116 protein-coding genes and 1 other annotated feature (1 of these 117 running past the window's edge) are annotated in these 115,343 nt (G+C 41.5%); of the genes, 12 read left to right on the forward strand and 104 right to left on the reverse strand.

Annotated elements, in window-relative coordinates; genetic code table 11:
- Nucleotides 1-49: 49 nt before the first annotated feature.
- The 15 genes from sucD to smc all read right to left on the reverse strand — a co-directional run bounded on the left by sucD (nucleotide 50) and on the right by smc (nucleotide 14,438).
- Complete coding sequence (sucD, locus tag B7E06_RS11855) at nucleotides 50-952, reverse strand: succinate--CoA ligase subunit alpha (protein ID WP_082234184.1); 903 nt, start codon at nucleotides 950-952, stop codon at nucleotides 50-52.
- Nucleotides 953-968: 16 nt separating this feature from the next.
- On the reverse strand, nucleotides 969-2,129 hold the full coding sequence (sucC, locus tag B7E06_RS11860) for an ADP-forming succinate--CoA ligase subunit beta (protein WP_082234185.1): 1,161 nt from the start codon (nucleotides 2,127-2,129) through the stop codon (nucleotides 969-971).
- Between the two features lie 228 nt (nucleotides 2,130-2,357).
- On the reverse strand, nucleotides 2,358-3,137 hold the full coding sequence (locus B7E06_RS11865) for a ribonuclease HII (protein WP_082234186.1): 780 nt from the start codon (nucleotides 3,135-3,137) through the stop codon (nucleotides 2,358-2,360).
- Between the two features lie 73 nt (nucleotides 3,138-3,210).
- On the reverse strand, nucleotides 3,211-4,053 hold the full coding sequence (gene ylqF / locus B7E06_RS11870) for a ribosome biogenesis GTPase YlqF (protein WP_082234187.1): 843 nt from the start codon (nucleotides 4,051-4,053) through the stop codon (nucleotides 3,211-3,213).
- Nucleotides 4,054-4,069: 16 nt separating this feature from the next.
- A complete protein-coding gene (gene lepB / locus B7E06_RS11875; RefSeq protein ID WP_082234188.1) occupies nucleotides 4,070-4,618 on the reverse strand; it encodes a signal peptidase I in 549 nt (182 codons plus the stop codon).
- A gap of 391 nt (nucleotides 4,619-5,009) precedes the next feature.
- Complete coding sequence (gene rplS, locus B7E06_RS11880) at nucleotides 5,010-5,354, reverse strand: 50S ribosomal protein L19 (RefSeq protein ID WP_082234189.1); 345 nt, start codon at nucleotides 5,352-5,354, stop codon at nucleotides 5,010-5,012.
- A 133-nt stretch (nucleotides 5,355-5,487) separates the two neighbouring features.
- Nucleotides 5,488-6,213, reverse strand: a complete 726-nt coding sequence (gene trmD, locus B7E06_RS11885) for a tRNA (guanosine(37)-N1)-methyltransferase TrmD (protein WP_082234190.1) — start codon at nucleotides 6,211-6,213, stop codon at nucleotides 5,488-5,490.
- Complete coding sequence (gene rimM, locus B7E06_RS11890; RefSeq protein WP_082234191.1) at nucleotides 6,214-6,729, reverse strand: ribosome maturation factor RimM; 516 nt, start codon at nucleotides 6,727-6,729, stop codon at nucleotides 6,214-6,216.
- 7 nt (nucleotides 6,730-6,736) lie between these two features.
- Entirely contained in the window at nucleotides 6,737-7,123 is a 387-nt protein-coding gene (locus tag B7E06_RS11895; RefSeq protein ID WP_082234192.1) for a YlqD family protein, read from the reverse strand.
- A 66-nt stretch (nucleotides 7,124-7,189) separates the two neighbouring features.
- Complete coding sequence (locus tag B7E06_RS11900; RefSeq protein ID WP_082234193.1) at nucleotides 7,190-7,417, reverse strand: KH domain-containing protein; 228 nt, start codon at nucleotides 7,415-7,417, stop codon at nucleotides 7,190-7,192.
- Between the two features lie 12 nt (nucleotides 7,418-7,429).
- Nucleotides 7,430-7,702 (reverse strand): 30S ribosomal protein S16, encoded by a 273-nt coding sequence (rpsP, locus tag B7E06_RS11905; protein ID WP_082234194.1) that lies wholly within the window; start codon nucleotides 7,700-7,702, stop codon nucleotides 7,430-7,432.
- A gap of 87 nt (nucleotides 7,703-7,789) precedes the next feature.
- On the reverse strand, nucleotides 7,790-9,130 hold the full coding sequence (gene ffh, locus B7E06_RS11910; protein ID WP_082234195.1) for a signal recognition particle protein: 1,341 nt from the start codon (nucleotides 9,128-9,130) through the stop codon (nucleotides 7,790-7,792).
- A 13-nt stretch (nucleotides 9,131-9,143) separates the two neighbouring features.
- Nucleotides 9,144-9,473, reverse strand: a complete 330-nt coding sequence (locus B7E06_RS11915; protein ID WP_082234196.1) for a putative DNA-binding protein — start codon at nucleotides 9,471-9,473, stop codon at nucleotides 9,144-9,146.
- Between the two features lie 73 nt (nucleotides 9,474-9,546).
- The gene (gene ftsY, locus B7E06_RS11920) at nucleotides 9,547-10,857 is read right to left on the reverse strand and encodes a signal recognition particle-docking protein FtsY (RefSeq protein ID WP_082234197.1); all 1,311 of its coding nucleotides are present in this window, start codon (nucleotides 10,855-10,857) and stop codon (nucleotides 9,547-9,549) included.
- 14 nt (nucleotides 10,858-10,871) lie between these two features.
- On the reverse strand, nucleotides 10,872-14,438 hold the full coding sequence (gene smc, locus B7E06_RS11925; protein WP_082234198.1) for a chromosome segregation protein SMC: 3,567 nt from the start codon (nucleotides 14,436-14,438) through the stop codon (nucleotides 10,872-10,874).
- A gap of 177 nt (nucleotides 14,439-14,615) precedes the next feature.
- Here smc and B7E06_RS11930 point away from each other — a divergent pair, with 177 nt between their 5' ends.
- Entirely contained in the window at nucleotides 14,616-14,837 is a 222-nt protein-coding gene (locus B7E06_RS11930; RefSeq protein ID WP_082234199.1) for a DUF1128 domain-containing protein, read from the forward strand.
- 47 nt (nucleotides 14,838-14,884) lie between these two features.
- On the opposite strand, the gene rnc is transcribed toward B7E06_RS11930, so the two are convergent.
- The 9 genes from rnc to sdaAB all read right to left on the reverse strand — a co-directional run bounded on the left by rnc (nucleotide 14,885) and on the right by sdaAB (nucleotide 23,191).
- Nucleotides 14,885-15,574, reverse strand: a complete 690-nt coding sequence (gene rnc, locus B7E06_RS11935) for a ribonuclease III (RefSeq protein ID WP_082234200.1) — start codon at nucleotides 15,572-15,574, stop codon at nucleotides 14,885-14,887.
- A gap of 76 nt (nucleotides 15,575-15,650) precedes the next feature.
- The gene (gene acpP / locus B7E06_RS11940) at nucleotides 15,651-15,884 is read right to left on the reverse strand and encodes an acyl carrier protein (protein ID WP_082234201.1); all 234 of its coding nucleotides are present in this window, start codon (nucleotides 15,882-15,884) and stop codon (nucleotides 15,651-15,653) included.
- Between the two features lie 60 nt (nucleotides 15,885-15,944).
- On the reverse strand, nucleotides 15,945-16,685 hold the full coding sequence (gene fabG, locus B7E06_RS11945; protein WP_082234202.1) for a 3-oxoacyl-[acyl-carrier-protein] reductase: 741 nt from the start codon (nucleotides 16,683-16,685) through the stop codon (nucleotides 15,945-15,947).
- Entirely contained in the window at nucleotides 16,685-17,626 is a 942-nt protein-coding gene (gene fabD / locus B7E06_RS11950) for an ACP S-malonyltransferase (protein WP_082234203.1), read from the reverse strand. The genes fabG and fabD overlap by 1 nt, the downstream gene beginning before the upstream one ends.
- Complete coding sequence (gene plsX, locus B7E06_RS11955; RefSeq protein ID WP_082234204.1) at nucleotides 17,623-18,630, reverse strand: phosphate acyltransferase PlsX; 1,008 nt, start codon at nucleotides 18,628-18,630, stop codon at nucleotides 17,623-17,625. The genes fabD and plsX overlap by 4 nt, the downstream gene beginning before the upstream one ends.
- On the reverse strand, nucleotides 18,630-19,208 hold the full coding sequence (gene fapR / locus B7E06_RS11960) for a transcription factor FapR (RefSeq protein ID WP_082234205.1): 579 nt from the start codon (nucleotides 19,206-19,208) through the stop codon (nucleotides 18,630-18,632). The genes plsX and fapR overlap by 1 nt, the downstream gene beginning before the upstream one ends.
- Before the next feature lie 375 nt (nucleotides 19,209-19,583).
- The gene (gene recG / locus B7E06_RS11965; RefSeq protein WP_082234206.1) at nucleotides 19,584-21,629 is read right to left on the reverse strand and encodes an ATP-dependent DNA helicase RecG; all 2,046 of its coding nucleotides are present in this window, start codon (nucleotides 21,627-21,629) and stop codon (nucleotides 19,584-19,586) included.
- Nucleotides 21,629-22,510, reverse strand: coding sequence for an L-serine ammonia-lyase, iron-sulfur-dependent, subunit alpha (sdaAA, locus tag B7E06_RS11970; RefSeq protein ID WP_082234207.1), 882 nt, complete (start codon nucleotides 22,508-22,510; stop codon nucleotides 21,629-21,631). The genes recG and sdaAA overlap by 1 nt, the downstream gene beginning before the upstream one ends.
- 18 nt (nucleotides 22,511-22,528) lie before the next feature.
- A complete protein-coding gene (gene sdaAB / locus B7E06_RS11975) occupies nucleotides 22,529-23,191 on the reverse strand; it encodes an L-serine ammonia-lyase, iron-sulfur-dependent subunit beta (RefSeq protein ID WP_082234208.1) in 663 nt (220 codons plus the stop codon).
- A 212-nt stretch (nucleotides 23,192-23,403) separates the two neighbouring features.
- Between sdaAB and B7E06_RS11980 the strand changes: the two genes are divergently transcribed.
- Nucleotides 23,404-24,672: an NCS2 family permease gene (locus B7E06_RS11980; protein WP_082234209.1), complete on the forward strand. Its 1,269-nt coding sequence runs from the start codon at nucleotides 23,404-23,406 to the stop codon at nucleotides 24,670-24,672.
- Nucleotides 24,673-25,567: 895 nt separating this feature from the next.
- Nucleotides 25,568-26,023, forward strand: coding sequence for a hypothetical protein (locus B7E06_RS11995; RefSeq protein WP_082234212.1), 456 nt, complete (start codon nucleotides 25,568-25,570; stop codon nucleotides 26,021-26,023).
- Nucleotides 26,024-26,176: 153 nt separating this feature from the next.
- On the opposite strand, the gene B7E06_RS12000 is transcribed toward B7E06_RS11995, so the two are convergent.
- Together B7E06_RS12000 and B7E06_RS12005 are read right to left on the reverse strand one after the other, a co-directional pair.
- Nucleotides 26,177-27,844, reverse strand: coding sequence for a DAK2 domain-containing protein (locus tag B7E06_RS12000; protein ID WP_082234213.1), 1,668 nt, complete (start codon nucleotides 27,842-27,844; stop codon nucleotides 26,177-26,179).
- 29 nt (nucleotides 27,845-27,873) lie between these two features.
- Nucleotides 27,874-28,236 (reverse strand): Asp23/Gls24 family envelope stress response protein, encoded by a 363-nt coding sequence (locus B7E06_RS12005; RefSeq protein WP_082234214.1) that lies wholly within the window; start codon nucleotides 28,234-28,236, stop codon nucleotides 27,874-27,876.
- Nucleotides 28,237-28,472: 236 nt separating this feature from the next.
- Here B7E06_RS12005 and rpmB point away from each other — a divergent pair, with 236 nt between their 5' ends.
- On the forward strand, nucleotides 28,473-28,661 hold the full coding sequence (gene rpmB, locus B7E06_RS12010) for a 50S ribosomal protein L28 (RefSeq protein WP_082234215.1): 189 nt from the start codon (nucleotides 28,473-28,475) through the stop codon (nucleotides 28,659-28,661).
- A gap of 39 nt (nucleotides 28,662-28,700) precedes the next feature.
- On the opposite strand, the gene spoVM is transcribed toward rpmB, so the two are convergent.
- The 14 genes from spoVM to B7E06_RS12080 all read right to left on the reverse strand — a co-directional run bounded on the left by spoVM (nucleotide 28,701) and on the right by B7E06_RS12080 (nucleotide 42,200).
- The gene (gene spoVM / locus B7E06_RS12015; RefSeq protein ID WP_082234216.1) at nucleotides 28,701-28,799 is read right to left on the reverse strand and encodes a stage V sporulation protein SpoVM; all 99 of its coding nucleotides are present in this window, start codon (nucleotides 28,797-28,799) and stop codon (nucleotides 28,701-28,703) included.
- Nucleotides 28,800-28,828: 29 nt separating this feature from the next.
- Nucleotides 28,829-29,482, reverse strand: coding sequence for a thiamine diphosphokinase (locus tag B7E06_RS12020; RefSeq protein ID WP_082234217.1), 654 nt, complete (start codon nucleotides 29,480-29,482; stop codon nucleotides 28,829-28,831).
- Between the two features lie 98 nt (nucleotides 29,483-29,580).
- Nucleotides 29,581-30,234, reverse strand: coding sequence for a ribulose-phosphate 3-epimerase (gene rpe / locus B7E06_RS12025; protein ID WP_082234218.1), 654 nt, complete (start codon nucleotides 30,232-30,234; stop codon nucleotides 29,581-29,583).
- 2 nt (nucleotides 30,235-30,236) lie between these two features.
- Nucleotides 30,237-31,118, reverse strand: a complete 882-nt coding sequence (gene rsgA / locus B7E06_RS12030) for a ribosome small subunit-dependent GTPase A (protein ID WP_082234219.1) — start codon at nucleotides 31,116-31,118, stop codon at nucleotides 30,237-30,239.
- Between the two features lie 12 nt (nucleotides 31,119-31,130).
- A complete protein-coding gene (gene pknB / locus B7E06_RS12035) occupies nucleotides 31,131-33,236 on the reverse strand; it encodes a Stk1 family PASTA domain-containing Ser/Thr kinase (protein WP_082234220.1) in 2,106 nt (701 codons plus the stop codon).
- A complete protein-coding gene (locus B7E06_RS12040; protein WP_082234221.1) occupies nucleotides 33,230-33,988 on the reverse strand; it encodes a Stp1/IreP family PP2C-type Ser/Thr phosphatase in 759 nt (252 codons plus the stop codon). The genes pknB and B7E06_RS12040 overlap by 7 nt, the downstream gene beginning before the upstream one ends.
- A gap of 150 nt (nucleotides 33,989-34,138) precedes the next feature.
- Nucleotides 34,139-35,485, reverse strand: coding sequence for a 16S rRNA (cytosine(967)-C(5))-methyltransferase RsmB (gene rsmB, locus B7E06_RS12045; RefSeq protein ID WP_082234222.1), 1,347 nt, complete (start codon nucleotides 35,483-35,485; stop codon nucleotides 34,139-34,141).
- Nucleotides 35,478-36,425 carry a methionyl-tRNA formyltransferase gene (fmt, locus tag B7E06_RS12050; protein ID WP_082234223.1) on the reverse strand — a complete coding sequence of 316 codons (948 nt, stop codon included), beginning with the start codon at nucleotides 36,423-36,425 and terminating at the stop codon, nucleotides 35,478-35,480. Before fmt ends, rsmB begins: the two co-directional genes overlap by 8 nt.
- 14 nt (nucleotides 36,426-36,439) lie before the next feature.
- Nucleotides 36,440-38,851, reverse strand: a complete 2,412-nt coding sequence (gene priA, locus B7E06_RS12055; protein WP_082234224.1) for a primosomal protein N' — start codon at nucleotides 38,849-38,851, stop codon at nucleotides 36,440-36,442.
- Nucleotides 38,848-40,053: a bifunctional phosphopantothenoylcysteine decarboxylase/phosphopantothenate--cysteine ligase CoaBC gene (gene coaBC / locus B7E06_RS12060; RefSeq protein WP_082234225.1), complete on the reverse strand. Its 1,206-nt coding sequence runs from the start codon at nucleotides 40,051-40,053 to the stop codon at nucleotides 38,848-38,850. Before coaBC ends, priA begins: the two co-directional genes overlap by 4 nt.
- Nucleotides 40,054-40,130: 77 nt before the next feature.
- Nucleotides 40,131-40,358 carry a DNA-directed RNA polymerase subunit omega gene (rpoZ, locus tag B7E06_RS12065; protein WP_082234226.1) on the reverse strand — a complete coding sequence of 76 codons (228 nt, stop codon included), beginning with the start codon at nucleotides 40,356-40,358 and terminating at the stop codon, nucleotides 40,131-40,133.
- Entirely contained in the window at nucleotides 40,355-40,975 is a 621-nt protein-coding gene (gmk, locus tag B7E06_RS12070) for a guanylate kinase (protein ID WP_082234227.1), read from the reverse strand. Before gmk ends, rpoZ begins: the two co-directional genes overlap by 4 nt.
- Before the next feature lie 12 nt (nucleotides 40,976-40,987).
- Nucleotides 40,988-41,251: an extracellular matrix/biofilm regulator RemA gene (gene remA, locus B7E06_RS12075; RefSeq protein WP_082234228.1), complete on the reverse strand. Its 264-nt coding sequence runs from the start codon at nucleotides 41,249-41,251 to the stop codon at nucleotides 40,988-40,990.
- 70 nt (nucleotides 41,252-41,321) lie between these two features.
- On the reverse strand, nucleotides 41,322-42,200 hold the full coding sequence (locus tag B7E06_RS12080; protein ID WP_082234229.1) for a YicC/YloC family endoribonuclease: 879 nt from the start codon (nucleotides 42,198-42,200) through the stop codon (nucleotides 41,322-41,324).
- A 110-nt stretch (nucleotides 42,201-42,310) separates the two neighbouring features.
- On the opposite strand from B7E06_RS12080, the gene B7E06_RS12085 reads away from it, so the two are divergent.
- Entirely contained in the window at nucleotides 42,311-44,020 is a 1,710-nt protein-coding gene (locus B7E06_RS12085; RefSeq protein WP_082234230.1) for an Rqc2 family fibronectin-binding protein, read from the forward strand.
- 134 nt (nucleotides 44,021-44,154) lie between these two features.
- Here B7E06_RS12085 and B7E06_RS12090 read toward each other — a convergent pair whose 3' ends face one another.
- The 40 genes from B7E06_RS12090 to B7E06_RS12285 form a co-directional block, all read right to left on the reverse strand.
- A complete protein-coding gene (locus B7E06_RS12090; RefSeq protein WP_082234231.1) occupies nucleotides 44,155-44,424 on the reverse strand; it encodes a hypothetical protein in 270 nt (89 codons plus the stop codon).
- Nucleotides 44,425-44,644: 220 nt separating this feature from the next.
- Nucleotides 44,645-45,271 (reverse strand): orotate phosphoribosyltransferase, encoded by a 627-nt coding sequence (pyrE, locus tag B7E06_RS12095; protein ID WP_082234232.1) that lies wholly within the window; start codon nucleotides 45,269-45,271, stop codon nucleotides 44,645-44,647.
- On the reverse strand, nucleotides 45,237-45,977 hold the full coding sequence (gene pyrF / locus B7E06_RS12100; protein ID WP_082234233.1) for an orotidine-5'-phosphate decarboxylase: 741 nt from the start codon (nucleotides 45,975-45,977) through the stop codon (nucleotides 45,237-45,239). Before pyrF ends, pyrE begins: the two co-directional genes overlap by 35 nt.
- Nucleotides 45,964-46,878, reverse strand: a complete 915-nt coding sequence (locus tag B7E06_RS12105; protein WP_082234234.1) for a dihydroorotate dehydrogenase — start codon at nucleotides 46,876-46,878, stop codon at nucleotides 45,964-45,966. Before B7E06_RS12105 ends, pyrF begins: the two co-directional genes overlap by 14 nt.
- Complete coding sequence (locus B7E06_RS12110) at nucleotides 46,878-47,639, reverse strand: dihydroorotate dehydrogenase electron transfer subunit (RefSeq protein WP_082234235.1); 762 nt, start codon at nucleotides 47,637-47,639, stop codon at nucleotides 46,878-46,880. Before B7E06_RS12110 ends, B7E06_RS12105 begins: the two co-directional genes overlap by 1 nt.
- The gene (gene carB / locus B7E06_RS12115) at nucleotides 47,636-50,839 is read right to left on the reverse strand and encodes a carbamoyl-phosphate synthase large subunit (protein ID WP_082234236.1); all 3,204 of its coding nucleotides are present in this window, start codon (nucleotides 50,837-50,839) and stop codon (nucleotides 47,636-47,638) included. Before carB ends, B7E06_RS12110 begins: the two co-directional genes overlap by 4 nt.
- Nucleotides 50,832-51,929 (reverse strand): carbamoyl phosphate synthase small subunit, encoded by a 1,098-nt coding sequence (locus tag B7E06_RS12120; RefSeq protein WP_082234237.1) that lies wholly within the window; start codon nucleotides 51,927-51,929, stop codon nucleotides 50,832-50,834. The genes carB and B7E06_RS12120 overlap by 8 nt, the downstream gene beginning before the upstream one ends.
- Nucleotides 51,910-53,202 (reverse strand): dihydroorotase, encoded by a 1,293-nt coding sequence (locus B7E06_RS12125; protein WP_082234238.1) that lies wholly within the window; start codon nucleotides 53,200-53,202, stop codon nucleotides 51,910-51,912. Before B7E06_RS12125 ends, B7E06_RS12120 begins: the two co-directional genes overlap by 20 nt.
- Complete coding sequence (locus B7E06_RS12130; RefSeq protein WP_082234239.1) at nucleotides 53,186-54,082, reverse strand: aspartate carbamoyltransferase catalytic subunit; 897 nt, start codon at nucleotides 54,080-54,082, stop codon at nucleotides 53,186-53,188. The genes B7E06_RS12125 and B7E06_RS12130 overlap by 17 nt, the downstream gene beginning before the upstream one ends.
- 182 nt (nucleotides 54,083-54,264) lie before the next feature.
- A complete protein-coding gene (locus B7E06_RS12135) occupies nucleotides 54,265-55,641 on the reverse strand; it encodes a solute carrier family 23 protein (RefSeq protein WP_082234240.1) in 1,377 nt (458 codons plus the stop codon).
- A gap of 136 nt (nucleotides 55,642-55,777) precedes the next feature.
- On the reverse strand, nucleotides 55,778-56,320 hold the full coding sequence (gene pyrR / locus B7E06_RS12140; RefSeq protein ID WP_082234241.1) for a bifunctional pyr operon transcriptional regulator/uracil phosphoribosyltransferase PyrR: 543 nt from the start codon (nucleotides 56,318-56,320) through the stop codon (nucleotides 55,778-55,780).
- Nucleotides 56,321-56,481: 161 nt separating this feature from the next.
- Nucleotides 56,482-57,393, reverse strand: coding sequence for an RluA family pseudouridine synthase (locus B7E06_RS12145; RefSeq protein ID WP_082234242.1), 912 nt, complete (start codon nucleotides 57,391-57,393; stop codon nucleotides 56,482-56,484).
- Nucleotides 57,390-57,863, reverse strand: coding sequence for a signal peptidase II (gene lspA, locus B7E06_RS12150; protein ID WP_082234243.1), 474 nt, complete (start codon nucleotides 57,861-57,863; stop codon nucleotides 57,390-57,392). The genes B7E06_RS12145 and lspA overlap by 4 nt, the downstream gene beginning before the upstream one ends.
- A gap of 234 nt (nucleotides 57,864-58,097) precedes the next feature.
- Nucleotides 58,098-60,848: an isoleucine--tRNA ligase gene (gene ileS, locus B7E06_RS12155; protein ID WP_082234244.1), complete on the reverse strand. Its 2,751-nt coding sequence runs from the start codon at nucleotides 60,846-60,848 to the stop codon at nucleotides 58,098-58,100.
- A 51-nt stretch (nucleotides 60,849-60,899) separates the two neighbouring features.
- Nucleotides 60,900-61,124, reverse strand: a binding site (T-box leader).
- 53 nt (nucleotides 61,125-61,177) lie between these two features.
- On the reverse strand, nucleotides 61,178-61,717 hold the full coding sequence (locus B7E06_RS12160; RefSeq protein WP_082234245.1) for a DivIVA domain-containing protein: 540 nt from the start codon (nucleotides 61,715-61,717) through the stop codon (nucleotides 61,178-61,180).
- An 87-nt stretch (nucleotides 61,718-61,804) separates the two neighbouring features.
- Nucleotides 61,805-62,578 carry a YlmH family RNA-binding protein gene (locus B7E06_RS12165; RefSeq protein ID WP_082234246.1) on the reverse strand — a complete coding sequence of 258 codons (774 nt, stop codon included), beginning with the start codon at nucleotides 62,576-62,578 and terminating at the stop codon, nucleotides 61,805-61,807.
- Nucleotides 62,579-62,647: 69 nt separating this feature from the next.
- Nucleotides 62,648-62,911, reverse strand: a complete 264-nt coding sequence (locus B7E06_RS12170) for a YggT family protein (RefSeq protein WP_082234247.1) — start codon at nucleotides 62,909-62,911, stop codon at nucleotides 62,648-62,650.
- A gap of 3 nt (nucleotides 62,912-62,914) precedes the next feature.
- Nucleotides 62,915-63,379 (reverse strand): cell division protein SepF, encoded by a 465-nt coding sequence (locus B7E06_RS12175; RefSeq protein WP_082234248.1) that lies wholly within the window; start codon nucleotides 63,377-63,379, stop codon nucleotides 62,915-62,917.
- A 19-nt stretch (nucleotides 63,380-63,398) separates the two neighbouring features.
- Nucleotides 63,399-64,070: a YggS family pyridoxal phosphate-dependent enzyme gene (locus tag B7E06_RS12180; RefSeq protein ID WP_082234249.1), complete on the reverse strand. Its 672-nt coding sequence runs from the start codon at nucleotides 64,068-64,070 to the stop codon at nucleotides 63,399-63,401.
- Nucleotides 64,071-64,084: 14 nt separating this feature from the next.
- Nucleotides 64,085-64,882, reverse strand: a complete 798-nt coding sequence (gene pgeF, locus B7E06_RS12185; RefSeq protein WP_082234250.1) for a peptidoglycan editing factor PgeF — start codon at nucleotides 64,880-64,882, stop codon at nucleotides 64,085-64,087.
- Nucleotides 64,883-64,945: 63 nt separating this feature from the next.
- Nucleotides 64,946-65,212 (reverse strand): YlmC/YmxH family sporulation protein, encoded by a 267-nt coding sequence (locus B7E06_RS12190; RefSeq protein WP_082234251.1) that lies wholly within the window; start codon nucleotides 65,210-65,212, stop codon nucleotides 64,946-64,948.
- Nucleotides 65,213-65,309: 97 nt separating this feature from the next.
- Nucleotides 65,310-66,089, reverse strand: coding sequence for an RNA polymerase sporulation sigma factor SigG (sigG, locus tag B7E06_RS12195; protein ID WP_082234252.1), 780 nt, complete (start codon nucleotides 66,087-66,089; stop codon nucleotides 65,310-65,312).
- A gap of 82 nt (nucleotides 66,090-66,171) precedes the next feature.
- Nucleotides 66,172-66,888 carry an RNA polymerase sporulation sigma factor SigE gene (gene sigE, locus B7E06_RS12200; protein WP_082234253.1) on the reverse strand — a complete coding sequence of 239 codons (717 nt, stop codon included), beginning with the start codon at nucleotides 66,886-66,888 and terminating at the stop codon, nucleotides 66,172-66,174.
- 11 nt (nucleotides 66,889-66,899) lie between these two features.
- A complete protein-coding gene (gene spoIIGA / locus B7E06_RS12205) occupies nucleotides 66,900-67,835 on the reverse strand; it encodes a sigma-E processing peptidase SpoIIGA (protein ID WP_281249156.1) in 936 nt (311 codons plus the stop codon).
- 243 nt (nucleotides 67,836-68,078) lie between these two features.
- Nucleotides 68,079-69,233 carry a cell division protein FtsZ gene (gene ftsZ, locus B7E06_RS12210; protein ID WP_082234255.1) on the reverse strand — a complete coding sequence of 385 codons (1,155 nt, stop codon included), beginning with the start codon at nucleotides 69,231-69,233 and terminating at the stop codon, nucleotides 68,079-68,081.
- Between the two features lie 64 nt (nucleotides 69,234-69,297).
- Nucleotides 69,298-70,587 carry a cell division protein FtsA gene (gene ftsA / locus B7E06_RS12215; RefSeq protein ID WP_082234256.1) on the reverse strand — a complete coding sequence of 430 codons (1,290 nt, stop codon included), beginning with the start codon at nucleotides 70,585-70,587 and terminating at the stop codon, nucleotides 69,298-69,300.
- A 270-nt stretch (nucleotides 70,588-70,857) separates the two neighbouring features.
- Nucleotides 70,858-71,715 (reverse strand): cell division protein FtsQ/DivIB, encoded by an 858-nt coding sequence (locus B7E06_RS12220; RefSeq protein ID WP_082234257.1) that lies wholly within the window; start codon nucleotides 71,713-71,715, stop codon nucleotides 70,858-70,860.
- A 593-nt stretch (nucleotides 71,716-72,308) separates the two neighbouring features.
- A complete protein-coding gene (gene spoVE, locus B7E06_RS12225; RefSeq protein ID WP_082234258.1) occupies nucleotides 72,309-73,406 on the reverse strand; it encodes a stage V sporulation protein E in 1,098 nt (365 codons plus the stop codon).
- A 59-nt stretch (nucleotides 73,407-73,465) separates the two neighbouring features.
- Complete coding sequence (gene murD, locus B7E06_RS12230; protein WP_082234259.1) at nucleotides 73,466-74,809, reverse strand: UDP-N-acetylmuramoyl-L-alanine--D-glutamate ligase; 1,344 nt, start codon at nucleotides 74,807-74,809, stop codon at nucleotides 73,466-73,468.
- Nucleotides 74,806-75,765 carry a phospho-N-acetylmuramoyl-pentapeptide-transferase gene (gene mraY / locus B7E06_RS12235; RefSeq protein WP_425432225.1) on the reverse strand — a complete coding sequence of 320 codons (960 nt, stop codon included), beginning with the start codon at nucleotides 75,763-75,765 and terminating at the stop codon, nucleotides 74,806-74,808. The genes murD and mraY overlap by 4 nt, the downstream gene beginning before the upstream one ends.
- 60 nt (nucleotides 75,766-75,825) lie before the next feature.
- Nucleotides 75,826-77,184 (reverse strand): UDP-N-acetylmuramoyl-tripeptide--D-alanyl-D-alanine ligase, encoded by a 1,359-nt coding sequence (locus B7E06_RS12240; RefSeq protein WP_082234261.1) that lies wholly within the window; start codon nucleotides 77,182-77,184, stop codon nucleotides 75,826-75,828.
- Nucleotides 77,184-78,659 carry a UDP-N-acetylmuramoyl-L-alanyl-D-glutamate--2,6-diaminopimelate ligase gene (locus B7E06_RS12245; protein ID WP_082234262.1) on the reverse strand — a complete coding sequence of 492 codons (1,476 nt, stop codon included), beginning with the start codon at nucleotides 78,657-78,659 and terminating at the stop codon, nucleotides 77,184-77,186. The genes B7E06_RS12240 and B7E06_RS12245 overlap by 1 nt, the downstream gene beginning before the upstream one ends.
- A gap of 86 nt (nucleotides 78,660-78,745) precedes the next feature.
- Nucleotides 78,746-80,671 (reverse strand): stage V sporulation protein D, encoded by a 1,926-nt coding sequence (locus tag B7E06_RS12250; RefSeq protein WP_082234263.1) that lies wholly within the window; start codon nucleotides 80,669-80,671, stop codon nucleotides 78,746-78,748.
- 86 nt (nucleotides 80,672-80,757) lie between these two features.
- A complete protein-coding gene (locus B7E06_RS12255; RefSeq protein WP_082234264.1) occupies nucleotides 80,758-82,890 on the reverse strand; it encodes a penicillin-binding protein in 2,133 nt (710 codons plus the stop codon).
- 20 nt (nucleotides 82,891-82,910) lie between these two features.
- Nucleotides 82,911-83,276 carry a cell division protein FtsL gene (gene ftsL / locus B7E06_RS12260; RefSeq protein WP_082234265.1) on the reverse strand — a complete coding sequence of 122 codons (366 nt, stop codon included), beginning with the start codon at nucleotides 83,274-83,276 and terminating at the stop codon, nucleotides 82,911-82,913.
- Nucleotides 83,273-84,250, reverse strand: a complete 978-nt coding sequence (rsmH, locus tag B7E06_RS12265; protein ID WP_082234266.1) for a 16S rRNA (cytosine(1402)-N(4))-methyltransferase RsmH — start codon at nucleotides 84,248-84,250, stop codon at nucleotides 83,273-83,275. Before rsmH ends, ftsL begins: the two co-directional genes overlap by 4 nt.
- 23 nt (nucleotides 84,251-84,273) lie before the next feature.
- Complete coding sequence (mraZ, locus tag B7E06_RS12270; protein ID WP_082234267.1) at nucleotides 84,274-84,705, reverse strand: division/cell wall cluster transcriptional repressor MraZ; 432 nt, start codon at nucleotides 84,703-84,705, stop codon at nucleotides 84,274-84,276.
- Between the two features lie 160 nt (nucleotides 84,706-84,865).
- Nucleotides 84,866-86,491: a bacillithiol biosynthesis cysteine-adding enzyme BshC gene (bshC, locus tag B7E06_RS12275; protein ID WP_082234268.1), complete on the reverse strand. Its 1,626-nt coding sequence runs from the start codon at nucleotides 86,489-86,491 to the stop codon at nucleotides 84,866-84,868.
- 85 nt (nucleotides 86,492-86,576) lie between these two features.
- Nucleotides 86,577-86,957: a DUF3397 domain-containing protein gene (locus tag B7E06_RS12280; protein ID WP_082234269.1), complete on the reverse strand. Its 381-nt coding sequence runs from the start codon at nucleotides 86,955-86,957 to the stop codon at nucleotides 86,577-86,579.
- Nucleotides 86,954-87,826 carry a 2-dehydropantoate 2-reductase gene (locus B7E06_RS12285; RefSeq protein ID WP_179134046.1) on the reverse strand — a complete coding sequence of 291 codons (873 nt, stop codon included), beginning with the start codon at nucleotides 87,824-87,826 and terminating at the stop codon, nucleotides 86,954-86,956. Before B7E06_RS12285 ends, B7E06_RS12280 begins: the two co-directional genes overlap by 4 nt.
- Before the next feature lie 148 nt (nucleotides 87,827-87,974).
- On the opposite strand from B7E06_RS12285, the gene B7E06_RS12290 reads away from it, so the two are divergent.
- The gene (locus tag B7E06_RS12290; protein WP_082234271.1) at nucleotides 87,975-88,454 is read left to right on the forward strand and encodes an N-acetyltransferase; all 480 of its coding nucleotides are present in this window, start codon (nucleotides 87,975-87,977) and stop codon (nucleotides 88,452-88,454) included.
- A 46-nt stretch (nucleotides 88,455-88,500) separates the two neighbouring features.
- Here the strand turns inward: B7E06_RS12290 and B7E06_RS12295 are convergent, their stop codons facing one another.
- The 4 genes from B7E06_RS12295 to B7E06_RS12310 all read right to left on the reverse strand — a co-directional run bounded on the left by B7E06_RS12295 (nucleotide 88,501) and on the right by B7E06_RS12310 (nucleotide 90,631).
- The gene (locus B7E06_RS12295; RefSeq protein WP_082234272.1) at nucleotides 88,501-88,977 is read right to left on the reverse strand and encodes an RsfA family transcriptional regulator; all 477 of its coding nucleotides are present in this window, start codon (nucleotides 88,975-88,977) and stop codon (nucleotides 88,501-88,503) included.
- Between the two features lie 63 nt (nucleotides 88,978-89,040).
- Nucleotides 89,041-89,793 (reverse strand): enoyl-CoA hydratase/isomerase family protein, encoded by a 753-nt coding sequence (locus B7E06_RS12300; protein ID WP_082234273.1) that lies wholly within the window; start codon nucleotides 89,791-89,793, stop codon nucleotides 89,041-89,043.
- 98 nt (nucleotides 89,794-89,891) lie between these two features.
- Nucleotides 89,892-90,065, reverse strand: a complete 174-nt coding sequence (gene rpmF / locus B7E06_RS12305; protein ID WP_082234274.1) for a 50S ribosomal protein L32 — start codon at nucleotides 90,063-90,065, stop codon at nucleotides 89,892-89,894.
- A 44-nt stretch (nucleotides 90,066-90,109) separates the two neighbouring features.
- A complete protein-coding gene (locus B7E06_RS12310; protein WP_082234275.1) occupies nucleotides 90,110-90,631 on the reverse strand; it encodes a YceD family protein in 522 nt (173 codons plus the stop codon).
- A gap of 185 nt (nucleotides 90,632-90,816) precedes the next feature.
- Here B7E06_RS12310 and B7E06_RS12315 point away from each other — a divergent pair, with 185 nt between their 5' ends.
- Nucleotides 90,817-92,034: a nucleotidyltransferase gene (locus B7E06_RS12315; protein WP_082234276.1), complete on the forward strand. Its 1,218-nt coding sequence runs from the start codon at nucleotides 90,817-90,819 to the stop codon at nucleotides 92,032-92,034.
- Between the two features lie 44 nt (nucleotides 92,035-92,078).
- Here B7E06_RS12315 and B7E06_RS12320 read toward each other — a convergent pair whose 3' ends face one another.
- Nucleotides 92,079-93,107, reverse strand: a complete 1,029-nt coding sequence (locus tag B7E06_RS12320) for a SepM family pheromone-processing serine protease (RefSeq protein WP_082234277.1) — start codon at nucleotides 93,105-93,107, stop codon at nucleotides 92,079-92,081.
- A 6-nt stretch (nucleotides 93,108-93,113) separates the two neighbouring features.
- Nucleotides 93,114-93,896 carry a patatin-like phospholipase family protein gene (locus B7E06_RS12325; protein ID WP_082234278.1) on the reverse strand — a complete coding sequence of 261 codons (783 nt, stop codon included), beginning with the start codon at nucleotides 93,894-93,896 and terminating at the stop codon, nucleotides 93,114-93,116.
- Between the two features lie 153 nt (nucleotides 93,897-94,049).
- Here B7E06_RS12325 and ylbJ point away from each other — a divergent pair, with 153 nt between their 5' ends.
- Entirely contained in the window at nucleotides 94,050-95,231 is a 1,182-nt protein-coding gene (ylbJ, locus tag B7E06_RS12330) for a sporulation integral membrane protein YlbJ (protein WP_245807727.1), read from the forward strand.
- 208 nt (nucleotides 95,232-95,439) lie between these two features.
- Here ylbJ and coaD read toward each other — a convergent pair whose 3' ends face one another.
- Together coaD and rsmD are read right to left on the reverse strand one after the other, a co-directional pair.
- Complete coding sequence (coaD, locus tag B7E06_RS12335) at nucleotides 95,440-95,922, reverse strand: pantetheine-phosphate adenylyltransferase (RefSeq protein WP_082234279.1); 483 nt, start codon at nucleotides 95,920-95,922, stop codon at nucleotides 95,440-95,442.
- A gap of 14 nt (nucleotides 95,923-95,936) precedes the next feature.
- Entirely contained in the window at nucleotides 95,937-96,485 is a 549-nt protein-coding gene (gene rsmD / locus B7E06_RS12340; RefSeq protein ID WP_082234280.1) for a 16S rRNA (guanine(966)-N(2))-methyltransferase RsmD, read from the reverse strand.
- A gap of 370 nt (nucleotides 96,486-96,855) precedes the next feature.
- Between rsmD and B7E06_RS12345 the strand changes: the two genes are divergently transcribed.
- Complete coding sequence (locus B7E06_RS12345; RefSeq protein ID WP_082234281.1) at nucleotides 96,856-97,245, forward strand: DUF7147 family protein; 390 nt, start codon at nucleotides 96,856-96,858, stop codon at nucleotides 97,243-97,245.
- Nucleotides 97,246-97,537: 292 nt separating this feature from the next.
- Here the strand turns inward: B7E06_RS12345 and B7E06_RS12350 are convergent, their stop codons facing one another.
- From B7E06_RS12350 to B7E06_RS12365, 4 genes are all read right to left on the reverse strand, one after another.
- Complete coding sequence (locus B7E06_RS12350; protein ID WP_082234282.1) at nucleotides 97,538-97,813, reverse strand: YlbG family protein; 276 nt, start codon at nucleotides 97,811-97,813, stop codon at nucleotides 97,538-97,540.
- Nucleotides 97,814-97,968: 155 nt separating this feature from the next.
- Entirely contained in the window at nucleotides 97,969-98,403 is a 435-nt protein-coding gene (locus tag B7E06_RS12355) for a YlbF/YmcA family competence regulator (protein WP_082234283.1), read from the reverse strand.
- A gap of 86 nt (nucleotides 98,404-98,489) precedes the next feature.
- Nucleotides 98,490-98,897, reverse strand: a complete 408-nt coding sequence (gene ylbD / locus B7E06_RS12360) for a spore coat protein YlbD (protein ID WP_082234284.1) — start codon at nucleotides 98,895-98,897, stop codon at nucleotides 98,490-98,492.
- A gap of 104 nt (nucleotides 98,898-99,001) precedes the next feature.
- The gene (locus B7E06_RS12365; RefSeq protein ID WP_082234285.1) at nucleotides 99,002-99,430 is read right to left on the reverse strand and encodes a CBS domain-containing protein; all 429 of its coding nucleotides are present in this window, start codon (nucleotides 99,428-99,430) and stop codon (nucleotides 99,002-99,004) included.
- Nucleotides 99,431-99,623: 193 nt separating this feature from the next.
- Between B7E06_RS12365 and B7E06_RS12370 the strand changes: the two genes are divergently transcribed.
- Complete coding sequence (locus B7E06_RS12370; protein WP_082234286.1) at nucleotides 99,624-99,992, forward strand: YugN family protein; 369 nt, start codon at nucleotides 99,624-99,626, stop codon at nucleotides 99,990-99,992.
- A gap of 94 nt (nucleotides 99,993-100,086) precedes the next feature.
- Nucleotides 100,087-101,145 carry a sporulation integral membrane protein YtvI gene (ytvI, locus tag B7E06_RS12375; RefSeq protein ID WP_082234287.1) on the forward strand — a complete coding sequence of 353 codons (1,059 nt, stop codon included), beginning with the start codon at nucleotides 100,087-100,089 and terminating at the stop codon, nucleotides 101,143-101,145.
- A 69-nt stretch (nucleotides 101,146-101,214) separates the two neighbouring features.
- Here ytvI and B7E06_RS12380 read toward each other — a convergent pair whose 3' ends face one another.
- The 12 genes from B7E06_RS12380 to glsA all read right to left on the reverse strand — a co-directional run bounded on the left by B7E06_RS12380 (nucleotide 101,215) and on the right by glsA (nucleotide 114,864).
- Nucleotides 101,215-101,757 (reverse strand): GNAT family N-acetyltransferase, encoded by a 543-nt coding sequence (locus tag B7E06_RS12380; RefSeq protein ID WP_082234288.1) that lies wholly within the window; start codon nucleotides 101,755-101,757, stop codon nucleotides 101,215-101,217.
- 195 nt (nucleotides 101,758-101,952) lie between these two features.
- A complete protein-coding gene (locus B7E06_RS12385; protein ID WP_082234289.1) occupies nucleotides 101,953-102,408 on the reverse strand; it encodes a DUF420 domain-containing protein in 456 nt (151 codons plus the stop codon).
- Between the two features lie 69 nt (nucleotides 102,409-102,477).
- Nucleotides 102,478-103,374 (reverse strand): cytochrome c oxidase assembly factor CtaG, encoded by an 897-nt coding sequence (gene ctaG / locus B7E06_RS12390; RefSeq protein WP_082234290.1) that lies wholly within the window; start codon nucleotides 103,372-103,374, stop codon nucleotides 102,478-102,480.
- Between the two features lie 145 nt (nucleotides 103,375-103,519).
- Nucleotides 103,520-103,840, reverse strand: a complete 321-nt coding sequence (gene ctaF / locus B7E06_RS12395; RefSeq protein WP_082234291.1) for a cytochrome c oxidase subunit IVB — start codon at nucleotides 103,838-103,840, stop codon at nucleotides 103,520-103,522.
- A 2-nt stretch (nucleotides 103,841-103,842) separates the two neighbouring features.
- Nucleotides 103,843-104,466, reverse strand: coding sequence for a cytochrome (ubi)quinol oxidase subunit III (locus B7E06_RS12400; protein WP_082234292.1), 624 nt, complete (start codon nucleotides 104,464-104,466; stop codon nucleotides 103,843-103,845).
- Nucleotides 104,466-106,334: a cytochrome c oxidase subunit I gene (gene ctaD / locus B7E06_RS12405; protein ID WP_082234293.1), complete on the reverse strand. Its 1,869-nt coding sequence runs from the start codon at nucleotides 106,332-106,334 to the stop codon at nucleotides 104,466-104,468. Before ctaD ends, B7E06_RS12400 begins: the two co-directional genes overlap by 1 nt.
- Before the next feature lie 33 nt (nucleotides 106,335-106,367).
- On the reverse strand, nucleotides 106,368-107,438 hold the full coding sequence (gene coxB / locus B7E06_RS12410; protein ID WP_082234294.1) for a cytochrome c oxidase subunit II: 1,071 nt from the start codon (nucleotides 107,436-107,438) through the stop codon (nucleotides 106,368-106,370).
- A gap of 76 nt (nucleotides 107,439-107,514) precedes the next feature.
- On the reverse strand, nucleotides 107,515-108,447 hold the full coding sequence (gene cyoE / locus B7E06_RS12415; RefSeq protein WP_082234295.1) for a heme o synthase: 933 nt from the start codon (nucleotides 108,445-108,447) through the stop codon (nucleotides 107,515-107,517).
- Between the two features lie 353 nt (nucleotides 108,448-108,800).
- A complete protein-coding gene (gene pyc / locus B7E06_RS12420) occupies nucleotides 108,801-112,244 on the reverse strand; it encodes a pyruvate carboxylase (protein ID WP_082234296.1) in 3,444 nt (1,147 codons plus the stop codon).
- Entirely contained in the window at nucleotides 112,232-113,422 is a 1,191-nt protein-coding gene (gene ftsW / locus B7E06_RS12425) for a putative lipid II flippase FtsW (RefSeq protein WP_082234297.1), read from the reverse strand. The genes pyc and ftsW overlap by 13 nt, the downstream gene beginning before the upstream one ends.
- Before the next feature lie 145 nt (nucleotides 113,423-113,567).
- Nucleotides 113,568-113,849, reverse strand: a complete 282-nt coding sequence (locus B7E06_RS12430; protein ID WP_425432192.1) for an Fpa/YlaN family protein — start codon at nucleotides 113,847-113,849, stop codon at nucleotides 113,568-113,570.
- An 82-nt stretch (nucleotides 113,850-113,931) separates the two neighbouring features.
- Nucleotides 113,932-114,864 carry a glutaminase A gene (glsA, locus tag B7E06_RS12435; protein ID WP_082234298.1) on the reverse strand — a complete coding sequence of 311 codons (933 nt, stop codon included), beginning with the start codon at nucleotides 114,862-114,864 and terminating at the stop codon, nucleotides 113,932-113,934.
- Between the two features lie 83 nt (nucleotides 114,865-114,947).
- Between glsA and B7E06_RS12440 the strand changes: the two genes are divergently transcribed.
- A protein-coding gene (locus B7E06_RS12440) for a hypothetical protein (protein ID WP_082234299.1) crosses the window boundary here: on the forward strand, nucleotides 114,948-115,343 show its 5' portion. Its footprint extends 96 nt past the window's final position; only the first 396 of its 492 coding nucleotides appear in the window; its start codon is at nucleotides 114,948-114,950; its stop codon lies beyond the right edge, outside the window.

Below are 115,343 nucleotides of genomic sequence, written 5' to 3' on the forward strand. Positions count from 1 at the left end.
AAACTTAGGAAAAAACCGTGTCCATTTAAACAGACACGGTTTCATTTATTTAGTGAGTTTTACATTTATCAAAAAGATTTTCCTTTTTAAGGACGTCAATAAGTGTTTCACCCATGACAGAAGGAGTTTCAGCAACTTCTATGCCACACTCGTTCATTACACGGATTTTCTCATCAGCCGTTCCTTTACCACCGGAGATAATAGCCCCCGCATGTCCCATTCGCTTTCCAGGAGGAGCTGTACGTCCACCGATGAAGCCTACTACTGGCTTATTCATATTGGCCTTCACCCATTCAGCAGCTTCTTCTTCTGCTGTTCCGCCAATTTCACCAATCATAATAACTGCTTCAGTTTCGTCATCTTCATTAAAAGCTTTTAATACATCGATAAAATCAGTACCGTTTACAGGATCACCGCCAATACCTACTGCTGTAGATTGACCAAGCCCTGCTTCAGAAAGCTGGTGAACAGCTTCATAAGTTAAGGTTCCGGAACGGGAAACCACTCCAACATGGCCTTTCTTGTGAATATAGCCAGGCATAATACCAATCTTACATTCGTCCGGTGTAATAACTCCCGGACAGTTCGGTCCTACAAGGCGTGTCTTCTTGCCTTCCATATAACGTTTTACTTTAACCATATCAAGTACTGGAATATGTTCTGTAATACAGATAGCAAGATCAAGTTCTGCATCTGTTGCTTCCAGGATAGCATCAGCAGCAAACGGTGCAGGTACGTAAATTACAGAAGCTGTAGCTCCTGTTTTTTCTACGGCTTCAGCAACTGTATTAAAAACAGGGATTCCTTCAACTTCTGTCCCGCCTTTACCAGGGGTTACCCCGCCGACGATTTGAGTACCATATTCAACCATTTGTTTTGTATGGAATAAAGCTGTTGAACCCGTAATACCCTGTACGATTACTTTAGTATCTTTATTAATATAAACGCTCATTCGATTCCCCGCCTTTCTACTTCACTAATTCTACGATTTTTTGTGCACCGGCAGCCATGGAGTCTGCTGATGTGATATTCAGACCAGACTCATCAAGAATTTTTTTGCCTGCTTCAACATTTGTACCTTCAAGACGAACAACAAGCGGCAGAGTCAAACCGATCTGCTTAGTTGCTTCTACAACACCTTCTGCAATTACGTCACACTTCATAATTCCGCCAAAGATGTTAACGAAGATACCTTTCACATTTTCATCAGACAGAATGATTTTGAAAGCTTCTGTAACTTTTTCCGTAGTCGCTCCGCCTCCCACGTCAAGGAAGTTAGCTGGATCGCCGCTGTAGTGCTTAATCGTATCCATCGTAGCCATTGCGAGTCCGGCACCATTAACCATACAGCCGATGTTACCGTCTAAAGCAATATAGCTAAGGTCATACTTAGATGCTTCAATTTCTTTTGGATCTTCTTCATCTAAATCACGAAGTTCAGCCACGTCTTTTTGACGGTATAGAGCATTATCATCAAAGTTCAGCTTGGAATCTAAGGCTAAAACATCTCCGTCTCCAGTCGTTACAAGCGGGTTAATCTCAGCAATAGAGCAGTCTTTTTGTACAAATACTTCATAAAGGCCAAGCATGAATTTTACAGCTTTTCCGATCTGCTCTTTTGGAATGTTAATGTTAAATGCTAAACGGCGCGCCTGGAATCCTGTTAAACCGACAACAGGGTCGATTTCTTCCTTGAAGATTTTTTCAGGAGTTTCAGCTGCTACCTCTTCAATTTCTGTTCCACCTTCTTCAGAAGCCATCATTGTTACTCGGCTTGTTGCACGGTCAAGTACTAGACCTACATAGTACTCACTTTTAATGTCACAGCCTTCTTCAATGAGTAAGCGCTTTACTTCTTTTCCTTCTGGTCCAGTCTGATGGGTAACGAGTGTTTTGCCCAGGATCTCATCCGCGTATGTACGCACTTCGTCAAGATTTTTTGCAATCTTAACTCCTCCAGCCTTTCCTCGTCCGCCGGCATGGATTTGCGCTTTTACGACAGTGACACTGCTGTTCAGTTTCTCAGCTGCTTCAACAGCTTCATCTACTGAATATGCCACATAGCCTTTTGGCACTGGAACGCCAAAATCGCTCATAATTTGTTTCCCTTGGTATTCATGAATGTTCATCTTTCATCCTCCCATCAAAATTCACTGCACTCCCATTGTATAAAAAAAACCCGTAAATTGTCCACAGTAACCGTGCTTCTTGTCGAAAAATTCAAAATAGTTAACCGTAATAATATTATGTAAACACAGAAGACGGTGTACAGCAGGTTTTCCTGCCCCACGTGTTTTACCAGCCAGTCCAGTACTGTCCTGACTGATAACATTGAGAAATGTTTTGCTTTCATCGAACTAAATGGAAGACCTTTCCTTTACAGGTGAAAATGTTTTACGATGTTGCGGGGTGGCTCCATACTTATCAAGGGCATTTAAATGATGTTTAGTCCCATAGCCTTGGTTGCTTTCAAACCCGTAATGTGGGTATTTATCTCCAATGTTTTTCATCATGCGGTCACGTGTAACTTTTGCAATAATGCTGGCTGCTGCTATAGAAACACTTTTCTGATCACCTTTTATGACTGATTCTTCTGAACAACCTGCATTAATTTTCATAGCATCAATTAAAAGATGGTCAGGGTTTACATTAAGATTTTCTACGGCAAGACGCATCGCCCTTTTAGCCGCTTGATAAATATTCAGGCGATCAATTTCATCACTAGATACAATACCTACTCCAACCTCAGCCTGTTCCCTTATGTATTCATAAAATAATTCTCTTTTTTGCTTAGAGAGAAGTTTTGAATCATTTAATTCTTCTAAATAGAAGTTTTCTGGCAACACAGCTGCAGCCGCTACGACAGGACCTGCAAGCGGTCCTCTGCCGGCTTCATCAATCCCCGCTATTATCGTTTTACCATTATTCCTTGCTGTATTTTCGTAAGCTTTCATCTCTTCGAATTTACTCTTCAGCTCTGCCTTATGTATCGCTTTCTGATCATACTGATCAAGCAGATGCTGAACCCCTTTTCGCTTATCACTTCTAAGGCCTGAAATTTCATCAGCTGTAAAATCTCCGCTGTCTAGAAGAAGTTTAATTTGCTTTATAGTATAAACCACTGTGGACCCCTCCATTTTTTATTCTATCTGACAACCCAATGTAGTAACAAAACAAAAACGCAACCGGGAAACCTCCCCATTGCGCTTTTTATTCCGGCTGGTCAAAGCTGATTCTCCCAATTTTTCCTGAACGGAGATCCTGTAATATAACATCTGAAGTCTTATCGAAATTAACAACTCCTCCGCTCTCCAGACAGCCTCGTTTTTTGCCGATCGCTTCAAAAGCTGCCATTATATCATTCACTTCCAGAAGATCATAGCGGCTCTCAAGAAATTTCGGATAATAGTTTGCTAAATAATCCAAAATATAAGCAGCAACATCTTCCTTAGGGAGAATCGTATCTTTTATCGTTCCAATAGCTGCCAGACGGTAGCCAATTTCTTCTTCCTCAAATTTTGGCCAAAGAATACCAGGTGTGTCGAGCAGTTCAAAATCTTTCTTCACTTTGATCCACTGCTGTTTCTTTGTAACACCGGGACGATCTCCAGTAATTGCTGTCTTCTTATTAGCCAGTCGATTAATTAACGTGGATTTCCCTACATTTGGTATTCCCAGGATCATCGCCCTTAAGGCACGCGGACGAACACCTTTTGCCATCATTTTCTCAATCTTGCTTTTGCCCAGTTCTTTGGCCAAGGATACGACCTGCTGGACATCCTTACTATCGTTTGCTTCAATAGCAAGCGCATGAGTACCTTGTTCTTTGTAATGATTCAGCCATTGTTCAGTAATATTTGGATCTGCCAGATCCTTTTTCATCAGAACCACCATTTTGGGTTTACTCTGCAGCAGCTGATGCAATACCGGGTTTTCTGAAGAAACCGGAGCACGGGCATCTACAAGCTCAATTACAAAATCAACGAGCTTCACCTTTTCTTCAGCTTCCCGCTTTGCTTTAGCCATATGTCCAGGATACCATTGTATTGTCATGAATAACTCTCCTTTTTTAATCAGTGAGGCCGACTCTGTCTAATGGCCAGTAAGTAAACAGTGCTTCTCCAACCAGCTGATCATAGGAAACCATTCCAATCGAACGACTGTCTGTGGAATTGTCACGGTTGTCCCCGAGCACCAACACATATCCTTCTGGTACAGTAGAGTGCCCTCCCGGAAGCTCTTCAATCGTAAAATCATCTGTTAAATCCTGGCCTGATGGTATTGCCTGTTTCTGTTCTTCAAGGTAAGGCTCTTCCACCGGTTCACCATTAATATACAACTGATCATTCTGCACGGCTACACTCTCACCCGGCAGACCGATTACCCGCTTAATATAATCCTGTTGATTATTAGCGTGGAAAACCGTTATATCAAATCGATCCGGTTCTCCGACAGTATAATTAATCTTACTTACAATTAAGTGCTGTCCATTATGTAAGGTTGGCAGCATGGACGGACCTTCCACAATCACCGGAGCAAATAAAAAAACACGCACAATAACCGCCAAAACCGCCGCAATCGCGAACGCCTTAATCCACTCAAACCATTGCTTCTTCATAAACTCTTCTCCTTTTATAGAAATGCGAGAGGGGCTGGTTAGGCCTGACACGCATAAGCAAAACCATGCAGTGGCGGTCTTTGCCACGTAATGGGATTGCTTATGACGCGAAGGCCTGCCCCTCGCAGCTGGACATTTGAAATGCGGAAGTGGCCGGGTTGGCCCGACACGCATAAGCAAGATGGCGGAACGGGGCGATTTTCCCCCGTGCAGGCAGATTGCTTATGACGCGAGGGGCTGGCCACTGCAGCTGGACATTTGAAATGCGAGAGGGGCTGGTTTGGGCTGAAAGCCATAAGTAAAACTATATAAATGCGGCCCAACAAGCCAGCAAAAATTATGTAAATTTAGAAAAAAGGAGCTTGACGAATGCAAGCCCCTTTTTGCTAAATTAGATGATTTCTTTAATACGAGCAGCTTTACCGCGAAGATTACGCAGGTAGTATAGCTTCGCGCGACGTACTTTACCGCGGCGAGAACGCTCAATTTTTGCAAGTCGTGGTGAATGTACCGGGAATGTACGCTCAACACCTACACCGTAAGAGATTTTACGGACAGTAAATGTTTCACTGATTCCACCATTTTGGCGCTTGATAACAACACCTTCAAAAACCTGAATACGTTCACGGTTACCCTCAACAACCTTAACGTGTACCTTAACAGTATCACCAGGGCGGAAGTCTGGGTGGTCTGTACGAAGCTGATCCTTCGTAATGTCATGAATTAATTGTTGCATTATATTTCACTCCTTCTCAACTAATGCTCATACCTTCTATGAGACAGCGGAACATCGTTATCCGCTTAAACCGAACGTTTAAGCACAACTGATAATATACCATAATCTATTATATTTCGCAAGGTTTTCTAACTTATTCCCATTCTTTTATCCAAGCTTTTTCCTGTACCGTCAGTTCCCGATCAGTTAAGAGATCGGGACGGCGAAGGTAGGTGCGCTTTAATGACTGATAATGTCTCCATTCTTCTATCTTTGCATGATTTCCCGAAAGAAGAACATCCGGTACTTCATGATTTCTGAAGCTGCTGGGACGTGTATAGTGGGGATGCTCAAGAAGTCCGTTTGAAAAGGAATCTTCAGGAGCGGACTGTTCATTTCCTAAAACCTCAGGGAGTAAACGAACGACAGAATCAATGACTACCATCGCCCCTAGTTCCCCGCCTGTTAATACATAATCACCAATTGAAATTTCTTCATCTACAAGCTGTTCTCTTACACGCTCATCATAGCCTTCATAATGTCCGCATAATATGATTAAATGTTCTTCCTTGGCCAGTTCTTCCGCCTTCTTCTGCGTATAGGGCTGTCCTTGAGGGCACATTAAAACAACTTTAGGCTGCGTATGGCGTTTCTCCTTAGTCGCTTCTACCGCATCAAAAATCGGCTGAGGTGTAAGAACGAGCCCAGCTCCTCCACCGTAAGGATAATCATCTACCTTATTATGCTTGTTCGTCGTGTAATCTCTAAAATTAACCGTATCGTAGGAAAAGGCCCCTTTTTCTCTGGCCCGCTTCATGATGGAAGCATCCATTACACCAGTAAACATTTCCGGAAATAAGGTTAAAATATCAATGTGCATTTAGTCCAGCAGCCCTTCTATTGGATCAATGATTACACGTTTGTTCACAACATCTACTTCTTTTACTACTTGTTCGATATAAGGAACCAGCAGATCTTTTTTCTTATTGCGGCGAACCACCCAGACATCGTTAGCTCCCGGTGTAAGAATCTCTTTTATTTCTCCCAGCTTTTCTTCATTAGTTAAGAAAACTTCAGAGCCGATAATTTCGTGAAAGTAGAATTCGTTTTCTCCTAGTTCTTCCTGGTCACTTTCCGTCACTTTTAAATAACCATCACGATATTGTTCTACCTCATTAATCGAAGAGTGGCCTTCAAACGTAAGAAGGTCAAAACCTTTGTGAACCCTGTGACTTCTAACAGTTAATTCCTTGATGTCTTTCTTATCATTTACCCAATACAAAAGCTGCCCCGGCTTAAAGCGTTCCTCAAAGTCAGTGATTCTCCGGACCTTTACTTCTCCTTTAATCCCATGTGTATTTATTATTTGTCCCACATTAAAAAATTTTTCTGTCATGTATGATCTACCTCGCTCGTATTACAATTCCGTCCTTAATAACAATTTCACGTTTTTTTACTGTTTCTTCATAAGCATCGCCTTCATTAAGCTCGACAATCGTTTCTACTTCATCGGTCTTGAGTTCTTCTCCCACCGGCAGTAAATCCAGTTGATTCAGCTGAAACTGAATTTGTTTCATCGTATCCTGGCGGCGTGAGATCTCCTTGACGAATCGTTGGCGGACATCTGGCTGTTCATAATCATAATTGCGCTCAATCTTCTTCTGCTGAAACTTCAGCTGCTGGCATTCTTTATCCAGACGCTCATACTTGGAAGTTAACCGATCCTTGATAGCTTGTCTGCTGTTCTCCGTCAGTATTTCCTTTACAGGTATTCGCTGAATAATCTGCATGATCTCCTGCCTTATCTGATATTGAATGTTAAAAAAGGGAAAGGTTCTACTGACCCTCTCCCTCTTTCACATGATATCCAAATAGATTCTTTTCTTTAAATCTGACCCTGCGGCGTAAACTACCGTCCGAATCGCCTTGGCAATTCGACCGTTCTTTCCAATCACCTTACCAACATCTTCACTGTGAACGGTTAAATGATAAACAATTTTATGTTCTTCTTCCTTCACGTTAATTTCGATCTCTTCTGGGTGATCAACAAGCGGTGTAACGATCGTTTCGATCAAGGCTTTCATGATATCACTACTTTACTTATTGTTTTTTTTATCGTGGAACTGCTTCATAATTCCTTCTTTTGAGAAAAGGTTACGAACAGTGTCACTTGGCTTCGCACCGTTGGACATCCAATCCATAGCTTTGTCAGCATCGATATCTACATGTACCGGGTTAGCTACAGGATTGTATGTTCCAATTTGTTCAATAATACGTCCATCACGAGGAGAACGTGAATCAGCAACAACTACACGATAAAATGGGTTACGCTTAGAACCCATGCGTTTTAGGCGAATTTTAACTGCCATATTTAACAACCTCCATTAATTTCTTTAAATGTTCAACACAAGAATAGATTTTAGCAGATACTTGAATGTCTGTAAAGGGTTTTTACATTACATGAACGGAAATTTCATTCCTCTGCCTTTTTTTCCTTTTGTATTGCTCATCTGTTTCATCATTTTTTTCATCTCTTCAAACTGTTTAAGCAGACGGTTAACTTCTGAGACAGAGGTGCCTGACCCTTTAGCTATACGCTTCTTACGGCTCGCATTCATAAGGGATGGATCCACACGCTCTTTCTTAGTCATTGACTGGATGATAGCCTCCACATGTACAATCTGTTTATCATCAAAGGAGGCATTCTGCAGCCCTTTCATTTTATTAGCCCCTGGAATCATCCCGATCAGCTCATCAAGCGGACCCATGTTCTTTACCTGTTCCATCTGCTCAAGAAAATCTTCAAATGTAAACGAAGCATTCCGCATTTTAGCTTCAAGATCTTTTGCCTGTTTCTCATCGACCTGAGACTGGGCTTTTTCAATAAGTGTAAGCATATCCCCCATGCCTAAAATACGGGAAGCCATTCTTTCGGGGTGAAACGGCTCAAGTTGATCAAGCTTTTCACCCATACCAGCAAATTTAATCGGCTTACCAGTTACGGCTTTAATCGACAGAGCAGCCCCTCCCCGGGTATCGCCGTCAAGCTTCGTTAACAGCACACCAGTAACTTCCAGCTGTGCATCAAAGCTTTCCGCCACATTAACTGCATCCTGACCGGTCATTGCGTCTACTACTAGGAAAACTTCCTCCGGATTAACCGCTTCTTTAATTCGCTCAAGTTCTTCCATTAGGTCGCCGTCAACATGCAGACGACCGGCCGTATCGACAATCACATAATCATAATGTTCTTCCTTAGCTTTGGCCACTGCATTTTTCGCAATATCAACAGGGTCTGCCTCAGTGCCTTCAGAGTGAACAGGCATACCCAGCTGCTTGCCTAACGTCTCAAGCTGCTGAATCGCCGCCGGACGGTAGACGTCAGCTGCCGCTAAAAGAGGTTTTCGATTATAATTTTTCCTTAAAAGGTTCGCAAGCTTACCTGTAGTGGTCGTTTTACCAGCACCCTGGAGACCTACCATCATTATTACAGTGGGAGGACGTTTAGCAACAGCTATCTTACTTTCGTTGCCACCCATTAATTCCGTTAATTCATCCTGCACGATCTTAATGACCTGCTGTCCGGGTGTTAGGCTGCTCATTACTTCTTCACCGACAGCGCGCTCACGGATTCGTTTCACAAAATCTTTAACTACTTTAAAATTTACGTCTGCTTCTAAAAGGGCAAGCCTTACTTCCCGGCTCATCTCCTTCACATCTTGTTCTGTAACCTTCCCTTTACCTTTAATCTTCTGTATCGATTGCTGTAAACGGTCGGATAAACCTTCAAATGCCATCGAAGGAACCCTCCTATTCTAGTTCTTGTAGTTCATCAAGCCAACTCATTATATCTTTTTCAATTGCTGTGTTTTTTACGGCTGCATTCATTTGCTCTAAAATCCGCTGTCTCTTTTGAAACTTTTCATAGAGTAAGAGCTTGTCTTCATATTCTTCCAGCATGGCTTCTGTCCGTCTAATATTATCATAAACGGCCTGCCTTGAGACATTAAAATTCTCTGATATCTCACCGAGCGAATAATCTTCTAAATAGTAAAGTTCCATATAATTCCGCTGCTTTGGAGTGAGTAGAGACTGATAGAAATCCAAAAGATAATTAATTCTAGTCGTTTTTTCAAGCATGTTTTTCACTCCTTGTTAAGTGAAATACCTTTACATATGAATAGTAACCGAGCTCATCGCTCTGTGTCAAGATTTACTCCTCGTACTCTGCCTGCTCATCGATCATATCTGCAAACAATCCATAAACAAAAGCATGGGCGTCGAATCTCTCCAGATCTGTTACCTTCTCACCTAATCCCACAAGCTTCACAGGTATTTCAAGCTCCTTACGAATCGCAAGGACGATCCCGCCCTTAGCCGTGCCGTCAAGCTTAGTAAGAACAATACCAGACACATCTGTAGCTTCTGAAAAAGTCTTTGCCTGGCTCATCGCATTCTGTCCTGTTGTGGCATCAAGCACGAGCAGAACTTCATGAGGAGCTCCAGGTACTTCTCTCGAAATGACTCGTTTAACTTTGGACAGTTCATTCATAAGGTTTACTTTGTTCTGCAGTCTTCCTGCCGTATCGCAGATTAACACATCAGCATTTTTGGACTTGGCTGATTGAATGCCATCATAAATAACGGCAGCCGGATCGCTTCCTTCGCTGTGTTTAATGACGTTAACTCCCGCGCGTTTTCCCCATTCATCCAGTTGGTCAATAGCTCCCGCACGGAAGGTGTCTCCTGCTGCAAGCGTTACTCTTTTACCTTCCGACTTTAATTGGTGGGCCAGTTTTCCAATGGTGGTTGTCTTACCTACACCATTAACTCCTACAAACAAATAAATGGTTAAGCCGTCAGGATTGATAGCCAGCTCCTCAACGCCGAAGTCCTGATCATCCCCATAATAAAGCTCTACAAGTTTCTCAGAAATGACTTCTTTCACCTGACGAGTATCTTTAATGTTACGACGCTTTACTTCCATTTCAAGCTCTTCAATCATTTCCATTACTGCGTTTACCCCAACATCAGCAGAAATTAATACTTCCTCAAGCTCTTCAAAGAAATCTTCATCTACTGTCCGATATCGGGCAACCAGATCGTTAATCCTGCTAGTGAAAGAATTTCGTGTTTTAGTGAGACCACTTCTGAACTTCGCTGCAATGCTTTCTTCCTCATAAGATTCTTCTGGGATTTCGACCTCTTCCTGTGTTTCAAGTTCTTCTGGAATGATTATTTCCTCTTCTGGAGTATCCACTTCATCGGCTTCTGTTTCACCTTCTAACACTTCTTCCTCTTCTAGAGGAGGAAGTTCTTCATCCAATTCTCTTTCATCTTCAGAAGAGGGGTCTTCAGATTCAAACCAGCTCTCTGTTTCCTCCTGACCCTGGTAGATATCATCATCAAATGGGTCTTCTCCCATCTTTTTTTCCTGCTCTTTTAATGATTCTTCCCTGGCTTTTTCAATAATTTCTTCAGGATCGATCACAAACTTATCTCTTAACTTCTTAAAAAAGCTCAATACTCTCTTCCTTCCTATGCTTCTATTAGATCCACAGTCTCTTCTAAACGAACGGAAACCAGTTTAGAAACTCCTGATTCCTGCATGGTCACTCCATAGAGTACATCAGATTCCTCCATCGTTCCTTTTCTGTGGGTAATAACGATAAACTGGGTCTGCTGGCTGAATTCTTTCAGGAACCGCGCAAAACGGTCAACGTTAGCTTCATCAAGGGCCGCTTCGACTTCGTCAAGGACACAGAATGGTACAGGTCTGACTCTTAAAATAGAAAATAATAGTGCAATTGCTGTTAAGGCTCGTTCTCCACCGGAAAGGAGGCTTAAGTTCTGCAATTTCTTTCCAGGGGGCTGTGCGACAATATCCACACCAGTTTCCAGCAAATTCTCAGGATCGGTTAGTCGAAGATCGGCAATTCCGCCCCCAAAGAGATCCTTAAATACGCTTCCGAATTCATTTCGAATTTTGGAGAACGTATCCTCAAAGCGCCGCTTCATTTCATGATCCATCTCATTAATAATCGAGTGGAGAGTTTGCTTAGCTTCCAGTAAGTCTGACTGTTGGCCTGACAGGAAATCATATCTTTCCACAATTCGGTCGTATTCTTCTATTGCGCCCAGGTTTACGGTGCCAAGCTCTTCAATCGCCCTTTTTATAAGTTTTACCTGAGTGGAAGACTGATCTTTGTTTTCTACACGATCATAATCCTGCTTTGCTTTTTCGAACGTAGTTACGTACTCTTCCTGCAGATAGGAAAGCATGTTTTCAAGCTCAACATCCAGACGGTTTACCTTCACTTCCTTCTGCTGAATATCAGTAACAAAATTCTGATGCTGACGGCTGGTTTCTTTCAGCTGTTTTTCCTGCTGCTGGATAGTTTCTGCGAGTTCGTTTCTTTCTTCTCGGTACTGATTAATTTGGCCGGCAGCTGTTTCTTTTTGATTTCTTGTCGTTGATATCTGTTGATCAACTTCTTCTTCTGTCTGGTTCGATTCTACAACTTCTACGAGCTGCTGATAGGATTGTCTGTTTCTTTCAAGCAGTTCTTTAGCATGAGACAGTTCGTTTTGAAGACGTTCGCTTTTCTCCTGCTGGTTAGACACACCAGATTCCTGCTCTGCAAGCTGAATCTGATGCCTTTGCAGCTGTTCGCGTAAATTCGCTTCATCTTCCTTCTGCTGACCTTTCGCTGCTGTAAGCTCATCAATCAGCTGCTGAACCTTTACAAGCTCTGAAGCAATATCTTTAAGCTCTTTTTCAAGACTTTGCAGCCTGTGATCAATATGCTCTTTGTCCGTAATATACTGCGACTGGTCCTGGTCATACATAATCAGCTGGTCATTCAGGTGATCCAGCCTGACCTTCAGCTCTCTTTTACTTGACTGTGTTTCATATTCAGTATTTTTAAGTGCTTCGATACGAGTTTTCAGCTGCTGAATCTCCTGATTTTGTTCAAAAATTGATGACTTCAGCACCTTCACTTTCTCTTCAACGTCTTTTGCTTTTTTATCAAATTCACTAATTTTATTTGTCAGTTCCTGCAGCTCTTTTTCACGAGTAAACAAAGACTGATTAGACTTTTTCTGAGCTCCGCCTGACATAGACCCCCCCGGGTTTACGACATCTCCTTCAAGAGTTACGACACGGTACTTACGGTTGAGAATTTTAGCTATATGATTGGCAGCTTCTAAACTTTCCGCAATTAAAATATGACCGAGCAGATGGTTAATGGCTGCCGCGTGTTGATTGTCGTAGCTGATCAAATCAGAGGCAACCCCGATAAAACCATTAACTTCTTGTAGCGACGATAAGGCCTGTCCATGAATGGTGCGCGGCTGAATCGTTGCAAGCGGAAGAAACGTCGCCCGTCCCTTGTTATGCTGTTTCAGCCAGTGAATTGCCCGGCGGCCCGCCTGTTCATCTTTCACTATGACATGCTGGGCCTGTGCACCAAGAGCTGTCTCCACAGCCGTTAGTAGTTGGGAAGGAATATCAATCACTTCAAGAACTGCTCCTTCCACTCCAGTCACTGCCGATTTTTCTCTCGCTTTTAAAATTTCTCTTACTCCCTGGAAATAGCCTGAATAATCCTCTTTTAATTCCTCTAGCATTTCTTTTTTAGATCTCATTTTCTCTAAATACTGATACCCTTGATAAAGCTTTTGCTGCCATTCTTCGTAAGAGCGTTCATTTTCTTCATGATTTTTCTGCAGCGTCAGCAGCTTTTCCTCAAGCTCCTTACGCTCTCCCGCTTCTTTCTCAAGTTTTTCAGTTATTTCTTTAAGGGAATGTTCCTGCTTCGTTCTTTCATCATCTAAGGCCTGAAATTTACCCTGCTGCAGGCCTTTTTTATTATTCAGCTGTATTTGCTGCTGCTCTAAAGTTGCCTTTTCATTACGTTTAGCGGCCTGACCATTCAACAGATCGATATACTCACTCTTATAATCCTCGATCTGTTCCTCAATGTCCTCAGGCCCCTGCTTTAATGCTTCCTCTGTTTGCTTTATGCTTTTCTTAGTAGCCTTCCGCTTTTGAATCAGCTCCTGGAGTTTCCTGCTTTCATTTGCAGCCGTTACTTCAAGCTCTTCAACCTGACTGGTTAATGTATCATATTCCGATTCCAGCTTGGTTTTATTTTCCGCAAAATGCTTATGACGCTCTTTCATAAGCTCTCTTCTGCCTTCAAGATTTTCAAGCTCTTGAGTAAGACTAAGAAGCTTTTCCTGCAAGTCTTGTAAAGACTCATCCAAGCCTGTCATCTGGCTGCGCTTCTGATCTATATTCTCTTCTTTTGTTTGAAGCGCTGCCTTTAGTTCAGCTTCTTTTGCTTTCACCAATTCGAGCTGTTCCAGAAGCCCCTGCCACTCTTCGTGAACATCTTCAATTTGAGTCACAAGCAGAGAAATCTCAATCTGTTTAAGATCTTCTTTTTTCTCTAAATAATCTTTGGCTACAGAAGCTTGCTCCCTTAATGGCTCAAGCTGACCGTTGATTTCGTGAATGATATCTTCCACACGGTTTAGGTTTTCCTGGGTTTCAAGAAGTTTTGATTCTGCTTTTTTCTTTCGCTGTTTATACTTAAGAACCCCGGCAGCCTCTTCAAAGATCGAGCGTCGTTCCTCCGCCTTGGAACTTAGGATCTCCTCCACTTTTCCCTGGCTGATAATAGAAAACGCTTCACGACCGAGTCCAGAATCCATAAATAAATCGACAATGTCTTTTAGCCGGCATGACTGGTTATTTATGTAGAATTCACTTTCACCGGAACGAAAGACTCTTCTCGTTACACTTACTTCCTCATAATCGAGGGGAAGAATTTGATTTGAATTGTTTAGAGTAAGTGTGACCTCTGCCATATTCAGCGGTTTTCTCGATTCACTTCCTGCGAAAATAATATCTTCCATTTTCGCACCTCTTAAAGAACGGGCGGATTGTTCACCAAGCACCCAGCGAATCGCATCCGTTATATTACTTTTTCCGCTTCCGTTTGGCCCTACTACAGAAGTAACACCCGAAACAAAATCGACGGAAATTCTTTCAGCAAATGATTTAAATCCAATACTTTCTAGTCTTTTGAGGAACATATTCATCCTCCTGTTAATTTTACGAATCTACTGCTCTAACTTGTCTATTTTACCATACTTCCTACTCCTCCGATAGTTTAGAAAGTGATCGTAAATAGTCGAATTGGGGGGGTTTCAAAAATTTTAAAAATAATTTATCATATGTAAACATAACGTGATATTTGGAGGAGGAAAACTGTGAGTCTGGAAGAAGCTACGCAAGATAACCTAAGTTACATTATTAATGATATGGCCGACAAACTGCAAGTCGTTAATCGTTCCATTATGGACCCGGAAGATTATGATTTGGCCAAGTATGACGAAATTAAATCTCTTCACGAAGTTATACAAATGAAAGGCCAGCTGAGTGTTTCAGAAATCCAGGTATTCGTTCAGGAATTAGGGAATTACCGAAAATAGACAGCACTAAAAAGACCGTACAGATGCCTTTCATCTGCACGGTCTTTTTATATAGCGCCCTGGTTAATCAGCGCCTGCTGTGCGGCTTTCTGTTCCGCTTCCTTTTTTGTACGGCCGATGCCGACCCCAGCCGTTTCTTCCTGCACGAGTACATGAGCAATAAATTCCCTGCTGTGGGCAGGACCTCTTTCCTCTACAATCTGGTACTCAATTCGGCTGTTTCTATCTCTTTGTATATATTCCTGCAGCTGACTCTTAAAATCCATCGCATGAGAAAAAGCACCACTTTTAATTTTTGGATACACATACTTTTCTAGAAACGTAACCACTTCGTTAAAGCCTTTATCTAAATATACAGCCCCGATAAAAGCTTCGAACACATCTGCTAAAAGTGCAGGGCGGTTGCGTCCGCCGGTCATTTCTTCCCCTTTTCCTAATAGAATCAAATCCTGGAAATTAAGATCGTTGGCAAACTTAACGAGTGAAATCTCACAAACAATTGAAGCTCTGTACTTTGTCAGTTCACCTTCTGTCATCTTAGGAAATTCTTTATATAAGAATTGGGAAACTCCTAGTTCAAGCACGGCATCTCCAAGGAATTCAAGCCTCTCGTTGTCTTCACGATCGGTTTTACGATGCTCATTCACATAGGATGAATGTGTAAAAGCTTGCTCCAGTAACGAAACATTATTAAATTTAATATTTACTTTGTTTTGAAAACTGGAAAAATCCTCCATAATTCACCGTGTCCTTTTCATTTTAATCTTTAAATATAGGAAAGGCTGCCTGCAGGTTACAGACAGCATTTCAAGTTTACGACAAGCTGTTTATGTAATTAACAGCGTCGCCAACTGTATTAATGTTTTCAGCTTCTTCATCAGATATTTCCATATCAAACTCGTCCTCAAGCTCCATTACTAATTCAACAACGTCAAGAGAATCCGCTTCAAGGTCTTCTTTGAAGGAAGCTTCCATTGTTACTTTAGACTCGTCTGCGTCAAGACGGTCCACAATGATTTGTTTTACACGCTCAAATGTATCTGCCATAGGAACTTCACCTCCCTTCAGTAATTATAGTAAATTTCTCGGCTTAAAACTAGACTAATTTTACATTACCATACCGCCATCGACATTAATCGTCTGGCCTGTAATATACTGGGCATCTTCAGAAGCTAGGAAACGGACAACACGAGCGACATCTTTTCCTTCTCCGAGTCTTCCAAGCGGGATGAGGGAGAGCATCTGCTCTCTCTGCTCATCAGTCAACTGGTCGGTCATATCTGTTGTAATATAACCAGGAGCCACAGCATTAACAGTAATATTTCTTGTGGCCAGTTCTTTTGCATTGGACTTTGTAAGTCCGATAACACCAGCTTTTGCTGCAACATAATTAGCCTGCCCCGGATTTCCAGACACTCCAACAATTGAGGAAATATTAATAATGCGTCCATATTTTTGTTTCATCATCTGGCGGGTCACACCTTTTGTACAAACGAATACACCTTTTAAGTTTGTATCGATGACATCGTCAAACTCTTCTTCTTTCATTCTCATTAGTAAATTATCTCTCGTAATGCCCGCATTATTCACTAGAATATCAAGACGTCCGAACTGGTCTACGACTTCTTTCACCATGCGTTTTACATCATCACCATTCGAGACATTAGCTTGAATCTTAATGGCTTCCCCGCCGTTGTCTTTAATTTCCTGGACAACAGCTTTAGCTTTATCTTCACTGCCTGCATAATTAACAGCTACTTTAGCGCCTTGTGCTCCAAGTTCAAGCGCAATAGCACGGCCGATTCCCCGGGAAGCGCCGGTAACGAGAGCTACCTGATCATTCAGCATTATTTTTCCTCCTTATACCATTCTACAAAACTTTGCAATGAATCTGGATCCTGGACGGAAAATGTCTTTAAGCGTCGATTTACTTTTTTCACAAGTCCGCTTAATACTTTCCCCTGCCCAACTTCAACGATTGCATCTAGTTCTGATTCTGCAAAGCGTTCTAAAATTTCGTGGAACCTTACAGGAGAATACAACTGTTCGACGAGCAGCTTTTCAATCTTTTCTCCCTCCTGTACAGGTTCGGCCGTAACATTTGCATATACAGGGATGCCAGCATCCTCCACATTAACACTGTCCAGCTTTTCAGAAAAGCGCTCACTTGCAGGAGCCATTAGACGGGAGTGAAAAGGTCCGCTGACATTTAAGGGAAGAACTCTCTTAGCTCCAGCTTCCTTTAATTGTTCTGATGCTTTTTCGACTCCTGGCGCTGTACCTGATATAACAATTTGCCCAGGGCAGTTAATGTTAGCCAAGTCTACAGGTTCATCATCGCCTAGATCATTTAAAACAGCCTGAATGTCTTCCTGTTTCATTCCCAGTACTGCAGCCATAGCTCCTTTTCCTGTAGGGTAAGCCTCTTCCATTAATTTGCCGCGTTCATGCACAAGTTTAACGGCGTCCATTGCACGCAAAGATCCCGCGGCTACTAAAGCGCTGTACTCCCCAAGGCTGTGACCGGCTGTCATTTGCGGCTCGATCCCTTCCTTTTTAAGAAGCTTTGTAATCGCAATGCTGTTAAGAAGCAGGGCTGGCTGAGCATTTTCTGTCTTTGTTAACTGGTCAGAAGGTCCTTCAAACATCAGGGAAGTTAAGGAATAACCTAATGCTTCGTCAGCTTGTTTAAAAAGGTCATTTGCTTCTGAATAGTGTTCGTACATTTTTTGGCCCATCCCCACTTCCTGGGATCCTTGGCCGGGATAAATAAAGGCTACTTTCTTCATGCTTCTCCTCCTGTTCGTTCATACTCCTGCAATGCGGATTTAATGGTTGGCGTTACATCTTTTTCAATCATATGGCAGGCCTGGCGGATCGCGTTATAAACAGCTCTATCATTGGATGATCCGTGAGCCTTAATAACTGGTGCAGCTAATCCAAATAGTCCGGCACCCCCATATTCAGAATAATCAAGCTTATCTTTTAAACCTTTTAAATCATTTTTCACTAAACCAGCTGCCAGTTTTGTCTTAAAACTGGACATAAACGTCTGCTTCATCATAGAAAACATGGTTAAGGCTGTTCCCTCCAGCGTCTTTAAAGCGACGTTTCCAGTAAAACCATCTGTAACGACAACATCGGCTGCCCCCTGCAGCAAGTCCCGTGACTCTACGTTACCTATAAAATTGATGGGAGCATCTGAGAGTAAAGCAAATGCTTTTTTCGTCAGTTCACTGCCTTTTCCATCTTCTGTTCCGACATTTAATAAGCCGACTCTTGGATTCTTCACATCTCTGACTTTTTCACAGTAAATAGAGCCGATAATTCCGTATTGCAACAGATGTTGTGGTTTAGCATCTACATTCGCGCCAACATCAAGCATTAAAAATCCACTTCCATCTTCTGTTGGAAGTGTAGGGCTTAGAGCAGGACGCTCAACTCCTTCAAGCCGCCCGATGCCAAAAAGACCAGCGCTCATTAGAGCACCTGTATTTCCTGCTGAAATACACCCATCTGCACGGCCTTCCTTTACTTCTTTAGCCATTAAAACCATAGAAGCCTGCTTTTTTCGCCGCACGGCCCGTACCGGCTCGTCATCAGAGGTAATCATTTCAGTTGTATGTATAATAGAGATATTGTCTTTTTCCCCTTCTAAATACGGGGTAATTTTACTTTCATCACCAATCAAGGTAATTTCAAGGTTATGAATCGAGGCAGCTGCCTGGGCTGCTCCCTTAACAATCGCCTCGGGAGCGTGGTCTCCACCCATTGCATCGATAGCTATTCTCATCAGTTATTTCTCTCCTTTGGATCATGTTCGCGGTACATTTTAAATGACCCAGCAAATACTTCTTCATTATCTACAAAACTATGCACATTCACAATAGTTCTTCCTTTGTGATCTTCAACTTGTACAGCAGCTTTAGCTACGACACGTTCACCAAGCTTAACGGGACGAGTGAATTTGATATCAGCACCGGCTGTTAAAGCGAGATCCTCATCAATAACGGCCACTGCCAAAGAATTTGCCTGGGCAAAGAGGTGGTGGCCTCTTGCGATGTTGTTTCTTGAGAATACATGTTCCTCTTTTATATCAAGAATGGAAATCGCTCGTTTATCAAGTTCTAAATCAATGACTTCCCCGATGACTTCTTCGATCGGCAGAGCCTTGACGGTTTCATTCCATTCGTGAGTAGCGACAGATTTAATCCGTTCTCGAAGTTCAGGGATAGAAAGCTCCATCCGGTCTAAGCGGATCGTCTGAATACTTACACCAAACTGCTTGGCAAGCTCCTCATCAGTCGTAAATGGAGTAGCTTCGATCGTTCCTTTTAATTCGCTCTGTCTCTGCTTTTTTGAAAGCTTCATGCTTTTCCCACCGTTCATTCATCATAAAGTTATGACTAGGTACTAACAGTAATATATAATACCTTTCTTTATAACGCAAGAGATCCCTTCGCTTCATAAGCGAGAAAATAAACGGTGAGCTGACTACTTTCAGGTCAAGTAAACGTTTTGGATTAGTACAGGGAATCAATGAGGGTACGGCGTTTCGCACCCACCTTCCTGTATGAACTTCCCCATTCCCCGTCCCGAGACCAATCTCAAAAAGGAATGTTCTTAGCAGCATTTCATGAAGAAAACTCATTTTTTTGCTTCTAGTACACCTTCACATTAAAGACTTTGGAAACTAGAGTAACTACAATTTCCTTTTCCCCCAACATTGCCAGGAATCTCTGTACATTAATCAAGAACTCTCCCTTGAATGTTTGCATCCTGCTCAATGATTTGAAGCAGCGGGCGGAATCTCTCGTCTTTGGACAGAAAGTCATTTGAAATTATTTCGGATGCATCCTGTCTAGCTGTTTCCAGAGCCCTATAGTCATGGACCATGTCACCTACTTTAAATTCAGGCATTCCACTTTGCTTTCTGCCGAAGAAATCACCTGGACCTCTAAGTTTTAAGTCCTGTTCGGAAAGTTCGAATCCATCGGTTGTTTCTGTCATAATTCTCATTCGTTCTTTCCCTACATCTCCCTTAGGATCTGCAAGTAATATACAGTAGCTCTGTTCTGCTCCGCGTCCAACACGGCCTCTTAGCTGGTGAAGCTGTGATAATCCAAATCGTTCAGCATCATGAACAACCATCAGTGTTGCATTTGGAACATTCACTCCAACTTCTACTACAGTGGTTGAAACGAGAACTTGAATTTCATTGGAGGAAAACTTCTTCATTACGTCTTCTTTTTCATTATTACTAAGCCGGCCATGCATAAGACCGATGGTTATGTGAGGTTCATAGATTTCAGCCAGCTGGTGATAAAGATCAATCGCGTCCTGTACTTCCAGCTGTTCCGATTCTTCAATTAACGGACAGATTACATAAGCCTGGTGACCTTTTTTCACCTCTTTTTGAATAAAAGAAAGCACCCGTTCGGTTAATCCCCCTTTAACCCAATAGGTTTCCACAGGTTTTCTGCCTGCCGGCATTTCATCAATAATTGATACGTCCATATCTCCAAAAGCGGTAATGGCAAGGGTTCTCGGGATAGGAGTCGCTGTCATAAATAAAACATCCGGATGAAGACCTTTATCCCTAAGAGCACGACGCTGATTGACACCAAAACGGTGCTGCTCATCCACAATAACAAAACCAAGATCACTGAATGCTACATCATCTTGAATTAGTGCATGAGTTCCGATAATGATATCGGCTTCATGGTTTTTAACCTGATCTAAAATCTGACTACGGCGCTTACCTTTCACCGAACCTGTTAACAGGACAATATTCGCCTTATCGTTAAACAAATTTGTTAAAGACTCGTAGTGCTGCTCGGCTAAAATTTCTGTAGGAACCATTAGTGCCCCCTGTTTGCCTGCTGTAATCGAAGCATACAAAGAAATTGCCGCCACTGCTGTTTTACCGGATCCTACATCCCCTTGAAGGAGACGGTTCATGCGGTAAGGACTTTTCATATCTTTTAAAATTTCTGCGAGCGAACGCTTTTGGGCGTCTGTTAATTCAAATGGAAAGGATTGGACAAACTGAGTGAGCACTCGATTATCGTACTGCTGGGCATTCCCAGAGGTAGCTTCCCTCTGTAATTTCCGTAAAAGCTGCATTTTCAGCTGAAAGATAACAAATTCTTCATAAATAAAACGACGCTTCGCATGCTTAAGCATCACCCGGCTTTCCGGATAGTGCATCTGCTTTAATGCTTGAATACGCGCCGGAAGTTTATAGCTGAGGACATAGTCTTCAGGCAGAATTTCCTGAATATCTTCTGAATACTCATCAATCGCTGACTTTATCACTTTTCTTAATTTAACAAGAGTCACACTTTCTTTTAATGTGTATACAGGCTGAATCGGTTCTTGATTTTCTGCCGGTCCCTTTTTGAACTGGCTGACCGTAACCTGAAGTCGATGCTGATCCCATTTTCCGGTCACTGTTACTGTATCCCCGGCGCTAAGCTGATTTTTAGCAAAAGCTCTATTAAACATAACAGCTTTGACAGCAAAACTTTCCACCTGAAGATTCATCGTCAGCCGGGATTTTTTTCTTCCATAGTATTGAACGGCAGGATCGGTCATCAATCGACCTTCAATCGTAGCTTTTTCGTCATGAATCAGCTCCGTCAGCGGTTTTATTTCATAAGAATCATAGCGATATGGAAAATAAAATAAGAGATCTTCCACTGTAAATAAACCTAGTTCATTTAAATGTACCGCTAGTTTATCGCCAATGCCTTTCACTTCTGTTATAGGGAGTTGTAAACGGCTGTCCATTATTTATTCGCAGCACTTCCGTAAATTTTCTCTTCCAGTTTCTTTCCGGTTGGTGTGGCTGCCAGTCCGCCTTGAGCCGTCTCCCTAAACGCTGAAGGCATTCGCTGACCCACTTTATACATGGCGTCAATTACTTCATCACAAGGAATTCTGCTTGTTACTCCAGCTAAAGCCATATCAGCAGCAACGACTGCATTGGCTGCTCCCATCGCATTTCGTTTCACACATGGTACTTCCACAAGACCCGCGACAGGGTCACAAATAAGGCCTAACATATTTTTTAATGTGATGGCCATCGCTTCGGCTGATTGAGCAGGGGTTCCTCCTGCCATCTCAACGATAGCTGCTGCAGCCATTCCTGCTGCCGAACCAACTTCCGCTTGACAGCCCCCTGCAGCTCCGGAAATGGATGCATTATTTGCGACGACAAAACCAAAAGCGCCGGAAGTGAATAAGTAACGAATCATCTGCTCCCGCGTTGGATTTAAACGATCTTTTACGGCAAACAAAGTGCCCGGAACACAGCCCGCACTCCCAGCTGTCGGTGTCGCGCAAATCGTTCCCATCGCAGCATTTACTTCATTCGTAGCTACAGCTTTACTGACCGCATCCATCAGCAGCTGACCGGATAACGGGTTATGATTCTTCATATACTCCTGAATTAAAACCGCATCTCCTCCAGTTAAACCGCTATGGGATTTCACCCCTTTTAAGCCGTCTTCTACCGCTTTTTCCATCACGACAAGATTGCGTTCCATTTGAGTAAAGATCTGCTCTCTTGTTACTTGTTTCGTTTCCATTTCCTGCTGGATCATAACTTCCGAAATGGGAATATTCTCTTTTTCTGCAATACCGATTAATTCGGCTACATTTTTAAACATTGTATTTCCTCCTGCTGATTAATCCGATATTCGAGCGACCTGAGTTATGTGGTCAGCCAGCTCCAATTCACTGAGTACTGTATCTTCAATATTTTGATCGACTTCTATAACCATTAACGCCTGCTCTCCCTGGGCTTTTCTTGACACTTCCATCCGGCCGATATTGATTTTGTGTTTAGCCAGGATGGCTGTAGCCGAAGCTATTGCGCCATATCGGTCGTCATGAATTAATAAAATAGCCGGATGACTTCCAGAAAGCCGCAGTTCAAAACCGTTAAGCTCCGTAATCTCCGCTTTTCCCCCGCCGATAGAAATACCAACGAGTTCAAGCTCTCCTCCTTTATCTCCAATTACGATACGGGTTGTGTTCGGGTGATCAGTCTGGGCTTTCTCTTCATAAAAATTTACTTCCATGCCTTTAGCTTTTGCTTCTTCTAAAGAGTTACGGATACGCGTATCATCTGTATCATAATCAAGTAACCCTCCGACTATAGCGACATCTGTTCCATGTCCTTTATAAGTCTGGGCAAATGAACCATACAAATGAATATGTGCATATTCCGGTATTCTGCCAAATAAATGGCGGGCAGCTCGTCCTATCCGAGCCGCCCCTGCCGTATGTGAACTTGACGGCCCGATCATAACAGGACCAATTATATCGAATACAGATCTATATTTCATAAAAATTCACCATCCTAAGAAAGCTTGTAATTACCGTAAAGAAAACGCTTTCTAACTTGTGCTTTTCCCTCATATATTCTAACACATTTCAAGAAAAATACCTCAAATAATATGGTTATATTGCTTCAATGTACGATAAGGAGTACAATAAATTCTTGTGGGTTAGATTTCTAACCGGGTGGGAGAGGGATAATTTCATAGAGGAGAAAACAATGCTTACTAAGCATAATTCTCAACACAGCCTGCGCAAGGATTTGGTCGCAGGGTTTATCGGCTATTTTACTACTGTTTATATCGTAGCCGTAAACAGTCAAATCCTAAATGATGCCGGACTTCCGATTGAAAATGGAATGCTTGCTACAATCCTTGCCAGTGCTGTCGGCTGTTTGATCATGGCTTTTTATGCGAATGCTCCTATGGTACTTATACCAGGAATGGGGGTTAACGCGCTTTTTGCTTATTCGATTGTCCAAGGCAAGGGAATGGATTTTCAGGAAGGATTAGGGGTTGTAACGATCGCTGCTGTTCTCTTCCTTATTACCGCATTCACGAAGCTCGGTGACTGGCTGAAGCACGCTATCCCGGATTCGCTTAAGCATTCAATCACAGTAGGTCTCGGCATGTTCCTTACTTTGATCGGTCTTGAAAAAGGAGGACTAGTTGTCAGAGGAGAGTATTCTCTGATTACACTTGGGAATCCTTCTTCGGCAATTGTAATTACAAGTCTGCTTACGTTATTTGGGGCAGTCTTTCTATTTGCCAGAAACGTACCCGGTAATTTTCTAATTACTATGATTATTGGAACAATCATTGCGTACTTTACCGGTATTCTTAAAGGACCAGGAGATGGGATTGCTTTAAGTGAACAGGAATGGATCTTTATGCCTTCCTTCTCAGGAATTGGAGAGTTTGGCTTTTGGATGGCTGTTTTCCCACTGGCTATCGTACTCATTTTTGAAAACATGGGACTTATCCATGGTCAGCTTGATATGCTGAATCAGCAGAATAAGTATAAAAAATCCTACAGGGCGTCTGCCTTTTCTGCACTGTCGTGTGGATTCTTCGGCACATCACCAACGGTTTCTTCTGCCGAAAGCGCAGCGGTCATTGCCTCGGAAGGAAAAACAGGGAGAGCCAGTTTATTAATGGCTGTTTTGTTCACAGGAACTATTTTTCTAACTCCATGGATTTCCATGGTTCCTTCTACGGCAATCAGTCCAATTCTGATAATTGTTGGCGCCCTGATGGTCCAGAATATTAAAGAAATTCCGCTTGATCAGCTTTCAGAAGCGCTGCCGGCTTTTCTTATTATTGTGATGATTCCATTCACTTATTCAATTGCTGACGGCATGGCCTTTGGCTTTATAGCTTACCCAATCGTCAAATTCGCGTTAGGAAAACAAAAAGAGCTTACCACTCCCGTTGTTTTAATTGCCATGGTCTTTCTCGTTGAATTTGTTATCCGCTCCATTGGTCATTAAGAATGAAAGGCGAGAAGGGCGGGTTAAGCCTGAATTGCTTTTTTAAAAGGAACTTCTAATGCAGAAGTTCCTTTTTTTTCCTTTTACTATATGTCATTTCTATGAAGAAAAATGGATGTTCCGTTTGCTGGAGCAGAAAAAAAACGGCTGGGAAATCGCTCGCTTTTCGCGGGGAGCCGGTGAGCTAGCTCGTTACACTCCCGGACCTCACCCCTGCAGGAGCATCGCCATTTCTCTTGGTTGACCTCATTTTTTTGAAGGAAAATGGCTGTTCCGTTTACTGGAGCAGAAAAAAGCGGCTGGGAAATAGCTCCCTTTCCGCGGGGAGCCGGTGAGCTAGCTCGTTACACTCGCGGATCTCACCCTGGCTCTATCTCCCTGCAGGAGTCTCACCATTTCCCAGCCACTTAACCGTTGGTTGTATAAACGGAACGCTGTAGTTTCAGTAACCGCTATTAAGGAAATAATCTTTTCTTACTCTGTGTTCCGTTATTCCTAATAAACGCAAAGGGCCGGGGGAAACGGCGAGACTCCTATGGGAGGATAGAACAGGGTGAGATCCCGGAGGGCTAAAAGCCTGAGGAAGCTCACCGTTCGCCCATGGAAAGCGAGTCTTTTCCCAGGCCCGGTTTTCTATATCAAAGGTAACGGGACTCCTTCCCCTTTACGTGAAAATCAAAGAAGACTCCTTGGAAGAGAAGAACAGGGGAGATCCTGGAAGGCTTTAGCCTGAGGAAGCTCATCGTTCGCCTTCCACTGTGCAAACCTTCCCTTTCTACTTTGTAAAACCCCCCTTTTTCTCACCACCTAATTTCTGTATTTTACCTATTATGAAATTCATTTCTAAGATAATAATAATAATAAATTCCGTGAAAAAGTGGTGATTCCCATTCTTTTGAATTTTATTGTTGGATTTATAATTCCCTGGACAATTGCTATACTAACGTGTCGTCGAGTTCCTCTTTTATTTCTTACCGTTGCTCCTTTTACTTCATTACTTTCCATTACATTAAATCAAATAGGGATGGAAGGAGAATTATGGACCCTTCACCCTCAAACGGCATTCTTAATTTTTAACTCCATAAATATTGACTTTGGCTACAATCCATCTGCGGGACTCGTATTTACTTATATGATTTATTACAATAAATGGAAAAGGTGGAAAGTGTACTTAGGATTTCTACTTTTTTTAAATGTAGCTGAAATGACTGCTCTTGTCTTCGATAAAGTGATATATGGGGCTTCGTGGAATATTTATTATACATTTCTGGCTTACTTATTCGGACTTATAGTATTAGATCTTTATTATCACTTTATAAACAAAGCTATCAATGTAAGAACACTTATGTAAATTTTTTTGACTTAAGACAAAGACTAATTCCTCTCCCTACTAATCAACACGGACTAAACCTCTGCACTGCCGCTTTTCTTACTGTAAAGAGAAAAAACAAATCGCCTGATCCTGTCAGATACAGGAATCAGGCGATTGTATATGTTAAATTAGTTATTCTACAGCCAGAAGATAAGAATATATAGGCTGTCCACCTTCATGGACTTCAACTTCCAAATCTTCAAACTGCTCTTCTAAAAAGCGCTCTAATGCTTCAATCTCTTCGGAATCTGCTTCTTCACCATAGATGATCGTAACAATTTCATCTTCGTCTTCGTCAATCATTTGACTCAATAATTCTTTCGCTGTTTCGAACTGATTTTTTTCAGTGGAAATGATGTCACCTTCAAAAATACCCATAAAATGACCTTTTTCAATAGTCATTCCCTCTATTGTTGTGTCACGGACAGCATAGGTTACTTGACCGCTTTTCACTTCCTGCATCATTGCCGTCATTTCCTGCTTGTTTGTTTCAAGGTCAGTTTCCGGATTGAAGCCAAGCAGGGCACTCATCCCTTGAGGAATAGTTTTGGAAGCAATAACTTCGGCATCAACTTCCGCAAGCTCGGCAGCTTGCTCAGCAGCCATAATAATATTTTTGTTATTCGGAAGGATCAGAACTCGCTTAGCATGGGCTTGTTCAATAGCATCAGAGATGTCTTTTGTACTCGGGTTCATCGTCTGTCCGCCTTGAAGGACAACACTTGCACCAAGGCTTTCGAATAATTTCTTAAGGCCATCTCCCATCGCCACAGTTACGATGCCAAATTCGGCCTTTTCTTCAGAATGAGACGGGGACTTCTTTTTATCACCAACGATTGATGTATGCTGCTCACGCATATTTTCAATCTTCATATTGATGAGACTTCCGTATCGCTGTCCTAAGTTTAATGCTTCACCTGGATATTCTGCATGAATATGAACTTTGATCAATTCTTCATCAGAGACGACAAGAAGTGAATCACCATGATTACTTAAATCCTCACGAAACGCTTCTTCATCATACGGGTGTTTGTCCAATTTATTCTGTTCAAATTTCACCATAAATTCAGTGCAGTATCCGAACTCAATATCTTCAGTATTCATAAAGTCCTGAGCGGATTTATGATGTTCCGCATTTACCATTTCATTCATAGATATGGTGGAAGGCGGCTCAGCTAAATCTTCTCCTTTTAAATTCGCAAGGAATCCTTCATAAATCGTAAGCAATCCCTGTCCTCCGCTGTCAACTACTCCTACTTCCTTCAGAACAGGAAGTAAATCAGGTGTTCTTTGCAGAGATTGTCTGGCTGCTTCTGTCACTTGCTCCATAAAGGAAATGATATCTTCTTCCTTTTTTGCAATTTCCTCTGCTGCTTCTGCTGATTCCCGGGCAACTGTCAATATCGTTCCCTCAACAGGCTTCATCACCGCTTTATAAGCAGTTTCCACTCCGCCATTGAACCCTTCGGCAAGGTCTTTCACTGTAAGCGTTTCTTTCTGTTCAAGCGCTTTGGAAAAACCGCGGAACAGCTGAGATAAAATTACCCCGGAATTCCCTCGGGCCCCCATAAGCAAGCCCTTAGCCAGCCCTTGAGCTACAACCCCCGCATGGTTTTCATCTATTTTTTTAACTTCTTCAGCACCTGAAGACATTGATAAATTCATGTTGGTTCCGGTATCTCCATCTGGCACGGGAAATACATTTAAAGCATCGATCATTTGGGAATTAACCTTCAAATGATGGGCGCCCTGAAGCACCATCCCCGCTAAAGATTTACCGTCTAACTTTCCTAAAGTCACAAATTCTTCCTCCTTTACCCATCTAAAAACTATGCAGCGGCAACTCTCACACCTTGAATAAAGATGTTTACAGAGTTTACCGATAGTCCAACGTTTTTACTTAATGCATATTTCACTTGTGACTGTACGTTATGGGCAACTTCGGATATCTTTGTTCCATAACTCACGATAATATACATATCTATATGAATCTGCTGATCTTCCTGGCGGACAACCACACCTTTTGAAAAATTTTCTTTTCTCAGCATTTCAGCCAAGCCGTCACGAAGCTGATTTTTGGAAGCCATGCCTACTATACCATAACACTCTACAGCAGCGCCCCCAGCGATAGTGGATATCACATCATTGCTAATTGTAATTAAACCATATTCATTATGAAGGTCAACGGACATAAAAAAATCCTCCTCTTATAAACATCATCTTCGTGAAATATTATAACACATAACGTATGATTGCCTTGTAAACGGATACAGATGCATATAACTCCTATTATACTTTGTAACATTTCAGTTTATCTGTCAAGAGAAAGTTCTTGATATAATTACTATTGAATGATTGCATTTGATATGTTGATATGGTACATTAAATAAGTATTTCAAGATTTATGTATGTTACAGGAGGGATTTATATGTCACGTAAATGTGTAGTATCAGGCCGTAGCACAAGCAGTGGTAACAACCGTTCTCACGCGATGAACGCTAATAAACGAAAATTTAAAGCTAACGTACAAAAAGTACGTATACTAGTTGATGGCAAGCCTAAAAAAGTTTATGTTTCAGCTCGCGAACTGAAATCTGGTAAAGTACAGCGCGTATAATTACCATACAAAAAAAGCACCTAATGGGTGCTTTTTTTGTTACTCTTTTTTAAATGTGCTAATGAGAGCCCGTACCATTCCTCCAAGAAAGCGCGGAAGTTTAATCGTATAAAATTTCATGAGCTTCCTCCTCAACATATAAAGCTATGAGTGCTGTCATCCCTCTATTAAATAAGTTCTTTACTTCTTATTACTAACAATATGCCACTAGTAAATGAAAAAGTACCTTGATCTTCAATCACGTGATTTGAAATACATAGAGTTGAACCATAGGTCAGCCGCTGATCTACTAATGGGTAATAAAATCCCTGAAGGTTAATATTATCAACCTCAAGCGTGACCGGAACAAAGGAGACATATGGATAATTCTCGTCCTTTCTTAATGTATGCTCCCCTGGATTGAATAATTCCACCTGATTCTGCTTGTCGATTACTATAGCTTTTATATTCTTCTCTTGAAGAGGATGAAGCATCTGTATGTTGATTAATGTATGATCAAACCTTCCGCCTGTTACCCCAAAAATCAGGATTTCTTCAGCCTCTTTATCTAAAGCATGGAAAATGGCCAGCTCTAAATCGGTTGCATCTTTCTCCGCTGGATATATTTCAACAAACCCAGCAGCCCGCTTAATCTTTTCCATGATTTTTTCAGTGACAGAATCGAAATCTCCAATTGCTGCGTGAAGAGGCAGCCCGCTTTCTATTATATATTCTGCCCCTTGGTCAGCCCCTATCCAGTAGATCTCCTCATGATGGAAATCTTGAAGTCTCGGCAGGTACTCCTTCGGACTGCCGCCAACAATAGCACAAATACCGCCCATTATTTTCACCTCTTTACTAATAGAAGAAGAGCTCAAGTTTTTCCTTGAGCTCTTTAATATTTTCCCTTTCCCCTGCTGGGAATTATACATAACTTTCCTTATTTTACTGATTGTTTGATGGATTCGATTGCAGCTTTTCGATCTTCCTTGTTAAAGACGGCACTCCCGGCTACAAGCACATCAGCACCAGCCTCTGTACATAAACGTGCAGTTTCTTCATTTACTCCGCCATCTACTTCAATCTCAAAAGAATAGCTGGATCCTTTCCGCCATTTGTCAATCTCCTGAATTTTTTCTAAAACAGAAGGGATAAAGGACTGGCCCCCGAAACCAGGATTCACTGTCATAAGAAGCACGAGATCAACTTCTCTTAAAATAGGCTTGATAGACTCAGCAGGTGTGGCCGGATTAATGACGACACCCGCCTTAATCCCATGAGACTTAATCTGCTGAATCGTCCTGTGCAGATGAACACACGCCTCCTGATGGACTGTCAGAATGTCAGCCCCTGCTTTGACAAACTGCTCAATATAAAGGTCCGGCTGTTCGATCATTAAATGTACATCTAGTGGAAGATCTGTTTTTGGACGGATGCTTTCTACAATTAAAGGTCCAATCGTAATATTTGGAACAAAGTGACCATCCATAACATCTACATGTAAGTAATCGGCCCCTCCGTGTTCAACCTCTTTTATTTCTTCTGCAAGCTTTGAGAAATCTGCAGAGAGAATAGATGGTGCAATTTTTGTCATTCCTAATACCTCGGCTTTCGATTTTGAATTTCCTGTAAAAATTGGAGGTAGTGGTCATATCTTTTAGCGGAGATATTTCCTTCCTGTACCTCTGCTTTCACAGCACACTTCGGTTCTCTATCGTGAAGGCAGCCGCGAAACTTACAGTGATCCTGTACTTCTACAAACTCTGGAAAACATTCACTCAGCTGATCTGTCTCAAGTTCCCCAAATTCAAGTGAACTGAACCCTGGAGTATCTGCTACAAGTCCTCCAGCGACTTCATACAATTCAACATGTCTAGTCGTATGCTTTCCTCGACCTAGACTTTCTGAGATTTCGTCTGTATCAATGTTTAATCTAGGGTCAATCATATTTAGCAGTGAAGATTTCCCCACACCGGACTGTCCGGCAATTACTGTAGTTTTCTCCGTCAGATATGACTGAATTCTATCGATTCCTTCCGCATCATGTACGGATGAAAGAATAACCTTATAACCGATTTTATCGTATACTTTTCTATACTCCTCAATTTTTTCCGCCGTGGATTCGCTCGTTTGATCCATTTTCGATATAACGATAATCGGTTCCAGCCGCTTTGCTTCAACTAGTACTAAAAATCGGTCGAGCAAGACAGGATTAAAATCAGGACTTGCTGCAGAAGTCACAACTAAAGCCTGGTCCACATTAGCAATAGGAGGGCGGACAAATTCATTTTTTCTTTCTTCAATTGCCAAAATGTAGCCTTCCGTCTGGGTTTCTGCCTGAAACTCTACAATATCACCTACTAGAGGTGTAATCTTTCTTTTTCTAAATACTCCTCGGCCCCGGCATTGATAGACAGTTCCTCCATGATACACATAATAAAAACCGCTCAATGCTTTTATAATCTTGCCTGTTGCCATTCATTCACCTACTTAATAAGATACACTGTCTTCTTCGATAACCTCATCTTCCAGCTGTACTTTATAAGCCGCTTCTCCACCCGGCTCAATTATCAATTCAAAGTCTATCGTTGTATCCTCTGTTATTGTTTTCTCTTCATAAACTTCAGAAATGTTATGTTCCGCATCACCGATATAAAGAAGCAGTGTCTGTTCTTCCTTGTCCAATTCTTCGTTGTAAGGAACTTCTACTGAAACTGGTTCTTGACGAGGTTCTTCTTCACTTGATGTTTCCTCTGTTTCTTCTTCTGTTTCCTCTTCCTCAGGAGGCGGTTCCTCATCCTGATCCTGCCCCTGATCCTGATTTTGCTCTGGAGGAGCTTGCTCTTCTTCTTGAACCGGCTCTGGGCCTAAGGACACAACGATACTTACAGTAGACCCACGTTCCACTTCTGTTAAAGCTGCAGGTTCCTGACTAATAACACTGCCCTCATTCACTTCCTCTGAATATGCTTCTGAAACAGATACTCCCAGACCATTATCTGAAAGGTACTGCCTAGCCTCATCCTCTGTCTGACCGGCAAGCGGCTGCAGGGTTACACGCGGCGGGCCTGAGCTCACTCTAAAAATAACTCTTGTATCTTCAGCAACGACCTCATCACCAGCTTGCGGCTGAATCTGTTCAATGATTTCTCCAGCCGGTCTCTCAGAGTCTTCTTCAATGGCCAGCACATTAGCGAAGCCTTTGTCTTCAAGCTCTTCTTTAATATCTTCGTAACTTCGCCCCACATAATCTTCAAAGGCAATTCGTTCTTTTCCTTTTGAGGAATACACGGTAACACGGGACTGCTCCTTAATCATTTCTCCCGCTTCTGGATCAGTTCGTACGACATTCCCTTCTTCCACATCGTCAGAAAATACTGTTTCACGCTGTACATCAAGGTTTAATTCTCTTAACTGACTGTACGCTTCTTCATACTCCATTCCTGTAACATCTATCATCTCAATGTCATCAGGTTCCAAAAGGTTTGGCAGCAGAAATATCACGGCAGCACCGGCTACTAATAAAACGAGGAAAAACGTTAACAGCCATGCCCACCACCTGCGTTTCTTTTTCGGTTTCTTTTTCTTGCTTTTCTTTTTTTTACCTATTGCTTTTTTAGTCGGTTCTTCGGGAACTGTGGCCGGAACGCCTGCTGCATGAACAATCGTTTCCCCTTCTTCCTGTTCCCCGAAATCATTATCAGTAATTACAGGAATAGCCTTTGTTTGTTCATCCTCTTCAACAGGCGGTTCAAAAACAGGTTCATTCAACCTTTCCGGGTTAAGTGAAGTTTCTAAGTCCTCTTCCATTTCGATCACCGAATTATAACGGTGAAAGGGGTCTTTGGCAGTTGACTTAAATACGACGTTCTCTACACTTTGCGGCAGATCAGGTAACCACCGCTTTAAAGATGGTGTATCACTCTGAAGATGCTTTAAGGCAATGGATACAGGGGATTGACCGGAAAAAGGCAGTCTGCCTGTTAACAGTTCAAAAAAAACAATTCCAAGAGAATAAATATCGGACTTTTTCGTTGCTGTCCCTCCCCGGGCCTGTTCAGGGGACAAATAGTGCACGGAACCTAATACAGAGTTCGTCTGTGTCAGAGCTGTGGCACTTAGGGCCATCGCAATTCCAAAATCTGTGACCTTTACGTGTCCATAATGGTCGATCAAAATGTTCTGTGGTTTAATGTCTCTATGGATAATGTCGTTATCGTGGGCATGAGAAATTGCAGAAGTAACCTGCCGCATTATATCGATAGCTTCCGCTGGATCGATCGGGCTATTTTGCTGAATATATTGTTTCAGGGTCATACCGTCTACATATTCCATGACCATATAATATAAATCTTTCTCTTCTCCTACATCATAAATGTTTACGATATTAGGATGAGAAAGACTAGTTGCTGATTGGGCTTCGCGGTGAAATCTGGCAATAAACTCTTCATCATTTCCATATTCAAGTCGAAGAACCTTAATAGCAACTTCCCGTTTTAAAATTAAATCATAAGCGAGATAAACATTAGCCATTCCTCCTCCGCCGACCGCTTCTTTTACTTTATAACGATCGTTGAGGAGACGATTGGTTAACATTTCTCAACACCCTCTTCCCCGGGTGTGTTATGAACAATGACTAAAGTAATATTATCTTCTCCGCCACGGTCATTAGCCATTTTGATTAATTGATTTCCAAAATCCTGCCAGTCACCATCATATTCAGCAATTTGGGCTAACTCATTTCCTTGGACTTTATTTGTCAGGCCATCAGAGCATAATAGCAATCTGTTATCTTCCTCAAATTCTAAAGTTAAAATATCAGCCGTTACCTGTTCATCAGTCCCAAGAGCTTTAAGAAGTACGTTTTTTCTAGGATGGTGTTCTGCTTCATCTTCTGATATCTGCCCTGAACGGACCAATTCATTAACAAGCGAGTGATCTTCAGTAATCTGCCTGAACCCATCACTGTCTGCTAAATAGACACGGCTATCCCCAATGTGTCCAATTGACACAAAAGAATCGCTGCAAATGGAAACGACCACTGTTGTCCCCATTCCACGACATTCCTCGTTTTCACGGGAGTGCTCTAGAATTCTCAGGTTGACTTCCTGTATAGCTCTTCTCAGCCACGATTCTGCCTCATCCGGCGATTGGATAGAGAGTGTTTCTTCCCAATGTTTATGTAAAGTAGAGACAGCCAGCTGACTCGCCACATCACCAGCAAGATGTCCTCCCATGCCATCAGCCACGATTGCCAGGATCTGACCGCTATTGTTTTTGTAAACGCCGCCTGCATCCTCATTATGACGTCTAACTTGACCAGTATCTGTAAAAAATCTTCCTATCATGGTTTTCACCTCATTTTTTCCTTACGCGGCTCATCACTCGAAAGGTGTCCGCATATAGCTTACGGCTCAATATGATGGTTTATTTATACAAAAATATGGCTACTTTATTCAGAGTAACCATATTCTTTTAGAATACTCATCTTTCCTCATTTATTTCCTGAGAAGACGCGTAAGAAAAAAGCCATCCGTGTCCCATTGGTGGGGAAAGATCTGAAGTCCATATTCACTTACCCCTAAGGAATCTCTCAGTTCAGCCGGAAGCTCTGTGAAAAAGTCCGGATCTACCATAAACTCCTCGTCCTCTTTTAAAAACTGCTCCACAGCCTGTTCGTTCTCGTGGGTATCCACAGTGCATGTGCTGTAAACAAGGCTTCCGCCTCTTTTTAATAAAGGAGCCACACTCTTAAGCAAGTCGGATTGAATTTTCCTCAACGAAAAAATATCCTGTTCTTTTTTCTGGTACTTAATGTCTGGTTTCCCCCGCATGACTCCTAGTCCAGAGCATGGGGCATCCAGCAATATTCGGTCAAACGTTTCGGATTTATGGAGATCTTGAAGGTTTCTCGAATCCGCCTGACCCGCTTCAATACTTGTTAACTGTAGCCGGTGGGCTTTTTCACTCACTTGAAAAGCTTTCTTTTCATGAAGATCATATGCAAACACTTTTCCCTGATCCTCAATTTTTTCTGCAATATGAGTGGTTTTCCCCCCAGGCGCACTGCATGCATCCAGTACTTTTTGGCCGGACTTAAGATCCATCATTTCTGCAACCAGCATAGAGCTCTGATCCTGTATGGTTACCATCCCATCTGTAAAGAGAGGATCTTTTAAAATATTCCCTTTTATAATCAGCAGTCCCTGCTCAGAGAAGATGCTCCGCTTAGTTTCAAATCCTCTTTCGCGCAACTGGGATTCCGCTTCTTCAAGACTGATTCGAAGCGGCTGAATACGAACCGACATCGGGAGGGTCTTTAAGTTATGTCGGCACATGGCTTCAGTCGTTTCAAATCCGTAAAGGGAAATCCATCTTCTGACGAGCCACTCAGGATGACTGGTAGAGATAGACAGCTTTTCCACCTCATCCTTAATTTGCTCTGTATCTTCCACACCGCGCCTCTGCACATTCCGCAAGACCCCATTTACAAATCCTGAAATACCTTTGTGCCCTTTCTTTTTGGAAATCTCCACAGCTTCATGAATGACAGCATGATCAGGGACACGCTCAAGATAAATCATTTGATAAACCGACATATAAAGCAGCCACTTTACCCACGGCTTCAGCTTCTTTTGCCTATGGATATACGGGTGAATTTGATAGTCTATTTTAAGCTTGTTCTGAAGTGTGCCATAGACAATTTCCGTTAATAACGCTCCATCCTTTAAAGACAGGTTGGAATGCTGCATGGCCTGATCTAACAGAACATGACTGTATCCTCCCTGCTCACCTACACGTGTTAATAAATCAAGTGCAGTTTCCCGCAATATATATTTACTCATCGTATTCACCCAGAATTTCGCCTTTTTCAATCGCCTGCCCGGCTCCATTTACAAACGCCTGACCTGTCATCCGCTTTTTTCCTGAGGGCTGCAAGTCAGTAATTTTAACTGCTTTTTGATCTCCTGAGGCGACTACAATACCTTCGTTTTCAATATCAACAACCGTTCCGGCAGGCTGATTATATTTTTTCTCCACTTTCTCAGCCCACCACACTTTAAGCGGTTTGCCTTTCCAGTATGTAAAAGCAACCGGCCATGGGTGAAGACCTCGAATATGGTCATAAACCTCCTGCTGACTGAGGCTCCAATCAATAAGTTCCTGCTCTCTTTTAATGTTGGAAGCAAATGTTGCCTCTTCCTCGCTCTGTTTTACCGGCTTTAGCTCACCCTTTAAAAGTTTTGGCAGGGTGTCAAGCAGCAGGTTAGCACCTGCCTCAGACAGTTTATCGTGGAGGGTCCCGACATGATCTTTATCCGTAATCGGCACCTTAACTTGTGTGAGAATATCTCCAGCATCAAGCTTTTTCACCATATACATGATAGTAACTCCTGTTTCCTTCTTTCCTTGGATAATGGAATAATGAATAGGAGCGCCGCCACGCAGCTCAGGCAGCAGGGAGGCATGGACATTAATACACCCAAACTTTGGCCCTACGAGGAGGGGCTCGGGAAGAATTTGTCCAAAGGCAGCAGTCACTATTAAATCAGGCTGATAGGTCAGCACCTTTTCATATTCATCTTTAATTTTCTCTGGCTGAAAAACAGGGATGCCTAAGCGTTCGGCCGCCTGCTTAACAGGCGGTGGTGTCATTGTTTTCTTACGTCCTTTTGGGCGGTCAGGCTGAGTGACAGCCAATACAACGTCATATTTATTTTCTATTAATTGCTCTAAAACAGGGACAGCAAAATCGGGTGTCCCCATAAAAACGATCCGCGTCATGGTGTGACTCCTTCCTACATAAGCTGATACGGTTGAAAATCGACCGTTATCTGTAATCCGTTCTCTTCTTTCATTTCATCTTCATAATAGTGCAGAATGCGCTGCACCAGTCTCCGCTGCTCAGGTTCTTCTTTATATTTTATCATGCATTGGTAGCGATATCTATTATTGATTCTAGTTAAAGCTGAAGGAGTGGGACCGAGAACATCGCTGTGATCAGAAAGCTTCTGTCTCATAAACTGGACGATTTTCTGAGTAACCTCCTGTACTTTCAGCTGGTTTGGGTGGGAGACGGTAAACAAGGTTAAAAAATAATATGGAGGATAATGAAAGGCTTTTCTTAAACGCATTTCCTCTTGAAAAAAGCTTTCATAATTATATTCACTCGCCAGTTTGATGCTGTAATGCTCAGGAGAATATGTCTGTACAATGACCTCTCCTGGAAGATTATGCCTGCCTGCTCTTCCGCTCACCTGTGTTAAAAGCTGGAAGGTCTTTTCAGCGGCACGGAAATCGGGAAGGTTAAGCAAGGCGTCAGCCGCCAATATCCCCACAAGAGTAACATTGCCGAAATCAAGTCCTTTTGCAATCATTTGAGTACCCAGCAGTATGTCTGCTTTTTTATCACCAAAATCATTCAACAGCCGTTCGTGTGCACCTTTTCGTCTAGTGGTATCTACATCCATTCTAATGACCCTTGCTTCGGGAATCAGATCCATAATGGCTTCTTCAACCTTTTGCGTTCCTGTACCAAAGTAGCGAATGGTTTTACTTTCGCATTCCGGGCATTGGTTTGGCATAGGCTCCACATGAGAACAGTAGTGACAGATCAACCTTTCCTGTCTTCTATGATAAGTAAGGGCAATATCACAATGGGGGCATTCTTTTACATGTCCACAGTCGCGACACATGACAAACGTGGCGTAACCCCTTCTATTAAGAAATAAAACCGCCTGTTCCCCTTTGTCCAGCCGCTCTCTTAATTTTTCAATCAGCACCCTGGAAAACATAGAACGGTTTCCCTGGTGAAGTTCATCTCTCATATCTATAAGCTCAGCTTGAGGCATGCTGGCATTATTCATCCGTTTCGTTAATGTCAGCATTTTATAGTTTCCTTTAGCTGCCCTGGCGTACGTTTCAAGTGCAGGAGTAGCACTTCCCAGAACCACAGGACAATTATGCGTAATCCCGCGCTCAATTGCTACATCCCGGGCATGATACCTTGTCCTGTCTTCCTGCTTATAGCTTGATTCGTGTTCTTCATCAATTATGATAATCCCTATATTGGTAAACGGTGCAAAAATAGCAGATCTGGCACCTACGACGACCTGCACTTCTTTTCGCTGAATCTTACGCCATTCATCATACTTTTCACCAGCCGAGAGACCACTGTGAAGAACGGCCACTTTTGAGCCAAAGCGTCCTTTAAAACGCTCAACCATCTGCGGGGTTAAAGCAATTTCAGGTACAAGCATAATGGCTTCTTTCCCCTGGTTTAGTACTTGCTGAATGGATTGAAGATAAATTTCTGTCTTACCGCTCCCTGTAACACCATGTAATAGAAATACTTCATGAATTCGTTGTTCAATCGCATTTAAAATTGGGATGATCGCTTTTTCCTGCTCGCTTGTCAGCTGAAAAGGTTCTGTGCTTTCAAATTCACGATGTCCATAAGGATCTCTCATCACTTCCTGCTTATATTCTTTTAGGATTCCCTGTTGAATCAGCGGCTTAAGCGAGGAGGATGAGGTATGTGTTAACTCGAGAAGCTGTTTTTTCGGGATTGGTTCTTTTGTTTCTAAAAAATGCTCCATTAAAAGCTTTTGCTTATTGGCCTGTTTCGGCAGGTCAACGAGGGCTTCCTCAAGCTTCCATTCATCAATTGCCGGTTCGATTACTGAGGTAGTCTTCTTAGTTTCGCGGCTTTTCACTTCATAATGAATATCAACTAAACCATCATCTACAAAATGACGCAGCTGCTGATAAGTAAGACTTGAGCTTTCAAACTCACTGTAATCAACTACGCTTCTCCCTTGAAACAAATCTTCAAGGATCGGAGCCCCCTCCTCTTCTGACAGCCGCCAGATTTCTTTACGGTATCTCGCTTTTAATACTTGCGGGAGCATTACCTGCAGACAGGATACATAGAAGCTTAACGTCTGCTTTGACAGCCATTTGCCAAGTTCTAGAAGCTCAGTTGTCAAAGCCGGAGTAATATCTAAAACATCCTGTATCTCTTTGGTCTTTGAAAAGCTGCTTTCATCTGTCAGTGTGATAACATATCCAAGGATTTTACGTGGTCCAAAAGGAACAATAACCCGGACTCCCGGCTGAACAATATCTAGGAACTTTTCGGGTATTTCATAATCAAAAAGCCGATTGGTGTTCTGGGAAGGCACATCCACGATGACTCTGGCAATATTCACTCAGCGTCACCAGCCACTGCCCGCGCTATTTCCAACAGTACTTTTTCAGCCATATCATCTTTTGACATCATTGGGAACTCCACACGATCTCCCTCTTTCGTTAAATATATCGACTGATTCGTATCATGACCAAAACCTGAACCTGCTTCTGAAACATTATTGATTACAATAGCATCAAGATTCTTCCTGCGGAGTTTATCCCTGCCGTATTCCTCTGCATCATTTGTTTCAGCTGCAAATCCAACTAAATACTGAGTAGATTTGTTGTCACCAAGATGCTGAAGAATGTCACGTGTGCGCTCCATTTCCACGGAATAATCTCCAGGAGACTTTTTCATCTTTTGATCAAATACCTGTTTTGGCCGATAATCTGCCACTGCCGCAGATTTGATAACAATGTCACTCACTTCAAATCGCTCTGCAACCCTCTCATACATTTCTTCTGCCGATTCCACAGCAATCTTTTTTACACCAGAAGGAGCTTCTAAAGAAACAGGGCCGCTGACTAACGTCACTTCTGCACCGAGTCTTTGAGCCTGGCGGGCCAGAGCATACCCCATTTTTCCTGTAGAAGGATTAGTAAAATACCGGACAGGATCTATTTTTTCACGTGTAGGGCCTGCGGTGATCAGGACTTTTTTACCTTTTAATACTTGTGACTTAATTGTTTCTTTTTCCAGAAGTGAAACGATGGTTTCCGGAGCTTCCAGACGTCCTTTACCAACATAACCACACGCCAGGTAACCTTCTCCAGGTTCTATAAAACGGAAGCCCCAGTGATCAAGCTTCTTCATATTCTCGATAACTGATGGATGACTGTACATATGAACATTCATTGCCGGCGCAATATAAACAGGTGCTTCTGTTGCCAGTAAAGTAGTAGACAGCATATCATCCGCAATGCCGTTAGCCAGTTTTCCAATACTGTTCGCTGTAGCCGGGGCAATAAGAAATAAATCCGCCCAGTCCGCAACATCAATATGCTGAATATACCTTGCATCCTGTTCATGAAATGTATCTGTATACACAGGCTGACGGGAAAGCGCCTGAAAAGTTGTTGAACCGATAAACCTCAGGGCATTCTCTGTCATAATTACTTTCACTTCTGCCCCTGCCTGAACAAGTTTGCTTGTTAATGCTGCTGCTTTGTAAGCAGCAATGCCTCCAGAAACTCCAAGGACAATTTTCTTATTTCTTAACATGCGACCATTTCCTTTCATAGGCGGTTGATAAGGAAAAGCCGCGCCATTTTAATCAGGTAGCGCGGCTTTTGTTCATATTATAGCGTTTCTGTTCTTGATTGAATAACATCAGACTGTGAGAAATTCAGTTTCCCTTGATCAATCTCTTCCAAAGCCACTCCTACCTGCTGGCTGGAAGTCGGCTGCTCGACCATCGGTGCGCTTCCTTGCTTTAATTCTCTTGCGCGTCTAGCTGATAGAGTAACTAAGGTATACTTGGACTTAATCTTTTCCTGCAGTGAATCAATAGATGGTTCTAACATCATGATTGATCAGCCTCCAATGCTTTTTTATATTCGTGAGCGACACGCTCACGCTTACAATGCTCACTTAAGACGATGGACTGGACTTTATGGACAGCAGAATCCACTTGATCATTAACAACTACGTAGTCGTAGGCATCCATCATTTCAATTTCTTCTTTAGCCGCGGACAAACGATTTTTCACTTTCTCTTCCGTTTCAGTTCCGCGGTTAACAATACGATCTTTCAATTCTTCCAAGGACGGCGGAATAAGAAAAATAAAGACACCTTCAGGAAAATTCTCTCTCACCTTCAGGGCACCCTGCACTTCGATTTCCAGGAAAACATCCTTCCCTTCATCTAATGTCTGCTGAACGTACTGTTTAGGGGTGCCGTAATAGTTGCCGACATATTCTGCATGCTCGATCAGCTGTCCTTCTCCAATTAACTTCTCAAATTCTTCTCTTGTCTTAAAGAAGTAATCGACACCGTCCCGTTCCCCTTCCCTCGGTTCACGCGTTGTCATGGAAATGGAATACTTTAAGTCAGTAGATTGCTCAAACAATGCTTTCCTGACGGTTCCTTTTCCTACTCCCGAAGGACCGGATAATATAAATAAAATACCTTTCTCTTCTATCACAAATGGTGCCTCCTAATTATCATCAGAAATTTCATCTTGGCTTAAAACACGCTGGCCGACCGTCTCCGGTTGAACCGCAGACAGCACAACATGATCACTGTCTGTAATAATTACAGCCCTTGTTCTTCTGCCATATGTAGCATCTACTAATTTATTATTATCTCTTGCAACCGTAATAATACGTTTAATCGGTGCAGATTCTGGTGAAACAATTGAAATAATACGGTTGGCTGAGACTACATTGCCAAATCCGATGTTGATTAACTTAAGACTCAACGGCACTTCCTCCTTCTAGGAACCCTAATCTATAACTATTATATGAAAAAGATAGACTAAATCTCAATCTTTATTCAATATTTTGTACCTGTTCTTTTATTTTCTCCATTTCACTCTTAAGCTGTATAACATCATTTGATAAAGCCGCATCATTTGATTTCGATCCAATTGTATTAATTTCACGGTGAAATTCCTGGACAATAAAATCCAAATGACGACCGATCGAGTCTTCTTTTCTTAATCCTGCTTTAAATTGCTCAATATGTGAGTAAAGCCTTATGACTTCTTCCGTTATATCTCCTTTTTCAGCAAGTACAGCGGCTTCCTGTATAAGACGTGAATCATCATCCTGTAAATGACCTTGTAAGTGGTCCTTTAATCTGCCAAGGATCTTTTCTCTTTGTTGATTCTGCAGTTTATCTTTCACACTATCTATATTGGCAACCATTGCCTCAACACGTGTTAACCGGGACTCCACATCATCTTGTAAACGACGGCCTTCTGTAACTCTCATAGCTGCAAGCTCTTCAGCTGCAAGACTAACGGCTTCCAGAAGCTTTTTCTCCATCCCGCTTAATCGGCTCGTTTCTCTTATAGTGAATACATCTTCCAACCTAGTAACCATATCAATAGTGATATCTCCCGTCAACTGGTGCTTCTCTTTAAGGTCTTTAACTTCCTTTATATACTGGTGAACTAACTGGTGATCGACCTGCAGCAATTTCTCCTGAGGTGTGTCATCTTCCTGATAGATAAATAATTCTATCCTGCCACGCTTTATATATTTCATTAAAGTCTTCTTAAAAGAATCTTCCATAAATAAGAGCGTTCGTGGAATCTTTGGAGAAAAATCAAAAAAGCGGTGGTTGATACTTTTAATTTCAACCGTCCAATTTGATTCATTAATTTGAATGGTATATCTGCCATAACCAGTCATACTTTTAACCAAGGGTATCACGTCCGTTTTTTCATATTTCCATTACTTTAATAGTGTATCAAATAAGTTCACAACCATGCGAATCATTGCTATAATTACAGGACTAGAGAGGTGTTGTAGCTATGTCTTTTGACGGAATTGTCACACGGGCTGTCACCCGTGAGCTTATAGAGAAACTTGTGACTGGTCGCATATTAAAAATCTACCAGCCAACCGATACAGAATTGATTTTTACAGTAAGAAAAGAAAGAAAGAATTATTCCTTATTATTATCTGCCCACCCCAGCTATGCCCGTTTTCATCTCACACAGGATGGATACAATAATCCGAAGGAACCTCCTATGCTGTGCATGCTGCTTCGAAAACACTTGGCCGGAGGTTTTATAGAAGACATTGAACAGGTTGAAATGGAGCGGGTCGTTAAACTCCATGTGCGTTCACGCAACGAAATTGGTGACGAAACGATTAAAAAATTAATTATTGAAGTTATGGGAAAACACTCCAACATTATTTTAATTGATTCTGAAGAAGGGCATATTTTAGACAGTATTAAGCATCTTCCTCCGTCTCAAAACACGTACCGGACAGTTATGCCGGGCCAGCCGTATAAGCTGCCGCCGGAACAAGGAAAATCAAATCCCCTTCAATTAACGGGAGAAGAGCTGATAAAAAAACTGGACTTTAATGCCGGAAAAATTGATAAACAGATACTTAGTAAAGTCATGGGTTTTTCTCCTTTAACTACAAAGGAAATCGCCCACCTGGCCAAATTAGGGAATCGAAAAGATTATGAGTCTGCTTATGAAGAGATCCGTCAATCTATCATTAACCATGAATATAAGCCTTCCTTGTTCCTGGGAGAACGTGAACAGTTTTACGTAATGCCGCTGACTCATTTAGAAGCAGAATCAAAAAGCTTTGAGACAGTAAGCGAAATGCTCGATCGTTATTATTCCGGAAAGGCCGAGCGTGACCGCGTAAAACAGCAGGCAGGAGATTTGTACCGCTTTTTAAAAAATGAAAGAGATAAAAATAAACGAAAAATTAAAAAGCATGAAAATACGCTGAAAAAATCAGAAGCCGCAGATGAATACCAGAAGATGGGAGAACTCCTTACTGCTCACCTGCATCTTATAAACCCGGGAGATACGGCTGTGAAAGTGATTGATTATTATGATCCAAATCAATTAGAAATAGAAATCGAATTAAACCCTAATAAAACCCCGAGTGAAAATGCGCAAAGCCTTTTTCAAACTTATCAAAAGCTGAAGAAATCAAAGGAAGCTGTAAAACTGGAGATTGACAAATCGTATGATGAAATTGAATACTTTGACCAGCTTATCCAGCAGGTAGAAAGTGCAAGAGAAGAAGATATTGAAGGGATCCGAGACGAGTTAAGAGAACAAGGTTACTTGAAAAAGAAAGCATCCGTGAAGAAGAAAAAGAAAAAGCCGGATGCCCCTTCACCTGAAAGCTTCAAAGCAAGTGACGGTACTACCATCTATGTGGGAAGAAACAATAAACAGAATGAATATTTAACGAACCGTCTTGCCCATAAAGGAGATATATGGCTTCACGCTAAAGATATCCCAGGATCGCATGTCGTTATTAAAGATACAGACCCGTCCGAGCAAACACTGTTTGAAGCGGCCCGTCTTGCGGCCTATTACAGTAAATACAGCCAGTCATCTTCCGTTCCTGTGGATTATACACTGATCCGTCATGTTAAAAAGCCCTCAGGAGCAAAACCAGGGTTTGTTACTTATGATCAGCAGCAGACGTTATATGTCACGCCAGACAAGGAAGAAGTAGATCAACTGAAAATGAAATAGAAGAAAAGCTCCGCTTTCAGGAAAAGCGGAGCTTTTCTTTATAGCTGAAAAGCCTGCATTTACTATGCCGGTTAGCTAGCCCGTTACACTAGCGGATCACATCCTGCTCTCTCATGGTACACGCAACTCGTTTGTCAACGGCTTAAGAAAAAAGCAAAGAAGAAAATCGCAGCAAGACAGGAGAATATCGCCTGAGTCCAATACTTTCTTTCTTCTTTTCGCAGTACCATAAAATTGTAAAAAACAAAAACAGACATACAGAAAGTTAAATTAATGAGCGGTCCAAACAGCCACAAAGGCTTCTCAATCGATAAGGACATCCACGTATATAAGTACACGAGACATGTAGTTAGGCCAATACTGACATTAACTAAAATAAAAAATGAATGCTTTCCCGGATTCAAAACTTATCACCCCTGCCTATAGAGTGAGCGAAACTTTATTATTACTTTAGCATATTTAATACTTTTTGGAATGGTAAATAAAAGTCAGTAACAAAAAAAGATAGCTCCTTTTCATAGATTGCTGATTAGCAACCCAGCAATCTTCAGGGAAACATAGACTTCTAAATATAAAAACAATCACAGGATCGAAAAAGAGATGCAATAAATGCATCCCTTAAGTTTACTGAGTAAATATTTTCGGTTCTTCTCTCCACTGCTGGAGTTTGCTGTATTCTTCATCATTGATTTTACCAGCCTGTTTCATTATGGCAATTAACTCATTATAAGCTGCTAAGGAATGAGTGCGTATGCCTTTAGCTTTGAAAGCATCAGAAGCTTCAGAAAGATTGTAAGTAAAGATAGAAAGCACTTCAACTACTTTTTTATCGCTGTTAACCACTGCATCACTGGCCGCAATCGATGATTTTCCTGTCGAAATGAGATCTTCTATTACGATAACATTGTTCCCTTGGGACAGATCTCCTTCGATCTGATTGCCTTTCCCATGTTTTTTTGCTTCTCCTCTTACATAGACCATTGGGAGCTTAAGTCTGTCGGCGACCCAGGCGGCGTGCGGAATACCTGCGGTTGCACATCCGGCAATCATATCGACTGGCTCTTGCAGGCTCTCAATATGCTCTACCATGGCATCTATAATCTGCTCCCGCACATCTGGATAGGACATAACAAGACGATTGTCACAATAAATAGGCGAGCGAATGCCTGAGGTCCATGTAAATAAATCATTCGGCTGTATTTGTACAGCTCCTATACTAAGCAGTTGGTGTGCTATTCTTCCTGACTCCATTCAAAAATTCCTCCTTCATCTTCTTGTAGGCAGCAAAAGGATCAGATGATTGGGTTATGTTACGGCCTACGACTATACAATCGCTTCCCGCCTCTCCAGCTGCTTCAGGTGTAGCTACACGCTTCTGATCATGATGTTCTGCATCAGACTGACGGATACCTGGTGTCAGTGCTATGAAGTCCTTCCCGCACGCTTTACGCAGCGCCGGCACTTCCTTAACCGAGCAGACAACACCATCGACACCGTTGTTTTTTGATAAAACGGCATAGTGGATAACAGCTTCCTCCATTGACTTTCCATTAATCAGCAGTTCATTCGAGAGCATCATATCATCAGTGGAGGTAAGCTGTGTAACAGCAAGCAGCAGTGGTTTTTTATTTGCTGATCCTATATCAAGACCTTCTGCTGCTGCCTGCATCATCGCACTCCCGCCCTGTGCGTGAAGATTCACTATGTCTACCTCAAGAGAAGCCAGACTTGTCATTGCCCGCTTCACTGTGGCCGGTATGTCATGCAGCTTTAAATCTAAAAATACGGGATGATTTCTTTTTTTCAAATCTTCTATAATGGATGGTCCTTCTCTATAAAAGAGTTCCATTCCAACTTTAACCGGTACTTTTTTTAATCCATTCGTTTCTAAAAACTGCAGGACTTGCTCTTTTCGCGGGAAATCAAGCGCAACATAAAGCGGGTTATTGGTGGACAAGATGAGCACCTCCGATAGCTTCTTCTACAGAAGAAAACCCATATTTTTTGAGTGTGTCTGGAAGCTGCTGGATTAACTCTTTACAAATGTTTGGATTTTTAAAATTCGCGCTCCCGACAGCAACTGCACTAGCTCCTGCCAGCAGGAATTCTACGATATCATCTGTCGTTTCAATGCCGCCCATTCCAATGATCGGAATGTCTACTTTGTCGTAAACTTCATGAATCATCCGAACAGCCACTGGCTTAATCGCCGGGCCGGACAATCCTCCAGTCTGATTGCTAATAACCGGCCGTCTAGTTTTGGGATCAATTCTCATTCCTGTAATTGTGTTAATCATTGACAGGCCGTCAGCACCTGCTTCTTCAACAGATTTTGCCAGTAAAACAATATTCGTCACATTAGGGGAAAGCTTTACATAAACTGGAAGACTGCTCGCTTCTTTCACCCGCTTTGTTACTTCATAAGCCAAATCTGGATCTGTTCCGAACTGCACTCCACCTTCTTTAACATTCGGACAGGATATGTTAAGTTCAAGAGCTTTTACATTGCTTTCACACAGCCTACTTGTAACTTCCACATACTCTTCCACTGTTTTTCCAGCTACATTTGCGATGATTGGAATATTAAACTGCTCAAGAAATGGAAGCTCCTGAGAGATAATTTTCTCGACTCCGGGATTTTGCAGGCCGATCGCATTTAGCATTCCGCTCGATGTCTCGGCTACTCTTGGTGTTGGATTTCCAAAGCGGCTTTCTTCCGTTGCTGCTTTAATTATCACAGCTCCCAGCTCCGAAAGATCATAAAACTGAGCGAACTCTTTACCAAATCCGAAACATCCGGAAGCCGGCATAACCGGATTTTTTAAAGATAAACCAGGCAGAGTGACTTGAATATCCATTATAAAATGACCTCCTCAGGACGAAAGACCGGGCCGTCGCTGCAGACTTTTACATAATCTTTTTCAGAATTACACGGCGTCTCCATAACACAGGCAAAGCAGGCTCCAATGCCGCATCCCATTCGCTCTTCAATAGAAATATAGCCAGGTTTACCGGTCAACTCTTTTTTTACATTTTTCAACATAACTGTCGGACCACATGTGAAGTAGCAGTCGACCGAATTTAAATCAGGAAGCGCATCTGTAACAAAACCTTTTATACCTGCACTGCCGTCATTTGTAGTAATCCGTACTTCTCCCAGTTCTTCAAATTCTCTCACATAAAACAGGTCTTCTTCAGATCTGTAGCCAAGTACACTTGTGATGTGATGTCCTTTTGCCTTAAGCTGTTTCGCTAAATAGTAGAGAGGCGGTATGCCGATCCCGCCGCCGATTAGAAGGGCATGGCCCTTTTCGACCTCATCTACAGGAAATCCCTTCCCACCTGGACCTACGATATCTATTTTTTCTCCTGGTAGTTTGGTTGTTAAAGCTTCTGTGCCTTCCCCCAGCACTTTGTATAGAATAGTTATCGTCCCTTTAACCGGACTTACGTCTGCGATCGAGACGGGACGCCGCAAGAAAAAGCTGTCACTGATTTGGATGTGAACAAATTGCCCGGGGGTTTCTACCATGCTGGCAATCTCACCTTCGATTTCCATTAAATACGTTTGATGTGCGATCCTCTGGTGATTGACAATCGTCATCCATTCACGAATCACTGGGCAAACACCGCCTCTTTTTTATCAATGGTACGGGCCGTAAATGTCATTGCATCAATGACTTCCACAATGGTCTTCGCTGTATCTAAGCTTGTGAGGCAGGCGATTCCATGTTCCACGGCTTCTCTTCTGATAAGAAATCCATCAGAACGGGAGCGGCGGCCTTTATTAATTGTGTTGACCACAAACTGTACTTCTCCATTTCTAATTAAGTCGATGGTATCCTTCTGATCTGAGCCTAACTTCCCTACTGCTTCTACAGGGAGATTCGCTTCCTGAATTACTTTAGCTGTCCCCTCAGTCGCAAACAGATGGAATCCAAGCTGATGAAATGTTTCTGCAATCTGAACCATTTCCTGCTTATCTTTATTTGCAACCGTCAAGAGAACAGAGCCTTCAGTTGGTATCTTCAATCCGGCTGCCGTCATCCCCTTATAGAGTGCTTTTTCGAGGCTTTGATCATATCCAATGACTTCTCCAGTGGATTTCATTTCTGGTCCTAATGTCGTATCTACACTGCGCAGCTTTTCAAAAGAGAATACAGGGACTTTCACGTAAACCCCATCCGGCTTGTCAGCGACCTGTGTCTTGTAACCTAGTTCATTTAAGGTTGAACCCATTAGCACTTTTGTTGCCAGCTGGGCCATCGTAATGCCGGTAATTTTACTTAGGAATGGTACGGTTCTGCTTGCCCTTGGATTTACTTCAAGTACATAAGCTGTGCCTTCTAAAACAACGAACTGGATGTTAATTAAGCCTTTCATTTTTAAAGAGCGTGCAATTTTGATCGTTGCATCGATACACTGCTGTTCTAGCTCTGCTGTTAAACGCTGGGTCGGATACACTGCCATAGAATCTCCAGAGTGAACTCCTGCACGTTCAATGTGTTCCATAATCCCGGGAATTAGTACATCTTCTCCATCGGAAATCGCGTCTACCTCAATTTCCATTCCGGTCAGATACTTATCGACCAGAATCGGATGGCCGTTGTGCACTCGCACATTTTCTTTCATGTACACGTCAAGTTCTTCATCAGAATAGACGATTTCCATAGCTCTTCCGCCAAGTACATAGGAGGGACGTACAACTACCGGGTAACCGATAGAGCGTGCTGCTCGGAGTGCTTCTTCTTCACTCGTCACGCTTTCCCCGCCTGGCTTAGCGATTTCTAGTTCATTAAGCAGTTTTTCAAAAAGATCACGATCTTCCGTCGTATTTATCGCATCCATTGTTGTCCCTAATATCGGTACTCCACAATGATCCAGACCTTCGACAAGGTTAATCGCAGTCTGTCCGCCGAATTGGACGATAACTCCTTCCGGTTTTTCCAGATCAATTACATGCATAACATCTTCTAATGTGAGCGGTTCAAAGTATAGCTTGTCAGATACGCTGAAATCAGTCGATACGGTTTCCGGGTTGTTGTTCATAATGATGGCATCATACCCCATTTCCTTCAGGGCAAGAACAGAGTAGACCGTCGCATAATCGAATTCGACTCCTTGTCCAATCCGTATCGGACCTGAGCCTATCACCAAAACTTTTTTATTGCTTGATACTTCAGACTCATTTTCCTCTTCATAGGTACTGTAGAAATAAGGCGTTTCTGAAGCAAATTCACCCGCACATGTATCGACCATTTTATAGACAGGTCTTATATTATGATCACGGCGGAAATCCATCACTTTAAATTCGTCGGAAGATAAGATTCTGGAGAGCTGCGCATCAGAAAATCCTTTTTCCTTTGCTTTTTTGATTAATTCCGCGTCCCATGGTCTTTCTTTAAGTGCACCCTCTAAATCTATGATTTGTTTAAGTTTGTTTAAGAAGAAATAGTCAATGCCGGTAACCTCATGAACCTCTTTTATAGTAATCTCTCTTCTTAAGGCTTCTGCTATTACATAAATCCGCTCATCGTCTGCTTTTTTCATTCGTTCAAATATGACTTCATTTTCCAGCTCAGCGACAGAATCTACATATAAGTCTTCCTTCTCCCCTTCTAAGGAACGGACTCCCTTTAAGAGAGCCTCTTCAATCGTACGGCCGATCGACATGACTTCCCCTGTCGCTTTCATCTGTGTGCCGAGCTTGCGATTTCCTTTGGCAAATTTATCAAAAGGCCAGCGAGGTATTTTAGCTACCACATAGTCAAGTGCCGGTTCAAAACAGGCATAAGTTGTGCCAGTGATTGGGTTTTGAATTTCGTCTAATGTCATACCTACCGCAATTTTCGCCGCCATTTTAGCAATCGGATAGCCTGTGGCTTTTGACGCTAGTGCAGAAGAACGGCTGACTCTCGGGTTGACCTCGATGACGTAATATTGAAAGCTGTGTGGATCTAAAGCCAATTGAACATTACATCCGCCCTCGATTTCAAGAGCACGAATAATGTCTAAGGAAGCATTTCGAAGCATCTGATATTCTCTGTCACTTAGCGTCTGCGAAGGAGCAAATACGATGGAATCACCTGTATGAATGCCTACAGGGTCGAAGTTTTCCATATTACACACAACGATCGCCTGGTCATTGCTGTCACGCATAACTTCATATTCGATCTCTTTAAATCCTGCAATATTTTTCTCAATCAGGCACTGGCTGACAGGTGATAATGAGATCCCGCTTCGTGCTGTTTCCCGAAGTTCCTGTTCATTATCACACATACCTCCACCGGCGCCTCCCATTGTATACGCAGGACGTACGATGACTGGATAGCCAATTTGATTGGCGAAATCGATTGCTTCATCTACTGAGCTGACAATCTCACTATCAGGAACAGGCTGTTCCATTTTATACATCAGCGCACGGAACTTCTCACGGTCTTCTGCTTTTTGAATGGCCTCAAGCGGTGTTCCCAGAAGCTCTACATGATAGCGTTCGAGAATACCAGATTCACTCAGTTCAACTGCTAAGTTAAGCCCGGTCTGTCCTCCTAGAGTCGGCAGAATGGCATCAGGACGTTCTTTACGAACAATTTTCATTAAAAATTCAGCGGTGAGAGGCTCCATGTATACTTTATCGGCTACTGTATGATCTGTCATAATTGTTGCAGGGTTGGAGTTAGCTAGAATAACTTCATAACCTTCTTCTTTTAATGCCTGGCAAGCCTGCGTGCCGGAGTAGTCAAACTCTGCTGCCTGCCCGATGACAATAGGACCTGATCCAATCACTAAGATTCTCTTGATATCTGTTCGTTTAGACATAAAGGTTCTCCTCCTCTTTCTTTGTCTGTCCCTGCCCCATCCTTTGTAAAAACTCATCAAATAAGTAAGACGTATCGTCTGGGCCCGGGGAGCTTTCCGGATGATACTGTACACTGAATACATTACAGGTGGAGTGTTCGAGACCTTCAACCGTCCCATCATTCAGCGAAACCTGGGTAAGTCTAAGTTTAGTAGCCTGAACAGAAGCCCCATTGACCGCGTAGCCATGATTTTGGGAAGTAATTTTTGTTTTGTTTGTTTTTAAATCTTTTACCGGCTGGTTGGCTCCTCGATGTCCAAACTTCATTTTTTGAGTATCTGCTCCTCCAGCCAGTGCGATCAGCTGGTGTCCTAAGCAGATTCCAAAAATCGGTACCTGCCCCATCAGGGTCCGGATCGTCTGGATCGCTTCAGGAACATCTTTTGGATCCCCCGGTCCGTTTGAAAGCATAACGCCATCTGGTTTTAAGCGAAGGATTTCATCTGCGGATGTATGGTAGGGAACAACTGTCACGTGACAGTTACGCTTCGTAAACTCACGGAGAATACCGTGTTTCATTCCAAAGTCGACAAGTACCACACGGTAGCCGCGTCCTGGCACAACGTACGGCTTAATCGTTGAGACCTGTCTTACTTGATCTCGTGGTAGTGGAGTATCATTCATCATATGAAGCACCTGCTCAACTGGACGGTCTGCTGAAGTAATCACAGCTTTCATCGCCCCGTGCTTACGGATAATTTTTGTCAGTTTTCTCGTATCTATTCCGCTGATCCCAGGAATTTTTTTAGCTTTTAAAAATTCATCAAGTGTCTCCTCGCAGCGGAAGTTAGAAGGCGATTCACAATGTTCTTTTACTACCACTCCTAAAATTGCAGGATTTACCGTTTCAAAGTCATCTCGGTTAATCCCGTAGTTTCCGATTAATGGATAAGTAAATGTAACGATCTGCCCACAGTATGAAGGATCAGAGATCACTTCCTGGTATCCAGTCATTCCTGTATTAAAAACGATTTCTCCAAAGCTGTCTCTTTCACTGCCAAAACCTTTTCCAATAAAAGTTGTTCCATCCTCAAGCACGAGCTGTTTCATTTTGGCTTCCCTCCCATACGATTTTTCCGTCAACGATTGTAACTTCCGGCCAGCCTTTTACAAGACTCCCGTGAAATGGTGTGTTCTTTCCTTTTGAAGCAAATGAAAAACGGTCAATCTGTTTCTCTATATTCAAATTAATAAGCGTAAGGTCTGCAGGTGCTCCAATTTCAAGTGTTCCAAATGGCAAGTCGAAAATTTGGCTCGGAGCCTTACTAAGCCAGTCGATTAGCTGTTCTAATTCCCAGTCTCCTTTTTCAACAAAATGTGTATAGAGAAGGGGGAATGCAATCTCAAGGCCGGTAATTCCAAATGGAGACTGGAGAAGACCCGACTGTTTTTCTTCTTCCGTATGTGGGGCATGGTCTGTAGCAATACAGTCAATTGTTCCATCCAGCAGTCCTTCAATAAGTGCGTCACGATCTTCCTTAGATCGAAGCGGCGGGTTCATTTTATAAAACGCATCATCTTCTTTTATATCATCTTCAGTAAGGAGCAGGTGGTGTGGTGTAACTTCTGCCGTAACTTTAATTCCAGCCTTCTTGGCATCGCGGATAACACGGACTGATTCTTTAGTTGAGACGTGGCACACATGATAATGGCAGCCTGCCGCTTCTGCGAGCAGAACGTCTCTTGCAATGTGTACCGATTCAGCGATGTTCGGAATGCCTGGCACCTTTAGTCTTTGGCTGACATTTCCTTCATGGACTACCCCATTATAGATGAGTGAATTATCTTCACAGTGGGCAACAACTGCCTTGTTTAAGCGTGCAGCTTCCAGCATTGCTTCATACATCATGCCGGCCTCTTGCACCCCGACACCGTCATCTGTAAATGCAAAAGCGCCTGCTTCTGTTAATCCTTCAAAATCCACCATTTCTTTACCAAGCTGGCGGGTTGTAATAGCTGCATAGGGAAGAACTCTAACGGAGGCATCTGCTTTTATTTTTTCATAAAGTTCATTTAAAGTTTCTGACTTATCGGGCACGGGCCTCGTATTCGGCATCGCACATACTGTAGTGAATCCGCCTTTTGCTGCGGCTTTAGTTCCTGTCGCAATTGTCTCTTTGGCCTCACCGCCAGGTTCTCTCAAATGAATATGGACATCAACAAGACCCGGTGATAAAAGCAATCCTTCCGCAAGAAGAGTGTTTTCTGCCTCTCCCTGTACCCTTTCACCGATATCTGCTATTTTTCCATCTACAATCATAACTTCACATGGCGTCGGTTCTCCGTTTAATAAACGCTTAGCACCTTTAATTTTGATGGACATGTAAAACCGCCTCCTCTAGTAATGTTTGAATCACAGCCATTCGAATGTTCACACCATTGGCCATTTGACTGAAAATACGTGATCGCGGACACTCTACTAAGCTCGAATCTATTTCTACGCCGCGATTAACCGGCGCTGGGTGAAGAATTATACTCCTTTTTTTCATCGAAGCTTCCCTTCTTTTCGTTAACCCGTATGTCTCCAGGTAATTTCCGGAAAAAGCTTCTTGACAATGCCTTTCATGCTGCACACGAAGGAGCATCAATACATCACTTTCAGCTGCTGCCTCATCCATTGATATGTACTCATTGGAGAGGGCAGGATCCTGCCAGATTGAAGGGGCAGTAAATGAGACATCAGCACCAAGCATCCGAAGAGCTCTGGCATTTGATCGAGCCACCCGGCTGTGCTTGATATCGCCGGCAATGGCAACCTTTAATCCTGCAAAACTTTTAAACTCCTCTGCGATTGTAAATAGATCCAGCAGACACTGAGTTGGATGTTCCCCAGTTCCGTCTCCTGCGTTAATAATTGAAAGTGAAAGGTCCTTAGAAAGTTCTTGAAGAATTCCTTCTTCAGCCTGTCTGAGAACAACTAGCTCCACACCGATTGATTCCAGTGTTTTTATAGTGTCTCGCAATGACTCTCCCTTCGTAAGGCTCGACTCAGCCCCATTAACGTCAATTACATCCATTCCGAGTTTTTTCTCAGCAATATAGAAGCTATTCTTCGTTCGAGTACTCGGTTCAAGAAAAATATTCGCTGCAAACTTGCGGTCCGCGTCCCATCCGACCACACCCTGTTTAAACCGAGAAGCTTTGTGAAAAAGCTCAGTGATCATATGCGGAGTAACATCTTTCATTGATAATAAATGCTTCATGCCTTTGGCTCCCCTTTCTTTTGAAAAAATTAGATTTCCTATAAGCGCGGGATGTGCAAAGGTATAAAAATAGCACCCCCGGGTTACCGGGGATGCTGCTTTTCGTTTATAACGAACAAGCTAAGCCCTAGTACACCCTTGTAAGCCTCTCTGGACTTCATTTAAAACGTGCGCTGGTTTAGTTATGCTGCTCCACTATTTGATTGTTTTTCCGTTTCCGGCTCTTCAAACATTTTTCCATTTCCATGACTTTTCTCTTTGCCAGGAAGGATCAGGTTTAGAATGACACCAATAATTGCTGCAAGAGCCATTCCTTCAATTTGCAGTCCGTCCGTTACTCTTACAAAAGCTCCTCCCAAGCCGATTACAAGAATTACTGAAGAGATGATCAAGTTTCGCTTTTCACTAAAATCCACCTGATTATCTATCAGCATACGAAGACCACTTGATGCGATAGTACCAAACAACAGGATGGAGACACCGCCCATCACCGCAGAAGGAATAGATCCAATAATTGCTGTACTCATTCCCAGGAAACCGAAGAGAATCGCGAATACAGCAGCTCCTCCGATTACAAATACGCTGAACACCCTGGTGATTGCGAGCACGCCTATATTTTCTCCATAAGTTGTATTTGGAGGACCGCCAAGCATAGAAGCGATCATCGTTGCTACACCGTCTCCAAGAATGGAGCGGTTTAACCCGGGATTTTTTAAGAAATTGCGTCCGACAACTTTTGAAAGGACCATTTGATCCCCGATGTGCTCTGTCATTGTCACTAAAGCAAATGGCACCATTAAGAAGACGATCTGCCAGCTGAAGACATCCATAGGGGAGAAATCTTTAAATGGGATAAGAAAGTCCGGCATCATAAAGAGTGCTTGAAAAAAACCTCCGATTGAATCTGCAGACGTGATCCCTGACCACTGGGCAGCAATTTCACTCGTGTCAATGATCCCCTGTGTGAGGGCAAAGATATAGCCGGAGAGAATACCAATTAAGATTGGCAGCAGACTTAGAAATCCTCTCAGGAAAACCGTAGCGGCAATGGTGACCCCAAGTGTTACAAGAGCTACCGTAAAATGGGTGGCACTGTATACTTGTTCTTCTCCAGGCAGATACATTGCCATATCTATTGCTGTAGAAGCCAGTCCAAGACCAATCACTATAATGACAGGACCTACGACAACTGGAGGCAGAAGATTGATGAGCCAGTTTATTCCGAACATCGTGATCAGTAATGCAACCACTCCGTATACAAGTCCGGCCAGAAAACTTCCGATCATCGCACCGGCGATACCATGAGTGTTGGAGACTTCCATAATTGGATAGATAAAAGCAAAACTTGAACCTAGATAAGCCGGTACTTTTCCTTTAGTTATTAATATATAGGCAAGGGTGCCGAAGCCGCTGGAGACAAGAGCGACAGCCGGAGGCAGCCCTGTAAGAAATGGAACTAAGATGGTTGCCCCAAACATCGCAAACAGATGCTGCATGCTAAGCATTAGCCATTTCCCTGCATTTGGACGTTCATGAACTCCTAAAGCTGCTTGTTTCATTGTTGTTTCCTCCTTCTTTCCATAAAAAAACTCTTTGCTGCTTAAAAGCTCGCAAAGAGTTAGACGTATAGTCCATACGTTCTCATTTTACGACCTTTTAAGCCTCTCTGGACTTCTATTAAAGGTGTAACACTATTTACTTTTCATAAATAATCACTTCATCCTGTCCATCGGTTTCTTTCAATTCGACAGTTACGACTTCGTTTTGAGAAGTCGGGATGTTTTTCCCAACATAATTTGCCGTAATCGGCAGTTCACGATGCCCTCTGTCTACGAGAACAGCAAGCTGAATCTGGGAAGGACGTCCGTGGTCCATGAGTGCATCCATTGCGGCACGCACCGTTCGACCTGTATATAAGACATCATCGACTAAGATTACTTTCTTGTGAGTAATATCAACTGAAATATTTGCTTCCTTAACATCAGGATCTACTTGATAGCTTTTATTCTTCAGATCATCGCGGTACAGTGTAATGTCAAGCTTTCCACCTGCTATGTTCTGACCCTCGATACTTTCAATCTTTTCCTTGAGCCTATCGGCAATCGGTGCACCGCGGGTCTTGATCCCCACTAACACCACATCTTCGACCCCTTTATTTTTTTCAATAATTTCATGGGAGATACGGGTCAAAGCTCTTCGAATAGCTGCTTCATCTAACACGGTTGCTTTTTTTTCCATAATCAAGGCCTCCATACAAAAAGCCCTTCTCCGCGCATAAAGGCAGAAAAGGGCAGTAAATACACTTAGAGTGTTATCCGATACCTTTTCAGCCTCACGGGACTGTTGTTAAAGGACTTGCGTTATTCTTATCAGAAGTATGACAGACGCATTTAGGTTTGTCAACTCTTATTACGCAGAGACTCAAGGGTAGCTGTAAACTCCTCTGGCGGATCAATCTCAAACTTCATCCATTCTTCTGTCCGCGGATGAGTAAAACCAACGGACTTTGCATGAAGAGCCTGCCCTTCTTTTAAGTCAAGTGTTTTTCTCGGACCATATTTAGGGTCTCCGGCTAATGGATGATTAATATAACGCATATGCACGCGGATCTGGTGAGTCCTTCCCGTCTCCAGCTTGCATTCAACATAAGAAAACTCTTTAAAATGTTCTAACACCTGGAAGTGAGTTACAGCCTCTTTTCCCTTGTCAACGACGGCCATCTTCTGTCGGTCTTTTGGATCTCTTCCTATCGGTGCATCGATTGTTCCATATTCATGAGTAATGTCTCCATGAACAATCGCAACATATTTTCTTTCGACCGATTTTTCCATTAGCTGTCGGACGAGTGATTCATGGGCTTTATCATTTTTAGCTACCATCAGCAGCCCGCTCGTATCTTTATCGATGCGGTGAACGATTCCAGGACGTTCTACACCATTAATGCCGGAAAGATCAGAGCAGTGATATAAAAGGGCATGGACAAGGGTGCCTGACATGTTTCCGGCAGCAGGATGGACTACCATTCCAGACGGCTTATTTACTACGACAACATCCTCATCCTCATAAACGATCTCAATATCAATATTTTCCGGCTGCAGGTCAAGGGGCTGTGGCTCTGGCACTTGCCAGGTAATCACCTGGCCTGCCTGCACCTTGTAATTGTTTTTTACAAATTCTTCATCCACTTGTACATGCTTATCTTTCAGCCATGTTTGAATTTGGGATCTTGAGGCGTCCTCAATAATTTCTCTTAATAATTTATCAATCCGCTTCGACTCATCTGCTTCGGTTACTTCATATATTTCTTTCACTTAGATGTTCTCCTTTTCTTTTGACGCTCATCTACAAATGCTGCAATCATAATTAAAATTACTCCAACTACTAACGAGGAATCGGCCACATTAAAAATAGGATAGTTATAGCTTCCTATATAAACATCCAGAAAGTCCACGACCTCTTTACGAAACAGTCTGTCGATAAAGTTACCGATTGCGCCAGCTAAGACTAGAGCCAGAGCCACTCCTGTAAACTTGCTGGCTTTAGCATACTGATTCATATAGTAAATGATAAAACCAACAACTACCAAAGTTATAATATAGAAAAACCACATTTGTCCGGCTAGTATTCCCCAGGCTGCTCCTGTATTCCGGTGTGAAGTTATGTAAAAGAACCCTTCAATTACAGGGATTGATTCCCTTAATTCCATTTGCTGGACGATGATCCATTTTGTCAGCTGATCAATGAGAATAACAGCTCCAGCTAATAAGTAATAGATAAACATGAGCTAGCCGCCTCCAACTATTAGTTTCCTTTGCTATTGTACCATATCTGATAAACGGCCGCTTCATTTTAAGAATTCTTGAAAATTCCTGGTGTACTACTTATAGATGAAAAACAGGGAAGGATATATTTTTTCTTTAATTGTAAATATACGGTATTAACATCATGACAGTTTTTCCATTGTATAGAAAAAAACCCAATAGAGAATAAATTTTTCTCCATTGGGTTTCTCTTATTAAGATACGTAATGTTTTTCAACAACAGAGGCACAGCGTGGGCAAAGTTCTGGGTGTTTGGCATCTTTGCCAATTTCATGGGAAGAGACCCAGCAGCGTTCACATTTTTCACCTGTGTGCTTCGTTACGGCTATTTTAACCCAGTCATAATCTTTAGATTCAGCTGCCTCTGTTCCAACTTCGGCTTCAGAAACGATTAGCAGCTGATGAAGATCTTCAATAGATGAAAGCACCTGCTTTGTTTTTTCATCCTTTGGTACAATCGTTATATGAGCTTCCAATGATTTACCAATTACTTTTTCATTACGAGCTTCTTCAAGTGCTTTTAGGACGTCATCACGGATTTCCATGAAGTGGTCCCACTTTTCTACTAACTCCTGATCAGCTGGATTTCCCGCTTCAGGCATGTCAGTAAGCTGTACGCTTTGTTCCTCCACGCCTGGAACATATTTCCAAACTTCATCCGCAGTATGAGGGATGATTGGTGTCATCAGTTTCACAAGTGCTGTCAATGTCTCATAATAAACCGTCTGGATACTGCGGCGGTGTGGATGATCAGCTGCTTCGATGTAAAGGATATCTTTTGCAAAATCAAGGTAAAAGGAGCTTAAATCAATTGTACAGAAATTATGAACCTTATTATAAACGGTTGAAAATTCGTAAGCTTCATACGCATGGCGCGTGTCCTTTACAAGTCGATTTAAGCGATGCAGCATGTATTGATCAACTTCCTGAAGGTTTTCTTTTGCTACCGCATCTTTCTTCGGGTCAAAATCATGAAGGTTGCCCAGCAGGAATCGGAACGTGTTCCGAATCTTCCGATATACTTCTGCAACTTGCTTGAGAATTTCATCCGAAATTCTTACATCTGCCTGATAGTCGGAAGAGGATACCCATAAACGGATAATATCAGCTCCAAGCTGTTTCATTACTTTATCGGGAACAATCACGTTTCCGAGTGACTTACTCATTTTATGGCCTTTTCCATCAAGAACAAACCCGTGACTTAGAATCCCTTTAAATGGTGCTTTTCCTGAAACGGCAACAGAGGTGGACAGAGAAGAGTTAAACCACCCGCGGTACTGGTCAGATCCTTCTAAATAAAGATCGGCCGGGCGTTGAAGTTCCTCACGCTGTTCCAGTACCCCCTGATGAGTAGAACCGGAGTCAAACCAAACATCCATGATATCCATTTCTTTCGTAAATTCGCCATTAGGGCTGTGTTCGGAAGTAAATCCTTCTGGCAGAAGATCTTTTGCTTCACGCTCAAACCATACGTTTGAACCATGCTCACGGAACAGCTCAGATACGTGTTCAATCGTTTCGTCAGTAATAATCGGTTCACCGTCTTCTCCGTAAAAGACCGGAATTGGCACGCCCCACGTACGTTGACGGGAAATACACCAGTCCTGACGATCTCTCACCATATTATATAGACGTGTTTCTCCCCATTTAGGCGTCCATTCCACTTTGTTAATTTCGTCAAGAAGGTCTTTACGGAAATCTTTAATGGAAGCAAACCATTGGTCAGTCGCTCGGAAAATCGTCGGTTTTTTTGTACGCCAATCATGCGGATAAGAGTGTGTAATAAATTCGAGATGTAAAAGGGCCCCGGATTCTTTTAGTTTATCTGTAATCGGCTTATTGGCCTTATCATAGAATATCCCTTCAAATCCAGGGGCTTCTCCTGTAAATACACCTTTATTATCAACAGGACAAAGCACATCTAAGCCGTACTGCTGTCCAACCCAAAAGTCATCTTCCCCGTGACCTGGGGCTGTGTGTACACAACCGGTGCCTCCTTCAGTTGTTACATGATCGCCAAGAACCACAAGGGACTCCCGGTCATAGAAAGGATGTTTAGCAGAAATGCGGTCAGCTTTTTTTCCTTTAAACACTTTAGTGACCTCATAATTCTCCCACTCCAGCTTTCCAGCTACTTCTTCAAGCAGATCATGGGCGATAATGAATTTCTCTTGCTCTACTTGAACCACTGCATATTCTGTTGCAGGGTTCAAAGCGATGCCTAAGTTGGCTGGAATTGTCCAAGGGGTTGTTGTCCAGATGATAATCTTTTCCCCGCCTTCGAGCAGATCTTTCCCATCCTGAACTTCAAAGCTTACGTAAATAGACGGTGAACGCTTATCCTGGTACTCAATTTCGGCTTCCGCAAGGGCGGACTCTGAAGAAGGAGACCAAAAGACTGGTTTTAATCCTTTATAGATATAGCTTTTTTTCGCCATATCACCAAATACTTTAATCTGCTCGGCTTCAAAAGCTTTATTTAACGTAATATAAGGGTTATCCCAGTCGCCGCGGACCCCCATGCGCTTAAATTCATTACGCTGAATGTCGATTTGACCAAGCGCGTAATCTGCACACTTCTGACGGAATTCTGCCAGCGACATTTTTTTACGATCGACTTTCTTTTTAGCTAAAGCGGACTCAATCGGAAGACCGTGTGTATCCCAGCCCGGAACATAAGGAGCATGAAAGCCTGCCATCGACTTATAACGCACAATAAAATCTTTTAATGTTTTATTTAACGCATGCCCCATATGAAGGCTGCCATTCGCATAAGGAGGTCCATCGTGCAGGACAAACAAGGGACGGCCTTTTGTCCGTTCCTGAACCTGCTTATATATATTTGATTCATCCCATGCCTTCTGCATTTCAGGCTCGCGGTTTGGTAAATTGCCACGCATTGGGAAATCCGTTTTTGGCATTAATAAAGTGTCTTTATAATTCATAGCTGTTCCTCCTTTAAAAAATCACAATCAAAAAAGGTCTCCTCATCCCTTAAAAGGGACGAGAAGACCTCGCGTTACCACCCTAAATAATTAGCATAATTACTGCTAATCTCTTATCTTATTCGTATCGTGAACGACCCGGCTGCTCTTACTAAATCATTCAGAACAGCTGCTCAAGGGGGATTTTCCGTTAAAGACCCGCTTCGGACTTTCACCATCACCGAATCGCTATAACTGCAGATGCACTTTACGTACTTTCCCTATCATTGCATGGAAATATTCATATGTGTTAATGAATTATATGTAATTTTCGGCTTGAAGTCAAGAGGCTATTTCGAAGCGTACTCCTTATCAGCCTCTTGCGCTTCAGCTTTTGCAGGTACAGAAGCTTCGCCATGAGGGAACTGAGTATCGAGGAGATGATCCCAATCATCGTTTTCAATCATTGCCACTTGAGCTTCCACAAGCATACGCAGTCTCATTTTGAAAACCTTCGCCTGCTTCTTCATTTCTTCAACTTCCTGAGAGATTTTTTGAGATTTAGAGAGAGCTTCATTTATTATGCGGTCTGCATTTTTTTCGGCTTCCTGGACAATTAACTTAGATTCCTTAGCAGCATTTGTTTTGACTTCTTCTGCTGTCTCCTGGGCAACAAGAATTGACTTATTTAATGTGGTCTCAATGTTGTTGAAATGACCTATACGCTCATTTAACTGCTCCACTTCTTTTTCTAATTCTTTCTTATTACGGATGACAATTTCATAATCTTTTATAACTTGATCTAGAAATTCGTTAACTTCGTCTTCATCATATCCTCTAAATCCGCGGGTAAATTCTTTATTATGGATATCTAATGGTGTTAAAGGCACACCAGCCACCTCCTAAAATCTTCTTAATCGTCTTCAATATAACTATTTTCGACAAAAAAGAGGAAAATCCTCTAATAATCTATGCAATTAATTCAATTGTCCTGTTGTTACTTTGAACTTATCTTTCTTAGTCGTTCCGTGAATTGTCTCAAGCCTGCTCCTGCCCATGCCTCGTAAAGAAAGCAAGTCCCCTTCCCGAACGGTAAACGCAGGATTGTCCACGGTTCGGAAGTTTACCTTCACATGTTCAGCCTCAATGTACATCGATGCTTTTTTCCTTGAGATCCCATAGATTTCCTTGACGACCACATCGAGTCTTAGTGAAGAAATTGTACTGTCTTTATACTTCCATGTTTCTTCATTCACCATCATCTGGTCGAGAGGCTTCTCAGAAAACTCTACATTTGCTTTTTTTATAGACGTAAAATTCATTCGAATGTAATCACTGATTTCCGACGCTGTGATGATATGTATTTTCCCATCTCGAACGACCAGGTCGCCAAGCTTTTCCCGCTTAATTCCAAGTGACATAAATGAACCTAGAACATCACGGTGTTCAATAGTGAGAAATTTCTCCGCATAGTCCGCCGCAAGCAGTGTTAACGAGAAATCTTCTTCTTTTATTATCTCATATTCCGGGGCGATGATGGCTCTCTTTCTTTCTGCATAGTTTTGTCCCCCTGAAAGCGACCACTTCAGGTCCATATTCATACCCATTACGCTTTTAAATATCTGTTGTTCCCTTGGATTAAGAAAGTCTGTTTCTTTGCGTTCATATCTCATTTCTACATCACGCTGCAGTGAGGTCATCTGATCTATAAACGGACGTTCTTCCTCCCTGAAGTGCTGATAAATATCCATTTTTCATCCTTCCTCCATTATAAAAAAGAACAGACAGGAGCATAACCGCTTCTTATCTGTTCTCCGTTACTACGTTAACATCTGGAAAAGTTCCTGTAGTCCGGCCCCTGCAAAACGCAGCACTAAAATGGCAACGATCGGCGAAATATCTATCATGCCAAGAGGGGGAATAATTTTACGAAACGGTTCAAGAAACGGTTCCGCAAGCCTTGCTAAAATCTCACCAAAGCTTGATTCCCTTGCTCCTGGAAACCAAGACAATAAAATGTAAATAATTAATATCCAGCTGTAAATATAGATTGCATTACTTAATAGTCCAAACAAAACATCCATCTTTTACCACCTTCTGCTAGAATCTTCTTCTTCAGCGGCGAGCATTTCAGATATAGTTCCTGAAATCTCGACGTTATCAGGAGTACAGAGAAACGTTTGTGCACCAAGCTTCTGAATATCTCCTCCTATAGCATAAACGGTACCGCTTAAAAAATCTACAATTCGCTTAGCCTGCTTATGATCAACACGCTGCAAATTAATAACAACAGCCCTGCGGTTCACAAGCTGATCAGCAATTTCCTGTGCTTCGTTATAGGTTTTCGGTTCAACTAACACCATTTTAGAAGAGCCTTTAGCACTCTTTAAACTGACGATGTTCTGTCCTTCTGACGACGGCTGCTGCCTGTTACGCTGCATCGGTGTTACTTCTTCCTGTTTCTGAGTGTTATTTTCCAGTGTTTCTTCTTCAACGTATTCGTATTCATCTTCAAGTGTAAAAAATGATTTTAATTTGTTTTTCATACTCAATTCCCTCACCTCTTCTGTATTATGATCCCACTAAGCTAGTTCCCACTCGTATATGAGTGGCACCTTCTTCTATAGCCAGCTGGTAATCATTGCTCATTCCCATGGAAAGCCATTTACAAGGGGCATGGACAAGCTTCTGATCACGTATAATATCCCTTAAGGCGCGAAGTTTTCTAAAGACGGCTCGCAGCTCTTCTTCATTATCAATATGAGGAGCCATGGTCATTAAACCGACGACCTTAATTCTGTCATATTCTTTCAATGAATGAATGAAATCTTCCACATTTGAAGGGTCCAGACCATGCTTAGAGTCTTCGCCGCTGACGTTTACTTGAACAAAACAGGGCACCTGCTTATCCGCCCGCTTTTGAATTTCCTTTGCCAGTGACTTCCTATCAAGAGAATGCATATAGTCTACTTTGTTGATGATCTCTTTCACTTTACGTGATTGTAAAGAGCCTATGAAATGCCAAATGGCTTCTTCACCAATCGCCTCATGTTTTTCCAGAAAACCTTCACGACGATTTTCGCCCAGGTTATTTACTCCGGCTTCCAGCGCTTCACGCGCTCGATCAATTGATACGTATTTAGTAACTCCGATAATTGTAATTTTTTCATCATTGCGCTCACAATTTTTGCAAGCCTGCTGTATTCTCTGTTTTATTTCTTCCAGGTTGTCTGCTACGGACATATGTACCCTCCTTACTAACTCGTCCAGCCTATGTAAGCAAGCATTCTTCCCGTCTGCCCCTGGTCGCGTCGATGGGAGTAAAATAAATGCTCATCATCGTAGGTGCAATAACTGCTTACCAAAATATTATTTAGTGAAAGACCGTTATCCACAGCTATCCTTCGATTTAATTCTTTAAGGTCAAGATTAAATTTACCCTCTGATCCTTCTGTTAAAACTTGACTGCAATAAGAAGATGGTATGTGGTTCACTACTCGCTGGTCAACTTCATAATGTTTCTGGCTGATGCTTGGTCCAATTATCATTAATAAAGTGGATAGCTCAGCTCCATGTTCTGCCATTTTTGAAATCATAGCTCCTGCCATACCGCTGACCGTGCCTTTCCACCCTGCATGGGCAACTCCGATCCATTTAGAACTAGGATCCAGAAACAATAAGGGTACACAATCAGCATAGAAAGCTGTCAGCAAAATATCCTTCTGATTCGTAATAAGTCCATCCACTCCACCTATCGCTTTCTTAAGAGAGAAGGCTCCTCTTCCTTTATGTGAATGATCTACTACCTTTATTTGTGTACCGTGCACCTGCTCGCCCATAACCCACTGGCTGAGAGGGAGGTTTAATTCTTCTGCCAAGGCTCTGCGATTTTTTATCACCGATTCCTTTAAATCTGATACGTGAAGTCCCATATTCAGGCTATCGTACGGAACTTCACTGTATCCGCTTTGCCGTGTCGTTATCCCGGCAGTCACATTATGCTGTAAAAAACAGGCATGCTGTCTTGCTGTTTTTGACTGGAAGGGTTCGGTCATAATACCACCTCAATTTCCCTTCATTTTACCACATAATTCATCCTTTTTCCTAACTAAATCCTCCTAATCGATCTTTTGGTCTCCTGCCTTAGAACTGTAACCGGACTTTTTAACGAGGATCACATCTGCCCCTATATTTACGATCTGGCTCCAAGGTATAACCATCTCTTCATCTTTTCCGAACATCCCCATTGCTTTTCCTTTTAATTTCAAAACGAGTCCTTTCAGTTGGCCGCGCTGGCTGTCAATGTCCAAATCGGTAATATAACCAAGCCTCTCTCCCGTTTCCATCGCGATGACATCTTTCACTTGTAATTCAGAGATTTTCATAGCTACGCCTCCCTCATATAAGAGTATATGCAAGACTTTCTGAACGATTTCTTTCCACAGAAAAACACCACTGAATAGTCAGTGGTGTTTCATCATATTATTGAAACATAGATGAATTCATTTCTTTAATGGCCGCTTTTTCCAGGCGGGAGACTTGTGCCTGGGAAATACCGATTTCTTCGGCAACTTCCATTTGAGTTTTTCCTTGGAAAAATCGCTTCGTTAGTATCATTTTTTCTCGCTCATTCAACTTTTTCATGCCTTCACGCAGTGATAATTCATCAAGCCATATTGAATCTTTTTCCCTGTCGTCTTTTAGCTGATCAACAACATAGATCGGATCTCCCCCATCATTGTAAATAGGCTCAAATAAAGATACCGGATCTTGAATCGCATCCATCGCAAAAACAACATCTTCATGCGGGATCCCCATTTTTTCGGCAATTTCATGTGGGGCCGGGTCTTTCGATGTTTCACTAATCATTTTTTCACGCATTTGCAAAGCCTTGTAAGCCGTATCCCTTAACGATCGAGAGACACGAATAGGGTTATTGTCTCTTAAATATCTTCTGATTTCACCAATAATCATTGGAACCGCATAGGTAGAGAACTTTACATTATGACTTAAATCGAAGTTATCGATTGATTTCATCAGGCCGATACAGCCTACTTGAAATAAGTCGTCACCATATTCACCACGGTTATTAAATCGTTGAATTACAGATAATACAAGACGTAAATTCCCATTTACTAATATTTCTCTTGCTTCTGTGTCACCTGATTGCAAACGCTCAAACAGGGTCCGCATTTCTTGGTTCTTAAGTACTGGTAGCTTTGATGTGTCTACACCGCATATTTCTACTTTATGTCGTGTCAAAAGTAAGACCCTCCCAAGAAGCTGATTTCCATTTTCAGTATCTCCTCGGGAGGGATTTTTATGCATAGGTATTTTGGGAATTTTAGACCATCTTATCGAATTCTCTTTGCAGGCGTCGAATAATTTTCTTTTCCAGGCGGGAGATGTAAGACTGAGAAATACCAAGCATATCTGCCACATCTTTTTGGGTCTTTTCTTTTTTGCCAATTAATCCAAAACGAAGTTCCATGATTTCTTTTTCACGGTTGCTGAGCTGACCCAGAGCCGACTTTAAAAGCTTTTTATCCACTTTTTTTTCAATATCTTTCGTAATTAAATCTTCTTCTGTGCCAAGAATATCAGAAAGCAGCAGCTCATTACCATCCCAATCCACATTCAGCGGCTCGTCAAAGGACACTTCCGTTTTAAGCTTATTGCTTTTTCTCAGATGCATAAGTATTTCATTTTCGATACAGCGCGACGCATATGTTGCCAGCTTTATTTTTTTCTCAGGATCAAACGTATTTACCGCTTTTATTAATCCAATGGTGCCAATACTGATGAGATCTTCAATATTTAAACCTGTGTTTTCAAATTTGCGTGCAATATAAACGACGAGTCGTAAATTTCTTTCTATCAGCATGGCTCTCGCCGCTTTGTCACCTTTAGGCAAACGTTCAAGCAGGTCTCTTTCTTCTTCTCTACTCAGTGGAGGCGGAAGAGCTTCGCTGCCGCCAATATAATAAATTTCTTTTTGCTTTATTCCGAGCTTCAGTGCAATTTTGTATAAATAAAATTTAAGTTTAAACTTCCATTTCATCCATTTGCCCCCTATGCCGATATCCCCTTAATCGCTGCGTGGGGATGAATTATAATCTGGTACATTTGGTCATGTGTTAAATCATGATGTTGAATTCCAAGAAGTGGCTGCTCGATTGTAAGCTCCCCCTCAGGTGTATAAATGGTTATATTATCCACCATAAAGGTAACCATTAAATTACTTGAAGCACCCGCCCCCTGAAACGGAACTAAATGAAGAGACTTATGGTAGCGCTCTGAAACTTCTTCTATTCTGTCTAATACTGTTTCTGTCTTTAATCCTTTCAGTTCTTCCTCAGAAAAAAACTGTTTCCATACGTTTAAGTCAGCTAAAAAAACCATTTTCTTACTGATAGGATCTACTAAATGATTGCCGCTGTCTACAAGGCCTGTACATAAAATACTCTTCCCCAAATAAACGACCTTCACCTGATATAAGTCTTCTGCTTTAAGCCTGTGGGCATGGATTTGTTCAAGTCTCCATTTTGTAAATATCCAGGAAGCCGGAAAACCAATACAAACAAATAGCCAGCTGACCGGATGGCCATAACCAGTGGAATACGTAATCCACTCTCCTCCTTGAGCTGCAATCTGGCTGTTAAAGAAATAGTGGACACCTACCATCGTTCCTCCAATGGCAAAAGTAACAAAATAAAAGGTAAGCCATTGAACAAAAGCGGTTCGTAAAGAAACGTAGGCAAAAGCAATCGTGACAATTAAAAGGGAAAAAGCTATTTTTCCTAGACTGGTAGTCAGCCAGATACCAGGCATGAGAACGCTGATCGGTACGATACAGGAAGCTACAAAAGCAGCCGATAGAATCCGCAGATTTGTCGTCCTGGCTCTTGTTAAGCCTTGCGTTAAGTAAAGAATCATTCCATCCATTAATAAATTCAGCAGCCAAACAGCGTCTAGATAAATCCTCCTCCCCCCACCTCTCCTTCGTATTTATATGAAAGTATAATTCTTAGCCATTAAAAAGTCTGTCAAAACATGAATGCTGGCTGCAGCATTTTTTGTTACAAGATGTCTGGTCCAGGCTGTTAATTTTTTCATAAAAAAACGCTGCTTCAAAGAAAGCAGCGTTCCTATACTTGAGCAACTAAAATACAAACAAGAAAGGGACTTATAACCTGGAACCAAAAAGAACCACTGCTCCTCAAGAGTCAGTGGTTCAAGAATATTTACATATTAGCGGCGGCGGTTTCTATTGCGAAGGAAAGTAGGGATATCTAACGTATCCTCTTCCTGCTGCCCTGTCGCTTTATTCGGAGAAGGCTGGCTTTCACGACGTGTTGTCGGCTGCTGTTCTTCACGCGGACGCTCTGTGTGAGTCGTTTTCATTTGATTTACACTGTTTACACGCGGCTTATTTTTACCTTCGGCAAGCTGTGCTTCATCAAATCCAGTAGCAATTACGGTAACTACAATTTCGTCTTTCAAGTTTTCGTTGATCACAGAACCGAAAATTACGTTTACTTCCTGGTCGGCAGCAGATGTTACAATATCCGCAGCTTCTTGTACTTCATATAAGCTTAAGTTCGTGCCTCCACTGATATTCATCAGCACACCATGTGCACCGTCAATAGATGTCTCAAGAAGCGGTGAGGAAATAGCTTTCTTTGCGGCTTCAGCTGCACGATTTTCCCCTGTGGCGATACCGATTCCCATAAGGGCAGAACCTTTATCTACCATAATAGTTTTCACATCAGCAAAGTCTACGTTAATTAGGCCTGGTACTGCAATTAAATCTGAGATACCTTGTACACCTTGGCGTAAAACGTTATCCGCTTCACGGAATGCTTCAAGCATTGGTGTGTTTTTATCTACAATTTCTAGTAGACGGTCGTTCGGAATAACGATCAGAGTATCAACACTGCCTTTTAAGCTGTCAGTACCTGAAGCAGCCTGTGTTGCACGCTTTCTACCTTCGAAAGTAAAGGGACGTGTCACTACACCGACAGTTAATGCTCCCAATTCTTTTGCTACGTTTGCGATGACCGGAGCGGCACCTGTACCGGTTCCTCCACCCATTCCAGCAGTAACAAATACCATGTCAGCTCCTTGAAGAGCTTCTTCGATTTGTTCTTTGCTTTCTTCTGCAGCTTTTCGACCTACTTCAGGATTGGCTCCTGCACCTAATCCGCGAGTAAGTTTTCCGCCGATTTGCATTTTAACTTCTGCTTTTGAAAGGTTTAACGCCTGAGCATCTGTATTAACGGCGATAAACTCTACACCTTGTACTCCATGCTCAATCATTCGGTTAACGGCGTTACTTCCACCGCCCCCGACACCTATTACTTTAATTGTTGCCAGTTGATCCATGCTTGTATCAAAATCTAACATCATCCGTTCCTCCTAATTACAAAATTACAAGATTCATAGGTTATATTCCGGTTTTTCTCACATATTAATCAAAGAAATACTTTAATAGATTGGAAAAGCCAGATTCTTTTTTCTCTTTCGGTTTACTTTCTGTTTCATTTTTCTGCTTATTTACTCGTTTCTGCTTTGGCTGTGCTTGTTTATCAGCTTGATAAATTACAGAAGGAAATAGTTCTTTTCCTTGTATTTTCGCATTACGATAAGCAAATTGCAATATTCCAACACCACTCGTAAATTGAGGCTCCCGCACTCCAATATAATCAGGAATAGCAATTCTTACATTGGAATGGAAAATATCCTGGGCAAGCTCCAGTACTCCCGGCATATTCATAGCACCGCCAGTCAGTACGAATCCGCCTGGAAGTTCGCGAACCCCCATACGCTGTAGTTCTTTAGCCGCAAACACAAAGATTTCTTCAAGTCTTGCTTCAATCATATCAGAGATTTGCAGCTGATTGAATGTTTGTTCTCGATTACTTCCAATAATCTTGACTTCAAATGTTTCATTTTCGTCCGCATCATCGAAGAAAGCATAACCATACTCTATTTTAATGTTCTCTGCTTCCTCTGTAGAAGTTCTCAATCCTATGGATAGATCCTTCGTAAGATTATCTCCGCCATAAGGCAATAAGCTGGTTCCAGTTAAATGTCCGTCTTCGAAAACAGAAACTGTCGTAGAACCGCCGCCAATGTCAATTAAAGCAACTCCCAGATTTGTTTCATCATGAGATAACGAAACAGTCCCTGCTGCTAAAGGCTGGAGGCACACATCAAGAATTTCCAGTCCTGCTCTCTCAACACATTTTAATGTATTATGTAATACGGTTTTTGCACACGTAATTATTGTGCCTTCCATTTCTAAACGGACACCAATCATACCCCGCGGGTCTGTAATTTCATCCTGACCATCAACAACAAACTCCTGTGGAATAACATCAACTATCTCTCTCTCAGGAGGTACAGATACTACTTGGGCAGCATCAATGACACGTGCAATGTCTTCATCGCCAATTTCTCTCGTCTCGCTGGAGACAGCAACTACCCCATGGCATGGCTGAAGCTGAATGTGATTCCCATTCACTCCCACGACCACACGTTCAATTTTCATATCAACCATTCTCTCTGCCTGTTCTACAGCAGATTTGATAGATTGTACGGTCTGATCAATATCGATTATAGCCCCTTTTTTCATGCCATTTGATTTGGCAGAGCCGACACCGATTATATTAAGAGAGTCATTCATAATCTCTCCTATTATTACTTTTATCCTACTTGTACCTATATCTAAACTCACTAAAATTTCATTTTCATTCACCAGTGACGCACCTCCTGTTACAAGCCATATAAGTACTTAAAATCATATCGTTTTTACAGTTAAAAAACAATCTCTGCAACCCTAATGTAAATGAAATGATATAGTGCGTAAATCCCTATTTCTCAGGATTTACACCTATCTCACTAACTGTCTGCCATAAAATTCTAAAAAACTGTCAATAAAATCCTGCATGATTCATTTTCTTAAGCAGAAGAGCATGCATCGTTCAATCGGTTTACTTTTCGTCATTACGAAAAACAAACCCCTCCCCTACTCTCTTTCCTCAGGTTCGACCGCATTATCATCAAGCACATCAGCCTGGGCCTGAGTAGGATCCTCTACTTCTTCAGTATCTTCGCTATTTTCTTCAGTATCACTTTCTCCGTTATCGTATGCTTCAAAATAGGCTCCTACATCAATATGGATAATCCCCTTCTGCCCTTCTTCAATTTGCGAGGCGATTGATGGATAAGCCAGTATTTTCTCTGAAAACGTACGTATTGAGGCTTGAACCTCATATCCGTCATTCATATATAATTTAATTAAATATGGATTATCTTCAGTTGGAGCATAATGAATTTCTGATATAAGCGCCGTAATGCTGCCAGGCACCTTTTTTAAGGCCTGAGCCATCTCCTCTAAGTAAGTCTCTTTTGAGAAGTCTTTTAATATCGGTGCATCTCCACCCGGAAATTCGGAGGTAGTATCTAAGTATGCTCCATTTTCAAGAATAGGCTGAAACTGCCCTTCCGTCTGCCGGTAACCGATTCGCTCAGCCTCATCAATCTTAATAACGATCGTGCTCGGCAGGTTCCTTGAAACATCTGCGCTGAGGACCTGTTCATGTTTTGAGACTCTGTTAGAAATAGCTTCAGGATCAAGCTGCCATATATTTGATTTGCTTCCGATTTCAGCCATCTCTTTAATTTCATTCTCATCTACAAATCTATTTCCTGTCACTTCTACATTTTTCACATGGCTTAATGGAGATTGCAAGTATACGACTATAGCAATTAGAACAAATAGTATGGATAAATACTGAACAAGCCTTCTATTCGCTTTTTTCTTTCTAATTTGTTTAAGTTTTGGTATTCGCTCTTCAATGGAAACAACTTTTTTTTCTTCCATATTAGGCATTTCTCCTTGTTGTCATTCCCACTTATTCTAATAAAATGTCAGACATTTTATACATCCTCCATTATATCACATCAAGCGCTGCATTAATGTACGAGATTATATTTGTTTTCAATTTTTATAACTATTTTTAGGGAGGACTTTAGAACTAAGAAAGAACCTTATTGTAATTCCCCGGTAGGAGTTTTCTTTAAACATTTAACTTACACTTCTTTTTTTTATATAAAATCAGATTTAAGTTGTTAATAGACAGCATTTCATGATCCGTTTTCTCTTTCTCTATTTTCCCATACAAAAAAACTACTTTCGAAAGAAAATCAATACTTTTTTCTTAATAGAGTGGACTGGTACTTGGAAAACACAGGCTTCCTTGTCCGAACGTTGAGCTTTCTCAGGCTTTATCCCATAGAAATCTCGCTGTTTCGACGTTAAAGACCACCCGCCCCCCCCCTTAGTTACCTTACTTTATCTTAAAAGCTATAGTGATCTTTTTCAAAGAAAAAATTAAAGGACACCAAAAAAGCAAAGAAGACAGCTGTCGTTACAATATCGACAGCTGTGGTTGTATTAGTTTTATGATATTTCTTCTATTTTGAATAGCGGCTGACGCTAAGCAACAGCCCCAGCGCTGCAAGTGTGAGTGTCAGCGATGAACCCCCATAGCTGATGAGCGGCAGTGTAATCCCGGTAACCGGGATTAAACCTGTGACTACACTTACATTTATCATAACTTGTATGGAAACCATTCCTACAATTCCAAGAGCCAGAAGACTCCCAAATAAATCAGATGCCAGAAGACTTGTCCGCACGCCTCTCCATAATAAAACAAAAAACAGAAGCAGAACGACCACTCCTCCAATGAAGCCGAGCTCCTCTGCAAGTACAGAATAAATAAAGTCGGTCTGCGGTTCGGGAAGGTAAAAAAACTTCTGCATGCTTTTCCCAAGCCCTAAACCAAGTAAACCACCGGGCCCGATCGCATATAGTGACTGTATAATCTGAAAACCGCTTCCGAGCGGATCCTCCCATGGATGAAGAAAAGCTGTTATCCTTTTAATCCGATAAGGGGCGGACGCTATTAAGGCCACTAACCCGCCGATGCCACCGGCTACGATTAACATAAAATGAGCGATCCTTGCTCCTGCCACAAACATCATGACTAAACAGGTTCCGACCATAACGACTCCTGTCCCCAGGTCAGGCTGCAGCATGATTAAAGCGAATGGTACAAGGATAATAGCAAGTCCCGGCAGGAAACCTTCCTGAAAAGAAACAATCCGCTTTTGCCGCTGAGACAGAAATTTAGCCAGAAAGATAATGAGACCGAGCTTCATAAATTCGGAAGGCTGGATACTGAACATGCCAATTCCAATCCAGCTTCTCGCTCCTCCTCTTACCATTCCCACTCCTGGAATAAGAACGAGTATTAAAAAGAGTAGACAAACAGCTACAATAACCTTCGCATGCTTATACCAAACATAGTAAGGAATTTTAGATAAGATGGTCATTGCTATTAAACCCAAAACCGCAAATAAAGTCTGCCGCTTAGCAAAATACCAGGCATCATCAAATTTGTATTCAGACCAGATACTCGAAGAACTGTAAACCATCACCACACCAATCGTTAAAAGAGAGAGGATAGATATGGTGAGCCAGATATCAGGTTTTTGTTCATTTTCAGCCATAAAAAAGCCCTACCTCCCAATTTGGAAAACAGGGCTTAAAGCTTGTACATAAGCCCTTACTACAGCTTATGCACAGCCTCTTTAAACTTATTACCTCTTTCTTCAAATGTACGATATTGATCCCAGCTTGCACATGCAGGTGACAATAGAATTACATCTCCGAATTCGGCAGCCTGCCTGGCCTGCTGAACAGCTTCGGCCATCGTTTCTGCGTATTGAATCATGGCTATGCCTGCTTTTTTGCCGGCATCGGCCATTTTCCCAGCCGTCTCTCCAAATACAATCATAGCTTTAACGCCGTGAAGAAATTCGACAAGTCCGTCAAAATCATTTCCACGGTCAAGGCCTCCTGCCAAAAGTATGACAGGCTTATCAAAAGCTTTAAGAGCATATGAGGTCGCTAGAATATTAGTAGCTTTTGAATCATTATAATAATAAATGTCGTCCTTCTTAGTAACAAATTCTAAACGATGCTCCACTCCGCCAAATGTTGTTAGAACATCATAAATGGCCTGATTGGATACACCCGAGAGTTTAGCAGCCGATAAAGCAGCCAGAATATTGGCCAGGTTATGCTCCCCGACTAAGACAATATCTTTCCGCTTCATAATTTTTTCATTCTTAAAGTAAATCCAGTTCTCATCAGCCCAACCTCCATCTACCTTCTTTTTCGATGAAAAAGGAACAAGGGTGGATTTAAAGCTGGGAAGGAATGAAACAATATTCTGATCATCAGCGTTATAAACGAGATAGTCGTCACTATTCTGATTTTTTGCTATGTTGGCTTTTGCGGCGAAATACTCACGTGCCGTCCCATGATAATCTAAATGGGCTTCAAATAGATTCAGCCAGACAGCAATATGAGGACGGAACTTCTCTATCCCCATTAATTGGAAGGAAGAAAGTTCCACAACCATTGTTTCTTCCGCTTCTGTAGACCGGGCTACCTCTGAAGCTACTTCACCTATATTGCCGGCGATAGACACTCGCCGACTATCAGCTTCTATAAATGAGTGAAGAAGTGTGGTAGTTGTTGTTTTTCCATTAGACCCGGTAATCCCGATCATCTGACCTTCATGAAGGAATCCAGCCAGCTCAACTTCGGTAATTACAGGGATCTTACGTTTTATCGCTTCTTTCACCATTACATTATCATAAGGAATTCCTGGATTTTTCACAACTACTTCTGCCCCATCTAATAGAGAAAGAGGATGGCTTCCAATTACGATTTTTGCCCCTTTTTTCTTCAACTCTTTAACTTCAGAACTGCTTTCATCTGCTTTATAATCGTTTACAATCGTAGAAATTTGGCTGTCCAGTAAAAGTTCGGCAGCTGCTTTTCCGCTTTTCGCAAGACCGAGGACTAATGCGCGTTTGTAAGGAAATGAAGTCAATGTTTTCATCCGAACATCACCTCGATATACATGCCGAGAATGGCAAATAGAATTCCGACAGCCCAGAAAGTGGTGACTACCCGCCATTCAGACCATCCTTTTAATTCATAATGGTGATGAAGCGGACTCATTTTAAACACTCTTTTTCCTGTCGTTTTAAAAGAGATAACTTGAATAATTACGGAAAGTGTTTCAATAACAAAAACTCCTCCAATGATCACTAAAAGCAATTCCATCTTTGAAAGAATAGCAATGATTGCGATAGCGCCACCTAAAGCCAGAGATCCTGTATCTCCCATAAAGACTTTAGCCGGGTGGGCATTGAAAACAAGGAAACCTAAAAGCGCACCGACAACAGCCAGAGAGAAAACTGCAACTTCTATATTTCCTCCAATAATCCAGGCTAATATACCAAATGCACCAAATGCAATAGCTGCTGTTCCTGCCAGCAGTCCATCTAAACCATCTGTTAAGTTAACAGCATTAGAAGCCCCGACAAGCATAAATAATATGAGCAGCGGATACAATATTCCAAGTTCCAGCTGAAGGTCAGTTCCTGGTATTGAAATATATGTTGGAAAACCGTTTTGCTGGAGAAGGATATATACAACAATTGCGATAACAATTTGTCCAAGCATTTTCTGTTTGGAAGTTAAGCCTAAATTCCGCTTTAAAGCGACCTTGATATAATCATCTAAAAACCCAAGCAGACCGTATCCAACAAGTACAAATAAAACGATAAAAATATGTACCTGACTCGGCTCCGGAATAAACCAGAAGCTTGAGACAAGAGTAGTAATAGTAATAGCAATTAAAATCATTACTCCTCCCATTGTAGGAGTACCTGATTTTTTTTGATGCGATTTAGGGCCTTCGTCTCTAATACTCTGCCCGAATTTTAATCTCCTTAGAAAAGGAATGATAAGAGGTGATAATATGACGGTTAGTATGAATGAAAGCGCCATAGTTAGTAATAATATATAGTCGTTCAATGAAAACTTCCTCCTTAAATGTGTCGTCAGCGCCTAATCATTATTTATTAGATCTTTTATTAATTCTTCAAGTTTCATACCTCTTGAAGCTTTAATTAAGACGACAGTATCAGGTGTCAATTCTGTCTTCACCTGATCGCTGAGTGATTGCTTATTTGTAAAATGTTGGCTTCTGATTCCTTTATTGCTCTTCTGGACAGCTTCTGTTATTCTCGAGGCATTTTCACCAATAGTATAGACAGCATCGATTTCAGAAGTTATGACAGATGCTACATCGGCATGTAAGTCACCCGAAAACTTCCCAAGCTCAAACATATCCCCTAGAACTAAAACTTTCTTCTTCTTTGCTTTCAGGTGCAGAATAACTTCAATAACAGCTTTCATAGATGTGGGTGATGCATTATAAGCATCGTTAATAATTAATGAGCCGTGTAACCCTTCAAGCTTTTCATACCTCATCCCGGATAACTGAAGGTTTTCAAGCCCTTTCTGGATTTCTTCAGAAGACATGTTAAGTTTTAGTGCGAGCGCAATTGCATAAGAAGCATTCTTAACGTTATGCTTCCCAGAAAGAGGCAAATGATAACGAATCTGATTAATAGTAAAATAACTATCATCATCTTGCTCATCAACTTGTTCAATAAGCTGCGTACAGCCTTGATTAAATCCAGAACTTATGGCATGAGCTTTTAGAGGATGATCTTTTAGAAGCTCTTCATCTCCATCATAAATAAAAGCACCTTCCTGCCAGCCGTCTAAAATTTCAAGCTTAGCTTCAGCAATCCCTTTACGTGAACCTAAGAATTCAATATGCGACTCGCCAATATTTGTAATAATGGCATAAGAAGGACGAGCGAGCTTAGAAAGCAGAGAAATTTCCCCCGCCTGGCTCATTCCCATTTCCAATACAGCGACTTCTGTATCTTCAGGCATTGAAAGAATCGTCAACGGCAGACCGATATGATTGTTGAAATTACCAGCCGTTTTATGTGTTCGGTATTTCACTTGAAGAACCGAAGCAACGAGGTCTTTAGTAGTCGTCTTGCCGTTCGAACCCGTAATGCCGACAACGATTGGTTTTACTTTGTTCAAATAAAAGGAGGATGTCTCCTGTAACGCCTGGAGAGTATCCTCAACAAAGAAAACCGGAAACTCAGTTGGCACAGCTTTAGGCAGTTCCCTGTCTTTCTGCCATAGAGCGGCCACAGCTCCGTTTTTTATGGCATCCATTAAAAACAGATGGGCATCAAAATTTTCGCCGGCAAGAGGGATAAACAGACTCTGTTTTTTCTCAATCCGTGTATCTGTCATTACCGCCCGGAGAGGGATTTTATCATTCGCCGCTCCCCTATGATCTGAAAAAACTGCGGATAGCTCTTGAACTGTAAACATTACAAAAAACTCCCCTTAACCTTCTGTAAAATATCTTTAGCTACTTCATAATCATCGAAATCGTACCGGACTCCATGAATTTCCTGGTAAGTTTCATGCCCTTTACCTGCAATCAGCACCATATCGCCTTCTTCGGCCGTATGTAATGCCATTTCAATTGCTTTCTTTCTATCAACTTCTACATCAAACGAGCCGGTCAAATGGTTCGTCATATCTTTGAGAATCATTTGAGGATCCTCGGTTCTTGGATTATCTGAAGTAAACACGGCATGGTCGGCGTACTTCATTGCTACATCTGCCATCAGCGGACGTTTCGTACGGTCTCTGTCACCGCCACAGCCTACTACTACTCTTACTTTTCCTTTGCAGAATTCCTTTATCGTTTTAAGGACATTTTCAAGGGAATCCGGTGTATGAGCATAATCAACTACCACACCAAACGGCTGGCCTTCGTTAACCGGTTCGAATCGTCCCTTAACACCTTTTGTTTCACCAAATGCTTTTTGAATTACATCTAATCCTACTTCAGACACAATAGCTGCACCAGCTGATGCGAGCATGTTATATATACTGAACATCCCCATTAACGGGCTGTCAATTTTAACTTTGCCCCGAGGAGTACTCATAGTGAAGGAACATCCTTTTTCATGGAGAGAAATATCTTCAGCTATAATATCTGCCGGATTATTAATGCCATATGTTAAAACAGGCATTGCCGTTGAACGAATAAGAGTTGGAGCAACAGGCGAGTCGTTGTTAATAATGGCAAATTTGGCCTGCTTCATATTATACCCGTTCCCTAACTGAGCGAACAATAGGGACTTTGCCCGAAGATAATCCTCCATACTGCTGTGATAATCCAGATGATCCTGGCTTAAATTGGTGAAGATTGCTACATCAAAGTCACAGCCGTAAACACGTCCCTGATCAAGAGCATGTGAGGAAACTTCCATAATCGCTGTACTCACACCCTCATTCACCATCTGATGGAAACTCTGCTGTATAGATAAAGCATCAGGTGTTGTATTTTTTACGGGATAAGTATTACCGGCGATTTTCATCTGAATAGTACCGATTGTAGCTGTACTTGCTTTCTGTAATGAAAAAATCTCATCGAGCAGGTACGTTATCGTTGTTTTTCCATTTGTACCCGTAACACCGATTGTATGAACTTTCTCTGTAGGAAATTCATAAAAAGCTGCAGAGATTATCGCAAGGGCTTTCGTCGTATCGTTAACATAAACAACTGGAAAATCAATATTTAACTCTTTCTCTGCTATAATGACGGACGCACCCTGGTCGATGGCGGCCGGGACATAATTGTGTCCATCTGACTCGCTTCCAATGATACATACAAATACGTCACCAAGGGATACCGACCTCGAATCCATAGAAATGCCGAAAATTTCGAGATCATTAATAGTTTGATTTGTTTTATAATAAGGTATTGCTTCGAGTAACTTAGTTAATTGCATTCATACCATCCTAACTGTCTGCACATTCTATCTCATTATAGCAAAAATTATAAATGATGTATGGTTTAATCAATAATTTAGAAAAGTCAATTATCGTTAAAGTAAAGTCGGAGGGTTGATCCGCTTTCCACTTTTGTTCCTGCTTCGGGAGCCTGGGAAACCACTTTATCTCCTTTTCCATTTGATTCAATCTTCAAATCAATAAGCATATTTTTTATTTCTTTTTTCGTCATCCCCGTAACATCAGGAACTTCTAATAATGGCTCTTCCGGCCACTGGTATTCTTTCGCAAGTCCGTCTTTTCTTGCTTTAACTCCCATTGCACGCAGGCTGTCTTCCATAATGGATCCGACAATTGGAGCAGCAACTACTCCCCCAAATTGAACCGTTCCTTTTGGATTATCTACAGCTATATAGACGACAAGCTCTGGATCATCAGCTGGGGCAAAGCCGATAAAAGATACGATGTGATTATTTTTCATATATTGACCGTCTTTCCCGACTTTCTGAGCTGTTCCGGTTTTGCCTCCCACCCGATATCCTTCTACATAAGCACCTCTCCCTGTACCTTGTGCTACTACAGATTCGAGTGCCTCACGCACTTTTTTGGAGGTTTCTTCTGAAATAACTCTTTTTACTAGTTTTGGCTTATTTTTCTCCAGGACATCTCCACTTATCGGATCAAGCCAGGCTTCCTGGACATACGGCTCATAGTATTCTCCGCCATTAACGGCAGCCGCTACCGCCATAACCTGCTGAATCGGTGTGACAGATACACCCTGGCCAAATGCAGTTGTGGCTTGCTCAACAGGTCCGACCTGTTCAGGTTTAAAGAGAATCCCTTTACCTTCTCCCTGAAGATCTATGCCTGTTTTCTCTCCGAATCCAAATTTATTGATATATTCAAAAAGACGTTCTTTTCCAAGCCTTTCCCCAAGCTGTACAAACCCCGGGTTACACGAGTTCTGTACGACTTCTAAATAGGACTGGCTTCCGTGCCCTCCCCTCTTCCAGCAGCGCAATGTAGCACCGGCGACTTTCGCTGATCCTGAATCATGAAAATGATCGTCATGTAAATCAACTAGTCCCTCTTCAAGAGCAGCAGCCAACGTAATAATTTTAAAGGTAGAACCTGGTTCATATGTACTCCATACCGGCAAATTTCGGTTGTACACGGAAGCTTCTACCTCTTGGTAATTATTTGGATGAAAATTCGGGCGAGATGCCATTGCTTTAACCTTCCCTGTTTGTGGATCAACAGCCAGGGCAATAACTCCATCAGGATTATATTTCGCGACTGCCATATCCAGCTCCCGTTCTACAATAGACTGAACCTTGTGATCAATTGTTAATTGAAGGTCCTGTCCATCAACAGGGGGTGTATACGTATCTGCCATATCTGGCATTCTCTTTCCTTTCGCATCAGAGAAGAAAGACAGCGCTCCTTCCTTCCCTTTTAACTTGTCATCGTAGTACGCTTCTAACCCGAGAAGCCCCTGGTTATCAATTCCGCTGAACCCGAGAACATGAGAAAGAAACGCCCCATTTGGATAATAGCGCACGGAATCCTCAGCTACATAGACACCGGGCAAGTCAAGCATCTGAATAGCGTAAGCCTGTTTATCTGATATTTTACGCCCTTCCGGGTGCAGCTTTTCAATAGATACCTGCTTTGTTACATGGGTATAGGCTTTTTCTACACTCATATTAAGTATGCCGGCCAGCTGCTCAGCTGTTTTCTCCGGATCTTTAACCTGCCGCGGAACAACCATTACCGTAGGAGCAGATTGGTTTCCAACCAAAACTTCTCCGTTAGTATCTAGTATTTTGCCTCGCTCTGGTTCAAACGTAATATCCCTGCCCCAGGACTCTTCTGCCTTGTCCACTAAGAAATCACTTAACACAAATTGTACATAACCAAGCCGTCCGGCAATTACAAGAAAGATCAAAAAACCAATAAAAAAAACAGTGACTAACCGTTTTCTTACGATCACCTGTGATACTCGCCTCATATCCATAACTCCTTTTGTTTACGATAGAGTAAGCTTGTATCACTATATGCAATCGAATAACGATTAGAACACTGCTTCACTTACAGCTACTCGGGCGGAGCAAGCTCCACTACAAGATAGCCGCCTTTATTTAATTTTGCACCTTTCTCTACATTCTGCTTAATGACGTAGCCATTGCCCATCGTTTCAACCTGCAGTTCAAAATACTCTGCAAGCTTCTGGACATCGCGAAGTGACCAACCGGTTATATCCGGCATTGCGGGTTCATCTGTAATTACTATAATTCGCTGATCAGATAATACTTTTTCCCCTGGTTCCGGAAGAGTTTTCACTACCTCTTTCCCTTCACCCACGAAGGTGATATTACTGAAATCTTTTTTCAGCTCTTTTTTAGCTTTATCCGTATTCTCTCCCGCATAATCTTTCATTTCCAGTTCCTCTACCTTTGCTTCACTAGCCTGGTCTGGATTAACATCCAGATAATGCAGACTGTTTTCCATAACAGACTTAACAATATGTGTAACTGGCTCAGAACCAGTCTCTGTAACATCCAGTTTCGGCTGTTTTACAGCCACATAAATTAAGAGTTCAGGATCTTCAACAGGAGCCATTCCAAGAAATGAAAAGATATGATTTTCTTTTCCGGTTTTATAGCCCCCGCCCTTTTGAGGAATTTGAGCGGTACCTGTTTTTCCTCCTAAGGAATAATCACTTAGTTCAAATGGTTTTCCAGTGCCGTGTTCTCCAGAAACTACTTGTTTTAATAAATCTCTCATCTGGCTGGCAGTTTCCGGTGAAATAGGTTCATCTATTACTTCAGGTTTTTTCTCTTTGATAATTTCTCCATTTTCGCTGGAAGTAATTTGAGACAGCGTATACGGCTGCATCATCTTACCATCATTAGCAATAGCTGTTGCAGCGGTTAACAGCTGCATAGGAGTCGTAGTTGTCCCTTGGCCAAATGTAGTAGTAACCTTTTCAATTGGATAGTTATACAATAGTTTGCCGACACCTTCACCCGGGAGATCGATTCCAGATTTCTCATCCAGATGAAATTCCGATAGATAATCTCTATACTTTTCAGGGCCTAATTTTTCATAACCCAATATGGAAGCAGCCACGTTAGACGATCTCTCAAAACCTTCATCAAAAGTGATCTCGCCCCATCCTTCAGGTTTATGATCGTGGATTTTCGTGCCTGAAGCTTCATACGATCCCGATTGAAAGGTGTCTTCCCCATCATAAACTCCTTCTTCGATAGCAGCTGCCCACGTAAACATCTTCATTGTGGAGCCAGGTTCAAAGGAATCGGAAATAATATCATTGTACCAGTTTTGCACTTCACCTAAATCGTTTGGGTTATAGCTAGGACGGTTTCCTAACGCCAGTACCTGCCCTGTATCAGGATCAAGCACAGCTGCCATAATTTTTTCCGGCTCATACTCATCATCTACCGTAGCCATAGCATCTTCCAGAAAAGTTTGGATTTTTTGATCAATGGTTAAATGAACATTCTCTCCATCATCTGGTTCGGTTAGTACTTCATTTGGATTTAGCAGCTTTGAACCGTATTTATCCCGCTCATAAGAAATTTGTCCCTTTTTCTCTCGAAGATAATCTTCCATTTGCTTTTCTACACCGCTTACTCCAGTAATATGTCCTTCTTCTGGACGAGCAAATCCGATGATATGGGATGCAAACGTTCCATTAGGATAATAGCGTTTGGCCTCTTCCGTGAAGTTAATTCCGTTTAAGTCCATTTCTTCGATTTGATCTTTTACATCCTGAGATAATTCTTTTCCTTTATTGCCAAACTCCACTTGAAATCTGCCATCTTCCTGTGCTTCTACAATTCGATCCTCGATCTCAGACCTTTCCAAATCAAGAATCGGCGCCAAAGCAGAGGCGGTTCCAGCAGGATCGTCTACATGATCCGGGTCTTCTTCCGAGCGAGAATAGGCTGGGTCTACAATAGCATAGATTTTGTAAGTTGGACGATCATAAGCGAGCAGCATACCATTTTTATCATAGATGTTTCCTCTCTTAGCATCTAATGAATATGAACTCGTCCGTACTTCCTCCGCCCATTCGTTTAAATTAACTCCCTGAATTTCAGCTGTTGACTGAATATAAATAAATCGTCCGGCAATGATGAGAAATATTACAGAGAAACCAAGTATTAGAATCGCGGCACCTTTATGCGTATTGGAGCTCTTCATAAAGGTTCACCCACCTCCGTTTAATTTCCCATAACACCTGCTTGTTTCACCTCTGCGTTTTGAATCTTCAATCCGTTTTCTTTAGCGATCTGCAGTATGCGGTCAGGATTACTTAATTCTTTTGCTTCAAAAGCCAAATTTTCATTGGAAGCTTTCTGTTGTTCAATTTTAGTTTCCATTTTTTGGATATCGCGGTTTAATGTATCAGTTCCTGACGTGAAGTTTACCATGAAGACAGATGCAGCAATTACAACTCCCGTTGCCAAAGAATACAGCGCCTTTTCCCCTGTGCTGATCCATTGTTTTTTCTGTATTTTAACTTTAACTTGTTTTTTTGGCTGCTGCTGTTCTATCGGCTGATAATTTCTCGCTCTCTCTATACTCACGTTCGTTTCCACCCTTCTTCATAGATAAAAGCATCTGTCCAAGGTCTTATTTTCTCTACAACTCGTAATTTTGCCGACCTTGAACGTCGGTTATCATCGAGTTCTTCTTCATTAGCGATTATAGGTTTTCGTGTTACTAATTTAAATGGAGGCTGCTTATCCTCCGGAATAACAGGAATATTTTTAGGAAGCGGAGGATTACTGCTCCACTTTTTGAATGCCTGCTTACAAAGCCTGTCCTCTAAAGAGTGAAAAGTAATAACGGCTATCCGGCCTTCTTTTGATACTACTCTTGCTGCCTGATGAAGCGTATCTTGAAAAGCTCCTAACTCATCATTAACAGCAATCCGAATCGCCTGGAAGATCCGCTTGGCTGGATGCCCGCCCTTTCTTCTGGCAGGAGCAGGAATTCCATCCTTAATTAAATCAACAAGTTTTCCTGTCGTTTCAATGGAAGCTTCTTTACGGGCTGCTTCAATTTTTCTTGCTATTTGTTTTGAAAACTTCTCTTCACCATATTTAAAGAAAATTCTAACTAAGTCTTCATAAGACCACTCATTAACGACGTGCCATGCGGATAACCTTTGGTCCTGATTCATCCTCATATCCAAAGGAGCATCATTATGATAGCTGAACCCTCGTTCTGCAACATCCAGCTGGGGACTAGATACACCTAAGTCATAAACAATACCATCTACATGGTTAATTCCTAATTCATCTAGTTTTTCTTCCAGCTGTCTGAAATTCGCATGGACAAAAGTGACTTTACCTTCATAAGGCTTTAATCTCTCTTTTGCTGCTTCTAAAGCTTTTACGTCTTGATCAAATGCTATTAATTGACCTTTATCAAGTTTAGAGGCGATCGCCTCAGAGTGGCCTCCCCCTCCTAATGTGCAATCTACATAAACCCCCTCAGGCTTAATATGTAATTGCTTAATAGTTTCTGATTTTAAAACACTGTAATGTTCAAACATACTCTCACTCGTTTCTCTATCTATCAAATATCAAAATCTAACATATTCTCCGCAATTTCTCCGAAAGACTCCTCGGATTCTTCAAAGTAAGTCTCCCACTTATCCTTGCTCCAAAACTCAATACGGTTGGAAACCCCAATAATAACACACTCTTTTTCCAGCGCAGCGTGATTGCGAAGGGGAGGAGGGATATTAACCCGACCCTGCTTATCTACTTCACATTCAACAGCACCTGATAAGAAAAAGCGGGTAAAAGCGCGGGCATCTTTTTTAGTGAGTGGTAACTTCTTAAGCTTTTCCTCCAGTAATGTCCACTCACTCATAGGATAGGCGAATATACATTGATCTAAACCGCGTGTCAGCACAAAGCCGTCTAAAAGTTCATCGCGAAATTTAGAAGGAACGATGATCCGGCCTTTTGTATCAATGTTATGTTGAAATTCGCCCATGAACATATAGTCTTCCCCACTTTCTAATTTCAGACTACCACATCGCCCCACTTTTCTCCACTCATTTTTTATAATTCGATATAAGGTAAAAAAATCCTGCCATTGAAGGCAGGATTCTAAAGGTTTTTTAGTTCAGTTTTATAGGTGGAGAGAAGTGGGTGGCAACTTACAACTCAATCAAGTAATGTCCCTTCTCCTCTTCCAGATCTTTCTGATTTACTCGTTGAAACAAATCCAGTCCGTAACGGTTAATCCATGGAAGGATGTTCCACACTCTTTCCTGCAGACTTCCATTCGGACGAAGTATTAATTGAAGATACTCAAAGTCACCGAGTTCATGCTGATATCTATCTTCAATCGATTGGACCATCCGCTTCTTCAAAAATTCAAGTGATCCTTCGATATATTGCCAGTTTTTCTCAGCCAGCGCCCCTATATCAGAAGAGATTTCACCAGCCGTTTCTCTTAACGGTTTATGCAGACGGTCCATTTCTTCATTAACCTGAGCGATTAGCTGGTCGATCGGAGGCGTACTCTTTGAAGCCAGCCAGTTTAATTTCAAATGGCCGGCACCGTGCTTAACGATTTCTTCTCTATCCAGATGATAATCTCGTAGAAGCTGAACTGTTTTTCGATCAGCCAATGTAAAAGATAGACGTGGAACAACCGGAGGCATTGCTGCATTTACTGCTTCAAATGCTGGTTTCAATACACCCCAGTAATTAATTTCTCCAGGCCCTCCGATAAAAGCGAGTACCGGAAGAAGCAGTTCCTGCATCACCGGCCGTGTCACCACATTGTTGCTTAACAGCCAGGGAGCTTCTTCAGCCACTTTCTCAAGTTCTTCTAAGGTTAAGGTGAGCTCATCTCTTTTTCCTGAGAATGTTCTACCTGTATTCTTCGTAAGCAGCACCCGTTCCTGATTATGGTGGTAAAATAAGTGTGCATCCTCAGGTTCACAATCTAAAGGAGCAGGGTAACCAAGCTTCTGATGATCCTGAAGAGCTGTAAATACTCCTTTACCGATCTCCTTATTACACTGAAGCAGCTGCTTAAAATAATCGGCCTCAAGCTGGCGGATTTGACGCGCATGGGCATCCATTAAAATAATTCCGCTGTCTTTAAACAGGACATGAACGATTTCTGCAAAAAAATCAGTGTAGCTGCTTGAAAGGCTGACCATTTTTTCAAATTGTCTGTATAGATCCATCGTATGTTCCGTTTCAGCCAGCTCGGCGAACACCCCGGAAAGCCAGCTTAAAACTGATTCTTTATCAAATGGCAGATCAGATACCGAGAATTTCTCATTTATTTCTGTCTCTACTGGATACTTTTTCATTTGCCCATCTTTTTCCTGATAAATATGGTTAATTTCTGCAAAATCATGATCTTCCCCGGCTATCCAGAAGATAGGCACCACTGCATGGCCGAGCTGTTTTTCTTTCTTCTTTGCCAGCTGCAGTACTGAAATAATTTTATTTACAGTATATAAGGGACCTGTTAACAGACCAGCCTGTTGGCCGGCTACTACCGCTGTCGTCTCTTTTTCCTTAAGTTTATCTATATTTTCAAACGTCTGCTCTGAAGCTCCCCAGCGCTCGTTCATTTCCGTAAAAATTCCTGCAAGTTTCTCCCGCTGGTATTCACGGTTTTGAATCTCCCTATCCCTTTTCTTCCAATCTTCCTCTAAAAAAGGGTTATAGTTGAATTTATGTTTTAAACTATTGAAATTGTTTTTATAGTCGGAAACGAATGAATGAACATCCGGTAAACTTATTGGCTCGATTTGCATGTGACCTTCTCCTTCTATACATAGGTTGATATGTACCAATATGTATTTTACATAAATCTCACCTTATGTTCACCTAATCTGTTTGTTATAAAAACAGCCGAGCAATTATTCCATATAAAGTAAGTCCCACATAAACGAGAGCAAAGAATAAAAAACTCAGCCTGAGAAAGCTTTTAAAAGATTTATAAATAAGAACTTCCTCGTGAATCTTATACTGGATGATCATGGAGAAAGCAAGAAGTCCAAGAAGAAAAACAAGAATCCATGGGAAGAAATTCTGATTAAAGAGGACGACAAAAAGCACATGAACTGCCAGAACTAAAACCGGCACCATTAAATGTGTTGTTTGATGGACGGCTTTTCTCTTATTCCGGAAAAGCTTTCGTGAAAAGAAATATAATAGAAATAAAAAGAATAAGGGAGCACTAACAATAAAAGCAATAGTATAAATAAAAAACTGACTCATAAACGCTCTCCTTTTCGATTTTTTTCTTCAAGGGCACGGATTGATTCTATCACAAATTCGTGAAAAGGCGCCTGTTCGTTTAAAATTTGAAAAATGTAGCCGCTGATTGCCTCAATTTCTGTTTTTCTTCCACATAAGATATCCTTATACATTGAGGAATGATTACTTCCTGTATTTTCAGCAATGTTTGTTATTCTTTCCCATTGTTCTTCATTATCAAGATTTAAAGCAATGGATGCTTCCTGACACAGCTTATGGGCAAGGAACCTAATATGGGGGTTTTCTATAATATGGGCATTCTTCACCTGGAAAATAGCCGTAAGTGGATTAATCACCGTGTTAATAATCAGCTTCCTGGAAAGCATATAATAATAATTCCCGCACGAATAAAACGGAAACTCATCCTTAGAAATCAACTGTGCCCAACCGATTACATCAGCCTCACCTTTAAATACAGCCATTTGAACAGATCCTTTTCCAGTATGAGAAACTTGGTTCATCGCTATTTTTAAAGCCCCATGCTCTACAACTCCCACTGCACAAGGGTTTTTCAGCTTCTCAAGAAGAGATAGGTGGGCCATTCCATTTTGCAGAAATAAAAGCGGGGTTTGAGCAGGGAGTAAATCGAAAATTTGAGTGAGGTGATACTGTTTAACCGTAATCATCATAAGATCACAAGAGTGTTTGTGCAATTCATCACTTAATAATACATTAACGTGTGCTGTACGGTTATCACAAATAATTCCTTCTGCTTCAATTAGTTCTTTTTGTTCTAAAGACCGGACATAAAGGAAGACTTCATGCTCACGGCTTAAATAAGAGGACAGCAGCAGCCCTACTGATCCTCCACCTAAAATACCTATTTTCAAGTGCTCACCTCCCAATTTCTACATTTATTGTAGCAGAATTTACAGAAGGAGAGTAAGCAATTCCTTATTCGGCCATTTGTTCATTTCATTCTGAATATTTTTATATTATAATGAAAGAAGAGAGAATTTGGAAAGGGGAATCTAGAGTATGCATACAAAATTAAAAGTCCAACCTCTTTTAGTAAATTATAAAACGTTAGAAGAGTTTAAACGATTTAAAGAATATGGCCATCAGGAATTAGCTATGCTTGAAGAATTGGAAAGCAATATTGTAGAAAATGACAGTGAATCACCGTTTTTCGGTATTTACTTTGGAAACGCTTTAGTAGCTAGGATGAGCCTTTATAAGGTTTCTAAAAAATATGATCACTATTTTAATCCTCCACAAGATTATATGGAGCTGTGGAAACTTGAAGTACTCCCGGATTACCGTGGACAGGGCTATGGGAAGGCGCTTGTCGATTTTGCAAAAGGCTACGGTATGCCTATAAAAACTAACCCGAGAGTGAAATCTGAAGCTTTCTGGGATAAAATGGGCTTCTCACCTGCCGACTATGATATGGAAAGAGATTTAGGAGAAAATCCTTTGATCTGGCTTCCCAGCGGTGTTGAGGAACGCAAATCTTAATAGAAAATAACACAAGGCCGCTACAATTTTGTAGGGCCTTTTTTCATTAAGAAGAACTTTGATATCTGTCTTTCACCCAGTTTGTCAGTTTATCTATTTCTAACCAGGCTTCTTCCCACTGTTTAATTTGATTCTTTAATTGAAGGTTTTCTTCATTTAACTTATAAAGTCTTGCCTGCAGCTGTTCTTGATCGTGCTGGGCAGACTGCTGTTTCATTTCTTTTAATAAAAGAATAGCGTCATCAAGAGAAATAGATGAGTTCACAGAAGCTGCCGCAGCAGTTCCAAGTACAGCTTTTTGAGTCGTTCTTTTCTGCTTAGCTTCCTTTATTTCATTTTGATACCGCTTGCGCACAGTCGCATTCCATCTAAACCCGCAGGCTGCCGGTGTACGGTTAAGCCGGCGGGCAACTTCCTGAAAGGCTTCTAATTGTGTATGGCCCTCCTGGATGTATTCAAGGACGGTTTGAGCTAAAAGATCATCTTCCTCTTCCTTCCAGGCATCTTGTCTTGGAGCATCCATTATATCCCCTCCTCTATTGGTTTGCTTATAGTTATGCAAAGGAGGAGATTGATAGACTATAATTTAAGATTTTTTTCTTGAGTCCATAAAATTCCTTACCGCTTCTATGTGTTCTTTCGATTCCCATAGCTTAGCGCAATTTGCCGTTTCTTTATCCATCGCGCCCTTATTAATCGATAGTTTTTCCAGATATTGATTCTTAAACCAGCGCACTTGTTTTACACTTTTTTCTAAAAAAGGTTCAGCAGCCTCTTCCGCATTTTTATAATCCCCAATATTATGTAGCCAGCCTATTTGATGGGCGGTCTCCCCACTGTACATCTCTGATACTAGCAGCCAATGGGAAGCATACTCCGGTCTAATCCTCTGATACAGCAGCTCTCCCCCACCCCAACCTGGAGTAATACCAAGTTTGCCTTGGACAAACCCATAGAAAGCTCCTTCATTTCCGTAGCGGAAATCGCAGGCTGTAGCAAGTTCACAACCTCCACCTCTTGCCTGCCCATTTAACAAAGCGATCGTCGGTACTGGAAAGACTGCCAGCTGATACAGCACTTCATTCATCGGTTTCAAAATTTGATAGGCTTCCATTTCACTAAGACCGCCATGGAGCTCACTTAAATCACCTCCTGCACAAAAAGCGCGTCCTTTTCCTGTTAATACGAGACACTTTAAACCCGGTTTTTGTTTAAGCGATTGTAAGGCTGAGGCAAGTTGACTCGTCATTTCCTTTGAAACCGCATTCATTTTTTCCGGTCGATTAAGCGTAACAACTGCAAGTCCGTTCACATGTTCATTAACTATAATTTGTTCCATCTTAAAATGCTCCTTTCCCGCGATAGCTTTGTTTCTTTATATGTTACCAAAATCCCATAAAAAAAGAGTCTGAATATTATTCAGACTCTTTTACCCGGTTACTGGGAAACTACTTCTTTTCCGTTATAATGTCCACAAGATTTGCAAACATGGTGAGGTTTGAAATACTCGCCACAGTTAGAGCATTCTACCATTCCAGGTACGTGTAATTTTTTATGAGTACGACGTTGGTTTTTAACCTTTTTGGAAGTTCTACGCTTTGGTACTGCCATGTTCTACACCTCCTTTATATCTACGAGAGGAAAGGGATATTTCCTTATTCGTCATTTTCTTCATTTAATAATGATTGCAATTTAGCCATTCGAGGATCGATTTTCTTTTCCTCCGCTTCCTCACTTACCACTTGCCATCCCTTACCTTCTGTAAGAGCCTGCTCTTGAGCCTTATCATCTTCAGAAAATACACGAGTCGGAACCTCTAATATTACATTTTCCTTGATATAAGGAGTTAAGTCAAGAACTTCTCCCTGAATAGGGTGAATTTCACTCTCATCTTCTTCTTCATAGTAGGAAGAAGCGTTAAAATGCTCTTCAGCCTCAAAACGAAAAGGATAGGGTACATCCACTAATGTACGGGCACAGGGAAGAGTCATTTCTCCTTCCACAGTAAACGTAACATGAATGTCTTCACCATACTTTACTGCTTGGCCGGAAACATGAACCGGCGTGATCTTACGGATATCGTTATTCATATCCTCTAATTCGTGAATTTCTACATCATCTTCAAATTCAAACGGCTTATCACCTGATTGACTAAGCTTTTGTAGAGGAAATTTCATTGTTATCACCTCATGGCAACAAGAGTTATTGTAAAAGGATTTTGGTAATTTGTCAATATTTTTTCTTTACACCTAAGGAATTGACAGTACTTCTATTTTAATAAACTTTTGCTTCATTCACAACTATCTAAGGATGACATGATAAAATTAAGGAAATGCTTACTATAAAAAGGAGGTAGTGTTTAATGAAAGCATGCGGGATTATTGTGGAATATAACCCTTATCATAATGGACATCTTTATCATGCCCAAGAGAGCCGAAAGCTTTCTAATGCTGATTGTATAATTGCAGTAATGAGCGGACAGTTCCTTCAGAGGGGCGAACCTGCGATCATCGATAAATGGCACAGGGCTAAGGCAGCCTTACAATCAGGCGTAGACCTCGTTATCGAGCTCCCCTACCTTTATGCTGTCCAGCACAGTGACTTTTTCAGTAAAGGGGCCGTTGAGGTGCTCGGAGCTTCAGGTGCAGAGGCTATCTGTTTCGGGAGTGAACAGGGAACGATCGAACCTTTTCTTAACGCCTATAAACAATTACATATACATGGCCCTCACTACCAATGGGAATTAAAAAAGGCTTTAGGAGAAGGCATCTCTTTCCCTAACGCTGCCCGAAGAGCCCAGCAGGCGATAGGACTGGATAAAGAGGCCATTGATTTTTCATCACCTAATAATATATTAGGCTACAGCTATGTTAAACAAATATTAACAAGCTTTCCGTCGATTGAACCAATGACAATAAAGCGAAAAGAAAGCCAGTACCACGATACTGAAATATCAGGGAAAATGGCCAGTGCCACTAGCTTAAGAAAACAGATTCTTGAAACAGAGGATATAGATGAAAATGTAAGATCCTCTATTCCAAAAAGTACAATAGAACAGCTTTATTTATATAAGGAACAAGCTGGCCTGTGGCATAACTGGGAACTTTATTTTTCACTGCTCTATTATAAACTATGTACATTAAGTCACGAGCAGCTGCGGCGTTACCATGGAGTGGATGAAGGACTTGAATATCGTTTAAAAGAATTCGCCGCTTCATCTCTGAGCTTTCAACATTTTATGAAGCGTATAAAAACAAAACGGTACACATGGACACGATTACAGCGGACATGTGCCCATATTCTTACCGGCTTAGAAAAAGAAGAAGCTGACAGGCAGCTTGATACACCTCTGCCTTACATTCGAGTCCTTGGCATGAATGAGACTGGACAAAGATATTTAAGCAGACAAAAAAAGCATCTTGACCTTCCTCTGTTCACCCAGCCACAAAAATTTGAGGAACATCCATTGCTTTCCATTGAGAAAAGAGCATCCGTTACTTATTACAGCCCACTGGCAGCAAAAAAAAGAATCCGTCTTTCTCATTCAGAATTCGGCCCGCCTGTTCGAATAATAGACTAAAAAAATCCTGCAGCTGATCTAATTGATCAATGCAGGATTTTTTTCTAGGCACTTTTATCAGGAAGTTTTTCTAAATAATCAACGGCATCCTGAAAAGTATCGACAGGGACAACTTTCATATCTGTTCCAATTTCATCTGCGGCTTGCTTTGCAATTTGATAATTTGAATTCTCCGCTCCATCTTCATTCGGTGCAAAGAATATATCACATCCGTCTTCATCTGCAGCAATTACCTTTTTATCTATCCCACCGATACGTCCAACATTTCCGTCATAATCAATTTCCCCGGTGCCTGCAATTTCATACCCTTTACTGTAATCCTCTTCTGTCAGCTGATCAAACATTTCAAGGGAGAACATCAGACCTGCGCTAGGACCACCGATTTCACCGCTTTTAATCGTTGCTTTTGGCTCTACTTCTACCGCACGATCAGTTACTAAAGATATTCCTACTCCCACTTTTTCCTGCTGGTCAGGGAAAGGTGCTACTTCAATTGTTTTCGTCAGGGTTTCATCTTCACGCTTAATCGTAAGCTCAACCTCGTCTCCTTCATTCAAGCGTTCCACATAATTAACAAGGTCACTCGATTCATCGATTGATTGATTATTTACTTTAATGATTTCATCTCCTGCCTTCAGCTTCTGCTCAGCAGGCATCCCATCAAGAACGTTCACGACAAATACTCCGTTATAGTCTATTGTAATATTTTTATCGGCTGCCTGATATGCCACTACCTTAGCCGCTTCCTGTGAAGACTCCATTAACTGCAGCTGGGCATGAAAGTAGTCTTCTTCTGAAATGCCCTGTGGCCTTACCTGTTCAATCGGCACCACTTCATGATATGGACGCACTTGAGAAATAATCCATTGCAACGGGGTCGCCTGTCCTCCGCGGACCGTAACTAAATGCATATCTCCTTCACTTCCATAAGCTCCTTCAATTTCTACAAAGGGATCCAACGCATCCGCTGTTCCAGGTTTATAAATATAATAAGGCAACCGATAGGCACCAATAAAAGCTACGATTATAATCGTAATAATCCCAGTTATGATTATTCTTCTATTCGAATTCATTAGTCGTTAAGACCCCTTCCAATCTCGTATCTTAGCCAGAATGCTGTCTATTTTCTCTTCAGCTGCTTCCTCTCCGGCTTTTACAATATCTTTTATATCTGTAAATGCTCTTGAACTAAATTTGGATACATCCGGGCGAATCATAAAGTCGCTGGATACACCAGATACAGAAACTAATTCATCCTGCATAATATCTATACTGTGTATAATGACATCGTATATAGAATGAATCTCTGGTTCGCCGGCTATATGCGAACAATCTACTGCTATAATGATGTCTGCCCCCATTTCTCTGGCCACAGATACAGGAACTCTGTCGATCACTCCTCCATCGATATACAGCCTTCCGTCAATCTTTTCAGGCACAAATATGCCGGGAATCGCGATACTGGCCCGAACAGCCTCGCAAGCCGGCCCTTTCGTAAAAATTCTTTTCTTCCCTGCTGCTAAGTCAGTAGCAACGATAGACATAGGTACAGAAAAATCTTCAATATTTTTCCCAAATGTAAATAAACGGATATACTCTTTAATTCTACGCCCCTGAATAAATCCCATTTTCGGAACAGTAAAATCAAGGTAGTATTTCCGTTTAAAGGTGAAAGCAAGTTTATACATATCTTCCATTCGTTGACCGCAGGCATAAAAAGAACCTACAAGCGCTCCCATACTGCTCCCTGCTATTAAATCAACAGGTATGTTGTTCTCATCTAATACCTTTAGAACCCCAAGATGAGCAAAGCCCCTGGCGCCTCCTGAGCCGAGGGCCAGTCCGATGATCGGCTGTTTCATAAAACATCTCTCCCGGCAAAAACGTCTTAAGTTATTTTATGATTTTTGCTCATCAGTTATGAGCCTTAACATAAACATTAAGAAGAAGGGGTCAAAACTATTTTACTATGGATATTTTTATAAGTACAGAATTCAAGCCGCTTAAAAAAAGGGGTGATTTCACTGGCTTTATTCAAAACCATTATATTAACAGTTATTACTTTATTTATAACCTTTTCCCTTATTCAAATGCCTGATGTTGCTCTACAAGCCAGTAAACAGGGGCTTGAATTATGGTGGACGATCGTATTCCCTTCTCTACTGCCATTCTTTATCATTGCAGAGATCTTATTTGGTTTCGGGATCGTTCACGGAGTCGGATTGCTCTCTGAGCGGCTGATGCGTCCCTTATTTAATGTGCCCGGTTCCGGAGGCTTTGTTTGGATCATGGGAATGGCAAGTGGCTATCCAGCAGGGGCAAAGTGGACACGTGAACTCCGTCTTTCTGGACAAGTTTCCCGTATTGAAGCGGAAAGACTTGTCGCCTTTACAAACGCTTCCAGCCCATTATTTATTTTAAGTGCAGTAGCTGTAGGTTTCTTCGGTGACCCATCCTTAGGCTTTTTGTTCGCTGCAGGGCATTACGGTGGAAGTGTACTTGTCGGAATAGCGATGAGATTCTATGGCTACAAAGATACCCGCACAAGGTCACTCACCCGTTCGTTCTCAATTAAGCAGGCTGCTTTAGAGATACATAAAGCCCGCATGAAAGATGGACGGCCATTTGGCCACCTATTAGGTGAAGCAGTAACCAAATCCGTACAAACACTGCTCTTAATCGGTGGATTTATTATGCTTTTTTCTGTATTAACACAGTTGATTAAAGCAGGGATTCTTTTCGACGCCTTATCTTACCTCTTGACTATTTTTAAGGTCAATGAGGATCTCCATATGGCAGTCATTTCAGGGATTTTCGAGTTGACAACAGGAATTGGAGCCGTCACTTCCACTACTGCTCCATTGCTTACCCAAATTTTACTGGTTAGCTTTATGTTAGGTTTTCACGGCCTGTCGATTCAAGCTCAAATTGCTAGTATCTTGTCTGATACAGATATCCGGTTCATGCCATACTTCTTTGCACGGTTGTTTCATGGTGTTGCTGCATGCGTGTTAGTGACGATCTTTTATTATACAACCGATGCAGCAGCCAGACACTCACTGGCTGTTTCCAATCAGCCTGAATTTTATAAACAGTCTTACATGGAATTCATGATGAATTTTGGACCCGTTGTTACTATCACGAGCCTGTTTGCTGCATTTTTATTTTTATGGCAGAAAAGAAAGCAGTCCATTTAACAACATTGATGTTATCTGAGTGTTAGAGGACTGTTCCGTTTATGGATGAAAATCGCTCGCCTATCAGCGGTGAGCCGGTGAGCTAGCTCGTTGCACTCGCGGATTTCAGCATAGCTCTGTCATAATGAACCTTATCATTAAATATGTTATCTAAATGCTGAAAGCAGCCTTATTAAATAAGGCTGCTTTCTTTAAATGATAGATAATATTACTGATTATATTTCTTCTTTAAGGCTTCTTCTACAACTGGCGGTACTAAATCAGAGATGTTCGCCTGATACTTTGCGACTTCTTTAATAATGCTTGAGCTCAGGAAAGAATATTGATTATTTGTCATCACAAAAAATGTTTCAATCTGTTCATTTAATTTACGGTTCATCGACGTGATCTGCATTTCATATTCGAAGTCACTGACTGCTCTGAGACCGCGAATAATAGCCTGAGCCCCCTGCTGTTCAGCATAATCCATTAACAGACCTCCACAGGAATCTATGGATACGTTTTCAAGATTTTTGGTAACTTCCTTAAGCAGAGCTACACGCTCCTCTACATCAAATAATGGCGCTTTGCTTTGATTATTAAAAACAGCCACCGTTACATGATCAAAAACTTTGGCTCCTCGACTGATAATATCAAGATGGCCGTAAGTAACCGGGTCAAAACTGCCCGGACATATTGCTAATTTAGTCATGATATGAACTCCTTTTATCCAAAAATAGACACACCGATATTACTTCCATATTTTTCGGTTTTTATAAGCTTGAGATGCTGGACCTCATCCGGGACTTCTTCAGAAGCATCGTGTTCACAAACGATCGTTCCATCTTCAGCCAGAAGTTGATATTCAAGAATCTGCAGCATCAATTCTTCGTAAGAGAATTTTTTATATGGCGGATCAAGAAATATGTATTGAAAAGTTAACTCCCGCTTAGCGGCTGCTTTCAAAGCTCTAAAAGCATCTGCTCGAAAAACTTCCGCTCGTGATTCCAGCTTAAGTGTTCTTAAATTTTCATGAATGACAGAAATTGCTTTTGGCTGCTGGTCGACAAACACACAGGTATTTACACCTCTGCTTAGAGCCTCAATGCCCAGTCCACCACTTCCAGCAAATAAATCGAGTGCTGTTCCGCCATCAAAAAAAGGTCCGATCATATGAAAAACGGATTCTTTAACTTTATCCGTAGTCGGCCTTGTCTTATGATTAGGCACTGGTTTAAGAGCCCGTCCTTTATGTTCGCCGGCAATTACTCTCATAAGGGCTTCCCCCTCTCTTTTATTCACAATAATCCTACCATAAATCAATCTTAGGGGAAACTTTTCATTTTATTGTATAAAATTTTTCTTCCTGGTCATAATGTAGTATAGAAGCAGGACATTTGCTTCTGGAAACGGTGAAGACTTATCTCCCCATAAGTTCTTCGACCGGTTTCTCCTCTCCCTTTACTTTTTGCTTATCGTCATTAAGCAGGAAGAAGGGCTGTCCCTCGTAGGACAGCCCTATTTTTTTGCGTTTTGTTTACCATAATATTGTTATGTTTAATTTAACTTTTTCCCTATACTTTGTTCACAATTTGTTTCATCAGTGCTAAAGTGAAAAAAGACAATTAAAATGGAGGCACATGCTATGAGACAGAAATTCATTGAACTTGGAGAGGGATATACAGATATTTATGAATTAGTCGAGATTGGAACTCAGATGAAGGATAGAATTGAACATGCCCTTGCTTTTTATAGTGAAAAAAATGGACTTCCTGCGGCATCTCTCGCTTTTATAATGAAGCCGACAACAGAACAAAAATTCCAGCCCATTTATATATGCCGTGAAGGTATCCCTAATCCTCATGAGAAGCCGAATAAGCGATTCGAAATGTTCAAGACAACTGCTGAGGAAGCTGGAAAATTTGTAGTGGAGTTCACAGTGAAACCGTCCACACTATTTCCTGAAACTGAATTATATTACAATTACCTCATTGGTATTTTAAGGACAAATAAAATATTAAAACCATTAAGGTAAAAGGAGCCTTTTTAGGCTCCTTTTACGATTTGTTAAGGAAGCTTTCATGAGGTTACTTACTTCTCAGCTTAAAAAATAAAAAGCTTTTTATTCCTTTTTCAAGCATAGTGAAAAGCCGCTGGAAAATAGTTCGTTTTTAAGAGGAGAGCCGGTGAGTAGCTCGCTCCACTCGCGGATCTCACCTTGGCTCTATCTCCAAGCAGGAGTCTCACCATTTCCCAGCCTTTTACCATTGATTGTATAAGCGGAACGCTTTTTACATATAAAAAAGAGCCCTCTAAAAAGGCTCCTTTTAAATTCCCATTTTATAATCGTACTGCTTTGCTTTATCAGGTTTAGCGTTTTCGTATTCTGTCCGGATCTCCGGTTTGTGTGAAGGGACGACACGAGAAACAAAAGGCAGGCGTTCAAGTTTATCCATCTTAAACTCGATATCTTCCTGATCTACATACAACAAGGCATACTTTTGCTTTTTAGAAGCATGAATTAAATGGCCATGCTTTTTAATCTGTCGTATATTTTTCATATGCTGAAAATACACGACAAGACCTTGACGTTTAGTTCTCATCAGCATTCCCTACTTTTTCTAGATATTTATCGATATTCTATCAGAATGATGACTAAACAGCAAATATTTTCAAAGGGGCCATCAACGGCTAAAAAGACTTTTTTAATAAAGAATCCCTCTTTTTAATTTGATAAAAAAAGAGAGATTCTATTTTTTTAAGAAGCGCAGCCGCAGCCTCCTCCGCTTCCACAACCGCAGCCTGAATCAAATACCATTCCATTACGAGGCACTTTAATCTGCTCGCTGACACTAAAAGCAACACTCTGGCTGATCTCATCCAGTAGGCGTTGTACTTCTCGTTCCGCTTTTTTAAACTGCACTACTTTCTCATGCATGTCCATTTCACGCTTCACACTGCGGACTTCTTTCATTATATGATTATAATCAGGATGATAACGTCCGAATCTCTGCACGTCCTCATACTGATCTTTTATATTTTTAAAATTACGTATCAAAGCTTGGGCGTCTTCATCGGATTCTAATTCATTTTTCATATTTCTATAATGTTCCATAACATCAGAATCCATGATCATCCGGCCGACACTTTCTGACTGATCCAGTAATTCAACAATTTCCATTGTTGCAAGCATGGCACTTTCACCTCCACCATCATCATACCAAATGAAAGGACAGAATGAAAATCACTTCTTCATTCTGTCCTTTCATTTGGTAAAAGCTAGTAATAAGGATACTCCATCGGACGCCTTCTATCATGTGGGTTTTGGTTTGGTTTTTGACCTTGCCTTTGAGTCTGCATATTTGAAATTAACTGTTGAATTTGATCAATGGCTCCGTTTAGCTCATCGATATGTTTTGAAACATCTTCCCATTTAATTTCTTTCATTAAATCCCCGAACTGTCTCATCCACTCTTTCTTAGAGAGAGAAGATTCTTCTGATTTTTCATTGCTTGCGCTTTCTGCAATATTCTCCCAAAACGGATCTTCTTCCCCAAGAATCATCCACTTTTCATAATAATTCTGCATCAGGGTATGGTCTTTCCTTAGCTGATCTTTTACTTCCGGATGCCGATCTACGAACCTTTTGAACTTTTGAACATTTGGATGTAACACATGCTCGCTCATCACTGACACCTCACTATGAATTCTACCCTATAGCCTATGCATCGTTAGTTGCATTGTTCATATGTAAAGCAGGTGCTCTTTTTTAAAAGAGCACCTTGAAAAAATTAGTGAAGCTCGGGGCGTTCTGAGATCTCGTGAAGAGCCACTCCAGCCGATTGGTCTGACTTCTCATCAAGAGAAAGGTCGCCAAGAGAAATAATTCCGGCAAGCTTTCCATTTTCAATAACCGGCAGACGGCGGATTTGATGCTGAGCCATAATTTGACTAGCCTCTTCTAAAGTAGTATCTGGAGTTACCTCATACACGTGATCACTCATGACCTGTTGAACAGTGGTAGAATCCGGACTGCTGTTTGCATAGCCTCTGATAACTAAATCTCGGTCAGTTACCATTCCCTGCAGCTGGCCATTCTCATCGCAAATAGGAATCGCTCCTACATTTTGCTGCTTCATTAAAGATGCTGCTTCGTATAAAGTGCTGCTTGTCTGGCATACAGAAACATCCGTTGTCATTACGTCTCTTACTGTTTTCATTTTGTATCCTCCTAATAGTTCAAAGATCAATTGTTAGTGTCCCCTGATTCTTAAATTTAAACCATGCAACGAGTTATTATTTATAGTATAATGAAGTCACGATTGAGAGCTTTTGAAAAAAGTTTCAATCCTAAATTGAACGTGTACTTACTGTAATTTTAGGGAGTTACATAATTTTTGTGAGGTGGAACAAATGAAACTAGAAGGCACTGGAATTGAAAAAGTACTTGTTGATCTTAAACCGCTTACTCATATTATGGAAAGTAACGGTTTCATCCTTGGAGGTTCCTGGGACTATGAACGGGTTACTTATGATTACAAGATTGATTCACCCGAAAAAAACATTACGTATTACATTCGAATTCAAGGGTATGCCCTTGAAGGAGATGTTGACAAAGGCAACGCAGTTATTCAGCTTATGACTCCTTTATTAGGAAAGCATTACTACCCGCATGGAGTAGAATATGGAGAACAGGAAGACTTTAACTCAGGCTTAATTGAACGAGCGACAAATGCAGTCAAGAAAGTTACTGAATCTGTTGCTCAGCATCAGAAGTCCTAAGTAAACGGCTACAAGAAGTCGCACACCAGGTGGTGGAGCGGCTTCTTTTTAACACAGCCGCAGTCTTCGTAAAATGAAGGAGGAGCATGAAGAATTGTTAAAGTTTTTGAGCAAACGCCAGTGGACTATCCTGCTTATTGGTATTATTTTAATTGTGGCAGGTTATTTCATTTTACCGGTTTCCGTTCCCTTAGTCGTGGCCTTAGTTACCGCGCTATTTCTCAACCCGGCCATACGCTGGATTCAATTTAGGTTCCGTCTCAACAGAAAAATGGCGGTTATTATTGTATTTTTACTGTTTCTCCTTATGTTAGGAATTCTCGGAGCATATGCGGTGACCCGGGCAGTAACTCTGCTTGTAGAACTTGCAGATAATGCCCCTATGTATATTAACCAAATTAACAACGTAATGGTTAACTGGCAGAATAGTATGAACTCTTTTACTCAGAATATGCCAAGAGAATTCGTAGACAGAGTTACATACGAATTGCAAAATACCCTGGACACGACGACACAGACGCTCTCTGAGAGGTTGCAGCTAAGCAATATAGCAGCATTTGCTGCAAAGATCCCTGAGTACTTAGTTAGCTTACTCGTATATCTGATTGCCTTGTTTCTATTTATGCTTGAGATGCCCAGACTTAAAGAAAAAATGCACAGAAATTTTACAGAATCGACTTCTGAAAAAGTTAAATTTATGAACAGCCGCTTATCTTATGTCGTTTTTGGCTTTTTAAAAGCCCAGTTTTTAGTGAGCATTCTCATTTTTATCGTATCACTTGTGGGGCTGTTCTGGATTGCACCTGAAGTTGCGATTGTGATGTCTCTTATTATATGGGCAATTGATTTTATACCGATCATCGGTTCGATTATTATCCTTGGTCCATGGGCTGTTTACGCCCTTATTACCGGAGAAGTGACTATGGGAATTCAGCTCTCTGTTCTGGCCATCGTCCTGCTTGCGATCCGTCGTACTGTAGAACCGAAGGTGATGGGGAGACATATAGGGCTTTCTCCATTGGCCACTCTTATTGCCATGTATATTGGTCTTCAGCTTATAGGCTTAATGGGCTTTATACTTGGTCCGCTCCTGGTGATTGCCTTTAACTCAGCAAAAGAGGCGGGAATTATTCGCTGGAACTATAAATTATAGCATAGGTAGCAAAGACATATTCCAGAAGTGATATGCAAAGGAAAAACCCTCACGATAACCGTGAGGGTTTTATAATTCTTTTCTTCTTTGAGCTTCACTGCTCTTTTTTTCTTTTTTCAGCTTTTGAAAAGTAAAAATATCCTGTTCAATTTCTGTCTGATGAAAGCCGTTGTTTATAAGGACTTTTTGTGACTGAATGTTTTCTTTGTCACACTCTGCCTCTACTCCTTTTACCTCGCCATGTTGAAATGCCCAAGCACAAAGAGCTTCGACAGCTTCTGTTGCAAAACCTTTATTTCGCTGATCTGCTGTCACGTGATAACCAATTTCAATAGTACCTTCTTCGTCAGCACTTCCTTTAAAGCCAATATCCCCGACGATATGCCCGGCATCTTTTTCAATCATAATCCATGGCCCAAAGCCTAGCTGCTCTTCATTCTCTTCCAGAGCTTCCGCATAAAAAGGCAGCATAGCTTTTAATCCATCGTGCGGCCACTTTCTGTTCCAAGGCATCTGATATTTGTAATAAAAGGCTAAGGGATTTTTCATTATCATCTGAGCCAGGTCTAAAGTTACGGGTATATATTTTATTCTTGCGGATGAAAATTCCATCTGCGTACTTCCTTTCTGATATGTAAAATAATGAACACATAATGTTCTATTCCTGTTTGTTCAGATTTTTAAACGCTTAATAATAAAACGATACGCTCTCCCTATATTTTGTGGATAAATTATTTCTATCCCCATTTTTTCTAACGATTTTAACTTATAAAAAAAACTGCCGAAAAAAATCGGCAGTTTTCTTAATTAATGTCCAAAGATAGCCCTAAGCATGCTTGTCGTTGTTCCGCCATCGTAAATGATATAAAGCAGTAGATAAACAACTACACCGGTGACGGCAGTGCAGAACCAGATTACACTTGTGACTGGCCCAATTTTACGGTGTTTTGGTATTTTACGTTTAAAAGCCAGGTTTAAGGTCGTTATTCCAAATACAGCACCCACTGTGGCGAGAAAAATATGGAAGATTAAAAAGATCGTATAGTAGATCTTAATACTATCCGGTCCTCCAAAGCTTGTATTTCCAACTATCGCAGTCCGGCTTACATAAACTATAAAGAAAAGCAGTGCGCTTATTGCACCAGCTATCATTACTTTTCGATGTTCCTCTATTTTGTTTTTAGCAATCAGCACCCACCCGATGGCAACAAGTATGGCACTAACCACGATAAAGATGGTGCTTACTGTAGGTAATAAAGGCATGATCTTTCTCCTCTTTCAAATATTCCCTGTTCAGAAAAAGGAGTCAAAAGGAAGACCCTTTGTTCAGAACTACTCGGTTTGCATGTTTGCGGGGAGAGGATCAATTCTATCACTTTCTCGATTAAACCAGCCGAAGAAAATTCTGGCAATTAATATGCCGAAGATAATCTCCTGCGTGATTTTCATTATGATCCCTCCGAGCTGTTGATCCTCCATGAGCGGCATAGGTGTGAAATACTCTGGCCCACTTAACGATCCGGATAATCCAGACAAGACATCAGGTGGAACACAGAGAGTCATCGCCTGCATCCAGGCTCCTGATTCAGTAAAAGTTGCATATAAAGGTACTTCTGCAAAAATAATGAGGCCACAAGCGGGTGTAATAAGTACTCCATTTGCAAAGATAAATCCAATTTTAAGAATGGGACTTAATCGATCATATTCTTTAATTGGACTGAATACGGACCACCACATAACAAAAGCAGTGAATAAAATAAATGTGGTAATAACCGCATGTGCAATTTCATTTGATTTTGCGTAATCAAAAACAACTGGCATATGATATAAAGAAAACAATCCATTGAATAAAACTAAAGATATAAGGGGCGTTGTCAACACTTTCAATATCGGCTTAAGTACAGGGGCATAAAAAACTTTTTCCCAAATCCACTTAGGAGTTCCTTTAATGACAAGAATAGGGAATAATAAATAATACAGGGCCATTTGTGTCATATGTGCTGTAAACATGATATGTGACATCAAATCGACTGGAGAACCTTTAATAATATACAGCAGAAGCATTCCTGAATAGAAATATACCTGCTGTCCCATCGTCGGAGGCTTTTCTCCTGTTTTACGTTTAGGGCCGGTAATATAAAAGTAAAAAGCACTTATTAGCAGAACAAATAATAAATAATAAGGACTCCACAAGGCACGGAACCCAAATATTTGAAGCTCTAACCACATCAGCTGCTCACCTCATTTAAATTGTGAATACTCCTCTATTCTAACGAAATTCCTTTAAAAAGACGAGTCTTGCTGGAAAGATTTTTAATTGTTCATAATTTAGACATATCCAATAAAAAAAGACCGGGTGTTCCGGTCTTTTTCTTTACCACCATATTAGCGCAACAAACGTAATAATTGTTAAAGCGCCAACACTGATACCCCCATAAATCATAATGGATACCATACCGTGGCCTTTGTTCTTCATATGCATGAAATAATAAAACTGGAAAAGCACTTGCACGATTGCAAGCAGGATTAAAGTTGGGCCCAGGAATACGGATCCAATTTCTAAAATCACCATTCCAAATGCAATCACTGTAAAGATGATCATAAAAGCAAAGCTGACGACCTGCTGTTTCATCTCTTCTTTGTGCTGTTTTCTCTCGAATTCTACCTGTTGAGATGTTTCTGTATGATTTGCCATAATTAGCCCATCACTCCCATCAAGTAAACAACTGTAAAGATAAATACCCATACTACGTCAATAAAGTGCCAGTAAAGGCTGGCGATATAAAATTTAGGGGCATTATACAGATTAAGTCCACGCTTTGCATTCCGAATCATTAAAGCTACGATCCAGGAAAGACCAAACAATACGTGTCCACCGTGAAAGCCTACAAGTGTATAGAAAGCTGACCCGAAGGAAGAAGAACGAAAAGTAAATTCATACTCGTGTATATAATGCACAAATTCGTAAATTTCACACCCAAGGAATCCTAAACCAAGCAGCACAGTAATTCCTAACCAGAGCTGCATCTTTTTAAAATCTTGATTTTTCATATGGTACATGGCGTAAACACTTGTTAAAGAGCTTGTCAGAAGGAGCATTGTCATAATAAAGACAAGCTCCAGTCCGAATAAGTGCTCAGGTGTATTCTCTCCTACCGTTGATCGGTTCAAGGCTAAATACGTACCAAATAGACAAGCAAATAGTACTGTTTCTCCACCAAGAAAGAACCAAAAGCCTACAAACTTATTCTTTCCTTCGAGGGTGGCTTTTTCCGGATCACGCGGCATTTGTTTCGGATTTAATACATCATCATGACTCATTACAGCCCAGCCCCCTTCTCTATATCTTTTTCAATATCCTCTTTATGAATATGATGGCCAAGGTCGTCCTTAATGGAGCGTGTCAGCATAGAACCTAAAGTAACACCCATTCCTAAGAAGACAAGAATCAGCCAGGATTTATTATCCACTTGATAAATAAAACCAAATCCGGCAATAAAGAGGCCGAGAGACATTAAGAAAGGCAAGAAAGAAGCATTCGGCATATGAATGTCACCTACTGGCTCAGCAGGAGTCATTCCTTTTTTACCTTCCGTCTTCTCTACGAAAAGTGGATCAAGACCGCGTACGAGCGGAGTCTGCGCAAAATTATAGTGTGGAGGCGGAGAAGGAATCGCCCACTCCAGCGTACGTCCATTCCAAGGATCTCCGCTGACTTTTACGCCTTTCGCTTGAGTATAAATTACGTTAATTAAGAATATTACTGCACCGAGTGCCATTAGAAACGCACCGATAGTACTGATTAGGTTCCCAGTATCAAGGCCCATACCTTCTTTGAAAACCCAGTAACGTCTCGGCATACCCATTAATCCAAGGAAGTGCTGAATAAAGAAAGTTAAATGGAAACCTACGAAAAACAGCCAGAAAGCAAGTTTTCCAAGCTTTTCATTAAGAATTGTACCGAACATTTTCGGCCACCAGTAGTGAAGAGCCGCAAAAACCCCAAATACAACTCCGCCGACAATTACATAGTGAAAGTGTCCAACTACAAAATAAGTATCATGGTATTGATAGTCTGCCGCAGCTGCTGCCAGCATAACCCCTGTCATTCCACCGATTGTAAAGGATGGAATAAAAGCCACAGACCATAGCATGGCAGAGGTCATGCGAATTTTTCCGCCCCACATTGTAAACATCCAGTTAAATATCTTAATACCTGTAGGTACAGCAATAGCCATAGTCGCTACAGCGAAGATGGAGTTGGCAATTGGACCAAGACCAACTGTAAACATGTGGTGAGCCCATACCATGAATCCAAGGAAACCGATAAGCACTGTGGCAAATACCATCGCAGAGTACCCAAACAAGCGCTTACTTGAAAAAGTAGAGATGATATCACTAAACGCACCGAATAACGGCAGGATTAAGATATAAACTTCAGGGTGTCCAAAGATCCAAAATAAGTGTTCCCAGATGATAGCATTACCGCCGGCATTCGTATCAAAGAAAAGTGAACCGAACATACGGTCAAACATCATAAGAAACAGACCTACTGTTAAAGCTGGAAAAGCAAATAGGATTAGTGTACTCGTTACAAAAGATGCCCAGGTAAACAGCGGCATCCGCATATAAGTCATCCCCGGTGCACGCATATTAACAATGGTTACAAGGAAGTTAATACCCCCAATTAATGTACCAGCACCTGAAATCTGCAGCCCCATAACGTAATAGTCTACGCCATGTCCTGGAGACGTGGTGGATAACGGAGCATAGTTCGTCCAGCCCGCATCAGGAGCTCCACCTGTAAACCAGGAAACGTTTAACATTAACCCACCAAACAGGAACAGCCAGAACCCAAGTGAGTTTAAAAATGGAAAAGCTACGTCACGTGCCCCGATTTGTAAGGGCACAACGGCGTTCATTAACGCAAAAATAAGCGGCATGGCCGCCAGAAAAATCATGGTCGTGCCGTGCATCGTAATCATTTCATTATACAAACCAGCTGAGATGAAGTTATTATCAGGTTTCATCAGCTGAATACGTATTAACATTGCTTCAAGCCCGCCAATTAGGAAAAACAATCCGCCAGAAACCAAGTAAAGATGTGCAATCTTTTTGTGGTCCACTGTTGTCAGGTAATCCCAAATCGCAGCGCCGAGCCCACGTTTTTGTGCTGCTGCAGTACTCACGCTTTTTACCTCCCTTTAAAGCCTCTTATAAAATTAATCTTCTTCTTGTGGTTGTTCATCCACGGATTCAGGACCTATATCAGAATGATCAAGTTCCAGCAGATAGTCAGCAATTTTACTTGCTTCTTCTTCAGATACTAAGTTTGCTGGCATTTGGTTGCCAGGCTTTATTTCTTCAGGATTAACAATCCAATTGACCAGATTCTCTTTTGAAGGTTCGAGAATACCAGCTATTTTCGTGCGGTTCGCAAAATTCGTCAAGTTAGGTCCCTGACCTGCAGCACCGTCACCAATAGCGTGACAGCCCATACAGCTGTTTTCAAAAAGGTCCTGCCCTTCCTGAGCATCGGCAGTTTGGGCTTCAGCTTCAGGATCTACATTTTGCATATCTTCTTTCCATTGCTCATAATCTTCAGGACTGACAGCGATTACTCGAAAGTCCATTAATGAATGAGACTCACCGCAAAGCTCTGTACACTGTCCCCAGTAAACGCCTTCTTCATAAGCCTCTAAAGACATTGTATTATTGTTATCTCCCGGGTTTGTGTCCATTTTACCCGCAATTGATGGAACCCAGAATGAGTGAATGACATCACTCGATTTCATATCTAAGTATACTTTTTCTCCAACCGGTATATATAAGTCTTGGCTTGTGGAGATTTCATCGTTCGGATAGCCAAAATGCCACCAGAACTGATTACCTGTAACTTCAATCGTTGTTACACCTTCATCGTCTTTCGTAGATTCATCTGCTAAATCGAATGTCGCCTGTACAGTTGGAACCGCTAACACTAAAAGCAAAATAATCGGGATAACTGTCCAAATTATCTCTAGTGCTTTGACACCTTCTGTCTGTTTAGGAATAAAATCTTCCTGCCCTTTTTTCTGACGATAACGAATGAGTACAAACGTATAGATCGCCATTACGATAACAAATACAAATAACATTATCGCAATACTGATCAACATAAGATCAAATAATAATTCCGAACCATACCCCTTCGGCTTTAGTGCACTCAGGTTATCAACCCCACACCCTGAAAGTAACAGGGTCAGTGCTCCAAACAAAAAGAGTGAGCGGAATTTTCCCATCCAACCTCTCATTGAGTCATACCTCTCTTTCTCTTTTGATTTCTTTATATAATTTGGAACTAGCTCATATTGCTATGAGCTAGTTTCATTAATAAGAAAATGGCAGCGTTACTAATACCATTGTTAAAAATAGGATGGTCAGATAGTTTAAAGAATAAACAAACATCCATGTCGCCCACTTTTCATCTTTGTTCATGAAGAACCCTGCAATACCCAGTATAAGCCAGCCAGCAGACAGGATAATCGCTATTGTGAGGAATATACTCCCCAATGAAGCAAGATAAATAGGCAATGGTAATAGACAAGCTACATAAACAACAATCTGCCGTTTAGTCATTTCAAACCCATATACGACAGGAAGCATTGGAATGCCAGCTGCTTTATAGTCATCCCTCTTTTTCATAGCGAGTGCCAGAAAGTGAGGAGTTTGCCATATAAACATAATTAGGAATAAGATTAATGCTTCTAGTTGGAGGCCTGGATCAATAGCTGCCCAGCCAATCAATGGAGGCACGGCTCCAGAAAAGCTGCCAACTACTGTATTAATGGTATATCTTCGTTTTGTCCACATCGTATAAAGCACAACATAGACAAACCATCCAAATGCTCCGAATAAAGCAGCGGTGAATGTGGTAAATGATAGTGTAATTAACCCAGCAGCTGTAGTTCCAATCCCCATCCACTTAATAACATTTAACGGAATAGTCCCAGTTACGGTTGGACGTTTCACAGTACGCTCCATAAGCTGGTCAATATCCCGATCATACCAGTTATTTAGAATGCAACCGCCTGCAATAACAAGTGCAGTTCCAATCATCGTCAGTAAGAAGGTTACCCACTGATCTATAAAGCTGGTGCCTGTAAAATATAAGGCCAGCCAAAAGCCAGTAAAGGTAGTTATGAGGTTAGAATTTATGATCCCTGTTTTAATAAGGCTTTTTATATCAGCTAGTAGCGAGGTTTCACGGACAGTTGAATTCATTACCTGAGGCGGTGCAGAATCCACTGTTCTATTATCCATCTTTAATTTCCCCCCTTCTCCTACTTCTATAAGTTCACCTTTAACCGCTAGAAAGTAGTCATCATCTCTTGTTTCCGTAAAGCTTGGGAAACATCAAAATAATTGTATCATGGAATCACAGTTCTATCTATTTCTACATGTGAAATTTATTTTTTTGTGACAACTTTGTGAAAATGTTTTCTTTCGTGTAGAAATATAGAATATTTTCCAAAATAAACTCATACTTATATATTTCTAGCAAAATAAAGGAAACAATGCAACAAATTTTCGAAAAAGTGGAGGAGGTTTCCTCATTTTACCACACTTACCTTTAAGTACAGAGTAAAACCTGGCTGAGAAAGCCAGGTTTTCCTTTATTCAAATTCTATCAATAAATCTCCTACGTGAATTGCCTCATTGTTTTGAATGTAAATGTCTTTAATAACTCCATCAAATGGGGCCTGGACAGTTGTTTCCATTTTCATCGCTTCCGTGATCATCAAATGATCGCCTTTTTTAACTTTCTCGCCTTTTTCAGTAATTACTTTAAGTACTGTTCCCGGCATACTTGCTCCAATATGTTTCTCATTTGACTTATCTGCTTTCGGGCGTTCCTCTACTATGGAAGACACATTGTGATCTTTAACTACTACTTCACGCGGCTGACCATTGAGCTCAAAATAAACTGTTCTCGTGCCGTCTTTCTGTGCTTCTCCCACCGATACGAGTTTTACAATTAGGGTTTTACCCTGCTCGATTTCAACCTCTATTTCCTCACCAAGTCTCATCCCATACAAGAATGTAGGTGTATCAAGTGCTGACATGTCCCCGTACTGTTCAAGGAATTTCTGGTAATCCATATAAACTTTCGGGTAAAGAGCATAGCTGATACTGTCAAAACTCGTAACCTGACGACCGAGCTTATGGAAGAGCGTTTCATGGACATCTTTGAAGTCAACAGGATCAAGCAGTTCACCAGGGCGCACAGTAATCGCTTCCCGCCCTTTTAAGATGATTCTTTGAAGTTCTGCAGGAAAGCCCCCGTAAGGCTGTCCAAGATAGCCCTGGAAAAGCTCTACGACACTATCTGGAAAGGCAAGTGACTCACCTTTTTCATAGATATCATCTTCCGTAAGGTCATTCTGCACCATAAACAGTGCCATATCTCCAACAACTTTTGAGGATGGGGTTACTTTCACAATATCACCAAACATATCATTAACGCGTCGGTACATATGCTTCACTTCATCCCAGCGATCACCAAGGCCGACTGCACGTGCCTGCTGCTGGAGATTGCTGTACTGTCCGCCAGGCATTTCGTGATGGTAAACCTCTGAATGAGGAGACATCATTCCGCTCTCAAAGTCTGCATAATATTTCCGCGTATCCTCCCAATAATGACCGAGTTCTTCGTACGCTTTAATATCAATATTCGGTTTTCTTTCACTTCCTTGCAGGGCATGATATAAGCTGCTTGCACTCGGCTGGGAGGTTAACCCCGCCATTGTACCTGCGGCTACGTCTACCACGTCAACTCCTGCTTCTATCGCACGGGCATATGTGAAAATTCCATTTCCGCTCGTATCATGTGTATGGAGGTGAATCGGAATGTCGATTGTTTCTTTCAGAGTAGAAATTAATTGATATGCAGCTTCCGGTTTCAATAAGCCAGCCATATCTTTAATCCCAAGAATATGCGCTCCTGCCTGCTGCAGTTCTTTTGCCACATTTTGATAATATTTAAGATCATACTTTGGACGAGCACTGTCTAAAATATCTCCTGTGTAACAAAATGATGCTTCTGCAACTTTATTATTTTCTCTGACAGAGTCAATGGCCAGTTTCATTCCTTCAATCCAGTTTAAACTATCGAAGATTCTGAAAACATCAATACCTGCATCCGAGCTTTTCTCAACAAACTCTTTAATCAGGTTGTCAGGGTAGTTTTTATACCCGACGGCATTTGAAGCTCTCAACAGCATTTGAAAAAGAACGTTAGGCGCCTGCTGACGAAGCTTAAGAAGACGCTCCCATGGATCTTCATTTAGAAAACGGTAAGATACATCAAACGTTGCTCCTCCCCACATTTCTAAAGAGAAAAGGTTAGGAAGCAGACGAGCTGTCGGTTCTGCTATTGTCTGTAAATCTTTCGTTCTCACTCTTGTCGCCAGCAGAGATTGATGCGCATCTCTAAAAGTAGTATCTGTTAAAAGAACTTCTATTTGTTCCTTCAGCCATGCTGCAAGTCCTTCCGGGCCTTTATCATTCAGAATCTGTTTTGTTCCATTCGGCATTGGGTCAAAGTGCTTGATACTAGGTATCCTGGGCTCTTCATAAGCTGGTTTTTTTCTCGGACCATTATCATTAACCCCATTTACCGTACGGTCAGCAATATATGCAAGCATCTTCGTTCCACGGTCTTTACGTTTAGGGAAAACAAACAGCTCTGGAGAACTGTCAATAAACGTTGTATCGTATTCGCCGTTTAAAAATTGTTTATGCTGTATTACATTTTCAAGGAAAGGGATGTTTGTCTTAATTCCGCGGATACGGAACTCTTTAAGGTTTCTTACCATCTTCTTAGCGGCTTGATCAAAGCTTAATGCCCAAGTAGAGACTTTAACTAACAGAGAGTCATAGTACGGTGAGATCACAGAACCTTGAAAGCCATTCCCTGCATCTAATCTTACACCAAACCCTCCTCCTGAGCGGTAAGCCATAATTTTTCCTGTATCCGGCATGAAGTTATTTAATGGATCTTCTGTTGTTACACGAGACTGTATCGCATATCCGTGTGTATAAATATCTTTCTGACGAGGGATAAACAAAGGCTCTTCGTGTAAATTGTAGCCTTCAGCAATCATAATTTGAGACTGAACGATGTCTACTCCAGTGATCATTTCGGTAATCGTATGTTCGACCTGAACACGTGGATTAACTTCAATAAAATAAAACTCGTCCCCTGTAACCAGAAATTCAACGGTGCCCGCATTTATGTACGAAATATTCTCCATTAACTTAACCGCTGACTGACAAATTTCCTCACGCAAGTCATCTGTTAAAGAAACGCTAGGTGCAATTTCCACGACCTTCTGATGGCGACGCTGTACCGAGCAGTCCCTCTCGTAAAGGTGAACGATATTCCCGTGTTTGTCTCCCATAATTTGTACTTCAATATGTTTTGGTTTTTCAATTAACTTCTCTACATATACATCATCACTTCCAAAGGCAGCTTTTGCTTCAGATCTGGCCCGTTCATAGCTGTCTTCGAGGGCTTCTTCACTGCGGACGACTCTCATCCCGCGTCCTCCGCCTCCCATTGCAGCTTTAATCATCAGAGGGTAACCATTCTCTGCTCCAAATGCCCGAATTTCTTCAACTCCGCTGACTGGTCCGTCGCTCCCCGGAATTACAGGTATATCAGCAGCAATAGCCTGCTCTCTGGCTTTAACTTTGTCTCCAAACATATTTAAGTGTTCACTAGTCGGACCAATAAACGTAATGCCTTCCTCTTCACATCGTCTCGCAAATTGAATGTTTTCTGATAAAAATCCATAACCAGGATGAATAGCATCTACTTCCACGCTTTTTGCAATTTCAATTATGCCTTCGATGTCTAAATAGGCATCAATCGGTTTCTTTCCTTTACCTACAAGGTAAGCTTCATCTGCCTTATAACGGTGGTAAGAGCCCGTATCCTCCTGGGAGTAAACGGCTACAGTACGAATATTTAATTCTGTACAAGCTCTGAATACGCGAATAGCGATTTCCCCTCGGTTTGCTACAAGAACTTTATTAATCTTTTTCAACTTTTCCATGATCTCACTCCTTGGTTGTTAGTGCGATGTACAGGTTGTCTTAAAGGTTCATATGTTTCTTGTCTTTCTGCTTCCTTAACTTTTACTGTTCGGGCCACATTATTTAGAATACCTAAGGACACCATCATGAGCAGCATAGAAGAACCGCCATAACTTACGAGCGGCAGGGTTACTCCGGTAATTGGCAGCAATCCGCTCATAGCACCCAAATTAATGAATGACTGAACAGCAAACATTGCAGATATTCCAATTGCTAATAGAGCTCCAAAGGGATCCCTGCACTTCCATGAAATAAATAACCCTCTTAAAACAATAAGCGACAGTAGGCCAATAGTGACAGCCACTCCTAGAAAACCGAGTTCTTCTGCAATGACAGCCATAATAAAGTCTGTATGAGGTTCAGGAAGGTAACCCAGCTTCTGAACTCCCTGGCCTAACCCTTCCCCAAATATCCCCCCCGTTCCAATAGCCACGTAAGATTGTACAAGCTGATATCCATCTCCATCAGGAGTGGCAAAAGGCTCGAAAGCCCCTGTAAAACGGGAAATTCTTTCATCTGTGGCTAATTGTGTGGCTGCTAAGAGCAAGACTCCCATCGTAATGGAACCAAGAATAACAATGTGCTTCCATTTAATGCCAGAGCAAATAATGATGATACTTGCAATCATTCCTAATACAGCAGCCGAGCCTACATCCGGCTGCAGTACAATTAAACCAAGCAGAAACCCCGTCACTATAAGGGGGGGTACTACAGCCTTTGTAAAGTTCTCAATATAGCTCTGCTTCTTGGCATAAACGGCGGCCAGGTAGATAATCAACCCCACTTTAGCGAACTCGGCCGGCTGAAAATTCATAAAGCCAAAATTATACCACGACTGGGCATTGTTCACAGTTTGACCAAAGAAAAATAAGCCCCCTAAAGATACCGTCATTAACAGAACTAACATTTTTGATAATTTCTTTAAATGACGATAAGGCAAGAGTGAAAAGGCTATCATAAGTCCGATCCCTGTTATCCCCCACTGCAACTGCTTAATAAGAAAGTGATTACTGTCTACTCCAAAACGGACAGGCCCATAAACCATACTAGCACTGTATACCATGACTGTTCCAAATGCTATCAACGCAATGGGTGCAAATAATAACGAAAAGTCATAGGTTTTTAATCTTTGTATCATATTTCATCCCTACTCATATTTTAATTTTCTTGTTTCATCTACAAATTCCTGCTTTTTTTCACAAATTTTTATATGTAAGTCTGTTAATTTGTACAAAAAAACTCAAATCACAACAGGCATTATGTTGTAATTTGAGTTTCTCTCCTCATGAATTTTGTGCTGCTTCATGTAAGACATTCAATTGCTTTTCGAGGTTATCTAAAATAGCTCTGCCTTCTTCTTCACTGATAAGGTCGAGACGAGCCGCAAAATGAATTTCCCGGGAGAGTCCAAACATTTGTGTATCTAAAACTTCTTCGTATAAAGGACATTGAGGCATCGTCAGATTATCCATCTGAACTTTAATTAGTTGTAAGATTTTATCGGCATCAGCTTTTAGAAGGGCATAGGCCTTTTCGCGAGAATCCACAGCCACATCGGACAACATCAAAATCCCCTCCATTTACTTTCTATCTTCTATTAATAGTACCTTTTAAAGGTTAAAATTGCAACAAACAATCGTGCAGCTTCTAGAAAATAGAAAGGTCATATCGATTGGATAATATCTCTAACAGTTTGAAACCGACAACGCTGTTCCCCTTTTCATCTAAAGATGGGCCATAGACAGCAATGCCGCCAAATCCGTTAATAGATGCCATTACGCCTCCGGACACTCCGCTTTTTGCAGGTACACCCACTTTAATAGCAAACGAGCCTGACGCATCATACATACCGCACGTGACCATAAATGTTTTGCAGATTTTCGCCAGATGTTTAGGTATAATCTGCCTTCCCGACTTCAAATCACGGCCTTCATTGGCAAAAACCGCCCCTATTTTTGCCAGGCTTTGAACATTAACATCAATCGAGCACTGATGAGTGTATACTTTCAATGTGTCTTCAACATCCCCATTAATCACACCGTGCTGTTTTAAGTAGTACAGCAGGGAGCGGTTTAAATAAGCCGTTTCGAATTCGGAGGCGGCTACTCCTTCATTTACTTTAATGGATTGATCATCTGTCAATTCATGCAGGAAGCTGAGCAGACGGCCCACCTTTTCTTCTGTAGTATGGCCGTGGATCATATCAGAAACCGCAAGTGCTCCGGCATTAATCATAGGGTTTAATGGTTTAGAAGGACGGTGCTGTTCAAGTCGGTAAATCGAATGAAAAGGGTCTCCTGTAGGCTCCATTCCTACTCGGTTAAAGACATATTCCTCACCATTATCAATTAAAGCGAGGGCCAGAGAAATAACTTTCGAGATACTTTGTAGTGTGAAGCAGCAATCAGATTCTCCAGCCTGATAATAATCTCCATCCAAATAATAGATCGCTGCTGCCAATTCATGTGGATCCCTTTCTGATAAGGCAGGAATATAATCGGCAACTCGTCCAGCATCTGCAAAGGAACGGACATTATCGAGCCATCCTTCTAAGGTTTCTGTATCAATTTTATCTATCATTATTCACCCTCCTAGTGAAATCGTCTACATTTTTTGCTATGCTTTGTTACGTAAGAGTTAATTTAGAAAGGTGGCCGACACAAGTGATCGTACAAATAACTGGAAATGTAAAATTTCCGATTACCTTAGACCCAACGGTTTGGATTTTTGACGACCGAAAACTTACATTTAACGAAATTTTCAACCCTTCTGATGAAACCGATTCAGAAGAGGAAGATGAAATTAAAAGAAAGTCTCTGCGTTTCGATCGTGAAGTGTACCAGCAAAAAATCAACCCGCCAATTAATAAAAGCATCAACCGTTACGAAAAAGAGCGGATCCTGAAGGAGACGTTTCTAATGCCGATCCTGCCCTTTATTCAGACTAGTGAACCTTCAAGTGAAGTAAAGGATGCTGTCTTAGTGACAAGCAACGGTGATCACGTGTTAAATGCCGACCGTTTGAAAAACGCTCTATTATTATTCTCCAAAAACGGAAAG

Origin of the sequence: Halobacillus massiliensis (assembly GCF_900166625.1) — a bacterium.
GTDB classification, from domain to species: Bacteria; Bacillota; Bacilli; order Bacillales; family Halobacillaceae; genus Halobacillus_A; species Halobacillus_A massiliensis.

Coding starts and splice junctions, on each gene's coding strand:
- sucD (WP_082234184.1), bottom strand. CDS start 952: ATGAGCGTTTATATTAATAAAGATACTAAAGTAATCGTACAGGGTATT.
- sucC (WP_082234185.1), bottom strand. CDS start 2,129: ATGAACATTCATGAATACCAAGGGAAACAAATTATGAGCGATTTTGGC.
- B7E06_RS11865 (WP_082234186.1), bottom strand. CDS start 3,137: ATGGAGGGGTCCACAGTGGTTTATACTATAAAGCAAATTAAACTTCTT.
- ylqF (WP_082234187.1), bottom strand. CDS start 4,053: ATGACAATACAATGGTATCCTGGACATATGGCTAAAGCAAAGCGGGAA.
- lepB (WP_082234188.1), bottom strand. CDS start 4,618: ATGAAGAAGCAATGGTTTGAGTGGATTAAGGCGTTCGCGATTGCGGCG.
- rplS (WP_082234189.1), bottom strand. CDS start 5,354: ATGCAACAATTAATTCATGACATTACGAAGGATCAGCTTCGTACAGAC.
- trmD (WP_082234190.1), bottom strand. CDS start 6,213: ATGCACATTGATATTTTAACCTTATTTCCGGAAATGTTTACTGGTGTA.
- rimM (WP_082234191.1), bottom strand. CDS start 6,729: ATGACAGAAAAATTTTTTAATGTGGGACAAATAATAAATACACATGGG.
- B7E06_RS11895 (WP_082234192.1), bottom strand. CDS start 7,123: ATGCAGATTATTCAGCGAATACCTGTAAAGGAAATACTGACGGAGAAC.
- B7E06_RS11900 (WP_082234193.1), bottom strand. CDS start 7,417: ATGAAAGCCTTGATCGAAACGATCGTTACACCGCTTGTTGATCACCCA.
- rpsP (WP_082234194.1), bottom strand. CDS start 7,702: ATGGCAGTTAAAATTCGCCTAAAACGCATGGGTTCTAAGCGTAACCCA.
- ffh (WP_082234195.1), bottom strand. CDS start 9,130: ATGGCATTTGAAGGTTTATCCGACCGTTTACAGCAATCGATACAGAAG.
- B7E06_RS11915 (WP_082234196.1), bottom strand. CDS start 9,473: ATGCTTGAAAAAACGACTAGAATTAATTATCTTTTGGATTTCTATCAG.
- smc (WP_082234198.1), bottom strand. CDS start 14,438: ATGTTCCTCAAAAGACTAGAAAGTATTGGATTTAAATCATTTGCTGAA.
- rnc (WP_082234200.1), bottom strand. CDS start 15,574: ATGGAGGATTTTTCCAGTTTTCAAAACAAAGTAAATATTAAATTTAAT.
- acpP (WP_082234201.1), bottom strand. CDS start 15,884: ATGGCAGATACATTTGAGCGTGTAAAACAAATCATTGTGGACCGTCTT.
- fabG (WP_082234202.1), bottom strand. CDS start 16,685: ATGCTGAATGATCAGGTAGCTCTCGTTACCGGCGCTTCCCGGGGAATC.
- fabD (WP_082234203.1), bottom strand. CDS start 17,626: ATGAAGAAAGTAGCCTTTATTTATCCCGGCCAAGGATCCCAGGAAGTG.
- plsX (WP_082234204.1), bottom strand. CDS start 18,630: ATGAGAATAGCTATCGATGCAATGGGTGGAGACCACGCTCCCGAGGCG.
- fapR (WP_082234205.1), bottom strand. CDS start 19,208: ATGAAGCTTTCAAAAAAGCAGAGACAGAGCGAATTAAAAGGAACGATC.
- recG (WP_082234206.1), bottom strand. CDS start 21,629: ATGGACAGCCGTTTACAACTCCCTATAACAGAAGTGAAAGGCATTGGC.
- sdaAA (WP_082234207.1), bottom strand. CDS start 22,510: ATGTTTAAAAATGTAGCCGAATTAATCGGTATTGCAGAAAAAGAGAAT.
- sdaAB (WP_082234208.1), bottom strand. CDS start 23,191: ATGAAATATAGATCTGTATTCGATATAATTGGTCCTGTTATGATCGGG.
- B7E06_RS11980 (WP_082234209.1), top strand. CDS start 23,404: ATGCTTACTAAGCATAATTCTCAACACAGCCTGCGCAAGGATTTGGTC.
- B7E06_RS12005 (WP_082234214.1), bottom strand. CDS start 28,236: ATGTCCGTTGACCTTCATAATGAATATGGTTTAATTACAATTAGCAAT.
- rpmB (WP_082234215.1), top strand. CDS start 28,473: ATGTCACGTAAATGTGTAGTATCAGGCCGTAGCACAAGCAGTGGTAAC.
- spoVM (WP_082234216.1), bottom strand. CDS start 28,799: ATGTTGAGGAGGAAGCTCATGAAATTTTATACGATTAAACTTCCGCGC.
- B7E06_RS12020 (WP_082234217.1), bottom strand. CDS start 29,482: ATGGGCGGTATTTGTGCTATTGTTGGCGGCAGTCCGAAGGAGTACCTG.
- rpe (WP_082234218.1), bottom strand. CDS start 30,234: ATGACAAAAATTGCACCATCTATTCTCTCTGCAGATTTCTCAAAGCTT.
- rsgA (WP_082234219.1), bottom strand. CDS start 31,118: ATGGCAACAGGCAAGATTATAAAAGCATTGAGCGGTTTTTATTATGTG.
- pknB (WP_082234220.1), bottom strand. CDS start 33,236: ATGTTAACCAATCGTCTCCTCAACGATCGTTATAAAGTAAAAGAAGCG.
- B7E06_RS12040 (WP_082234221.1), bottom strand. CDS start 33,988: ATGATAGGAAGATTTTTTACAGATACTGGTCAAGTTAGACGTCATAAT.
- rsmB (WP_082234222.1), bottom strand. CDS start 35,485: ATGAGTAAATATATATTGCGGGAAACTGCACTTGATTTATTAACACGT.
- fmt (WP_082234223.1), bottom strand. CDS start 36,425: ATGACGCGGATCGTTTTTATGGGGACACCCGATTTTGCTGTCCCTGTT.
- coaBC (WP_082234225.1), bottom strand. CDS start 40,053: ATGTTAAGAAATAAGAAAATTGTCCTTGGAGTTTCTGGAGGCATTGCT.
- rpoZ (WP_082234226.1), bottom strand. CDS start 40,358: ATGATGTTAGAACCATCTATTGATTCACTGCAGGAAAAGATTAAGTCC.
- B7E06_RS12085 (WP_082234230.1), top strand. CDS start 42,311: ATGTCTTTTGACGGAATTGTCACACGGGCTGTCACCCGTGAGCTTATA.
- pyrE (WP_082234232.1), bottom strand. CDS start 45,271: ATGGAGTCAGGAAGAATAGCACACCAACTGCTTAGTATAGGAGCTGTA.
- B7E06_RS12105 (WP_082234234.1), bottom strand. CDS start 46,878: ATGGATATTCAAGTCACTCTGCCTGGTTTATCTTTAAAAAATCCGGTT.
- carB (WP_082234236.1), bottom strand. CDS start 50,839: ATGTCTAAACGAACAGATATCAAGAGAATCTTAGTGATTGGATCAGGT.
- B7E06_RS12120 (WP_082234237.1), bottom strand. CDS start 51,929: ATGAAACAGCTCGTGCTTGAGGATGGAACAACTTTTATTGGAAAAGGT.
- B7E06_RS12125 (WP_082234238.1), bottom strand. CDS start 53,202: ATGTCCATCAAAATTAAAGGTGCTAAGCGTTTATTAAACGGAGAACCG.
- B7E06_RS12130 (WP_082234239.1), bottom strand. CDS start 54,082: ATGAAGCATTTATTATCAATGAAAGATGTTACTCCGCATATGATCACT.
- B7E06_RS12135 (WP_082234240.1), bottom strand. CDS start 55,641: ATGAAACAAGCAGCTTTAGGAGTTCATGAACGTCCAAATGCAGGGAAA.
- pyrR (WP_082234241.1), bottom strand. CDS start 56,320: ATGGAAAAAAAAGCAACCGTGTTAGATGAAGCAGCTATTCGAAGAGCT.
- lspA (WP_082234243.1), bottom strand. CDS start 57,863: ATGTTTATCTATTACTTATTAGCTGGAGCTGTTATTCTCATTGATCAG.
- ileS (WP_082234244.1), bottom strand. CDS start 60,848: ATGAATTATAAAGACACTTTATTAATGCCAAAAACGGATTTCCCAATG.
- B7E06_RS12165 (WP_082234246.1), bottom strand. CDS start 62,578: ATGGATATTTATCAGCACTTCAGGGAGGAAGAACGTCCGTTTATAGAT.
- B7E06_RS12170 (WP_082234247.1), bottom strand. CDS start 62,911: ATGGATGTTTTGTTTGGACTATTAAGTAATGCAATCTATATTTACAGC.
- B7E06_RS12180 (WP_082234249.1), bottom strand. CDS start 64,070: ATGTCCGTAGCAGACAACCTGGAAGAAATAAAACAGAGAATACAGCAG.
- pgeF (WP_082234250.1), bottom strand. CDS start 64,882: ATGACCGAACCCTTCCAGTCAAAAACAGCAAGACAGCATGCCTGTTTT.
- B7E06_RS12190 (WP_082234251.1), bottom strand. CDS start 65,212: ATGAAAATCTCTGAATTACAAGTGAAAGATGTCATCGCGATGGAAACG.
- sigE (WP_082234253.1), bottom strand. CDS start 66,888: ATGAAATGGAAGTTTAAACTTAAATTTTATTTATACAAAATTGCACTG.
- ftsZ (WP_082234255.1), bottom strand. CDS start 69,233: ATGTTAGATTTTGATACAAGCATGGATCAACTGGCAACAATTAAAGTA.
- B7E06_RS12220 (WP_082234257.1), bottom strand. CDS start 71,715: ATGGAAGAAAAAAAAGTTGTTTCCATTGAAGAGCGAATACCAAAACTT.
- spoVE (WP_082234258.1), bottom strand. CDS start 73,406: ATGGCTGAAAATGAACAAAAACCTGATATCTGGCTCACCATATCTATC.
- murD (WP_082234259.1), bottom strand. CDS start 74,809: ATGAAAACATTGACTTCATTTCCTTACAAACGCGCATTAGTCCTCGGT.
- mraY (WP_425432225.1), bottom strand. CDS start 75,765: ATGGCGCTTTCATTCATACTAACCGTCATATTATCACCTCTTATCATT.
- B7E06_RS12240 (WP_082234261.1), bottom strand. CDS start 77,184: ATGTTTACAGTTCAAGAGCTATCCGCAGTTTTTTCAGATCATAGGGGA.
- B7E06_RS12245 (WP_082234262.1), bottom strand. CDS start 78,659: ATGCAATTAACTAAGTTACTCGAAGCAATACCTTATTATAAAACAAAT.
- B7E06_RS12250 (WP_082234263.1), bottom strand. CDS start 80,671: ATGAGGCGAGTATCACAGGTGATCGTAAGAAAACGGTTAGTCACTGTT.
- B7E06_RS12255 (WP_082234264.1), bottom strand. CDS start 82,890: ATGAAGAGCTCCAATACGCATAAAGGTGCCGCGATTCTAATACTTGGT.
- rsmH (WP_082234266.1), bottom strand. CDS start 84,250: ATGTTTGAACATTACAGTGTTTTAAAATCAGAAACTATTAAGCAATTA.
- mraZ (WP_082234267.1), bottom strand. CDS start 84,705: ATGTTCATGGGCGAATTTCAACATAACATTGATACAAAAGGCCGGATC.
- bshC (WP_082234268.1), bottom strand. CDS start 86,491: ATGCAAATCGAGCCAATAAGTTTACCGGATGTTCATTCATTCGTTTCC.
- B7E06_RS12280 (WP_082234269.1), bottom strand. CDS start 86,957: ATGAGTCAGTTTTTTATTTATACTATTGCTTTTATTGTTAGTGCTCCC.
- B7E06_RS12290 (WP_082234271.1), top strand. CDS start 87,975: ATGCATACAAAATTAAAAGTCCAACCTCTTTTAGTAAATTATAAAACG.
- B7E06_RS12295 (WP_082234272.1), bottom strand. CDS start 88,977: ATGGATGCTCCAAGACAAGATGCCTGGAAGGAAGAGGAAGATGATCTT.
- B7E06_RS12300 (WP_082234273.1), bottom strand. CDS start 89,793: ATGGAACAAATTATAGTTAATGAACATGTGAACGGACTTGCAGTTGTT.
- rpmF (WP_082234274.1), bottom strand. CDS start 90,065: ATGGCAGTACCAAAGCGTAGAACTTCCAAAAAGGTTAAAAACCAACGT.
- B7E06_RS12310 (WP_082234275.1), bottom strand. CDS start 90,631: ATGAAATTTCCTCTACAAAAGCTTAGTCAATCAGGTGATAAGCCGTTT.
- B7E06_RS12315 (WP_082234276.1), top strand. CDS start 90,817: ATGAAAGCATGCGGGATTATTGTGGAATATAACCCTTATCATAATGGA.
- B7E06_RS12320 (WP_082234277.1), bottom strand. CDS start 93,107: ATGAATTCGAATAGAAGAATAATCATAACTGGGATTATTACGATTATA.
- B7E06_RS12325 (WP_082234278.1), bottom strand. CDS start 93,896: ATGAAACAGCCGATCATCGGACTGGCCCTCGGCTCAGGAGGCGCCAGG.
- coaD (WP_082234279.1), bottom strand. CDS start 95,922: ATGACTAAATTAGCAATATGTCCGGGCAGTTTTGACCCGGTTACTTAC.
- rsmD (WP_082234280.1), bottom strand. CDS start 96,485: ATGAGAGTAATTGCCGGCGAACATAAAGGACGGGCTCTTAAACCAGTG.
- B7E06_RS12345 (WP_082234281.1), top strand. CDS start 96,856: ATGAGACAGAAATTCATTGAACTTGGAGAGGGATATACAGATATTTAT.
- B7E06_RS12350 (WP_082234282.1), bottom strand. CDS start 97,813: ATGAGAACTAAACGTCAAGGTCTTGTCGTGTATTTTCAGCATATGAAA.
- B7E06_RS12355 (WP_082234283.1), bottom strand. CDS start 98,403: ATGCTTGCAACAATGGAAATTGTTGAATTACTGGATCAGTCAGAAAGT.
- ylbD (WP_082234284.1), bottom strand. CDS start 98,897: ATGAGCGAGCATGTGTTACATCCAAATGTTCAAAAGTTCAAAAGGTTC.
- B7E06_RS12365 (WP_082234285.1), bottom strand. CDS start 99,430: ATGAAAACAGTAAGAGACGTAATGACAACGGATGTTTCTGTATGCCAG.
- B7E06_RS12370 (WP_082234286.1), top strand. CDS start 99,624: ATGAAACTAGAAGGCACTGGAATTGAAAAAGTACTTGTTGATCTTAAA.
- B7E06_RS12380 (WP_082234288.1), bottom strand. CDS start 101,757: ATGGAATTTTCATCCGCAAGAATAAAATATATACCCGTAACTTTAGAC.
- B7E06_RS12385 (WP_082234289.1), bottom strand. CDS start 102,408: ATGCCTTTATTACCTACAGTAAGCACCATCTTTATCGTGGTTAGTGCC.
- ctaG (WP_082234290.1), bottom strand. CDS start 103,374: ATGTGGTTAGAGCTTCAAATATTTGGGTTCCGTGCCTTGTGGAGTCCT.
- ctaF (WP_082234291.1), bottom strand. CDS start 103,840: ATGGCAAATCATACAGAAACATCTCAACAGGTAGAATTCGAGAGAAAA.
- B7E06_RS12400 (WP_082234292.1), bottom strand. CDS start 104,466: ATGAGTCATGATGATGTATTAAATCCGAAACAAATGCCGCGTGATCCG.
- coxB (WP_082234294.1), bottom strand. CDS start 107,438: ATGAGAGGTTGGATGGGAAAATTCCGCTCACTCTTTTTGTTTGGAGCA.
- cyoE (WP_082234295.1), bottom strand. CDS start 108,447: ATGGATAATAGAACAGTGGATTCTGCACCGCCTCAGGTAATGAATTCA.
- pyc (WP_082234296.1), bottom strand. CDS start 112,244: ATGGAAAAGTTGAAAAAGATTAATAAAGTTCTTGTAGCAAACCGAGGG.
- ftsW (WP_082234297.1), bottom strand. CDS start 113,422: ATGATACAAAGATTAAAAACCTATGACTTTTCGTTATTATTTGCACCC.
- B7E06_RS12430 (WP_425432192.1), bottom strand. CDS start 113,849: ATGTTGTCCGATGTGGCTGTGGATTCTCGCGAAAAGGCCTATGCCCTT.
- glsA (WP_082234298.1), bottom strand. CDS start 114,864: ATGATAGATAAAATTGATACAGAAACCTTAGAAGGATGGCTCGATAAT.